At 40.5% G+C, this 115,343-nt stretch carries 119 protein-coding genes, 1 pseudogene and 1 riboswitch (2 of these 121 only partly in view); of the genes and pseudogenes, 90 read left to right on the forward strand and 30 right to left on the reverse strand.

Annotation, left to right across the window (positions count from 1 at the left end):
• The 5 genes from L6410_RS02315 to tnpA form a co-directional block, all read left to right on the forward strand.
• On the forward strand, positions 1-71 hold the 3' end of the coding sequence (locus L6410_RS02315) for an acetyl-CoA carboxylase biotin carboxylase subunit (protein ID WP_237395759.1). The gene continues 1,303 nt to the left of window position 1, outside the view; 71 of the gene's 1,374 nt are visible here — the last part of the coding sequence; its start codon lies beyond the left edge, outside the window; its stop codon occupies positions 69-71.
• Positions 72-85: 14 nt separating this feature from the next.
• Positions 86-952, forward strand: coding sequence for an acetyl-CoA carboxylase, carboxyltransferase subunit beta (accD, locus tag L6410_RS02320; protein WP_024392569.1), 867 nt, complete (start codon positions 86-88; stop codon positions 950-952).
• The gene (locus tag L6410_RS02325; RefSeq protein WP_024392570.1) at positions 949-1,722 is read left to right on the forward strand and encodes an acetyl-CoA carboxylase carboxyl transferase subunit alpha; all 774 of its coding nucleotides are present in this window, start codon (positions 949-951) and stop codon (positions 1,720-1,722) included. Before accD ends, L6410_RS02325 begins: the two co-directional genes overlap by 4 nt.
• A 63-nt stretch (positions 1,723-1,785) precedes the next feature.
• Positions 1,786-2,253, forward strand: coding sequence for a GNAT family N-acetyltransferase (locus L6410_RS02330; RefSeq protein WP_237395761.1), 468 nt, complete (start codon positions 1,786-1,788; stop codon positions 2,251-2,253).
• A 194-nt stretch (positions 2,254-2,447) separates the two neighbouring features.
• Positions 2,448-2,912, forward strand: coding sequence for an IS200/IS605-like element ISSsu4 family transposase (tnpA, locus tag L6410_RS02335; protein WP_172085895.1), 465 nt, complete (start codon positions 2,448-2,450; stop codon positions 2,910-2,912).
• 143 nt (positions 2,913-3,055) lie between these two features.
• Here tnpA and L6410_RS02340 read toward each other — a convergent pair whose 3' ends face one another.
• The 7 genes from L6410_RS02340 to L6410_RS02370 all read right to left on the reverse strand — a co-directional run bounded on the left by L6410_RS02340 (position 3,056) and on the right by L6410_RS02370 (position 9,190).
• Positions 3,056-3,274 carry a PspC domain-containing protein gene (locus tag L6410_RS02340; protein WP_160863899.1) on the reverse strand — a complete coding sequence of 73 codons (219 nt, stop codon included), beginning with the start codon at positions 3,272-3,274 and terminating at the stop codon, positions 3,056-3,058.
• Positions 3,275-3,283: 9 nt separating this feature from the next.
• Positions 3,284-4,558, reverse strand: coding sequence for a serine--tRNA ligase (serS, locus tag L6410_RS02345; protein WP_237395763.1), 1,275 nt, complete (start codon positions 4,556-4,558; stop codon positions 3,284-3,286).
• A 362-nt stretch (positions 4,559-4,920) separates the two neighbouring features.
• Positions 4,921-5,292, reverse strand: a complete 372-nt coding sequence (locus L6410_RS02350) for a DUF956 family protein (RefSeq protein ID WP_172055028.1) — start codon at positions 5,290-5,292, stop codon at positions 4,921-4,923.
• Positions 5,293-5,351: 59 nt separating this feature from the next.
• Positions 5,352-6,263 carry a PTS system mannose/fructose/sorbose family transporter subunit IID gene (locus tag L6410_RS02355; RefSeq protein WP_024391089.1) on the reverse strand — a complete coding sequence of 304 codons (912 nt, stop codon included), beginning with the start codon at positions 6,261-6,263 and terminating at the stop codon, positions 5,352-5,354.
• An 18-nt stretch (positions 6,264-6,281) separates the two neighbouring features.
• On the reverse strand, positions 6,282-7,091 hold the full coding sequence (locus tag L6410_RS02360) for a PTS mannose/fructose/sorbose transporter subunit IIC (RefSeq protein WP_024391090.1): 810 nt from the start codon (positions 7,089-7,091) through the stop codon (positions 6,282-6,284).
• A 31-nt stretch (positions 7,092-7,122) separates the two neighbouring features.
• Positions 7,123-8,115 carry a PTS sugar transporter subunit IIB gene (locus L6410_RS02365; RefSeq protein WP_237395765.1) on the reverse strand — a complete coding sequence of 331 codons (993 nt, stop codon included), beginning with the start codon at positions 8,113-8,115 and terminating at the stop codon, positions 7,123-7,125.
• A gap of 262 nt (positions 8,116-8,377) precedes the next feature.
• Positions 8,378-9,190: a Cof-type HAD-IIB family hydrolase gene (locus tag L6410_RS02370; protein ID WP_024396571.1), complete on the reverse strand. Its 813-nt coding sequence runs from the start codon at positions 9,188-9,190 to the stop codon at positions 8,378-8,380.
• 258 nt (positions 9,191-9,448) lie between these two features.
• On the opposite strand from L6410_RS02370, the gene L6410_RS02375 reads away from it, so the two are divergent.
• Positions 9,449-10,909 carry an NCS2 family permease gene (locus L6410_RS02375; RefSeq protein ID WP_237395767.1) on the forward strand — a complete coding sequence of 487 codons (1,461 nt, stop codon included), beginning with the start codon at positions 9,449-9,451 and terminating at the stop codon, positions 10,907-10,909.
• Positions 10,910-11,093: 184 nt separating this feature from the next.
• Here L6410_RS02375 and metF read toward each other — a convergent pair whose 3' ends face one another.
• Both metF and metE read right to left on the reverse strand, forming a co-directional pair.
• On the reverse strand, positions 11,094-11,954 hold the full coding sequence (gene metF, locus L6410_RS02380) for a methylenetetrahydrofolate reductase [NAD(P)H] (RefSeq protein WP_237395769.1): 861 nt from the start codon (positions 11,952-11,954) through the stop codon (positions 11,094-11,096).
• Positions 11,955-11,957: 3 nt separating this feature from the next.
• Positions 11,958-14,207 (reverse strand): 5-methyltetrahydropteroyltriglutamate--homocysteine S-methyltransferase, encoded by a 2,250-nt coding sequence (gene metE, locus L6410_RS02385; protein WP_237395770.1) that lies wholly within the window; start codon positions 14,205-14,207, stop codon positions 11,958-11,960.
• 300 nt (positions 14,208-14,507) lie between these two features.
• Here metE and L6410_RS02390 point away from each other — a divergent pair, with 300 nt between their 5' ends.
• The 18 genes from L6410_RS02390 to L6410_RS02475 all read left to right on the forward strand — a co-directional run bounded on the left by L6410_RS02390 (position 14,508) and on the right by L6410_RS02475 (position 31,613).
• The gene (locus L6410_RS02390) at positions 14,508-16,079 is read left to right on the forward strand and encodes an ABC transporter substrate-binding protein (protein WP_237395771.1); all 1,572 of its coding nucleotides are present in this window, start codon (positions 14,508-14,510) and stop codon (positions 16,077-16,079) included.
• 105 nt (positions 16,080-16,184) lie between these two features.
• On the forward strand, positions 16,185-17,147 hold the full coding sequence (locus L6410_RS02395; protein WP_172070920.1) for an ABC transporter permease: 963 nt from the start codon (positions 16,185-16,187) through the stop codon (positions 17,145-17,147).
• The gene (locus tag L6410_RS02400) at positions 17,144-17,974 is read left to right on the forward strand and encodes an ABC transporter permease (protein WP_105127417.1); all 831 of its coding nucleotides are present in this window, start codon (positions 17,144-17,146) and stop codon (positions 17,972-17,974) included. The genes L6410_RS02395 and L6410_RS02400 overlap by 4 nt, the downstream gene beginning before the upstream one ends.
• A complete protein-coding gene (locus tag L6410_RS02405; protein WP_237395772.1) occupies positions 17,974-18,834 on the forward strand; it encodes an ABC transporter ATP-binding protein in 861 nt (286 codons plus the stop codon). The genes L6410_RS02400 and L6410_RS02405 overlap by 1 nt, the downstream gene beginning before the upstream one ends.
• Positions 18,827-19,708 (forward strand): ATP-binding cassette domain-containing protein, encoded by an 882-nt coding sequence (locus L6410_RS02410; RefSeq protein WP_237395773.1) that lies wholly within the window; start codon positions 18,827-18,829, stop codon positions 19,706-19,708. The genes L6410_RS02405 and L6410_RS02410 overlap by 8 nt, the downstream gene beginning before the upstream one ends.
• Positions 19,709-19,792: 84 nt before the next feature.
• Complete coding sequence (locus L6410_RS02415) at positions 19,793-20,482, forward strand: gamma-glutamyl-gamma-aminobutyrate hydrolase family protein (RefSeq protein ID WP_237395774.1); 690 nt, start codon at positions 19,793-19,795, stop codon at positions 20,480-20,482.
• Positions 20,483-20,642: 160 nt separating this feature from the next.
• On the forward strand, positions 20,643-21,500 hold the full coding sequence (locus L6410_RS02420; RefSeq protein ID WP_136670200.1) for a MetQ/NlpA family ABC transporter substrate-binding protein: 858 nt from the start codon (positions 20,643-20,645) through the stop codon (positions 21,498-21,500).
• 156 nt (positions 21,501-21,656) lie between these two features.
• Entirely contained in the window at positions 21,657-23,024 is a 1,368-nt protein-coding gene (locus tag L6410_RS02425; protein ID WP_136670199.1) for a M20/M25/M40 family metallo-hydrolase, read from the forward strand.
• The gene (locus tag L6410_RS02430; RefSeq protein ID WP_237395776.1) at positions 23,017-24,081 is read left to right on the forward strand and encodes a methionine ABC transporter ATP-binding protein; all 1,065 of its coding nucleotides are present in this window, start codon (positions 23,017-23,019) and stop codon (positions 24,079-24,081) included. Before L6410_RS02425 ends, L6410_RS02430 begins: the two co-directional genes overlap by 8 nt.
• Entirely contained in the window at positions 24,082-24,774 is a 693-nt protein-coding gene (locus L6410_RS02435; RefSeq protein ID WP_105126955.1) for a methionine ABC transporter permease, read from the forward strand.
• 181 nt (positions 24,775-24,955) lie between these two features.
• Complete coding sequence (locus L6410_RS02440) at positions 24,956-25,660, forward strand: B3/B4 domain-containing protein (RefSeq protein ID WP_237395778.1); 705 nt, start codon at positions 24,956-24,958, stop codon at positions 25,658-25,660.
• A gap of 266 nt (positions 25,661-25,926) precedes the next feature.
• The gene (locus L6410_RS02445; RefSeq protein WP_237395780.1) at positions 25,927-26,406 is read left to right on the forward strand and encodes a DUF1398 domain-containing protein; all 480 of its coding nucleotides are present in this window, start codon (positions 25,927-25,929) and stop codon (positions 26,404-26,406) included.
• Between the two features lie 383 nt (positions 26,407-26,789).
• Positions 26,790-27,707: a glycine--tRNA ligase subunit alpha gene (gene glyQ, locus L6410_RS02450; protein WP_002939388.1), complete on the forward strand. Its 918-nt coding sequence runs from the start codon at positions 26,790-26,792 to the stop codon at positions 27,705-27,707.
• Positions 27,707-29,743 carry a glycine--tRNA ligase subunit beta gene (gene glyS, locus L6410_RS02455; RefSeq protein WP_237395783.1) on the forward strand — a complete coding sequence of 679 codons (2,037 nt, stop codon included), beginning with the start codon at positions 27,707-27,709 and terminating at the stop codon, positions 29,741-29,743. The genes glyQ and glyS overlap by 1 nt, the downstream gene beginning before the upstream one ends.
• A 9-nt stretch (positions 29,744-29,752) precedes the next feature.
• Positions 29,753-30,010 carry a DUF896 family protein gene (locus L6410_RS02460; protein ID WP_172040980.1) on the forward strand — a complete coding sequence of 86 codons (258 nt, stop codon included), beginning with the start codon at positions 29,753-29,755 and terminating at the stop codon, positions 30,008-30,010.
• A 77-nt stretch (positions 30,011-30,087) separates the two neighbouring features.
• Complete coding sequence (locus tag L6410_RS02465; RefSeq protein WP_237395784.1) at positions 30,088-30,360, forward strand: hypothetical protein; 273 nt, start codon at positions 30,088-30,090, stop codon at positions 30,358-30,360.
• Positions 30,320-31,165: a hypothetical protein gene (locus tag L6410_RS02470; protein WP_237395787.1), complete on the forward strand. Its 846-nt coding sequence runs from the start codon at positions 30,320-30,322 to the stop codon at positions 31,163-31,165. The genes L6410_RS02465 and L6410_RS02470 overlap by 41 nt, the downstream gene beginning before the upstream one ends.
• Before the next feature lie 76 nt (positions 31,166-31,241).
• The gene (locus L6410_RS02475) at positions 31,242-31,613 is read left to right on the forward strand and encodes a hypothetical protein (protein ID WP_237395789.1); all 372 of its coding nucleotides are present in this window, start codon (positions 31,242-31,244) and stop codon (positions 31,611-31,613) included.
• A gap of 22 nt (positions 31,614-31,635) precedes the next feature.
• On the opposite strand, the gene L6410_RS02480 is transcribed toward L6410_RS02475, so the two are convergent.
• From L6410_RS02480 to L6410_RS02495, 4 genes are all read right to left on the reverse strand, one after another.
• Positions 31,636-32,973, reverse strand: a complete 1,338-nt coding sequence (locus L6410_RS02480) for an MATE family efflux transporter (protein ID WP_237395791.1) — start codon at positions 32,971-32,973, stop codon at positions 31,636-31,638.
• A 74-nt stretch (positions 32,974-33,047) separates the two neighbouring features.
• On the reverse strand, positions 33,048-33,713 hold the full coding sequence (locus L6410_RS02485) for a potassium channel family protein (RefSeq protein ID WP_024391110.1): 666 nt from the start codon (positions 33,711-33,713) through the stop codon (positions 33,048-33,050).
• 12 nt (positions 33,714-33,725) lie between these two features.
• Positions 33,726-35,075, reverse strand: coding sequence for a TrkH family potassium uptake protein (locus L6410_RS02490; protein ID WP_172055013.1), 1,350 nt, complete (start codon positions 35,073-35,075; stop codon positions 33,726-33,728).
• Positions 35,076-35,425: 350 nt separating this feature from the next.
• Complete coding sequence (locus L6410_RS02495) at positions 35,426-35,965, reverse strand: Gx transporter family protein (RefSeq protein ID WP_172055012.1); 540 nt, start codon at positions 35,963-35,965, stop codon at positions 35,426-35,428.
• Between the two features lie 183 nt (positions 35,966-36,148).
• Here L6410_RS02495 and L6410_RS02500 point away from each other — a divergent pair, with 183 nt between their 5' ends.
• The 5 genes and pseudogenes from L6410_RS02500 (at position 36,149) to menA (ending at position 41,726) form a co-directional block, all read left to right on the forward strand.
• Positions 36,149-38,041, forward strand: a complete 1,893-nt coding sequence (locus L6410_RS02500; RefSeq protein ID WP_024396472.1) for an NAD(P)/FAD-dependent oxidoreductase — start codon at positions 36,149-36,151, stop codon at positions 38,039-38,041.
• A 19-nt stretch (positions 38,042-38,060) separates the two neighbouring features.
• Positions 38,061-39,050, forward strand: a pseudogene (locus L6410_RS02505) (polyprenyl synthetase family protein).
• A 94-nt stretch (positions 39,051-39,144) separates the two neighbouring features.
• Positions 39,145-39,648 carry an FMN-binding protein gene (locus L6410_RS02515; protein WP_172040988.1) on the forward strand — a complete coding sequence of 168 codons (504 nt, stop codon included), beginning with the start codon at positions 39,145-39,147 and terminating at the stop codon, positions 39,646-39,648.
• A 73-nt stretch (positions 39,649-39,721) separates the two neighbouring features.
• A complete protein-coding gene (locus L6410_RS02520) occupies positions 39,722-40,771 on the forward strand; it encodes an FAD:protein FMN transferase (RefSeq protein ID WP_172040989.1) in 1,050 nt (349 codons plus the stop codon).
• Positions 40,764-41,726: a 1,4-dihydroxy-2-naphthoate polyprenyltransferase gene (gene menA, locus L6410_RS02525; protein ID WP_354278449.1), complete on the forward strand. Its 963-nt coding sequence runs from the start codon at positions 40,764-40,766 to the stop codon at positions 41,724-41,726. The genes L6410_RS02520 and menA overlap by 8 nt, the downstream gene beginning before the upstream one ends.
• 29 nt (positions 41,727-41,755) lie before the next feature.
• Here menA and L6410_RS02530 read toward each other — a convergent pair whose 3' ends face one another.
• From L6410_RS02530 to L6410_RS02555, 6 genes are read right to left on the reverse strand one after another with little or no spacing between them, the layout of a single operon-like run.
• Entirely contained in the window at positions 41,756-42,184 is a 429-nt protein-coding gene (locus tag L6410_RS02530; protein WP_024391119.1) for a NusG domain II-containing protein, read from the reverse strand.
• A 52-nt stretch (positions 42,185-42,236) separates the two neighbouring features.
• Positions 42,237-42,584: a hypothetical protein gene (locus L6410_RS02535; RefSeq protein ID WP_237395804.1), complete on the reverse strand. Its 348-nt coding sequence runs from the start codon at positions 42,582-42,584 to the stop codon at positions 42,237-42,239.
• Positions 42,574-42,918, reverse strand: a complete 345-nt coding sequence (locus L6410_RS02540) for an MFS transporter (RefSeq protein WP_172040992.1) — start codon at positions 42,916-42,918, stop codon at positions 42,574-42,576. The genes L6410_RS02535 and L6410_RS02540 overlap by 11 nt, the downstream gene beginning before the upstream one ends.
• 12 nt (positions 42,919-42,930) lie before the next feature.
• A complete protein-coding gene (locus L6410_RS02545; protein ID WP_237395805.1) occupies positions 42,931-44,013 on the reverse strand; it encodes a DUF3278 domain-containing protein in 1,083 nt (360 codons plus the stop codon).
• Between the two features lie 10 nt (positions 44,014-44,023).
• On the reverse strand, positions 44,024-44,224 hold the full coding sequence (locus L6410_RS02550) for a hypothetical protein (protein WP_237395808.1): 201 nt from the start codon (positions 44,222-44,224) through the stop codon (positions 44,024-44,026).
• A 14-nt stretch (positions 44,225-44,238) separates the two neighbouring features.
• On the reverse strand, positions 44,239-44,427 hold the full coding sequence (locus L6410_RS02555) for a helix-turn-helix transcriptional regulator (RefSeq protein ID WP_105126937.1): 189 nt from the start codon (positions 44,425-44,427) through the stop codon (positions 44,239-44,241).
• 205 nt (positions 44,428-44,632) lie between these two features.
• Between L6410_RS02555 and rsmH the strand changes: the two genes are divergently transcribed.
• From rsmH to greA, 24 genes are all read left to right on the forward strand, one after another.
• On the forward strand, positions 44,633-45,583 hold the full coding sequence (rsmH, locus tag L6410_RS02560; protein ID WP_105126936.1) for a 16S rRNA (cytosine(1402)-N(4))-methyltransferase RsmH: 951 nt from the start codon (positions 44,633-44,635) through the stop codon (positions 45,581-45,583).
• Positions 45,584-45,593: 10 nt separating this feature from the next.
• Positions 45,594-45,917 carry a cell division protein FtsL gene (ftsL, locus tag L6410_RS02565; RefSeq protein WP_024391125.1) on the forward strand — a complete coding sequence of 108 codons (324 nt, stop codon included), beginning with the start codon at positions 45,594-45,596 and terminating at the stop codon, positions 45,915-45,917.
• Entirely contained in the window at positions 45,917-48,166 is a 2,250-nt protein-coding gene (pbp2x, locus tag L6410_RS02570; protein ID WP_237395818.1) for a penicillin-binding protein PBP2X, read from the forward strand. The genes ftsL and pbp2x overlap by 1 nt, the downstream gene beginning before the upstream one ends.
• A 1-nt stretch (position 48,167) precedes the next feature.
• Positions 48,168-49,166, forward strand: coding sequence for a phospho-N-acetylmuramoyl-pentapeptide-transferase (gene mraY, locus L6410_RS02575; RefSeq protein WP_237395821.1), 999 nt, complete (start codon positions 48,168-48,170; stop codon positions 49,164-49,166).
• Between the two features lie 425 nt (positions 49,167-49,591).
• Entirely contained in the window at positions 49,592-50,935 is a 1,344-nt protein-coding gene (locus L6410_RS02580) for a DEAD/DEAH box helicase (RefSeq protein WP_237395823.1), read from the forward strand.
• An 18-nt stretch (positions 50,936-50,953) separates the two neighbouring features.
• On the forward strand, positions 50,954-51,178 hold the full coding sequence (locus L6410_RS02585) for a DUF4059 family protein (RefSeq protein ID WP_024396428.1): 225 nt from the start codon (positions 50,954-50,956) through the stop codon (positions 51,176-51,178).
• Between the two features lie 12 nt (positions 51,179-51,190).
• Entirely contained in the window at positions 51,191-52,108 is a 918-nt protein-coding gene (gene trxB / locus L6410_RS02590) for a thioredoxin-disulfide reductase (RefSeq protein WP_237395826.1), read from the forward strand.
• Positions 52,109-52,117: 9 nt separating this feature from the next.
• A complete protein-coding gene (locus L6410_RS02595) occupies positions 52,118-52,657 on the forward strand; it encodes a YceD family protein (protein ID WP_160863876.1) in 540 nt (179 codons plus the stop codon).
• Positions 52,658-52,752: 95 nt separating this feature from the next.
• Complete coding sequence (gene gndA, locus L6410_RS02600; RefSeq protein ID WP_237395827.1) at positions 52,753-54,180, forward strand: NADP-dependent phosphogluconate dehydrogenase; 1,428 nt, start codon at positions 52,753-52,755, stop codon at positions 54,178-54,180.
• 81 nt (positions 54,181-54,261) lie between these two features.
• Positions 54,262-54,951 carry a response regulator transcription factor gene (locus tag L6410_RS02605; protein WP_024391133.1) on the forward strand — a complete coding sequence of 230 codons (690 nt, stop codon included), beginning with the start codon at positions 54,262-54,264 and terminating at the stop codon, positions 54,949-54,951.
• 79 nt (positions 54,952-55,030) lie between these two features.
• Positions 55,031-56,158: an AI-2E family transporter gene (locus tag L6410_RS02610; RefSeq protein WP_172041000.1), complete on the forward strand. Its 1,128-nt coding sequence runs from the start codon at positions 55,031-55,033 to the stop codon at positions 56,156-56,158.
• 73 nt (positions 56,159-56,231) lie between these two features.
• Entirely contained in the window at positions 56,232-56,723 is a 492-nt protein-coding gene (gene nrdR, locus L6410_RS02615; RefSeq protein ID WP_024391135.1) for a transcriptional regulator NrdR, read from the forward strand.
• On the forward strand, positions 56,710-57,861 hold the full coding sequence (locus tag L6410_RS02620) for a replication initiation and membrane attachment family protein (protein WP_237395828.1): 1,152 nt from the start codon (positions 56,710-56,712) through the stop codon (positions 57,859-57,861). Before nrdR ends, L6410_RS02620 begins: the two co-directional genes overlap by 14 nt.
• Positions 57,861-58,760, forward strand: coding sequence for a primosomal protein DnaI (gene dnaI / locus L6410_RS02625; protein WP_172024958.1), 900 nt, complete (start codon positions 57,861-57,863; stop codon positions 58,758-58,760). The genes L6410_RS02620 and dnaI overlap by 1 nt, the downstream gene beginning before the upstream one ends.
• Complete coding sequence (locus L6410_RS02630; RefSeq protein WP_237395829.1) at positions 58,757-59,470, forward strand: nitroreductase family protein; 714 nt, start codon at positions 58,757-58,759, stop codon at positions 59,468-59,470. Before dnaI ends, L6410_RS02630 begins: the two co-directional genes overlap by 4 nt.
• Before the next feature lie 18 nt (positions 59,471-59,488).
• Positions 59,489-60,799 (forward strand): ribosome biogenesis GTPase Der, encoded by a 1,311-nt coding sequence (der, locus tag L6410_RS02635; protein ID WP_024391139.1) that lies wholly within the window; start codon positions 59,489-59,491, stop codon positions 60,797-60,799.
• 82 nt (positions 60,800-60,881) lie between these two features.
• Entirely contained in the window at positions 60,882-61,220 is a 339-nt protein-coding gene (locus L6410_RS02640; protein WP_237395831.1) for an MFS transporter, read from the forward strand.
• Between the two features lies 1 nt (position 61,221).
• Positions 61,222-61,530 carry a hypothetical protein gene (locus L6410_RS02645; RefSeq protein WP_024391141.1) on the forward strand — a complete coding sequence of 103 codons (309 nt, stop codon included), beginning with the start codon at positions 61,222-61,224 and terminating at the stop codon, positions 61,528-61,530.
• A 296-nt stretch (positions 61,531-61,826) separates the two neighbouring features.
• Entirely contained in the window at positions 61,827-64,919 is a 3,093-nt protein-coding gene (locus L6410_RS02650; RefSeq protein ID WP_237395833.1) for a pilus expression-regulating Snf2 family helicase, read from the forward strand.
• A 68-nt stretch (positions 64,920-64,987) separates the two neighbouring features.
• Complete coding sequence (locus L6410_RS02655) at positions 64,988-65,665, forward strand: divisome accessory protein ZapJ (RefSeq protein ID WP_024391143.1); 678 nt, start codon at positions 64,988-64,990, stop codon at positions 65,663-65,665.
• Positions 65,658-66,989: a UDP-N-acetylmuramate--L-alanine ligase gene (murC, locus tag L6410_RS02660; RefSeq protein ID WP_024391144.1), complete on the forward strand. Its 1,332-nt coding sequence runs from the start codon at positions 65,658-65,660 to the stop codon at positions 66,987-66,989. The genes L6410_RS02655 and murC overlap by 8 nt, the downstream gene beginning before the upstream one ends.
• Positions 66,990-67,043: 54 nt before the next feature.
• A complete protein-coding gene (locus tag L6410_RS02665; protein WP_024391145.1) occupies positions 67,044-67,529 on the forward strand; it encodes a GNAT family N-acetyltransferase in 486 nt (161 codons plus the stop codon).
• Positions 67,530-67,600: 71 nt separating this feature from the next.
• Entirely contained in the window at positions 67,601-69,394 is a 1,794-nt protein-coding gene (gene mltG, locus L6410_RS02670) for an endolytic transglycosylase MltG (protein WP_237395847.1), read from the forward strand.
• Between the two features lie 79 nt (positions 69,395-69,473).
• Positions 69,474-69,956: a transcription elongation factor GreA gene (gene greA / locus L6410_RS02675; RefSeq protein ID WP_024383831.1), complete on the forward strand. Its 483-nt coding sequence runs from the start codon at positions 69,474-69,476 to the stop codon at positions 69,954-69,956.
• Between the two features lie 84 nt (positions 69,957-70,040).
• On the opposite strand, the gene yidC is transcribed toward greA, so the two are convergent.
• Both yidC and L6410_RS02685 read right to left on the reverse strand, forming a co-directional pair.
• Positions 70,041-70,955, reverse strand: coding sequence for a membrane protein insertase YidC (gene yidC / locus L6410_RS02680; protein ID WP_024391147.1), 915 nt, complete (start codon positions 70,953-70,955; stop codon positions 70,041-70,043).
• Between the two features lie 69 nt (positions 70,956-71,024).
• Positions 71,025-71,306 carry an acylphosphatase gene (locus L6410_RS02685; protein WP_024391148.1) on the reverse strand — a complete coding sequence of 94 codons (282 nt, stop codon included), beginning with the start codon at positions 71,304-71,306 and terminating at the stop codon, positions 71,025-71,027.
• Positions 71,307-71,470: 164 nt separating this feature from the next.
• Here L6410_RS02685 and L6410_RS02690 point away from each other — a divergent pair, with 164 nt between their 5' ends.
• From L6410_RS02690 to L6410_RS02700, 3 genes are read left to right on the forward strand one after another with little or no spacing between them, the layout of a single operon-like run.
• Positions 71,471-72,211, forward strand: coding sequence for a TrmH family RNA methyltransferase (locus L6410_RS02690; RefSeq protein ID WP_024396415.1), 741 nt, complete (start codon positions 71,471-71,473; stop codon positions 72,209-72,211).
• A 47-nt stretch (positions 72,212-72,258) separates the two neighbouring features.
• Entirely contained in the window at positions 72,259-72,741 is a 483-nt protein-coding gene (locus L6410_RS02695; protein ID WP_002938294.1) for an HD domain-containing protein, read from the forward strand.
• Between the two features lie 21 nt (positions 72,742-72,762).
• Positions 72,763-73,464: a Bax inhibitor-1/YccA family protein gene (locus tag L6410_RS02700; RefSeq protein WP_237395849.1), complete on the forward strand. Its 702-nt coding sequence runs from the start codon at positions 72,763-72,765 to the stop codon at positions 73,462-73,464.
• A 48-nt stretch (positions 73,465-73,512) separates the two neighbouring features.
• On the opposite strand, the gene pepC is transcribed toward L6410_RS02700, so the two are convergent.
• Positions 73,513-74,844: a C1 family peptidase gene (gene pepC, locus L6410_RS02705; protein ID WP_237395852.1), complete on the reverse strand. Its 1,332-nt coding sequence runs from the start codon at positions 74,842-74,844 to the stop codon at positions 73,513-73,515.
• Positions 74,845-74,977: 133 nt separating this feature from the next.
• On the opposite strand from pepC, the gene L6410_RS02710 reads away from it, so the two are divergent.
• The 15 genes from L6410_RS02710 (at position 74,978) to L6410_RS02780 (ending at position 92,726) form a co-directional block, all read left to right on the forward strand.
• Positions 74,978-76,225 (forward strand): diaminopimelate decarboxylase, encoded by a 1,248-nt coding sequence (locus tag L6410_RS02710; RefSeq protein WP_237395854.1) that lies wholly within the window; start codon positions 74,978-74,980, stop codon positions 76,223-76,225.
• Positions 76,226-76,325: 100 nt separating this feature from the next.
• Positions 76,326-76,562, forward strand: coding sequence for a YneF family protein (locus L6410_RS02715; RefSeq protein WP_012027622.1), 237 nt, complete (start codon positions 76,326-76,328; stop codon positions 76,560-76,562).
• A gap of 90 nt (positions 76,563-76,652) precedes the next feature.
• Positions 76,653-77,447: a glutamate racemase gene (racE, locus tag L6410_RS02720; protein WP_024396410.1), complete on the forward strand. Its 795-nt coding sequence runs from the start codon at positions 76,653-76,655 to the stop codon at positions 77,445-77,447.
• Positions 77,444-78,454 (forward strand): nucleoside-triphosphate diphosphatase, encoded by a 1,011-nt coding sequence (locus tag L6410_RS02725; protein ID WP_024396409.1) that lies wholly within the window; start codon positions 77,444-77,446, stop codon positions 78,452-78,454. Before racE ends, L6410_RS02725 begins: the two co-directional genes overlap by 4 nt.
• The gene (locus tag L6410_RS02730; protein WP_024396408.1) at positions 78,427-78,954 is read left to right on the forward strand and encodes a metallophosphoesterase; all 528 of its coding nucleotides are present in this window, start codon (positions 78,427-78,429) and stop codon (positions 78,952-78,954) included. Before L6410_RS02725 ends, L6410_RS02730 begins: the two co-directional genes overlap by 28 nt.
• The gene (cbpB, locus tag L6410_RS02735; RefSeq protein WP_237395856.1) at positions 78,951-79,409 is read left to right on the forward strand and encodes a cyclic-di-AMP-binding protein CbpB; all 459 of its coding nucleotides are present in this window, start codon (positions 78,951-78,953) and stop codon (positions 79,407-79,409) included. Before L6410_RS02730 ends, cbpB begins: the two co-directional genes overlap by 4 nt.
• The gene (gene xerD, locus L6410_RS02740) at positions 79,406-80,137 is read left to right on the forward strand and encodes a site-specific tyrosine recombinase XerD (RefSeq protein WP_237395859.1); all 732 of its coding nucleotides are present in this window, start codon (positions 79,406-79,408) and stop codon (positions 80,135-80,137) included. Before cbpB ends, xerD begins: the two co-directional genes overlap by 4 nt.
• On the forward strand, positions 80,137-80,856 hold the full coding sequence (locus tag L6410_RS02745; protein ID WP_024396405.1) for a segregation/condensation protein A: 720 nt from the start codon (positions 80,137-80,139) through the stop codon (positions 80,854-80,856). The genes xerD and L6410_RS02745 overlap by 1 nt, the downstream gene beginning before the upstream one ends.
• The gene (gene scpB / locus L6410_RS02750) at positions 80,840-81,409 is read left to right on the forward strand and encodes an SMC-Scp complex subunit ScpB (protein ID WP_024396404.1); all 570 of its coding nucleotides are present in this window, start codon (positions 80,840-80,842) and stop codon (positions 81,407-81,409) included. The genes L6410_RS02745 and scpB overlap by 17 nt, the downstream gene beginning before the upstream one ends.
• Entirely contained in the window at positions 81,399-82,130 is a 732-nt protein-coding gene (locus L6410_RS02755; RefSeq protein WP_024391162.1) for a pseudouridine synthase, read from the forward strand. Before scpB ends, L6410_RS02755 begins: the two co-directional genes overlap by 11 nt.
• A complete protein-coding gene (yidD, locus tag L6410_RS02760; RefSeq protein WP_172017392.1) occupies positions 82,130-82,369 on the forward strand; it encodes a membrane protein insertion efficiency factor YidD in 240 nt (79 codons plus the stop codon). Before L6410_RS02755 ends, yidD begins: the two co-directional genes overlap by 1 nt.
• A gap of 725 nt (positions 82,370-83,094) precedes the next feature.
• Positions 83,095-83,646: a tRNA (cytidine(34)-2'-O)-methyltransferase gene (locus L6410_RS02765; RefSeq protein WP_172075145.1), complete on the forward strand. Its 552-nt coding sequence runs from the start codon at positions 83,095-83,097 to the stop codon at positions 83,644-83,646.
• A 52-nt stretch (positions 83,647-83,698) separates the two neighbouring features.
• A riboswitch (FMN riboswitch) is annotated at positions 83,699-83,911 on the forward strand.
• A gap of 62 nt (positions 83,912-83,973) precedes the next feature.
• On the forward strand, positions 83,974-84,531 hold the full coding sequence (locus L6410_RS02770; RefSeq protein WP_172075146.1) for an ECF transporter S component: 558 nt from the start codon (positions 83,974-83,976) through the stop codon (positions 84,529-84,531).
• 23 nt (positions 84,532-84,554) lie between these two features.
• Positions 84,555-85,208, forward strand: coding sequence for a phosphatase PAP2 family protein (locus tag L6410_RS02775; protein WP_237395861.1), 654 nt, complete (start codon positions 84,555-84,557; stop codon positions 85,206-85,208).
• A gap of 618 nt (positions 85,209-85,826) precedes the next feature.
• Positions 85,827-92,726 carry a MucBP domain-containing protein gene (locus tag L6410_RS02780; protein ID WP_237395863.1) on the forward strand — a complete coding sequence of 2,300 codons (6,900 nt, stop codon included), beginning with the start codon at positions 85,827-85,829 and terminating at the stop codon, positions 92,724-92,726.
• A 322-nt stretch (positions 92,727-93,048) separates the two neighbouring features.
• Here L6410_RS02780 and L6410_RS02785 read toward each other — a convergent pair whose 3' ends face one another.
• The 4 genes from L6410_RS02785 to L6410_RS02800 all read right to left on the reverse strand — a co-directional run bounded on the left by L6410_RS02785 (position 93,049) and on the right by L6410_RS02800 (position 96,142).
• The gene (locus tag L6410_RS02785) at positions 93,049-94,848 is read right to left on the reverse strand and encodes an acyltransferase family protein (RefSeq protein ID WP_237395865.1); all 1,800 of its coding nucleotides are present in this window, start codon (positions 94,846-94,848) and stop codon (positions 93,049-93,051) included.
• Entirely contained in the window at positions 94,838-95,245 is a 408-nt protein-coding gene (locus L6410_RS02790; protein ID WP_237395868.1) for an MORN repeat-containing protein, read from the reverse strand. The genes L6410_RS02785 and L6410_RS02790 overlap by 11 nt, the downstream gene beginning before the upstream one ends.
• 108 nt (positions 95,246-95,353) lie before the next feature.
• Positions 95,354-95,800 carry a low molecular weight protein-tyrosine-phosphatase gene (locus tag L6410_RS02795; RefSeq protein WP_237395870.1) on the reverse strand — a complete coding sequence of 149 codons (447 nt, stop codon included), beginning with the start codon at positions 95,798-95,800 and terminating at the stop codon, positions 95,354-95,356.
• A 129-nt stretch (positions 95,801-95,929) separates the two neighbouring features.
• A complete protein-coding gene (locus L6410_RS02800; RefSeq protein ID WP_237395872.1) occupies positions 95,930-96,142 on the reverse strand; it encodes a CsbD family protein in 213 nt (70 codons plus the stop codon).
• A 206-nt stretch (positions 96,143-96,348) separates the two neighbouring features.
• Between L6410_RS02800 and L6410_RS02805 the strand changes: the two genes are divergently transcribed.
• The 16 genes from L6410_RS02805 (at position 96,349) to L6410_RS02880 (ending at position 108,632) form a co-directional block, all read left to right on the forward strand.
• Positions 96,349-96,867, forward strand: a complete 519-nt coding sequence (locus tag L6410_RS02805) for a Dps family protein (RefSeq protein WP_237395874.1) — start codon at positions 96,349-96,351, stop codon at positions 96,865-96,867.
• A 311-nt stretch (positions 96,868-97,178) separates the two neighbouring features.
• Positions 97,179-97,361, forward strand: a complete 183-nt coding sequence (locus L6410_RS02810; protein ID WP_237395875.1) for a hypothetical protein — start codon at positions 97,179-97,181, stop codon at positions 97,359-97,361.
• Complete coding sequence (locus L6410_RS02815) at positions 97,358-98,236, forward strand: ABC transporter ATP-binding protein (RefSeq protein WP_237395878.1); 879 nt, start codon at positions 97,358-97,360, stop codon at positions 98,234-98,236. Before L6410_RS02810 ends, L6410_RS02815 begins: the two co-directional genes overlap by 4 nt.
• The gene (locus L6410_RS02820; protein ID WP_105143236.1) at positions 98,233-98,964 is read left to right on the forward strand and encodes an ABC transporter permease; all 732 of its coding nucleotides are present in this window, start codon (positions 98,233-98,235) and stop codon (positions 98,962-98,964) included. Before L6410_RS02815 ends, L6410_RS02820 begins: the two co-directional genes overlap by 4 nt.
• 8 nt (positions 98,965-98,972) lie before the next feature.
• Complete coding sequence (locus L6410_RS02825) at positions 98,973-100,067, forward strand: sensor histidine kinase (protein ID WP_237395880.1); 1,095 nt, start codon at positions 98,973-98,975, stop codon at positions 100,065-100,067.
• On the forward strand, positions 100,064-100,663 hold the full coding sequence (locus L6410_RS02830; RefSeq protein WP_237395882.1) for a response regulator transcription factor: 600 nt from the start codon (positions 100,064-100,066) through the stop codon (positions 100,661-100,663). The genes L6410_RS02825 and L6410_RS02830 overlap by 4 nt, the downstream gene beginning before the upstream one ends.
• 117 nt (positions 100,664-100,780) lie before the next feature.
• Positions 100,781-101,002 carry a YqgQ family protein gene (locus L6410_RS02835; protein WP_024396172.1) on the forward strand — a complete coding sequence of 74 codons (222 nt, stop codon included), beginning with the start codon at positions 100,781-100,783 and terminating at the stop codon, positions 101,000-101,002.
• Complete coding sequence (locus L6410_RS02840) at positions 100,999-101,385, forward strand: rhodanese-like domain-containing protein (protein WP_024396173.1); 387 nt, start codon at positions 100,999-101,001, stop codon at positions 101,383-101,385. Before L6410_RS02835 ends, L6410_RS02840 begins: the two co-directional genes overlap by 4 nt.
• Positions 101,386-101,417: 32 nt before the next feature.
• Entirely contained in the window at positions 101,418-102,155 is a 738-nt protein-coding gene (locus L6410_RS02845) for a hypothetical protein (RefSeq protein WP_237395884.1), read from the forward strand.
• Between the two features lie 88 nt (positions 102,156-102,243).
• Positions 102,244-102,783, forward strand: coding sequence for a 16S rRNA (guanine(966)-N(2))-methyltransferase RsmD (rsmD, locus tag L6410_RS02850; protein ID WP_237395886.1), 540 nt, complete (start codon positions 102,244-102,246; stop codon positions 102,781-102,783).
• The gene (gene coaD / locus L6410_RS02855; protein WP_237395888.1) at positions 102,773-103,261 is read left to right on the forward strand and encodes a pantetheine-phosphate adenylyltransferase; all 489 of its coding nucleotides are present in this window, start codon (positions 102,773-102,775) and stop codon (positions 103,259-103,261) included. Before rsmD ends, coaD begins: the two co-directional genes overlap by 11 nt.
• On the forward strand, positions 103,248-104,297 hold the full coding sequence (locus tag L6410_RS02860; protein WP_237395890.1) for a SepM family pheromone-processing serine protease: 1,050 nt from the start codon (positions 103,248-103,250) through the stop codon (positions 104,295-104,297). Before coaD ends, L6410_RS02860 begins: the two co-directional genes overlap by 14 nt.
• A gap of 284 nt (positions 104,298-104,581) precedes the next feature.
• Positions 104,582-105,235 (forward strand): YutD family protein, encoded by a 654-nt coding sequence (locus L6410_RS02865; RefSeq protein ID WP_237395893.1) that lies wholly within the window; start codon positions 104,582-104,584, stop codon positions 105,233-105,235.
• A gap of 8 nt (positions 105,236-105,243) precedes the next feature.
• Positions 105,244-106,356, forward strand: a complete 1,113-nt coding sequence (rlmN, locus tag L6410_RS02870; RefSeq protein WP_024391183.1) for a dual-specificity RNA methyltransferase RlmN — start codon at positions 105,244-105,246, stop codon at positions 106,354-106,356.
• Entirely contained in the window at positions 106,353-106,877 is a 525-nt protein-coding gene (locus tag L6410_RS02875) for a VanZ family protein (protein ID WP_237395895.1), read from the forward strand. The genes rlmN and L6410_RS02875 overlap by 4 nt, the downstream gene beginning before the upstream one ends.
• A 184-nt stretch (positions 106,878-107,061) precedes the next feature.
• Positions 107,062-108,632 (forward strand): IS3 family transposase gene (locus tag L6410_RS02880; RefSeq protein WP_237395897.1). Its coding sequence is split into 2 segments (ribosomal slippage): positions 107,062-107,707 and positions 107,707-108,632, totalling 1,572 coding nucleotides; the frame shifts between segments, so codons are not numbered across the junction.
• Positions 108,633-108,696: 64 nt separating this feature from the next.
• On the opposite strand, the gene nadE is transcribed toward L6410_RS02880, so the two are convergent.
• From nadE to L6410_RS02900, 4 genes are all read right to left on the reverse strand, one after another.
• Positions 108,697-109,521, reverse strand: a complete 825-nt coding sequence (nadE, locus tag L6410_RS02885) for an ammonia-dependent NAD(+) synthetase (protein ID WP_237395899.1) — start codon at positions 109,519-109,521, stop codon at positions 108,697-108,699.
• Between the two features lie 12 nt (positions 109,522-109,533).
• Positions 109,534-110,994 (reverse strand): nicotinate phosphoribosyltransferase, encoded by a 1,461-nt coding sequence (locus tag L6410_RS02890; protein WP_237395901.1) that lies wholly within the window; start codon positions 110,992-110,994, stop codon positions 109,534-109,536.
• A 104-nt stretch (positions 110,995-111,098) separates the two neighbouring features.
• Positions 111,099-111,743 (reverse strand): prepilin peptidase, encoded by a 645-nt coding sequence (locus L6410_RS02895; RefSeq protein WP_237395903.1) that lies wholly within the window; start codon positions 111,741-111,743, stop codon positions 111,099-111,101.
• A gap of 40 nt (positions 111,744-111,783) precedes the next feature.
• Complete coding sequence (locus L6410_RS02900) at positions 111,784-112,602, reverse strand: cation diffusion facilitator family transporter (RefSeq protein WP_237395905.1); 819 nt, start codon at positions 112,600-112,602, stop codon at positions 111,784-111,786.
• Positions 112,603-112,723: 121 nt separating this feature from the next.
• Between L6410_RS02900 and L6410_RS02905 the strand changes: the two genes are divergently transcribed.
• The 3 genes in view from L6410_RS02905 to L6410_RS02915 are tightly spaced (at most 57 nt apart) and all read left to right on the forward strand, a layout consistent with a single transcriptional unit that may run on beyond the window.
• The gene (locus L6410_RS02905; RefSeq protein WP_237395915.1) at positions 112,724-113,242 is read left to right on the forward strand and encodes a TetR/AcrR family transcriptional regulator; all 519 of its coding nucleotides are present in this window, start codon (positions 112,724-112,726) and stop codon (positions 113,240-113,242) included.
• A 9-nt stretch (positions 113,243-113,251) separates the two neighbouring features.
• The gene (mnmM, locus tag L6410_RS02910) at positions 113,252-113,800 is read left to right on the forward strand and encodes a tRNA 5-(aminomethyl)-2-thiouridylate-methyltransferase MnmM (protein ID WP_237395917.1); all 549 of its coding nucleotides are present in this window, start codon (positions 113,252-113,254) and stop codon (positions 113,798-113,800) included.
• Positions 113,801-113,857: 57 nt separating this feature from the next.
• A protein-coding gene (locus tag L6410_RS02915; RefSeq protein ID WP_419580013.1) for a cation:proton antiporter crosses the window boundary here: on the forward strand, positions 113,858-115,343 show its 5' portion. Its footprint extends 491 nt past the window's final position; 1,486 of the gene's 1,977 nt are visible here — the first part of the coding sequence; its start codon is at positions 113,858-113,860; the stop codon falls past the right edge of the window.

Consider the following 115,343-nt stretch of genomic DNA (forward strand, 5'->3'; position numbering starts at 1 on the left):
CTGGTGATTATGATACAGCCTATCTTATGGAAGAGTTTTTACCGCGCTATCAGGAAGAATTAAAAAAGTAAATTAGGAGAGAAGTATGGCTTTGTTTCGTAAAAAGGATAAGTATATTCGCATCAGTCCCAATCGTTCACGGACAGAAAAGGCAATTCAAACAAAGCCGGAAGTGCCAGATGAACTCTTTTCGAAATGTCCTGCTTGTAAAGAGATTTTGTACAAACGAGATCTTGGACCAGAAAAAGTCTGTCACCATTGTTCATATAACTTTCGGATTACAGCCCATGAACGTCTGAATTTGACGATAGATGAGGGAACATTTGAGGAATTATTTACAGGAATTGACACAAAAAATCCGCTCGATTTTCCAAATTATCTTGAAAAGTTGTCTGAAAATCGTCGGAAAACGGGACTGGATGAGGCAGTCTTGACTGGTAGGGCGAAAATTGGTGGTCATTCAGTAGCTTTGGGAATTATGGATTCAAACTTTATCATGGCCTCTATGGGAACGGTGGTCGGTGAGAAAATCACTCGTCTTTTCGAACTCGCTATGGAAGAGCGACTCCCAGTTGTACTCTTTACCGCATCTGGCGGTGCTCGAATGCAGGAGGGGATTATGAGTCTGATGCAAATGGCCAAAATTTCAGCTGTAGTAAAACGTCATTCTAATGCGGGTCTCTTTTACTTGACGGTCTTGACAGACCCGACAACAGGAGGTGTGACAGCTAGTTTTGCCATGGAAGGCGATGTTATCCTGGCAGAGCCGCAGACTTTAGTTGGCTTTGCAGGCCGACGGGTGATTGAATCGACTGTTCGGGAAAATCTGCCAGACGATTTCCAGAAGGCTGAATTTTTACAAGAACACGGCTTTGTTGATGCGATTATCAAACGTCAGGACTTGCCTGCGACCATTGGTCGCTTGTTGAGAATGCATGGAGGTGTCAGATGACCAGTGATGTAGCACGTATGATCCGTTTGGCACGTGACCAGGCTCGCCTGACGACCTTGGACTATGCCACACAACTCTTTGAGGACTTTATCGAACTGCACGGCGATCGAAATTTCCGCGATGACGGAGCAGTTGTGGGTGGCATCGGCTTTCTAGCAGGTCAGCCGGTGACAGTTATTGGTATCCAAAAAGGGAAGAACCTTCAGGACAACCTCAAACGCAATTTCGGTCAGCCCCACCCAGAAGGCTACCGCAAGGCCCTTCGCCTCATGAAGCAGGCGGAGAAGTTTGGTCGTCCCGTTGTCACCTTTATCAATACAGCTGGAGCCTATCCAGGTGTTGGTGCCGAGGAGCGTGGACAGGGCGAGGCCATTGCCCGCAACCTCATGGAGATGAGCGACCTCAAGGTGCCTATTATCGCCATTATCATCGGTGAGGGAGGCTCTGGCGGAGCACTTGCCCTAGCAGTCGCAGACCAGGTCTGGATGCTGGAAAATTCCATGTACGCCGTCCTCAGCCCTGAAGGTTTCGCCTCTATCCTCTGGAAAGACGGCGGTCGGGCCATGGAAGCGGCAGAACTCATGAAGATCACTTCTTATGAGTTGGAGAAACTCCAAGTGGTTGATCGGGTTGTTTTGGAAAATGGCAGAGCGACAAAGGAAGTCTTGGCCGACATCAAGGAAAACTTGGTCAGTCAGTTGGCTCAACTGCAAGCCTTGCCACTTGATCAACTGCTCGAGAACCGCTATCAACGCTTTAGAAAGTACTAGGAAGACCTAGTATTTTTTTGCTAGATTTGATACAATGGATAAAATCATTTCAGGAGGTTTTCCATGTTAGTAAAAGCAGATCTATCAAACGCAGAAGAATTGCTACCTATTCAGCACCGAGCATTTGCGGCTTTATATGAAACCTATCAGGACCAGTACAACCCTGCCATTGAAACTATGGACTATTTTCAATCACGATTTACACGACCAAATTGTAGCTACTACAAGATTGTCGAGGAAGGGCACACAGTCGGTTTAGTGCGAACAACGGTCGCTGACGATGCCGAACAGGGCTGGTTAGGCTTGATTGGCATTGACCCAGACCACAGAGGAAAAGGCTGTGGGCACAAGGCTATGTTAGAATTAGAACGCCTCTATCCGACAGTTAGACGCTGGGTTCTCTGCACGGTCTTACAGGAGACCAGATTGGTCGCTTTCTATGAAAAACTCGGCTACAAGGCCATCAAAACAGAGCCTGAACAAGAAGGTATGGATATGGTCTATATGGAAAAATGGATTTTGAAGAAATAAAAAAACGTTTCTGTTAGTCAGCTGGATAACGGAAACGTTTTTTATTATGTGACTTTTAGTCCGTCACGCTCCGTAAGGTGCGTGACAAATAAACCACCCGCTATGCGGGTGCGCGACGAAGGTTATACCAAAAAAACTCCAAACGCGATACAATAAAGGTGTTCAAGCCTATTGTAAAGCGAAAGGAGAAAAATATGGCGCAAAAGGCACATAGTTTATCACATACAAAGTGGTTGTGTAAATACCACTTTGTCTTCACCCCTAAGTATAGACGAAAAATTATCTATAATCAATATCGAAGTAGTCTTGGAGAGATATTTCGACGATTGTGTAGTTATAAAGGTGTTGAAATTATCGAAGGTCATCTGATGCCAGACCATGTTCACATGTTAGTCAGTATTCCTCCAAGGTTAAGTGTGTCAAGTTTTATGGGCTATTTAAAAGGCAAGAGTGCTCTTATGATGTTTGATAAACACGCCAATCTCAAATATAAATTTGGCAATCGTCATTTCTGGGCAGAGGGATATTATGTAAGTACGGTTGGACTTAATGAAGCCACAATTAAGAAATATATACAAGAACAGGAAAAACATGATATAGCACTTGATAAGTTAAGTGTAAAAGAGTATGAAGATCCCTTTAGGGATAATGGCAAGTAGTACGAATGCCTCTTTAGGAGGCTAGTGACGAGTCAAAAGTAGTGAGGCTTGAACAAAGTGAAAGCCAGCGTCTTTAGGCGCTGGCTGGTGATGTGGGCTTATAGCCCTTGTTCAAACCACCCGTTTGACGGGTGGTCATGATTTTAATTTAATTCAGATTTATCAGGTAAAAGTATGGCTAGAATGATATAGGCAGTTAAAAAAGGTAAATTAGTGATAATGGCCAAGAAGATGACAACCAATCGAACGTTTTCTAACTTCCAACCATAGTTTTCATACAGGTCAAAATAGTCATATAGTCCAGCGATAACACCAGCAATTTCTTTACGACTTTTATCTTTATACCATTTCTTTGGTTTCATATCTCACTCCTATGGTTTAATAACTTCTACCCCACCCATGTATGGACGGAGTACTTCGGGAATAGTAACAGAGCCGTCTTCATTTTGGTAGTTTTCAAGGATGGCAGCCACGGTACGACCAACTGCTAAACCAGACCCATTGAGGGTGTGGAGCAATTTAACCTTGCCGTCAGCAGCATCGCGGTAGCGGATTTGGGCACGACGAGCTTGGAAATCCTCGGTATTTGAACAGCTTGAGATTTCACGGTAGGTATTTTGGGCAGGAATCCAGACTTCTAAGTCATAGGTTTTGGCAGCTGAGAAGCCCATATCCCCTGTACAGAGGGCCAAAACGCGGTAAGGCAAGCCTAATTTTTGAAGGATATTTTCTGCATTTGCTGTCATTTTTTCCAATTCATCATAAGATTGTTCTGGTGTGGCAAATTTGACCATTTCAACCTTGTGGAATTGGTGAAGGCGGATAAGACCACGGGTGTCACGACCAGCAGAACCAGCTTCAGAACGGAAAGATGGGCTCATGGCTGTGAAGTAGATTGGCAAGTCTTTTTCTTCCAAAATCTCGTTGCGGTAGTAGTTGGTCAATGGTACCTCCGCAGTTGGAATGAGGACATAGTTAGTATCAGCCAACTCAAACGTATCTTCTTTAAATTTTGGATATTGACCGGTACCATACATTGAGTCATGGTTGACCATGTAAGGTGTGATGATTTCTTGGTAGCCTTCTGCGATATGCTCATCCAACATGAAGTTATAAAGGGCACGCTCCAAACGAGCACCCAAGTTCTTGTAGAAAAGGAAGCGGGCACCAGTTACTTTTGCGCCACGTTCCCAGTCCAGAATGTCTAGGTCTTCGCCCAAATCCCAGTGAGCTTTTGGCTCGAAGGTAAATTCCCGAGGAGTTCCCCAACGGCGAACTTCCACGTTTTCTTCTTCATCGGCACCAACAGGAACAGAATTATGAGGAGTATTTGGAAGAACTGCAAGGATGGCATTTAGTTTTTCATCAATTTCCAAGAGTTCTGCATCTAAATTTTTCACATCTGCAGATAATTTTTGCATAGCAGCAATCTTATCATCTGCATTTTCTTTGTTACGTTTTGCTTGGGCAATTTCTGCTGAAACTGTGTTACGTTCAGCTTTTAATTCTTCTACAGTAACCAAGATTTCACGGCGTTTTGCATCCAATTCCTTGATATTTGCCAAGCTTTCAGCAGCTACACCACGTGTAGCTAATTTAGCAGCTACTCCGTCAAAATCTGTACGAATACGTTTTATATCTAACATAACTATGGATACCAAGAGCAGAGTAGGTACAAGTCAAAGTAGCAAGTTACTGGAAAGTTTAGTTTTTAAGTAGCTTTCTACTTTGACAGAGCCTGATGCTCTAGTTCAATTTTAAGCATCTTGAGTGACGATGAAATTGAACTTTCCTTTCTATTTTTAAAATAAAACGCACACATGAGTAACTACTGGAGCGATATTTACCGCGGTTCCATCCAGTTTCACATGTGTGCACTTTTTTTAATATTTAATTTTAGTAGCAACGGTAGAATTTCATTAATTTTACTTATCTGCTCACAGCAACCGCAGACTTTCTGAAAAGCTAGACTAATTACTTATCCGTTTGTCTTATTATACTTGATTTTCTATTTTTTGGCAAATAGATTGGAAATATTTCGTCCAATTGTTTGAATGAGGGTTGGTAATTTTACGACTTTCTCATTACCGATATGCTCACGAGCAACTTTGAGAATCTTACCAGAGTCTTTGGAAGCAAACAGGAAGCGACTTTTTTCGGTGTAAATTTCAAAATGTCGACTGATTGTTTTTCCAGAAACATTTGCACCAATGCTAGTCATCTCTGTCCAAGGAATCTGGATATAACGCTCAACGTTGCTATCAGGATAGAATTCTAGAGCCTTGTCACCAAGTAAAAATTTGCCAACCTTACCACCAAATCCCATGTAAGAAACTCCTGTGGTTTGTAGCTCAACGCTTGTATTTTGTGATTGTGCCATAGTGCTCCCTTCTTAGATATTCATTATATCATAAAACCCCGCATTTGCGGGGTCCTTGATTACATAATTCCGAAGAAACGAGCAAGAATACCTACGATGAAGAGACCGATAATCATTGTGATTGGTGTTACTTTTTTCTTAAGCAAGTGCATGCAGAGGAAAGTAAGGAGAAGTCCCATCAAACCTGGAATCAAGCTGTTCAACTGACCTTGCAATGTTTGTGCTTGAGTTGGGTAAAGGCTAAGTCCGCTAAGGGCGTCACCCAAGATACCTTGAAGTTCAGTACCAGTTACAGTGCCTTCTGGGAAGACGATGTAAGCACCTTCTGACAATTGTTTTGCAGGAAGGTCAACAGTGAAGTTGATAGATACCCAACGTTGAACAAGCACGGCAAGGATGAACATACCAAGGATTGAAGCACCTTTAGTGATGTCTTGAAGGATACCACCAGACATGTCTTTAGTGATTTCACTACCAGCTTTGTAACCAAACTCTTGAGTATACCAGAGGAAGGCCATACGGATAGCATTCCATCCGATAAAGAATAGAAGTGGACCTACGATGTTACCAGTCATTGCAAGTGAAGCACCAAGGGCACCAAGAATCGGACGAACAGTAAACCAGAAAACTGGGTCACCGATACCTGCAAGAGGTCCCATCATACCGATTTTCACACCTTGGATTGCTGTGTCATCGATTTCAGCACCATTAGCACGTTCTTCTTCTAGGGCAAGTGTTACACCAAGGATTGGAGAAGCAACATATGGGTGTGTGTTGAAGAATTCCAAGTGGCGCTCAAGGGCAGCAGCTTGATCTTCTTTTTTAGTGTAGAGTTTTTTGATAGCTGGAATCATTGCATATGCCCAACCTAAGTTTTGCATACGCTCGTAGTTCCAAGAACCTTGAAGGAAGGTTGAACGCCACCAAACTTTTTTACGATCGCTTACGGAAAGTTGAATTTTTTCTGACATGGTTAAATCTCCCTTCTCTTAGTAGTCTTCAAGAATATCGCCGATTGGGTCGTTAGATGAAGCACCACCGTTACCAGAACCACCTTGTTTAGACAAGTTAAGGTAGATAAAGGCAATTGCAACACCGATAACACCAAGTGCGATAAGTGTCAATTGGCTAATTGCAGCAAATGCAAAACCAAGTGCGAAGAATGGCCAAACTTCACGAGTTGCCATCATGTTGATAACCATTGCATAACCAACGGCAACCACCATACCACCACCAACGGCCATACCACCTGATAACCATGCTGGCATTGCTTCAAGTACTGATTGAACAGCTTCTGCAGGAATTGCAAGAAGAAGAGCTGCAGGAACTGCGATACGCAAACCTTGAAGGAGAAGAGCAAACAAGTGGTAACGTTCTACTGCAGCAAAGTTAGCACTTTTAGCAGCATTATCAGCACCGTGTACAAGACCAACTGAGATTGTACGTACAATCATAGTAAGGAAAAGACCAGCTACTGCAAGAGGGATAGCAGTTGTAGTAGCAACGGCAATACCTTCAGTTGAGAAGTCTCCACCTTTAATCATGATGATAGCAGCAGCAACTGAAGCGAGAGCGGCGTCAGGAGCAACAGCTGCACCAATGTTAGCCCAACCAAGGGCAATCATTTGTAGAGAACCACCAAGCATAACACCTGCAGCCAAGTTACCAGTAACGAGACCGATAAGGGTACAAGCAACCAATGGTTGATGGAATTGGAATTCGTCAAGGATACCTTCAAGACCAGCGAAGAAGGCAACGATGACAACGAGAATTGCAGAAATAAATGTAATATCTGACATGTTGTAATCCTTTCTATACTAACAGATCGATTTATTGAACGTTTGCCTTGTTGATAAGTTCAAACAAGTCTTTTTTCGAATCGTTTGGTACTTTACGAACGTCAAATTTCACTCCAAGGTCACGCAATTTTTCAAATGTTGCAACGTCATCTTTGTCCATTGACAATACGTTGTTAACCATTGTTTTACCAGTTGAGTGAGCCATAGAACCAACGTTCAATTCTTTGATTTCAACACCACCTTCAATTGCTTCAAGAGCTTCTTGAGGCGTTTCGAAAAGAATCAAGGCATGTGTATTACCAAAGCGAGGGTCTTTTGATACCTCAATCAATTTCTTGATTGGTACAACGTTCGCTTTTACGTTACCAGGTGCAGCCTGTTTGATGAGTTGTTTGCGCAATTCATCTTTTGCAACCGTATCAGATGCAACGATAATACGATCTGCTTTAGAAGCAGGAGTCCAACCAGTTGCCACTTGACCATGCAAGAGACGCGTATCGATACGAGCCAAGTTGATTTTCAACTTGCCATCACCAATAACAGTTCCTGGAGGGATAGCACCTTGAGGTGCAGCAGGAGTGGCAGTTGCCACAGGAGTAGCTTCAGCTGGTTGAAGTTCTTCTGGAAGAACTTTGACCCCATCCTTAGCTTCCTTAATAATGTTTGCCGCAACTTCTTCCACACCAGCAGAAGCATTAATCATACGTTCTGTGTATGCTTGGATAAGCATTGGCAAGTTTAGACCTGTGATGATGACTACCTTGCGGTCTGGATTTTCACCAGCTACGCGACTTGCTTGGTTAAATGGTGAACCACTCCAAAGGTCAGCCAAAACCAAAACTTCATCATCGGCATCGAATGCGTCAACGGCTGCATTCAGCTCAGCATATAAATCATCAGGACCTTCACTTGGCATAAAAGTAACGACTTGTACTTTTTCTTGTTCGCCAAAGATCATTGAACCTGACTGATGAATACCAGCAGCAAATTCGCCATGACTTGCAATAATGATTCCAATACTCATTATTGATCCTCCTAAATTTTTTTAGATCCTATGAAAGTCCGAAAAGGCTTTCATATTCCTTGGAACTTGTCTATTATAAATCGCTTACATAAGATTGTCAAGTATATATATAAACAAGCTTAGGAAAATTTTAGGTAAATTTTCAGAAAAACTATAAAATAATACTGTTTTGCATATGTTTTGTTGGTCTAAGAACTCCTGATATCATCGCTTTTGTACAAAACAAAAACTCTGAAAACAACTTTTCAGAGCCTATAATTTTTTATAAAAATAATTTTTCTAATTCTTTTGCGACACCATCTTCAAAATTGGCAAATTCAGTCAGTTGATCAGCATGAGGGCGAAGTGTGTCACTACAGTTTTTCATGCCATATGCTTTTCCAGCGAGGTCAAGCATTTCTACATCATTATGTTCATCCCCAAATGCAATCAAATCTTTTGCATCAAATTGAAATATATCCAATAAATAAGTCAAAGCTGAAGCCTTAGTAACACCTTTTGCACAGGTTTCCAATACATTGAGAGGTCCACCCCAAGTATTGATTTCTAATTCATTATTGAAATATGATCTCATTTCTTCCGCAAGTGCGTATTTATCAGTTGCTCTTGTCTGCATGAGGATTGAATGTGGGTCAGAAGTGATTAATTCAGGTTTAATAAGTGTATCAGGAGTTATTTGTTCCACTCCCATCAAGCTAGGATCAACTCGGTCCAGATGATTTTGTGTAATAAAGAATTTATTCTTATACTCACCAGCAATAAAATCGGCTTCAAATGTATCTTCAGATTTTAAAAATTCTAATAGATAGCTTTTATCGATTAAAACATTCTTTTCCCATTCCCATTTTCGATTTGGAATATGTACCAATGACCCGTTAAAATTAATCATAGGTGTATCTAACTCCAGTTGTTGATAGAATGTTTCAGCCATCCGATAGGGGCGTCCAGTAGCAATTAAAACTAGGTGTCCCTGTTTTCTTACTTTTTTAATTGTAGAGATTGTGTACTCGGATAATTGGCTTTCTTGGTTTAAAAGCGTCCCGTCCAAATCAATTGCAATCATTTTTTTCTTCATCATTTAATGTTTATATTACTCCGTTTTATAGCTAATAAGTGACAGTATATCAAAAACAAGTAAGATAATCAAAAAATTGATAGTTCAGCTATTTAATAGTAGAAAATGAAATATAGTTCGTGAAAAACGAACGTTTTAACAAATATTTAAGAGGAATTTGTAAAAAATACTGAAAAAAGCGTTCATTCCTATTGAAATATTATTTTATTTTCGATATAATAAGTTTATTGTTCGTGAATAAAGGAGAAAAATGAAAAAATGGACAAGTTTTTTAAACTAAAAGAACATAATACGACTGTTTCGACAGAGATTATGGCAGGGCTTACGACATTCTTTGCAATGTCATATATTTTATTTGTTAACCCAAGCATTTTGAGTGTTGCGGGTATGCCAACACAAGCTGTTTTCTTGGCGACCATTATTGCCAGTGCGGTCTCTACATTAGTAATGGGACTTTTTGCAAATGTACCTTATGCTTTGGCACCAGGTATGGGGTTGAATGCCTTCTTCACCTATACAGTAGTTATTGGTTTGGACTTCACATGGCAAGAAGCACTTGGTATGGTATTCTTGTGTGGTTTGTTTAATATCTTTATCACAGTTACAAAAGTTCGTAAAAGTATTATTAAGGCGATTCCTGTTAGCTTGCAACATGCTATTGGCGGAGGTATTGGGGTATTTGTAGCCTACCTTGGTTTCAAAAATTCTAACTTGATTACTTTCTTAACATCTGGTTCAGATATCATTACAGTCAATGGTGTTGCTCCGGCGGATGCAACAGCAGAAACTTTCTCAAATGGTGTTTTCTCTGTCTTAGCTGGCGGTGGTGTAGTTCCTTCTATCTCAACCTTCACTGATCCAAGTGTACTTCTTACTGTATTTGGTCTGATCCTTACAGCTGTTTTGGTTATTAAAAATGTACGTGGTGCTATCTTGATTGGTATTATCGCGACAACTGTAGCAGGTATCCCAGCTGGTGTAGTTGATTTATCTTCTATTAGTTTTGCAGATAATCATATTGGTTCAGCATTTGGAGAATTAGGGACAACCTTCCTTGCTGCCTTTGGAGGAATCGGCTCACTATTTGCTGATTCAAGCCGTTTACCATTAGTATTGATGACCATTTTTGCATTCAGTTTGTCAGATACATTCGATACTTTGGGTACGTTCATTGGTACAGGTCGTAAGACTGGTATTTTCTCAGAAGAAGATGAGAAAGCTCTCGAAAATGGTACAGGCTTTAACTCTAAGATGGACAAGGCGCTCTTTGCAGATGCTATCGGTACCTCAATTGGTGCTCTGTTTGGTACGTCAAATACAACGACATATGTTGAATCGGCTGCAGGTATCTCAGCAGGTGGGCGTACAGGTTTGACAGCTGTCACAACAGCCGTTCTCTTCCTTCTTTCTATTCTTATTTTGCCATTTGTTGGAATCGTGCCAGCGGCAGCGACATCTCCAGCCTTGATTATTGTCGGTGTCATGATGGTTTCATCTTTCCTTGATGTTGATTGGAGCCAGTTTGAAGACGCTCTTCCAGCCTTCTTTGCAGCCTTCTTCATGGCGCTTTGCTTCTCTATCTCATACGGTATTGCAGCAGCCTTTATCTTCTATTGCTTGGTAAAAGTTTCGACAGGTAAGGCTAAAGAAATTCACCCAATTCTTTGGGGTGCTACAGCACTGTTTATTTTAAACTTTATCATTTTGGCCATTATCTAACATGGTTTATATACCTCGACCTGGTTTCTAAGAAGCCAGGTTTTTTTGTCAAATATATAGAATGTAGGAAGCGGGTTACGACTAATTTGAGACAAATTCAAGAAATGTAAAATGGTTTGTATTAGCTATATGAGGTAATTTGTAAATATAAAACCCCTTAAACGAAAGTCCAAGGGGAAATGCGTTAACTATAATGTTTGAATAAGGCATGAGTTGCTTCATGAATAGTCCTGGCTGTCTCAGCATTATTCATTGTATAAAGATGGACACCAGCCACATCATTGGTGACCAAATCAACAATTTGATCTACAGCATAGGCAAGACCTGCTGCCCGAAGTGATTCAGGATTGTGCTCATATTTTTCTAAAATGGCTTTAAATTTACGAGGCAAGCGTATGTTTTCACACGTTTTCAAGAGTCGAAGTGCCTGATTCCTGTTGATAATAGGCATGATACCTGCAATAATAGGCACTTCGATGTCTGCTAGAATGCATTTCTCTTGAAAATTGTAGAAGGCTTCATTATCGAAGAAGAGTTGTGTTACTAATGTCGAGCAACCTGCGTCCACTTTCTTTTTTAGGTTCTTGATATCTGATACTGCGTTTGGCGATTCAGGATGTCCTTCTGGATAGCAAGCTCCGATGATATCAAATTGAGGAGCTTCTTCCTTGATAAAGGAAACTAAATCAGTTGCATATTTGAAATCCTCCTTTGGAGGAAGTCCATTGATAATGTCTCCACGCAGGGCTAAAATCTGATGGACACCAATTTCGTCGAGAGAATGAAGAACAGACCGAACTTTTTCCTTTGTTAGATATGCCGCAGGTAAGTGTGCAATGGTTGGAATATGTAACTCATTGTGCACATGGTTTGCCAACTTAACAGTTGTTTCCTCAACATTCAAATTGTTGTTGCTACAAGTCACACTAATAAAGTGAGGGGCCAAACCCTGCATCTCATTAAGTGCGTGGATAATTTTTTCATTGCCTACTTCTGGTTTTGGAGGAAAAATTTCAAATGAGAGACTTGGGGCTTGACCAATCATAAATTAGAGTTCCTTTCTGGCTGCCTTAGCTGCTTGAGTCAAATGGATAAGGCTGGCTTTTGTTTCTTTTTCACCACGAGTTTTAAGCCCGCAGTCGGGGTTAATCCACACTTTTTCTTTTGGTACTTTAGCAAGAATGGCTTCTATCGTATGAGAAATTTCTTCTACAGATGGAACACGTGGGGAGTGGATATCATAGACACCAGGACCTACCTGAGTTTGGAAATTCTTAGCCTTGAGTTCATCTAGGATAACGAGATTTGAACGGCTGGCTTCAAAGGAGATAACGTCCGCATCCATATTGTCGATGGCAGGAATGATGTCTGTAAATTCGCTATAGCACATGTGAGTGTGAATTTGTGTGTCTGGTGCAACAGTTGAGTGTACCAAACGGAAGGCAGGAATTGCCCAGTCAAGATACTCGCTGTACCAGTCGCTACGACGGAGTGGTAGTTTTTCACGAAGAGCAGCTTCATCGATTTGGATGATCTTGATACCCGCTGCTTCAAGGTCAAGAACTTCTTCCTTGATAGCAAGGGCGATTTGAAGGGTTGATTCTTTGATAGAAATATCTTCGCGTGGGAATGACCAGTTGAGGATGGTTACAGGACCTGTCAGCATACCTTTAACTGGTTTGTTGGTACGGCTTTGTGCATAGCTTGACCATTTGACAGTGATTGGGTTCAAGCGCGTCACATCCCCCCAGATGATTGGTGGTTTTACCCCACGCATACCGTATGATTGTACCCAACCGTTCTTACTGAAGAGATAACCAGAAAGGTTTTCACCGAAGTATTCTACCATGTCGTTTCGTTCAAACTCACCATGAACCAAGACATCGAAGTCAACTTCTTCCTGCCATGCAATCCATTCGTCTGTTTGAGCTTTAACAAAGGTATCGTATTCTTCTTCTGAGATATTTCCTTTGCGGAAAGCCAAGCGTGTGCTGCGAATTTCTTTTGTTTGAGGGAAAGATCCAATCGTTGTTGTTGGAAGAAGTGGTAAGTTCAATTTCTCACGTTGAATTGCTTCACGCTCTGCAAAGACTGGTAGGCGTGTATAGTCAGCGTCTGTCAGTCCTGCAAGACGGTCTGCAAGGGCTGCATCACGACCAACACGCTCAAGGGCGAAGAGTTCCTTGTTAGCTGTGAGAGCAACTTCGCCTTGACCGTTGCGGATGGCATCCAAATCACGCAATTCGTTCAATTTTTCAACTGCAAAGGCAAAGTGGTTGAGGATAGCCGGCTCAAATTCTTCATTTGCTGTTGTGAAAGGCACATGAAGAAGGGAACAAGAAGTTGTTATGACAACATTTTCAGCTGGAATAGCATCCAAAACAGCTAGGCTCTTCTCGTAGTTGTTGCGCCAGATATTTTTACCGTTGACGATACCAGCGTAGAGGGTCTTGTCAGCTGGGAAACCAGTTGCAACAAGTGCAGCAGTTTCCTTACCTTCTACAAAGTCAAGACCGATGGCATCAACTGGTAGGCTGGTCAATTCTGTGTAAATATCACGAACATCACCGAAGTAGGTTTGGATGAGGATTTGCAAACCTTTCTTATCTGCCAAGAGTGTTTGGTAGATACGTAGGAAAAGGGCTTTTTCTTCAGCAGTCAAATCCTTGACCAAGCTCGGTTCGTCCAGCTGGATTTTTTCAGCGCCAAGTTCTGCCAATTTTTCAAAAACTTGCCCATAGGCTGCAACTAAGCTGTCAGCGAAATCAGTAGCAGTTAAACCTTCTTCAAAATCAGTTAATTGTAAGAGAGTAAATGGTCCGATTAAGACTGGTCGAGTTGTGATACCTAAGTCTTTTGCTTCTTGGAATTCATCAAAAATCTTTTGACCAGCTAGTTTGATTTCTGTGTCTTTTTCAATAGCTGGAACGATATAGTGGTAGTTGGTGTTGAACCATTTTTTCATCGGTCTAGCACGAACGTCCCCTTTTTCACCTTGATAACCACGTGCAAGAGCGAAGTATTTTTCAAGGTCAGTCAAATCAAGGTTTTGTACTGTTTTAGGTACAATGTTGAAGAGAACAGCTGCATCCAAAACATTGTCATAATGAGAGAAGTCGTTGCTTGGGATTTCAGTAATGCCTGCCTCTTTTACAATATTCCAATGTTTAGCGCGCAGATCTTTAGCAGCAAGCAAAAGTTCTTCCTGTGGAATTTCATTTCTAAAGTATTTTTCAGTAATAAATTTTAATTCGCGGTGTTCTCCGATTCGCGGGAAGCCGATAATGGTAGTCGTCATGGTAGTTCCTCCAAAATATTTTTATGCACCTATCCTAACAAAAAAAAGAACACTTGTATAATTGTAAAAAATTAGAGGAAGTTATAGTTTTTAGCTATATCGTTTTTTTAAGAGACCAAGGTTAATTTTTTATTCTATATTAATGACTTAAAAATGATAGCTTATTTTTGCTAGTAGAATGATGGTGTGACTAAACAGAGGCCATAGTTTTTCTTTAAGTCGTGATAAATTTTATATATTGGTCAAATAGGGTATTCCTTGATAGACTAGTACTACTTTTGAAAATTGGAGGAAAATGTAATGAAAAAGAAATGGCTTGCAGGTTTGCTTTCAACGGTTGCGGTGGTAACCTTGGCAGCTTGCGCAAGCGGTGGTTCATCAACGAATACATCAAGTTCTAGCTCATCAGCTGATACAGAAACATTTACATATGCTATTAATGGAGATCCAAGTTCAACCAACCCAATTAATACAAGCGATCGTTGGGGATTGACCTTGACAAACTTTATCTATTCTCCACTTATTCGTGTAGAGGCTGATGGTACTTATGTTAACGAATTGGCAGATTCTTATGAAGTAGCTGAAGATGGTCTTAGTATCACAGTGAAACTTCGTCAAGATGTAAAATGGTCAGATGGTGAAGATTTTACAGCTGATGATGTTGTCTTTACTTATGAACAAAAGATTAAAGAAGAAAATGGTGGATCAGATGGTTTATATATCAATGGTCAACCTGTAACAGTCGAGAAGGTGGATGATTACACTGTGAAGTTTGTTCTTCCAGCTGTTTCAGCGCCAGCTTTGGACAATATTGTGACGGAAACCTACATCATTCCTCAACATGTGTTCAAGGATGAAGCCGACTTTTCTGCTAGTCAGTTAACAGCGACACCTGTCGGAACTGGTCCATACAAGTTTGTGGAGTACAAACATGGTGAATACATCAAATTAGCAGCGAATGAGTATTACTACAAAGGGAAAGCTGAAATTGATAACCTCGTTCTTCGTATCATTGAAAGTGCAGATACTACAAAAGTAGCACTCCAAACTGGTGAAGTAGATGCGGCCTTTGTGCTTCCATCAGATATTAAAGATTTGAGCACCGATACCATTACAACATATGCTTATAGTGAAAACCGTGTTGGCTATCTTGGTCTCAATACCTCAACTGAAGAATTGAAAGATGTGAGAGTTCGTCAAGCCTTACTTTATGCGTTGAATAAAGAGGAGTTTAACCAAGCGGCCTATCTTGATAAGAAATACTATGAAACGCCATATTCATTCTTACCTGTTGCCAATCCATATGTGACAGAAGATGTTGAGAAATATGAACAAAATATTGAGAAGGCAAAACAACTCTTAACAGAAGCAGGTGTCAGCAATCTGACTGTGAATCTTGGTTACTCATCATCTGATGCAGCCCAAACCTTGCAAGCTACTTTGATTCAACAACAATTAGCAGCAATTGGTGTTACTGTTGAATTGGCAGGTGGAGACTCTACAGCGCTCTTTACAGAGTTGAAAAAAGAAGGTTCTACAGCATATGACCTCTTCTTGGGTGGCTACATCATGGGAAATGACCCTGATCAGTATGCTCGTTTGTTTAAAACTGGTGGTGCTTCAAACTACTTTAAATTGGCGTCAAGCGAGGTTGACAGTCTCTTTGAACAAGGTGCTGTTGAATTGGATCAAACAAAACGTGAGCAAATTTATGATAATTTGCAAGCAACATTGGCTGATCAAGCTGCCATCTACCCTATCGTAGATAACAAAAAGGTTTTAGCAGTTAACAATCGTGTTAAAAATGTTGAAGAAGCTGGATTAATTCCAATTTATACATTTGAAGATCCGTCTAAATTAACAATTGAATAAGTATAGTATGGGATGGGAGAGGGATTTTCCTTTGCTCCCAAAGAGGAGAAGGAGTGGCAAATTGCCGAAAACTCCTCCCCTCTTTTTCTCGTTTTTGGAGGATGTATGTTTCGTTATATTTTAAAAAGAATCTTACAGGCAATTCCCCTCTTGCTGTTGATTTCTTTCATTGTGTTTTCATTGATTCAGTTAGCCCCCTTTGATGTCATTGATTCAATGACAACACCAAATATGAGTCAAGAACAAATTGATTTGTTGAAGGTAAAATATGGTTTGGATCAGCCATTTTTAGTTCAATATTTTGTATGGTTAAAGGGAATTTTATCGGGGAATTTGGGTTTTTCCCTCATGACTCAACACTCGATTGGGACAGATTTGGCCGAAAAAATTCCCAACACGATTTCCTTGGTTTTACCAGCATATTTGACGGCTCTTGTCTTAGCCATTACACTTGGGCTTGTTTCTGCTTCCCAACGTGGCAAATGGGCTGATAAAGTCATTGATGCCTTTGCATCTGTGGGCATTGCGGTACCAACTTTCTGGTTTGCTATGATTTTAATCTATTTCTTTGGTTATAAGTGGCGGGTGTTTCCGTTTATCGGAATGTACACTTTGGGAAAGGAAGGAGATGTTCTTGATTTTCTATCTCATTTTGCCTTACCTTATCTTACATTGACCATGGCATTTTTACCTGAGTTGATTCGGTTTATTCGAGCGTCAGCGATTGTAGAGGTTGAAAAAGATTATGTAACCGTTCAAGAAGCTTTCAAAGCTAAACGGTTTGAAATTTTTGGGAAACATGTGGCCCGCAATGTTTTAATTCCTGTCGTGACTCAAGTTGGGATGGCCTTACCAATGTTGGTAACGGGTGCTATTATCACAGAGACTATTTTTGCTTGGCCTGGTGTAGGTCCTTATTTGACAGCGGCTACTAAGAGTTTGGACTATCCAGTGATTATGGCTGTCATGCTTTTGTCTGCGACCTTAGTTATTTTAGGAAATCTCTTGTCAGATATTCTCTATGCTGTCGTCGATCCACGTATTTGGAAAGGAGGAGAGGGACAATGATTCTTAAACAATTCAAGGAGACTTTGAAGAGTTCGCCACTCTATCTTTTCTCTCTTCTTTTTATTCTTTTCTTGATTATTTTATCTCTCATTGCGCCGTTGATTCCTATTGATCCAAATGTAACGGATGTCAGTCAAATGAACCAAGGGCCTAGTGCTGAGCATTGGTTTGGAACCGATCAAGTAGGGCGTGATTATTTTATTCGGGTTATTTATGGGGGACGGATTTCTCTTTTAGTTGGCTTGTTGGCAATGGCTGCATCAGTGACCATTGGAAGCTTGGTTGGCATCACAGCAGGCTATCTGGGAGGAAAATGGGATAATGCCATTATGCGGGTAGTAGATGTGCTGTCATCCATTCCTTGGCTTGTCTTAGTGATTGTTCTCAGTGTCTTTTTAAAGCCTGGTTTATCCACAATCATTATTGTGATTGGAGGTTTTTCATGGATGAGTATTGCTAGGATGTTACGGGCTGAAACCTTAAAAGCAAAGGTGGCAGATTATGTTGGCTACGCCTCCTTTATAGGTTTAAAGAAACCATTGATTATTTGGCGACACATCCTGCCAGCCATCTTACCGACCTTGATTGTAACGGCATCAACCAGTATTTCGTCAGCCATTATGACAGAATCAGCACTTAGTTTCTTAGGAATGGGGATTCAACAGCCCTTAGCATCCTGGGGTAGTCTATTACAAAATGCCCAGTCTACCTTACAGAGTGCTCCGCATATGGCTATCTTACCGGGACTTTTTATCCTATTGACCATCTATTCATTTAATAATATCGGTGATCTCATACGTGATTGCCTTGAAAGAGAGGTGTACTAATGTCAAAGCACTTGGTAGAAATCAGTAACCTCACCATTATCAATCAAAAAAGTAAAGAACAAACTATTCTCGTCAAAGGGATTGATCTCTCCATTCCCAAAGGAAAAATTGTTGGAATTGTTGGAGAATCTGGTTCGGGTAAGAGTTTGACAATGAAATCCTTGATGGGGATTTTACCAAAAGGTTTGGAAGCAAGCTATGATCGATTTGAAATGGATGGAAAGCAAGTTCGTAATCCAAAGGTTTTGCCTTTGTCTATGATTTTTCAAGATCCAATGACCTCTTTGAATCCATTACGGACCGTTGGGTTTCATTTACGGGAAGTTCTTCGTCGCTTTCAGCCGAAATTGACCAAGGAAGAGCGGGAAGTGGCCATTTTAGAGATGTTGGATAAGGTGGGAATTTCTAATCCAGAACTTCGTCTCAAACAATTTCCTTTTGAGTTTTCAGGTGGGATGCGTCAAAGGATCATGATTGCTATGGCCTTATTGACCAAGCCAGACATGTTAATTGCTGATGAACCAACAACGGCATTAGATGTGACAATTCAAGCTCAAATCTTGGCTTTGCTTAAAGAATTGCAAGAGCAATTAGGATTGACAGTTGTAATTGTGAGTCACGATTTTAGTGTAATTGCTGGTATTTGTGATCAGGTCTATGTGATGAGAAACGGCCTGGTGGTGGAACATGCACCTGTTGATACGATTTTTGCACAGTCTATGCATCCCTATACGCAATCTTTATTGAAGGCGGCCCGCTTAGAAGCAAGTCAAGGTCCTGTACCTGCTGATCGCGATGACAGTCAGTTGGTTCAAATTGGTCCAGAACACTGGGTGAGAAAGGAGGAGAAAAATGGCTAAAGAAGTATTGGTACAAGTTTCGGATGTGAGAAAGACCTATTCCAAGAAGAATTGGTTAGGTCAAGAACAACGTGTCGATGCTTTAAATGGTGTTGATTTGTCCATTTATAAAGGTGAGACACTCGGTCTGGTCGGTGAATCTGGCAGTGGTAAATCGACACTGTCTAAAATTGTTTTGGGACTGGAAAAAGCAAGTCAGGGACAGGTAGATTTTCCTGGTTTGACAGCTGAGGAACTAAACAGTCAAGCGCTTCAGGTGATCTATCAGGATCCTTACTCCTCTCTCAATCCCTATCTATCAGCTTTAGAACTTGTCAAAGAACCGCTTTATTTGTTACCAAAGAAGGAGGCAGAAGAGAGGGCTTTAGCAATGTTGGAAAGGGTAGGTATACAAGGGGATGCTGTACATAAACGCCCAAAATCTTTTAGTGGAGGCCAACGCCAGCGTATTGGAATCGCTCGGGCAGTTGTTTCCAATCCGCAATTTATCGTGTGTGACGAACCGACATCTGCTCTGGATGTTTCGATTCAGGCAACCATATTGGATTTGCTTAACCAGCTTCAAGAGGATTTAGGTTTAACCTATCTGTTCATTTCTCATGACCTAAATTTGGTGCGGCATTTTGCTGATAGGATTGCGGTCATGTACAAGGGGAGTTTGGTTGAAATTGGACCTGCGCAGGATATTTTTCAAGATCCCCAACATCCCTACACCCGCTATCTTTTGCAATCCAATTTAAGTTTAGACCCTCATCAGGCACGAGCTCAATTGCAGAAGTTGTCACAGGCAGGTCTCCTAAAGGATTTCATTACGGAAGGCGAATGGAAAGAAATCAGCGGGGACCATTACGTATTACAGGCTGCTGATAAATAATTTTTATCAGTCTATAAATCTTCTATATTAGACAAGGCGAATGAGCCGTGCTACAATGAACGAAATAAATGAAAGGAGCTTTTTATGGGAAAAGTGATTATTGGAATTTCAGGAAATGAGCAAGAATTTCCAACAAAATCTGGTCGAGTTTACGTGACAGTTGCGCGTGAATTGGCAGACGGTGTTCGTCAGGCTGGTGGTGTACCAATGGTTATTCCTATGGGAACTCCTGATTTAGCCAAAGATTACATTGACATGATTGATAAGTTGATCCTTTCAGGAGGTCAGCATGTTGATCCAAGTCTATATGGGCAAGAACGTTTAATTGACAGTGATGATTATCTATTGGAGCGTGACGAATTTGAGTTGGCTTTGATTGCTGAAGCCTTACGTCAGGGAAAACCGATTTTTGCAGTCTGCCGTGGGATGCAGTTACTGAATGTCGCACTTGGTGGTAGCTTGGAGCAAGAAGTTGCTAATCACTGGCAAACTGATTTGGTGGGCACCTCCCATCGTTTGCAAGTCAAACCTCAAAGTCGTGTCGGTAAGTTATTTGCTCAAGGAAGCCAAATCAATTCCTTTCATCATCAGCGGATCAAAGACTTGGCACCCGGATTAGTCGCGACTGGTCTAGATCCAAGAGATGGTACGATTGAGGCTTATGAAAGTAAAGACAAACAGGCTCTGTTTGGTCTGCAGTGGCATCCAGAATTTTTGTATAATGACTGTAAACAGCACAGAGAGCTATTTCACTATTTGGTAGATGTGTTTTAAAGAGGGAAGTGGTTCCCTCTTTTATTATTATCAATTGTTATAATTGCATTTGTATTTGATATAGTGAAAACCTATATCCATCTATAAAAAAAGTCAATTGGTCAGAACGGAATTTCTGTGTTAAGATAGATACAGTTCTAATTTTAAGGAGATATGTTTTATGAAATTAAAAAAATTATTTAGTTTAGCAGCAGCTACCTTGTCAGTAGGTGTACTTGCTGCATGTGGTAGCTCGTCCTCTAGCTCTTCATCTGATTCTTCAGCAACAACTGTTCGTGTGGGTGTGATGAGTTTGAGCGATTCTGAGCAAGCTCGTTGGGATAAAGTTCAAAAAATTCTTGGTGATGAAGTGAAATTGAAGTTCACTCAATTTACAGATTACTCACAGCCAAACAAGGCAGTAGCTGAAAATGAAGTAGACATCAATGCTTTCCAACACTACAACTTCTTGAACAACTGGAATCAAGAAAATGGTGAGGATTTGGTTGCTATTGCGGATACATATATCGCACCAATCCGTCTTTACTCAGGTACAGCTGATGGAAAAAACAAGTACACTAAAGTGGAAGACATTCCAGATGGTGCAGAAATTGCGGTTCCAAATGACCCAACAAATGAAAGTCGTGCTCTCTACCTTCTTCAAGCAGCTGGTTTGATCAAGGTTGGTGTATCTGGTACAGAATTGGCAACTATTGCTGATATTACTGAAAACAAGAAAAACTTGAAAATCACTGAGTTGGATGCAAGCCAAACAGCAAGCTCACTTAGCTCAGTTGATGCAGCAGTTGTAAATAACACATTTGTGTTGGAAGCTGGTTTGGATTACAAAAATGCCCTTTACAAAGAGCAAAAAGATGAAAATTCAAAACAGTGGTACAACTTGATTGCAGCACGTAGCGATTGGGAAAAATCAGAGCAAGCAGCAGCGATTAAGAAAATTATCGAAGCGTACCACACGGATGAAGTGAAAAAAGTTATTGAAGAGACTTCAGACGGTATGGATGAGCCAGTTTGGTAAAATGTAAATAGGTTGAGGACTGGGCAGTATTGTTCAGCCCTCTATCTGTTTTTATAGAGATAAGAAAAAATCTCTTAACCAAAGTCAGAAATGTGGGAGAATATTTGATTTTGGTTAGTAGATTTGATTGATTTTCATTGAGTATGAGGAGAAAGTATGGCAGATAGTAAAGTTCAAGCATTTGAAAATGATGCGATTATTCAAAACTATTTTGAAAAGTTGAAGGTCTTGATTTCAAAGAAATCCATTTTTGCTCAGCAGATTGGTTTGTTGGATGTGGCGACTTATTTGAAAGAAATGTTTGAAGAGGCTGGGGCAGATGTTGTTTTAGACGACAGCTATGCAGCACCATTTGTCATTGCTAGGTTTGAGGCAACTGTTCCAAATGCTAAAACTTTGATTTTTTACAATCACTATGACACTGTCCCAGCAGATGCGGATCAAATATGGGAGAAGGGCAACCCCTTTGAATTGACTATTTCTGAAGGTTATATCTATGGTCGGGGGGTAGATGATGATAAGGGCCATATCACAGCTCGTCTGTCGGCCTTGAAAAAATATCAGGCTAGACAGGATGGTCAGCTACCAGTCAATGTGATTTTTATTATGGAAGGGGCAGAAGAGTCAGCTTCTGTCGACTTGGACAAATACCTTTCAAAATATAAAGAACATTTGATTGGTGCTGAACTACTTGTCTGGGAGCAAGGGCATCGCAATAGCCTACATCAGCTAGAAATTGCTGGGGGAAATAAGGGAATTGTGACCTTTGATCTTCAGGTCAAATCAGCGGACTTGGATATTCATTCTTCCTATGGAGGTGTCATTGATTCGGCAAGCTGGTATTTATTATCAGCACTTCAATCCATGCGGGCTGCAGATGGACGAATCCTTGTAGATGGCATTTACGAGCAAGTGCAAGAGCCAAATGAGCGTGAATTGGCCTTGGTGGAGGAATTTGCACTGGCGACCAGTCAGTCTATGAAAGATATTTATGGCCTGACTCTTCCAACCTTGGTAGAAGATCGTCGTGAGTTTCTGAAGCGTTTGTATTTTGAACCATCGATTACCATTGAAGGCTTGTCAACTGGCTATCTTGGTCAAGGTGTCAAGACCATCATACCAGCTCAGGCTTCTGCTAAGATGGAAGTCCGTTTGGTACCTGGGTTGGAGCCGCATGATGTATTAGATAAGATTCGACAGCATTTGGACAAACATGGCTTTGACAAAATTGAGGTTATCTTCACTTTGGGAGAAATGAGCTATCGTAGTGACATGTCCCACCCTGCCATTGTCAATGTGATTGAGTTGGCCAAAAAATTGACACCAGAAGGAGTTGCTGTTTTGCCGACGTCACCGGGGACAGGTCCCATGCATACGGTCTTTCACGCTTTAGGTGTACCAATTGTGGGCTTTGGTATGGGTAATGCCAACAGTCGCGACCATGCAGGAGATGAAAATGTCAGCATCGCTGACTACTATAGCCATGTTGAATTAGTAGAGGAGTTAATAGCAAGTTATGAGTAAGAAAATGATTAAGCTAGATAATATTGATGTAACTTTCCAGCAAAAAAAACGAACCATAGAAGCGGTAAAGGATGTGACCATCCATATCAATCAAGGGGACATTTACGGTATCGTAGGTTATTCTGGAGCAGGGAAATCTACCCTTGTTCGAGTGATTAATTTATTGCAGGTGCCGACAGCGGGTAAAATTACTATCGATGAGGATGTAATTTACGAGGGAGAAAAGGTCACACTTACCCCAGCTCAATTGCGGAGCAAACGCCGTGAAATCGGCATGATTTTCCAGCATTTCAATCTGATGGCCCAAATGACGGCAGAAGAAAACGTAGCCTTTGCCCTTAAGCATTCGGGTTTGAGCAAGGAAGAGAAGAAAGAAAAAGTTGCTAAGTTGTTGGACTTGGTTGGGCTTTCTGACCGTGCTGAAAACTATCCAGCTCAGTTGTCTGGTGGTCAAAAACAACGTGTTGCCATTGCCCGTGCCTTAGCAAATGACCCTAAAATCTTGATTTCAGATGAGTCAACTTCTGCCTTGGATCCGAAAACGACCAAGCAGATTTTGGCCCTCTTGCAGGAATTGAATGAAAAATTGGGCTTGACCATTGTCATGATTACCCACGAGATGCAGATTGTAAAAGACATTTGTAACCGTGTGGCTGTTATGCAGGATGGTCGTTTGATTGAAGAAGGTTCGGTTTTAGAAATCTTCTCTCATCCAAAAGAAGAATTGACACAGGATTTCATCAAAACAGCAACAGGAATTGATGAGGCCTTGGTAAAAATTTATCAGCAGGATATTGTTAAGAATTTGCCTGAGAATAGTATTTTAGTGCAACTCAAGTACGCTGGTTCCAACACGGATACGGCAATTGTCAATGATTTGTATAAATTCTATCAAGTATCCGCCAATATTCTTTATGGCAATATTGAAATTTTGGACCATACGCCAGTCGGTGAGATGGTAGTGATCTTATCAGGAGAACCTGGTCAGTTGCACCGTGCGATTGAGGCAGTGACGGAGGCCCGTGTAGAAGTGACGATTTTGAAGGGAGCGAACTAGATGTTAGAATGGATTCAAACGAATTTTCCAGATATTTATAAATTGGGCTGGGATGGTCAGACAGGTTGGTTAACACATTTTAATTTGACCCTCTATATGACCTTTGTTTCCTTTGCTTTCGGTGGATTTATGGGCTTGGTGTCTGGTTTATTCTTGGTTTTGACAGGTCCACGTGGGGTTATTGCCAATAAGACTGCATATTGGATTTTGGACAAGGTGGCTTCTATCTTCCGGGCCATTCCATTTATTATCTTGTTGGCAGCTATTGCTCCTTTGACAAAAATTATTGTTGGAAAAACCATTGGTACAGACGCGGCTTTGGTGCCCCTTGCTCTTTCAGTATTTCCATTCTTTGCCCGTCAGGTTGAAGTGGTCTTGTCAGAATTGGACCGTGGTGTCATTGAGGCTGCTCAGGCATCAGGTGCGACTTTCTGGGATATTGTCCTTGTCTATCTGCGTGAGGGGCTACCAGACTTAATTCGTGTGACAACTTTTGCTTTGGTTTCATTGGTGGGCTACACTGCCATGGCTGGAGCCATCGGAGCAGGTGGTTTGGGACAAGTTGCACTATCCTATGGTTACTTGCGCTATAATGATGATGTGACCTTTTTAGCAACTCTTTTGATTTTGGTTATCATCTTTGCCATTCAATTTATTGGTGATTTCTTGACCAGGAAGATTAGTCATAGATAGTTATTTAGCTGTGTTTTTCAAATTTTGGATAGTCCTTGACTTATTTAAAGCATCTTTATACAATAAATATAATTAAATAAACACTGCCACCGGGTAGTCATGCAACAGCATTTTATGAACATCATTAAGTCTTTGAAGGTGTTCATAGGGTGCTGATTTTTTCTATAAAAGGAGTCGGAATATGTCACAATTTATTGTTGATTTATCTTTCTGGAGTCTATTTCCAGATGCAAAAATTGGAGTTCTATTATTGAAAGATTATAAAACGCCATCAGAATCACCAGAAGATTTAGTGAAACTACTGGAAGAAAGTAATGAAATTGCCCAGAAATTTCTTACAGAAGATACTTTTAGTGAAAATGAAGTTATCCAAACGTATCGCCAAGCTTATCAAAAATTCAAAACTAAAAAAGGTGCACGTTCTAGTATTGAAGCACTTTTGAAGCGTTCTGCTAGTGACCGTCCAGTTTCGACAATCTCGCCCTTAGTGGATATTTATAATGCGGCGAGTTTACGTTTTGGTCTTCCATGTGGTGCTGAAGATTTAGATACATTTGTAGGCGATCTCCAACTAACGATCACTGAGGGTGGAGACGAATTCTATCTCATTGGTGATGAAAATAATAATCCAACTCTACCAGGTGAAGTTTGCTATAAGGATGATAAAGGAGCCGTTTGTCGCTGTTTCAATTGGCGCGATGGTGAGCGAACCATGATTACGGATGAGACAAAGAATGCTTTCTTGGTCATGGAGTTGGTCAATTCTGATAGAGTAGAAGATTTGGAAAATGCCCTTGATTTTATCAGTCAACACGCAGAAAAATTCTTGGGAGTAGTACCAGAAAAATATCTACTAAATCGCGATACGCCTGCAATAGCCTTGTAGGATTTGTCAGCGGGATTGTATTCGGATAAATAGTGGTCTTTCTAGACAAATGCTGATTTTTCTGCTACAATACTAAGCATGAAAGAAGGTTGTTTCAAAAGCCTGTCTAGCGAGCTTGGGAGAGTGAAAGCCAAGCCAGTCTTGAAATAATTGGCGCTTTCCCAGTCGTGACCATGTCCGACTCAATCAGAATCATACAAATGAAGTAATAAATTAGGGTGGAACCGCGTTCTCAACGCCCCTATGTCGGTTGACAGGGGAAGAGAATGTGGTTCTTTTTGTCTGCCGACCGAGTATTTCTTGTTTTTCATCTCAAGTTGGAAGACAGCTACTATAAAGAAAGGAGACCAATGTTCACCTTAGAAAATATCAATCGAGGTCATGAACAGTTTACTGGGCCTGATTTTCCCAAACTGATTGCCTATTTTAAGGACTTGGGTATGGTGGAAAATACTGTGGATATCCAGTCTGGACAGGTTACCTATCGCTCACAGACAGGGCAGACTCTGGAAAAGCGGGGCTATCAAGTGACGATACCTGTTTCGGACCAAGCTAATCTGGACCAGTTTGTGACTATCTTACGCAATCATCAGGCTGGGCAAACAGATTTCCCTACCTTCTGCCAAGTAACAGCAGAAGCAGGGATTTACAAGTGGGTCATCGACCTAAAAGCCATGACCTGTTCCTATCTGGATAAGGCAGAGCAAGCTGTTTTTGTGGAAGCTGTACCGAGTGTGGAGAACTAGCAATTTTGAAATATAATAGAAAGAAGGAAATATATGTCTAAAAAATTAACATTCCACAGCGTCAGTGGCATAGTCTCCTTTCAGTCGAATTGCCACACGCTCATCGCTAGGGCGACTGAGCTAGACGCTGTACTAGTTCGCCTTTCCTAGCGGTATCGGCTATGAAGGCTCACGTCGCAAGAGCATTTAAAATAGAAAGAGGATATTATGTCAAAGAAACTTACATTTCACAGCGTCAGTGGCATCGTCTCCTTTCAGTCGAATTGCCACACGCTCATCGCTAGGGCGACTGAGCTAGACGCTGTACTAGTTCGCCTTTCCTAGCAATATCGGCTAGGAAGGCTCACGTCGCAAGAATATTTAAAATAGAAAGAAGGAAGAATATGTCTAAAAAACTTACTTTCCAGGAAATTATCCTGACCTTACAACAATTTTGGAATGAGCAGGGGTGCTTGCTCATGCAGGCTTATGATACGGAAAAAGGTGCGGGTACCATGAGTCCCTACACTTTCTTGCGTGCTATCGGTCCTGAGCCATGGAATGCGGCTTATGTTGAGCCAAGTCGTCGTCCTGCGGACGGTCGTTACGGGGAAAATCCCAACCGTCTCTATCAGCACCACCAATTCCAAGTGGTCATGAAACCATCGCCATCTAATATTCAAGAACTCTACTTGGAGTCTCTGGAGCGTTTGGGCATCAATCCTTTGGAACACGATATTCGTTTCGTTGAGGATAACTGGGAAAACCCGTCAACAGGTTCAGCAGGTCTGGGCTGGGAAGTTTGGTTGGACGGTATGGAAATCACGCAGTTTACCTATTTCCAACAAGTCGGTGGCTTGGCGACTGGTCCAGTCACAGCCGAAGTAACCTATGGTTTGGAGCGTTTGGCTTCCTATATCCAAGAAGTTGACTCCGTTTACGACATCGAGTGGGCAGACGGCGTTAAATACGGTGAAATTTTCATCCAGCCGGAGTATGAGCATTCAAAATACTCCTTTGAAGTGTCAGACCAGGATATGCTCCTTGAAAACTTCACTAAGTTTGAAAAAGAAGCAGAGCGGGCTTTGGAAGAAGGCTTGGTTCACCCAGCCTTTGACTATGTGCTCAAATGCTCTCACACCTTTAACTTGTTGGATGCCCGTGGAGCTGTGTCTGTAACCGAGCGTGCAGGCTACATTGCCCGTATCCGTAACCTAGCTCGTGTCGTTGCCAAAACCTTTGTGGCAGAACGGAAGAAACTAGGCTTCCCACTTTTAGATGAAGCAACACGAGCAGAATTGTTGAAGGAGGACGCAGAATAATGACAAAGAATTTACTTGTTGAACTTGGCTTGGAAGAAATTCCTGCCTACATCGTAACCCCAGCCATGCACCAGTTGCGTGACCGCATGGCGACTTTTTTGACAGACAACCGTTTGGCTTTTGATAGCATCGATGTCTTTTCAACACCACGCCGTTTGGCTGTTCGTGTGCGTGGTTTGGCAGACCAGCAGACTGACTTGACGGAAGATTTCAAGGGTCCTGCTAAGAAGATTGCCTTGGATGCAGACGGAAACTTCACCAAGGCTGCAGAAGGCTTTGTCCGTGGCAAAGGCTTGACGACTGCTGACATCGAATTCCGCGAGATCAAGGGTGAAGAGTATGTCTATGTGACCAAACACGAAGCTGGTCAGCCAGCTAAGGCAGTGTTGGCGGGTCTTCCAGAGGTCTTGAAGGCTATGACCTTCCCAGTCAGCATGAACTGGGCCTCCAACAAATTTGCCTACATCCGCCCTGTCCACACCCTGACCGTTCTCTTGGATGACGAGGCACTGGATATGGATTTCTTGGACATTTCGTCAGCTCGCATCAGCCGTGGTCATCGTTTCCTTGGAAATGAAACCGAGATTGCAAGTGCAGATTCTTACGAGGCGGACTTGCGTGAACAGTTTGTCATTACAGACCCCGCAGAGCGTCAACATATGATTATCGAGCAAATCAAGGCTATCGAGGACAAACATAATGTGACCGTTGAGATAGATGAGGACCTGCTCAATGAAGTTCTCAACCTAGTCGAGTACCCAACTGCCTTTATGGGCTCCTTTGACACCAAGTACTTGGAAGTGCCAGAGGAAGTCTTGGTGACTTCTATGAAAAATCACCAACGTTATTTCGTAGTGCGTGATAAATCTGGCAAGCTCTTGCCAAACTTCATCTCAGTCCGCAATGGTAACGACCAGCATATTGATAATGTCATCAAAGGGAATGAAAAAGTTTTGGTGGCTCGTTTGGAAGACGGTGAGTTCTTCTGGCGTGAGGACCAAAAACTCAAGATTTCCGACTTGGTGGAACGCCTCAAAGTCGTGACCTTCCATGAAAAAATCGGATCACTCTATGAGCATATGGAACGTACCAAGGTTATCGCAGAAAAATTGGCTGACTTGGCTGGCTTGTCTGCGGATGAAAAAGCAGATGTGGCGCGTGCGGCGGACATCTACAAGTTTGATCTCTTGACAGGTATGGTCGGTGAGTTTGATGAATTGCAAGGAATCATGGGTGAGAAGTATGCCCTTCTTGCAGGGGAAAAACCTGCGGTGGCAGTAGCAATCCGTGAGCACTACTTGCCAAACTCAGCAGAAGGCGAATTGCCTGAGAGCAAGGTCGGTGCGGTCTTGGCACTGGCTGATAAATTTGATACCCTCCTATCCTTCTTCTCTGTTGGTTTGATTCCTTCTGGCTCAAACGACCCTTACGCTCTTCGTCGTGCAACACAAGGTATCGTGCGGATCTTGGAAGCATTTGGCTGGGAAATTCCATTGGATGAGTTGATTGCGGAACTCTACAGCTTGAACTTTGCCAGCTTGACCTATGACAACCAGCCAGCTGTTATGGACTTTATCCGTGCCCGTGTAGAGAAGATGATGGACAAGGCGATTCCGAAAGACATCCGTGAGGCTGTACTTGCCAGCTCAACCTTTGTGGTCAGACTGCAACTGGCAGCCAGCTCAGCTATTTTCCAAAAATCAAAAGAGGCTGACTACAAGGAAGCCGTGGAAAACTTGTCACGGGTCTTCAACTTGGCTGAAAAGGCGGAGGCAACTGCGATTGACGAGGCCCTCTTTGAAAATGACCAGGAGAAAGCCCTTGCTGCAGCAGTGGCAGGCTTGGAGTTGATGGAAGACATGGCAGGCAATTTGGACAAGCTCTTTGCATTGAGCCCAGTCATCGCAGCCTTCTTCGACAATACTATGGTCATGGCAGATGATGTGGCAATCAAAGCCAACCGTTTGGCTCTACTGAAATCCTTGGCGGATAAGGCAAGTGCTGTGGCGGTCTTCAATCTCTTGAATAGTAAGTAGGGGGAAAGGATGGAACAAGTAAAAATCAATCGTATCAATGAATTGGCTAAAAAGAAAAAAGCTGGTACCTTGACACCAGAGGAAAAAGTTGAACAGGCTCAGCTCAGGGAAGAATACATCGAGGGGTATCGTCGAGCAATCCGTCATCATATTGAGGGGATTAAGCTGGTTGATGAAGATGGCAACGATGTGACACCAGAGAAACTTCGTCAAGTCCAACGTGAAAAAGGCTTGCATGGCCGTAGTTTGGACGATCCTAATTCCTAAGAATAAGATTGCTAAAAAAACAAGGAAAGACTAGGTTTTCTAGTCTTTTTTGTTATACTATTAAAAGGAGGTTTGTTATGAAGAAAGTATGGAATTGGTTTGTTATAGGTGTTTCTGTTCTTTGTGGTTTCGCGAGTTCCATGTATTCGACTTATGGGATGGCTCAGCTGTTACCAGAAAATGATTCCTTCCATGGATTGTGGGTGTTTGGTCTAGGTTATGTCTGGTTTCTAGGTAGTTTTTACCTGACCCTCATTCTCCATGAACTGGGGCATTCTTTCTTTGGTTGGTTGACAGGTTTTGACTTTGGTGGCACTTGGCTTGGGCAATCGCTTGGTGGTCAAGACTGACCAGGGCTGGAAATGGAAGAAAACCGTGATTGTGCAAGGGGCAGCTGCTCAGTATATCGGAGTCAAAAGAGACGAGAATGACCCTCGGGCAATTTTGATGTTTGCAGGTGGCCTGATTGTTCATCTCAGTCTCATACTTATTTCTGTTTTGATTGGGTTCATGACAGGACATTGGAGTCTGCCCCTGTCGCAAATCTTCCTCAATCTAGCCTTGTTTATCCTCAACGCCAACCCCTCTGGTATGGCGGATGGAGCTAAGATTCAGGAGTTGCGTACTCATCCTGAGTATAGCCGATTGGTTTATCAAGCGCTTAGACATACCTCTCAAGTCATGGTGGATCCAACTGCTGCGAATTTAAGTGATTTTGTCATGGACTTGCCAATCTTGCCTGGTCATTTGCCACAGATTCACTATCTTAACTGGACGGAAGTACTGATTTTCAACGGGGAGTATCAAGAAGCCCAGGAACGCTTGGAAAAAGTGATAGCGGCATCGGACAATAATTATATCGTGAAGCTGGCGAAACTTGTACTGTTAGAAGTCTATATCTTGCAAGGTTTGAATGAAGAGGCTAAGAACTTGGGGCAGGACAAACAAGTCAAGTCCCTGCTCAAATACCCTATGGGAAATTACCAAGTCCTAGCTGCTCTCTACTATCAGCGTATTACTCGAGATAGCAAAGCCTTGAAAAAATCTCTGGCTCAGGCTAAAAAAATGCTGCCCAATAGCCCGCTCTTGGCTGATGAACAGGCTTATTATGGCAAGCTCTTAGCAGAGATTGAGTTGGAAAGTCAATTGCCATAGTAGATTATTTTGACTTGTATTTACAACAAAATATATGTTAAAATGTGTATAGAAACAATTGATAGGGAGATTTGTCATGAAAAAACTGATGTACACCTTGTTGGTACTTACCTATGTTATAGTCGCTTATTTGTCGGTCTATGTCCTTCCACACTATTATTTTGGTGCGATCATGGGGGCGGCAGGAGCCAGTCTTGGTGCTAGTTTCAAACAGTTCAAGGAAGTACAAGCTTGTCCTGACAAAGCCCTGTCGGCTTATTTTAAGTGGGATAAGATGACGACAGGTATTCTATTAGTGGTTATTTTGGGACTAATTCTTTTTGTTAATCTGCTACCAGTGTCCAATGTGCAAGTCGGGATGGCTTTCTTGGTTGGGCTTAGCTATAGTGCGCTTTGGAATGTCCTTCATATCCAATTTCTACGAAAATACTATTTTAAAAACGCATGACATAAATCATGCGCTTTTTAGATTAAATAGTCTCTCCTTTTTTTAGTTTGCGGGAGAGGATAATTGTGCTTGGGATGAGAACTAAAATACTTCCTATCCAAGCTGCCGGGTTGGCGGCGGCAACTCCATAGAATCCGAATAATTGGAGCCCGATAATTGCTACACCGGCTCGCATAATTAGTTCACCAAATCCGGCCAAGGTTGGAATGAAGCCCTTACCTAAACCTTGAACGAAGCTACGAATAATGAAGAGAATGGCCAAAATCCAATAACAACTGCCATTGATTATGAAGTAGCTCAATGCGAGAGAGCGAACTTCTGAACTTGCCTCTGGCAAAAACAAACTGGAGAAGAAACCATGGAAGATGATTAGTAAAATAGCATAGATAATCGACCAAGCGATATCAATCCAAAGAGCTTGTTTGAGTCCTTCCAGAATTCTTTTGTATTCTTTAGCACCATAGTTTTGGGCTGTGAAAGTGGAGATGGCCAGACCTAAATTAATCATAGGTAACATAGCTAATTGATCTGTCTTGCTAGCAATGGCTTGTGCAGCGATGGCCTGGGTTCCAAGCTGATTGAGCATTGCTTGAAGGGTAAGAGCTCCAATTGCAATGATACTTGCCTGAAATCCCATGGGGAAACCAACCTGTGCATGTTTTTTCAAATTATCTTTATCTAACTTCCAATCAGATTTTGTAAGATGAAACTGAGGAATTTTTCGTTTAATATGAAAGAGTAGGTAGAGGACAGAAACTGCTTGAGCGGTTACGGTAGCAAAACCAGCGCCAAATACACCCCACCCAACATTCAAGATAAAGAAAAAGTCGAGTATAATATTGATGATACAAGCCAGTATGAGAGCTAAAAGTGGAGTGGTTGAATCACCTAAACTCCGAATGGCAGCGGATAAATAATTATATAAAATAGTAAAGACCATCCCACCAAATATGGCTACCATGAATGAATAAGAATGCTCAATTAAATTTACTGGTGTTTGTAACAATTCTAAAATAGGACGTAGAAAGATGAGTGATAGGACAGTTAAAATAAGACTGACAAGAACGGAATAGAAAAGTCCGTGAACAAAACTATGGCGGAGGCCAACAGTATCCCTAGCCCCAAATCGCTGTGCGGTAACAATGGCAAGCCCACTGGTCAATCCTTGAGCAAAACCTACAATTAGAAAGATAAGGCTACCGGCCGTCCCTACACTGGCAAAAGCTTCCTCACCCAGGGTGTGGCCGACAATCATGGAATCGGCAAAATTATAAGCTAGTTGAAAAAAAGAACCGATTAAGAGAGGAAGAGTGAAGCGCAAAATAACAATGATTGGTCTTCCTTTGGTTAAATCATTCATAAAATCTCCTGAAAAGGTGCAGAGTATAAGCCCACTAATGTCTGCAATAGCAGTTTCAGTGGGCTTTTTTTATATTAATTGGTTAAATCTTCAAAATGGTCAATTGTGTTATGATCGGTTACTGCAGTAATCAATTCATCTTCATTGAAAACATAATCTGGTGTTAATTGGATATTCAGTTCCTGATTCTCACCGCAACGGTAGCCGATGATGTTCATTTTGTAATTCTGACGTAATTGCAACTCTGCCAATGTTTTACCAAACCATTTTTTTGGTGGCTTGAATTCAACAATTGAAACATTCCCTCCCAATTCAAAGACACTGGTAGTGCTTCGATGAATTAAGTGTTTAGCCAGTGAAATTCCTGTCTCTCTTTCAGGCGAGATAACCTTATCCGCCCCGATGCGCAATAATACTTCTTTTGTAGTGGTACCTTTTACTTTGGCAATGACTTTAGGCACGCCTAACATTTTACTGTGCATAACCGCGAGGACACTTGACTCGAGATTGTTACCAGTGGCAACAACTACAGCATCACAGTTTTCGATACCTGCGGCCCTTAAAAGAGAGCGGTCTGTAATATCTCCAACAACCCCCCTTGTTAAAATGGATTCAAGCTGATTGATTTGATGCTCATGGTTATCAACAGCAATGATATTGCAATCGTATTTATGAAGTGTTTTAGCAATGGTAGTCCCGAATACACCGAGACCTAAAATTCCGATAGTGTAAGTTGACATAATTTTCCCCTATTAAACTAACAATGATGATTTTGCGTATTGCAAGCTTTCTGTTTTTGAAATGCGGCGAATAGAGAGACTTGCTAAAATGGATAATGGTCCGATACGTCCGAAAAACATGAGAGCCATGATAATGGCCTGACCAGCCATACTAAGATTTGGAGTTAAGTTAGCAGTAACTCCTACAGTTGCTAGAGCCGACATGACTTCAAACATAAGATAAATCAGAGGTTGAGTCGCATCAGTTACCGTAATTGCAAAAAGGCCGGCTAAAAAGATCATTAGAAAGACAGAAAATGTTGCGAATGCTTTTCGTATTGTTAGATTGTCGATAGTATGAGACATAAAGTTTGTATGAGGCAGACCTAAAATTTCACTACGTGCATAGAGAATGATGGTAAGAAATGCAGTAATCTTTATCCCGCCAGCAGTCCCGCCAGGTGCGCCACCAAGCATCATTTGAAAAATATAAATGAGAAGTGTGACTGGTTCAGCCTTTGTATAATCAATACTTGCAAAACCAGCGGTTCGCATGGTAACAGTTTGGAAGAAACTAACTAGTAATTTTTCCCAAAATGGGAGATTTCCAATAGTATCTGGGTTGTTCCATTCCGTAATAAGAGTAAGAAGTGTCCCAATTGATAGAATAGTAATGGTTAATGCAAGAACTACCTTCGTGTGAAAACGTAATTTTTTAAAGTGTCCTTTGGTTACAATCTGTGTTTGAAAGTCAAACCAAACAGAAAATCCCAGTCCCCCCATGATAATTAAGGCGGCTAAAGTCAGATTGACTAGTGGATTGTCAACATAGCGGACAATACTAGTAGCACCAAAGTTATCAAAGCCTGCGTTACAGAAAGCTGAAACTGCTAAAAATGCAGAGCTGAAAAGGCCGCGTTGCCAGCCAAAATCTGGAACAAATTGAAATGATAGAATCAAAGCGCCAATAGATTCTATTGCTAATGTAAAACCGAAGGCAGATTTGATAAAGCTACGAAAGTGCTTGGTATCAGAACGAGATAAGGCTTCTTGGAGCGTAGCCATATTCATAAAATCCATCTTTCGACCACCACGGAGAGCAAACAAACCAATGAAACCCATAAGACTAAGTCCACCGATTTGAATCAACAACATACAGATAATCTGTCCAAAGGTAGAATATGATTCGGAGACAGCTTGAGTGAACAGGCCTGTCACACAGACCATAGAAACAGCTGTAAAAAGATGATCCCAATAGGTGGCGACGGAGCTATCAGCTTGCGAAATAGGTAAGCTTAGTAAGATGGAACCTACCAAAATCACGAATAGAAAGCTAAACATAATTCGTTGACTTGGAGTCAGTTTGATAGATAAAAAAGACATGATATTCCCTTTTGATAATTAAATATGAAGCTATTGTAGCACAAATAGTTGAAAAAGGTAAGAAATAATGAATTAAAATGTTTATGAAATTATCAAGAAAATCAAGGGATTTTATAACCTGATGAATACCAGTTTTGTAAAGGGTTACATGCAGAAAATTCAGACGATAGATTATCGATTATTCTGCTAAAATAGTAATAATAGGCCGCTTCATAACAAAAAAAGTCAATTCATTTTGTGAGCTGACTTTGTATCATATTAATCGAATCTGATTATCAAGTAATTGAATATATACTATTAGCTAATCTATATGCATTAGATTTTTTGTATTCAGATTAAAAAGAAGAGAGCTATTTCCACTCAGCTAATATTTTATAGTGATAGTAACGAAGAGGACCCACTTTTTCAAGCAAGTAAGTGGCGGCCAATCCTACCAAAAATCCAGAAAGTATTCCGCTAAAAGAGAGTATCGGAAGGTAGTTCAATACATAAAAAGAGCGAGCGATGGTAGCGAAAACAATCAATTGACCGACGTTGTGCATCATACCTCCCAGTATTGAAATGCCAATTGGGCTGACCCGACGAGGTCCGAGTTGTTTTGCAGATAACATTACAATATAGCTTAGAGTCACTCCTGCGAAACTATAGAGAAAAGTGGAGAAAGTACCACCTAGAAAAGTTGAAATAAGTAAGCGTAACGAAACCACTTTTACACTATCTTTCGCAGGGAGTGTAAATATTGCAATCAAGCTGATGAGGTTGCCAAGGCCTAGTTTAGCGCCAGGGGCAAAAGAGAAAGGTGTAGGGATTAATCGTTCAACTACCGAAATTACGACAGCTTGTGCAGCTAACATCGTAATAAAATTTAAGGTTTTACGTTTGGAATTCATCATTGACTTTTGAAATATTCTTTCTTGGCATTATTTTCTTACTAGTTATCTTACATTTTTTTTCGTTACCATGCAAGTGTGCAGATATACCACTAATTATTGAAAAACGCTTGAAATGTATAAGATATTAAGATATAATGATTTTGTTATAAATTGTTGCTATTTTCACAAGGAGGATTAATTGTGACGAAAAATATTGTGATTGTCGGTGCTGGCTACGCAGGGATTGCAGCAGCTCGACTATTAGGGAAAACGTTTAAGAAAAACAAAGATGTAAGCGTTACCTTGATTGATAAAAACTCTTTCCATACTTACATGACAGAGTTGCATGAAGTGGCTGCAGGACGTGTGGAAGCTAATGCGATTAAGTATGACTTACAACGAATCTTTAAAAAATATCCAAAGGTTCAGTTGGTAACAGATAAAGTTGTAGAAATTGACTACGATAAGAAACAAGTCGTTGCTGAACACCAAACCTTGGCATTTGATTATTTGCTTCTTTCTATGGGTGGTGAGGCGAATGACTTTGGTGTCAAAGGTGTCAAAGAACATGGTTTCACTTTATGGTCAATTGAGGCAGCTGAACGTTTGCATGATCACATGATTGATGCTTGCTACCGTGCCATGCGTGAACATGATGAAGCAAAACGACGTGCCCTTCTGACCTTTACAGTTATCGGTGCTGGCTTCACAGGTATTGAGATGATCGGTGAGTTGATTGACTGGGTACCGATTTTGGCGCGTGAGTTCAAGTTGGATCCAAAAGAATTCTCACTTAAGGTTGTTGAGGCAACGCCAAATATCTTGGCTATGGTTACTGAAAAAGAGCAAGTCAAGGCTCGCAAATACCTTGAGAAAAAAGGTGTTGAATTGGTTCTTGGCGATGGTGTAGCAAGTGTACAAGAAGATAGCTTAACATTGGCATCTGGCCGTCAAATTCAAACCTACACCTCTATTTGGACTGCAGGTGTTCAAGCAAATTCTGATGCTAGTGAATTCGGTATTGAAAAAGCGCGTGCAGGTCGCCTAATTGCCAATGAATTCATGGAAGCCAAAGGCAAAGAAAATGTCTATGTGGCTGGTGACTTGGTTTACTTTGAAGAATCAGAAGGAAAACCAACCCCTCAAATCGTTCAAGCAGCTGAACAAACTGGTCATACTGCAGCAAGCAATATCATTGCAGCGATCAACGGCGGAGAAAAGCACAGTTATAAAGGCAAGTATGATGGTTTTATGGTATCTATCGGATCACGCTATGGTGTAGCATTCTTGATGGATAAGTACCATATGTCAGGGTTCTTTGCGATGGCTGTAAAACATATGGTCAACTTACTTTATTTCTTTACCATTCGCAGTTTCTTCTACATGGGATCCTATGTACGTCATGAATTCTTTGATATTAAGAATAAACGAAATATTTTTGGTGGTCATACATCTGGTAAAGGAAACCTTTTATGGACTGTGCCAATGCGCCTGTTATATGGCTCTGTTTGGCTCTATGAAGGGGTGAAAAAAGCATTTGGATTGTTCGGAACAACCTCATGGTTTGGGGATCAAGTTGTTTTCCCATTCCCATGGTTAGCTGATCCTGTATCTGGAGCGTCAGCAGCTGAAACAGTATCAAGCGCTTCACAAGCAGCTACTGCAGTAGCAGAAGCAGCTCATCCAATCTTTGGGTTGAGTTATGCTTATGGTGAGACACCAATGACGGTATTAGAAAAAATGCCTAACTGGTTTGCATCTATCATGGAATTCTTAATGCCAAACCAAGAAGTTGCACTATTTATGCAAAAATTCATGACTATTGCAGAAATTGGGATTGGTTTAGCCTTGATTGCAGGTGCATTTGTATGGATTGTCTCTGCTGCAACAGTCGCTTTGGTTGTGATGTTTAGTTTATCAGGAATGTTCTACTGGGTAAATATTTGGTTTATCCCAGCAGCAATCTCATTAATGAATGGTTCTGGTAGAGCATTTGGATTAGATTATTGGATTATGCCATGGTTAGGTCGCTTCCTTGATAAGACCATTTATGGGAAGCCCAAGCATATATACAGGATCAAGGATAATAAATAAAGGAAATTTTAACAGTTAAGTGGTACATCAAATTTGGGATGCCCACCCAGAAATAAAGAGAGGGCTTGAAGAGGTTAAAACCATCATCTTATCAGAGATGATGGTTCTGCATCCAGCAGTAAAAAATAAGATTGTTGAGTATGTAGAGGCACCAGGTAAATACCTGCGTGCTGGCCTTTGTTTGCTCTTTGCACAGATGAAGGAAGGACAGATTAGCCAATCAAAGTTGTATTTTGCTGCGTATCTTGAAGTTTTACATCTAGCAACCCTTATACATGATGACGTGATTGATGGGGCAGATAAAAGACGGGGAGTTATTACGGCCCATCAGCAATTTTCAAATCGGATTGCAATCTATACTGGTGATTATCTTTTGGCCTATTCAGGTCGTTTGTTGGCCCAGGGATTACGGTTACAAGATCTATCTCAGGAAGATATGAATTTAGGCAATGATAAACTCATGGAAACCATTTTAAGAGGAGAGCTGTCTCAATTAATGAATCAGTTTGATACAGAAATGACTATGAAAGCCTATCTCAAACAAATACAAGGGAAGACAGCATTTCTCTTTGGTTTGTCATGCCAATTGGGAGCTTTTGTGCCAGGACAGTCTAAGAAAGAAAGTGGACTAGCTTTTCGAACAGGTCAAGCTCTTGGTATGGCATTCCAGATCCGAGATGATTTAATTGATTACCAATTGGATGTTAGAGTATCTGGTAAGCCTCAATTGCAGGATCTTTAAAATGGTATTTATACTGCCCCATTGCTACTTGCTCTAAGAGAAAAAAAGGAAATTCGTCAGGATTTAAAAGCGTATATTGAAAATCCACAGACTGAAGCTCTGGATCAGTTGGCAATAAAAATCAAGGCTACGGGTGCTATTGAAAAAACGGAAAGCTTGATTTCTTCCTACCTTATTAAATGCAACAATTTTGCAAATAGAATGCAAATTTCAGAAAAAGAATCATTTGATCGAATCATAGAAAACGTATTCAAAAATTACTTCTAATTTGTGATTTTTTTGTCAATTTTGACTAGACAGATAGAAGAAAAAGTTATATCATTATAGTATAGTTATTAACATAAAACAAAGGAGTTTTATCATGAAAAACACAAAATGGATGTTGAAAAGTTTGTTAGTTCTCGGCGCTGCTGTAACTTTGGTAGCATGTGGTGCTAAAGAAGAATCATCTACAACAACATCATCAACAGCAGAAACAACTACTTCTGAATCTTCTACATCAGCTTGGAAAGATGGAACTTACAAAGCTGAGTCAGGATTTGATGAACGCGGATGGAAATTTGTTCATGAAATTACAATTAAAGACGGAAAAATCACTGCTTCAACTGCTGACTATGAAGACAAAGATGGTAATTTGAAATCTGAAAATGCTGAATACAATACAACAATGAAAGAAAAATCAGGTATATCTTCTGCAGAAGCTACAGATAAACTTGATGAAGAACTTCTTGCAGCACAAAGTGCAGATGTAGAAGTGGTTTCAGGTGCAACCCATACTTCTGAAAACTTCAAAAAATCAACTGAAGCACTTTTGAAAGCTGCTGAAGAAGGAAAAACAGATACTATCACACTTACATTTGAGTAACATCTGTCAGTAAATTATAGGCACAGTAGCCCTAGGCTGGCTACTGTGTTTTTCTATTAGAAAGGAAGAGTTAATGAAAAAGGGAATCCGTTTATTTGTAATTTGTATTGCCACATTTCTCCTAGTAGCATGCGGAGCTAAGAAAACGGAAACGTTACCTGTCGTAAAAACTCCATTGACTCGTAGCGAAAGTCTACTACATACAGTAGTGCAATTGAGTATCTATCACGATGATCAAGAGGAAGTGATGGATGAGGCAATCGCCTATATCAAGGAAATGGAAAGTTTGCTGTCAACGAATTTGGAGGGATCAGATGTTTATCGGATCAATCAGGCGGCTGGAAAAGAAGCTGTCAAAGTAGATGATCGGACTTTTGAAGTAATTGAGAAGGCTATCGAGACCAGTGAAGAGAGTGATGGTTTATTTGATATTTCAATCGGTGCTGTGACTAATCTCTGGAAAATTGGGGATGAAGATGCACGTAAACCCAGTGATGAAGAAATACAGGCTGCTTTGCCATATATAAACTACAAGGATATCACTCTGGATAAGGAAAACCAAACAGTCTATATCAAGAAAGGAATGACCTTAGAACTTGGTGCCATTTCAAAAGGATATATTGCGGATAAAGTGAGAGAGTTGTTTGAAAGTAAAGGGATTACTACAGCCATTATCAACCTTGGTGGGAATGTTGTGGTCATGGGTGACTCACCGAAAACACAAAAGGGTTGGAACGTTGGCGTTCAAGATCCGGATCAAGTTCGAGGGGTAACGGTTGGCTCCGTTCCTGAGACGCACGATTCAGTTGTTACTTCTGGTATCTATGAACGGTATATTGAGGTAGATGGTGTAAAATATCACCATATTTTAGATCCTAAAACAGGCTATCCTGTAGAGAATGACATTTCAGGAGTCACAGTTTTTTCAAAAACCTCGGTTCAAGGAGATGCCTTGTCTACAACTCTTTTCTTGCTCGGTGTTGAAAAAGGACTTGCATTCATCAACCAAATGGATGGAGTAGAAGCGGTCTTTATTGATAAGGAGCACGGTGTTCATCTGAGCGATGGACTTAAAGATAGCTTTGAATTAACGAATGAGGAGTATCATCTTGTCAGTGAATAAATCAAAGAACGGGCTCAGTTTACCCGTATTTCTAGAATTTGTCGAAATCAAAACAAAGGTCGCCAGTGTCTTTCCTATGACACTGGGGCTTCTATGGGCAGCTTATCGCTATCAGACTTTTAATTGGTTGAATACGCTGTTGTTTGTCCTGGCAGTACTGAGTTTTGATATGTGCACGACCGCAATAAACAATAGTATGGATTATCATAAGGCAAAAGATGAAGCCTATCGTCAAGAAAGTAATGTGATTGGGAAGTTTTCGCTTGATTTTCAGCAAATGATTGGTATTGTTTTTACCTTACTTATTTTTTCCATCCTGATTTCTTTATTGCTTGTCTGGCGTACGAGCTGGCTCCTTTTGCCGATGGGAGCCTTATGTTTCTTGATTGGAATCTTTTACACATTTGGTCCGATTCCTTTGTCAAGAATGCCACTGGGTGAAGTTTTCTCGGGCGTAACCATGGGATTTGGCATCTTCTTTCTTGCTGTATTTATTCAGCAACCAGATTTGCTATTGATGAGCCAAGTAAGTGGTCAGTGGATGACCTTGCAATTCTCTTGGACAAGGATCCTCGAAATTGTTTTTATGTCCATTCCTTTGGTAAGCCTGATTGCTAATATCATGTTGGCGAACAACACTTGTGATTTGGAAGAAGATATTCGCAACCATCGCTACACCTTGGTTTACTATATTGGCAAGAAAAATGCTTTGAAACTATACTTTGTCTTGGCAAGTTTACCATGGTTGCTGTGGCTGTTGTACTGTTTGACTGGTTTCTTGCCATTCTGGGCATTGATTGGTTTGCTTGGTCTAGTGCCTGCTTATCATAGTTTGGAACGATTCTTGAAAAAGCAAGTAAAGCGAGAAACTTTTATTGAAGCAGTAAAAAGTTTTGTTCTCTTTTCAGGAGTTCATGTTCTTACGTTACTAGTAGCCGTTATATTTAATAAATAAGACACAGCCTATTGACTGTGTCTTATTTATTATAATGGTAAAATGAGTTCTTCTTCGTCAGAGTTGTCCCCACCGACAGCTTTAATTTCAATCAGGAGATTGTGTGGCAGACAAACGGAAAGTTCACCTGGTTGGCTAATCCAGCCAGTCATCACAGCAATCTGGTCAGGACTATTGTCCTCTTTGTCACGAATCCGTTCGCCATCGACTTCAATAATATTGTATTGTCCTTCGTTTGGATAATAGGTAATTTCTTGATGAGGAGTATCTTTTGATAATTCAAATTGATCGACGACCTCACCGTTTATCCTAACATATGCAATGATTTTAGTTTCATTTGACTGTGACGTTAAATGCATGTATGTAAAAATCGCTGGGACAAAGGATAATAGAAGGGTCAGTCCAATTAATAGATAGTCAAATAATTTGAATTGTTTGAGAATGGATTTGAATGTCATATACAATCTATTGTATAGAAAAAAACTTACTTTGTAAAATGTTGGACACAGATTACTTTTTCAATTGATTATAGAAGAGTAGGATGGCTAACATTCCCCAAAATCCAGCTTGAAGTGGCTGTATTTTCCCAGTGAAAAATACAATGGAGAAAGTTAAGGCAAAACCTGCAAAGAGAAACCAGAGGAGTGGTTTATGATAAAGATTGATAGCTTTTTGGACAGCATTTGATTCTGGACTGGTAGTTTGCCAGTCACTATTTAAAATTGGAAGTATAGTGAACAGTAAGATAAAGATTGGTGGGTTGTCTCCAGTCAGGTAGCTATGTATATATAAGCTAAAAATCGCTGTATAGAAGAGAACAATCAAAGTAAGAATGAGTTTCGGTTTGTCAACGTTCATCCGGCTTCTCCTTTTTGAAATACAGTCGATAAAGAATAGCAACAGCAAAGCCAGCAGGAAGGATGAGGACAAGTGGTTTGACATGCCCTAGCCAAATACCCACGGAATAGGTCAAGGTCATGGCAAACAGGGCAAAGATGGTTTGGATGATAAAGTAGCGTTTTCCTTCTGCGGTTTTATAGGATTTGATCATCTGAATGGTCGGTAGCATGAGCAAGAAGGAACCGCTAATCGGCTCATTGACGATATAAGAGTAGATGAAGAGGGCAGAAAGTAAACTATAAAAGAGAACGAAAAATCGACAGGTTTGTTTTGGAGTAGGAGGTTTATTCATGGTGTTAGCTCCTTATTTTTTCTTGGCAGAATCTGCTTCCAGTTTTTGCAGATAGGCAATGGCAGACAGGGCTAGACTGGCAAAGAGGCCCATCATGCCACCGAAGAGGAGGGATTTTACGTGGAAGATAGAATCCAGTAGGGGAAGATTGAGGCTAAAGAGGTCTGCCAGACCAGCAAAGAGGCTAGAGAGCAGGGCAACTCCCAGTCCCCAAACGAGTGGATTGAGGGTCTGTCCATGTCTTTCCTCAGGGCTGAGTTCGTCTATGTCATATTGGGGAAGGTCAGCATGGAGAGTACGCATATTAACGATACCAATTAGGATAATACTGAAGAAGGTAATGATCATTGGATAGTAGGTGGCAACCTCTACAGGATAGCGGATAGCTAGGAAGTAGGCGACAGCATTTCCAAGAGCAAGGAAGAAGAAGTGATAGATAAGGGCCTGTCCGCCGATAGCATCAGCCTCGGTCCGTCGGTATTCATCTAAAGGACCGCGGATACCATAAAAACGTTTAATCATATTTTTGATCCACTTGGGTTCTTCTTTGGAAATAGCAGAGCTGACAGTTAGGTTTTCTGCCTTTTTCATGCGCTTGCGAAGTGTGATTTCGATATAGATTCCCATGAAAACACCGACTAGACAGGCTGCTAGGAATTTTCGGAAGTCAAATAAATGGTCTAGTGGATTGAGTCCCTCCATCCAGGCATTAAATCCCGTGTTCCAGATATACATACCACAGGTGAAATAGAGGGCGAATTTGATACTTGCTCCCTTGAATTTCTTTTGTTCCTTGTTAGTCAGTTCTTCTATATCTAAACTGTCCAGTTGACTGTGACGCAGTTTAAACATGATGTAGGTACTAGTCGCTAGATAGCTTAGGAGCAGGGCAACGGGGTAGCCAAATGCAACAACTTCTGGGAAGCGTTTGGATAGGGCAAGTGCCAGTAAGGTAAGAGCCATGGTGCCCCAAAAGAGCAGGATAAAGCAGGTATTGCCCAGTTGGAAGGCTTCTTTTTGGCGAAATTCATCCAAGGGACCTGTGATACCGTAAAAACGTTTGGTCAATTTTTCTCGAAAGGTTTCCTTTTTCATAAGCAGCTCCTTATTTTTGATCGATCAATGGTAAGATGTAAACAAAGCCTAAGAAGTAGATGGTTCCAGTAATCAGCAATTGTAGCCAAAATTTTGCTTGGCTGATGATATGCATGATGTCTGCTCCGCTATTGCCCCAAAGCTGAAAGAGGACAAAGAGCGGGATAAAAATAAGGGTAGAGATAAGAGCTTGGCGTGTATTCTTATTCATGGGAGTATTCCTTTCTATTCATTCCAAAAGAGACTATTGAGATCGGTTTGTAAAGCTTTGGCTAGGTTGATGCAGAGGTCTAGCGAAGGGTTGTATTTGTTGTTTTCAATCATGTTGATGGTTTGCCTGGATACGCCGATGGCCTTGGCCAAATCTAGCTGGGAAATACCTTGCAATAGTCGGTAGTCTTTGACTCGGTTCATGTACCCTCCTTTCTATGTCAATTATATATGACATACTAGTGTAAAAAAATGTGGGAGACCTCCCTGTTGATGTCAACTATATGTGACATGTTTCTTTACTGTTAGTATATACCTGTTTAAATAAGTTGTCAACTATATTTGACAGATTTTTTGTAAAAAGTTTGCAACAACTTTTTGTTTTATTTTGTGGTACAATAGAAAAGATATGACCAAGGAATTTAATCACACAACTGTCCTCTTACATGAGACAGTGGATATGTTAGACATCAAACCAAATGGAATTTATGTGGATGCAACGCTGGGCGGGGCTGGTCACAGTGAGTACTTGTTGAGTCAGTTGACGGATGGAGGGCATCTCTATGCCTTTGATCAGGATCAGACAGCTATTGATCATGCTCACATTCGCTTAGCATCCTATATTGAAAAAGGACAAGTTACGTTTATTAAGGATAATTTCCGTCATCTCAAAGTGCGCTTGGCAGAACTAGGTGTAACAGAGATTGATGGAATTTGTTATGATTTGGGGGTTTCGAGTCCTCAACTTGATGAAAGAGAGCGTGGTTTTTCCTATAAGCAAGATGCTCCGCTTGACATGCGCATGAATCGTGAGGGACAGTTGACTGCCTATGATGTGGTCAATACATATGACTATCATGAGTTGGTCAAAATCTTCTTCAAGTATGGAGAAGATAAGTTTTCCAAACAAATTGCTCGTAAAATTGAGCAAGCGCGTGCAATAAAACCAATCGAAACAACGACAGAGTTGGCTGAATTAATCAAATCAGCTAAGCCTGCGAAAGAGCTAAAGAAAAAGGGGCACCCTGCCAAGCAGATTTTCCAAGCTATTCGGATTGAGGTCAACGATGAGTTGGGAGCGGCAGACGAATCTATCCAGCAGGCCATTGACTTATTGGCTCTGGATGGACGGATTTCGGTTATTACTTTCCATTCTTTAGAAGATAGGTTGACCAAACAACTCTTCAAAGAAGCAAGTACGATTGATGTTCCAAAAGGTTTGCCATTTATTCCAGATGACTTGAAGGCGCCACTTGAATTGGTCAATCGTAAGCCTATCTTACCGAGTCAAGAAGAATTAGAGGCAAATAATCGCGCGCATTCAGCCAAACTGCGTGTTGCTAAGAAAGTACATAAATAGGAGAGAGTCTATGTTGCAAGAAAAACGTAGAGAAGCCACTATGCGGGTTATCGGTGATAAGATAAAAACATTTGATCGCGTTGAAAAAGCTTTCTATACTAGTATTATTTTGTCGGGTATTGTTTTAGCGATTGGAATTGTCTTTTTGCAAACAAGGCTCTTACAAGTTCAATCAGAAATGGCTAAGGTCAACCAAGAAATTAGTCAAAAGCAAGTTGAAATTGATGATGCAAAACAAGCTGCCAACGAATTATTGCGTTCGGCAAGATTGATGGAAATTGCTGAAAAGGCAGGCCTATCTTTTAATAATGATAATATTGGAGTAGCAGAGTAATGCCCAGAAGAAACAATAAACTCTTGCGATATGTCTTGAAAAATCGCTATATTCCTTCCAAAAATCGGCGGAGAGTAGGACAAAGTTTACTGATAGTGTCGATTTTTGTATTTTTTATTTTCCTGATTAATTTTGCAATTATTATAGGAACAGATTCAAAGTTTGGTGTTGACCTTTCTGAAGGAGCGCAGGCAGTTCATCAAAAAGAAGTGACCATACAGGCGAAACGTGGAACCATTTATGACCGAACGGGTGTTCCCATTGCAGAAGATTCAACGACCTATACAGTTTATGCGATTATTGATAAGGAATATGTTTCTGAGTTAAAAGATATTTTATATGTCCAATCTACACAATTTAAACAAGTTGCTCAGATATTTAATAAATATTTGGGAATGGAAGAGGACTATGTTGTCCAGCAATTGAATCAGCCAGATTTAAAGCAAGTATATTTTGGAACGCTCGGAAAAAATATCTCTTATAATACGATGTCATCTATTCAGGAAGAGATGAAAACTGCTGGAATTGAAGGGATTCATTTCAACGCTAGTCCAGGTCGAATGTATCCAAATGGGAATTTTGCTTCTATATTTGTTGGATTGGCTAATCCAGTCGAAAACTCTGATGGTAGCAATAGTTTGCAAGGAGTAAGCGGCTTAGAATATTATTTAAATGATATATTGGCTGGACAAGATGGTAAAGTTGTATACGAGAAAGACAGTCAAGGACGCGTCTTGCCAGGGACAGAAAAAGTTGAGACTGAGACCGTAAATGGTCAGGATGTTTACACGACAATTTCTGCAGATTTGCAACGATCGCTTGAAACAAATATGGATACTTTCTTTAACAATGCTAAAGGTAAGTATGCAAATGCCACCTTGGTTTCTGCGAAAACTGGTGAAATATTAGCAACAACACAACGCCCAAGTTATGATCCAGATACAAAAGAAGGGCTTGGTGCTGAAGGACTGCTGGAACGCTCCTTGCTATATCAAGAAGCTTATGAACCAGGATCAACTATGAAAGTTCTTACTGTAGCGTCGTCTATTGATAACGGAACTTTCGACCCAAATGAAACTTATACCAACAATGAATATGTGATTGCTGACGCAAAAATTAATGACTGGACACTTAATGCAGGCTACTCTGCGGTCACACTAAACTTCGCACAAGGCTTCTCTCTGTCCAGTAACGTTGGAATGACACTGCTTCAACAAAAAATGGGTGACGAGAAATGGTTGAATTATTTAACCAAATTCCGCTATGGCTATCCAACTCGTTTTGGTATGGGGGACGAGGCACCAGGAATGGTACCAGAGGATAACATTGTTTCTATCGCCATGTCATCGTTTGGTCAGGGGATTTCTGCAAACCAAGCACAGATGCTTCGTAGTTTTACAGCCATTGCGAACAATGGTATTATGCTAGAGCCTAAATTTATCTCAGCTCTTTATGATCCTAATACAGATACAGCTAGAGTTTCTTCGAAAGAAGAAGTGGGAAATCCTGTTTCAGAAAAAGCGGCGGACGATACTCTTGGATATATGATTAATGTCGGAACGGATCCTGTATTTGGGACACTCTATTCATACGATTTGCAGGGACCTTCAATTGTTGTTGATGGATATGATGTTGCAGTCAAATCTGGTTCGGCGGAGATTGCCGGTGAAGATGGGCAAGGGTATATTAAGGGTGCCTATATTAACTCCGTTGTGGCAATGGTACCTGCTGAAGATCCAGAATTTATCATGTATGTAACTATTCGACAACCGGAATCACTTAATGTTATGTCGTGGCGTGATATTGTCAATCCGACTTTAAAAGAGGCAATGTTACTAAAAGATAGCTTGAATCTCGATTCTGCAGCTCCTGCTTTGTCACAAGTAACGACAGAGACTGAATACAAATTACCGGATCTGATCGGTAAATCTCCAGGGGAAACTGCTGAAGAACTTCGTCGGGAGTTAGTTCAACCTGTTATTCTAGGAAACGGTTCTGAAATCAAGAATGTTTCTGTGGAAAAAGGAAGCGTGGTCGCAGCCAATCAACAGATTCTCTTATTAACCAATAAATTTGAAACAATGCCAGACCTATATGCCTTAACTAAAGAGAATATGGACCTTTTTGCAGAATGGACGGGTATTGAGGTGACCTATAAGGGCACTGGTTCAAAAGTGGTTGATCAAAGTGTTGAAGTTGGAACTGCTTTGAAGAATACAAAGAAAATTACAATTACTTTAGGAGACTAACATGCAATTTGCACTTATGTCGGGATTAGTTGCCTTTTTGGCAACAGTAGTCTTAATCCCTCGATTTATTACTTTTTATCAAGCTAAACGCATTGAAGGCCAACAGATGCATGAAGATGTCAAGCAGCATCAATTCAAGGCAGGAACACCAACGATGGGGGGTACTGTTTTTCTAGTAGTTGCGATCCTGGTTAGTTTTATCTTCGTAGCAATGACTCACATGTTGACTGGTGGCGTTATTGCTATTCTATTCATTTTAGCCCTCTATGGTTTAGTGGGATTCTTGGATGATTTTCTGAAAATTTTCCGTAAAATTAATGAAGGCTTGAATCCTAAACAAAAATTGGCTTTGCAAATTTTGGGTGGTATCGTCTTCTACTTTGTGCATGTTCGAGGAGCTGGTGGGGGTGAACTAAACGCATTTGGCTATATGCTAAATCTGGGAGTTCTCTATTTTCCTTTTGTACTATTTTGGTTGGTTGGCTTTTCAAATGCTGTCAACTTGACCGATGGTATTGATGGACTTGCCTCTATCTCAGTCGTCATTAGTTTATTAGCGTATTCTGTTATTGCTTATAAAGAGCAGAAGTTTGATATTCTTTTAGTCTGCTTGACCATGATTGGTGGTTTGCTTGGATTCTTTGTTTACAACCACAAACCTGCTAAAATTTTCATGGGGGACGTAGGAAGTTTAGCGCTCGGAGGTATGTTGGCGACAATTTCGATTGCTCTTCGTCAAGAATGGACCCTCCTCCTCATTGGTTTGGTTTATGTGCTTGAGACTTCTTCGGTGATGTTGCAAGTTTCATATTTCAAATTTACGAAGAAACGCTTTGGAGAAGGTCGTCGTATTTTCCGTATGACTCCTTTCCATCACCATTTGGAGCTTGGAGGATTGACCGGTAAAGCTGAAAAATGGAGCGAATGGAAGGTGGATGCCTTTCTTTGGTCGGTAGGACTGGTTATGAGTTTAATTACCTTGGCTATACTTTATTTATAGATTTACAATGAGTAGCAGAAACAGCAGAAATGCTGTTTTTGTGCTATAATAGAGGGTAATCTAAAAACGAACTTCATTCGCAAGGTTATTACTGTCTCAATGAGACTTGGTAGATTTTTACATATTGCAAAGCATAGAGAAAACAGAAATACATACTTTTATACTCTTTGAAAATCAAAAGCAAACGTTGTTGACTTGATTTGATGAGTGAAAGGCTCCAGTGGAGCCTTTCAGCCTGTTACCTTAAAACAAAATAGTAACAGGGTTCTATTTGCATCATATCGACACGAACTATGTTCGCTCAATTTACAACCTCCAAAGGTTCCCCGAATCTTTGGGGAGAGTCTAATTTTGATTTTCATTGAGCATGAGTATGATTCTGAAAATGATTTTGAATATTTCTTGCGACTGAATTAGAGGAAACTATGAAATTTACAGATATGAAGCTCAAGCCTTATCTTCAAGAGGCATTGAAAGAAATAAACTTTGTCCAGCCGACAGAAGTACAGGAAAAATTGATTCCGGTAGTTTTGTCAGGGCGTGACTTGATTGGAGAATCAAAGACAGGATCAGGGAAAACCCACACTTTTTTGATTCCAATATTTCAAAAATTAGATGAAGAAGTAGACCAAGTTCAAGCAGTTATTACGGCACCATCGCGCGAATTGTCAACCCAAATCTATCAGGCAGCTCGTCAGCTGGCTAGTCATTCTGAGACCGAAATTCGAGTCAGCAATTATGTAGGTGGTACAGACAAGAATCGCCAGATTGACAAGCTCCAAGCTGGGCAACCTCACATAGTCGTTGGAACACCGGGGCGGATTTATGATTTGGTGCAATCAGGAGATCTTGCTATTCACAAGGCGAAAATCTTTGTAGTAGATGAGGCTGATATGACACTGGATATGGGCTTCTTAGAAACAGTGGATAAAATTGCTGGAAGTTTGCCTAAAGATCTGCAATTTATGGTCTTCTCAGCGACTATTCCGCAAAAACTGCAGCCATTTTTGAAAAAATACTTGTCCAACCCTGTTATGGAACAAATCAAGACCCACACTGTGATTTCTGACACGATTGAAAATTGGTTGATTTCGACAAAGGGTCGTGACCGTAATGCTCAGGTTTTAGAGGCAACTAAGCTCATGCAACCTTATTTGGCAATGATTTTTGTGAATACTAAGACGCGTGCGGATGAATTGCATAGCTATCTGACAGAAAACGGTCTTCGTGTTGCAAAGATTCATGGGGACATTCCGCCACGTGAGCGGAAGCGAATCATGAATCAGGTGAAAAACTTAGACTATCAATACATTGTAGCGACCGACTTGGCTGCTCGTGGTATAGATATTGAGGGTGTCAGCCATGTCATTAATGATGCCATTCCACAAGACCTTTCTTTCTTTGTACACCGTGTCGGACGTACAGGACGTAACGGTTTACCAGGTATTGCCATTACCCTTTATCAACCGAGTGATGATGAAGATATTCGAGAATTAGAAAAACTAAATATCAAATTCTTACCGAAAGAAATGAAAAATGGTGAGTTTGTTGATACCTATGACCGTGATCGTCGTGTAAATCGTGAAAAGTCTCGTGAAAAGCTAGATTTGGAAATGATTGGTTTGGTCAAGAAGAAAAAGAAAAAAGTCAAACCAGGCTACAAAAAGAAAATTCAGTGGGCTGTTGATGAGAAGCGTCGGAAGAACAAACGAGTTGAAGCGCGTGCTAAAGGCCGTGCGGAACGGAAGGCAAAACGTCAAACCTTTTAAGAGTACTGAGGGAATACAATGTTACAAAATATTTTAAGCTTTTATTTACAAGGACTCTTGATTGCAGCGATTTTTGTTATTGTGATTAGTTTTATTTGGTTTGTAATCCGCGCTAGCAAGGGCGTAGATAAGACCTTACAAGAACGACACGACTTTTTATTTGATTTACTGATGATTAATGTTATGACGATTCCGATTGTGGCTTTTGGATTCGTCAGTATCATTTTGATGATAAAAGTATAGAGGGAAAGAATCATGTACGATACAATTGTAATTGGTGCAGGCCCAGCCGGGATGACAGCAGCGCTGTATGCGGGGCGGAGCAATCTAAAAGTGGCCTTATTAGAACGTGGTATTTATGGCGGACAGATGAACAATACCGCTGAAATCGAAAACTATCCGGGTTACGACCATATCTCAGGTCCCGCCTTGGCGGAAAAGATGTTTGAGCCTCTGGAAAAATTTGGAGTGGATCATATTTTTGGATCCTTGATTCGAATTGAAGAGAATGGTCCTATTAAAAAAGTTATCACTGAAGATGGCGTTTTGGAAACCAAGTCAATCATTCTGGCTATGGGTGCAAAACATCGCTTGCTTGGTGTGCCTGGAGAAGATACATACAATAGTCGTGGTGTTTCATACTGTGCAGTTTGTGACGGTGCTTTCTTTAGAGGTCAAAAACTCTTGGTTGTCGGAGGTGGCGATTCTGCGGTAGAAGAAGCTTTATTCTTGACTCAATTTGCCGAGTCAGTGACCATTGTTCACCGAAGAGACCAGCTTCGTGCCCAAAAGGTCATTCAAGACCGTGCATTTGCCAACGAAAAAATAAATTTCATATGGGATAGCGTAGTGGAAGAAATCAAGGGTGATGACCTTCGTTTGCAAAGTGTTGTTATTAAAAATGTAAAAACAGAAGAAGTCAGTGAACTTGATTTTGGTGGCGTCTTTATCTATGTTGGTTTGGATCCGATGACAGAATCGGTTGCAGATTTAGGAATTACGGATGAAGCTGGCTGGGTCGTTACAAATGAAAAAATGGAAACGAGCAAGGCTGGTATTTATGCCATCGGCGATATTCGCCAAAATCAACTTCGTCAAATTGCAACTGCAGTTGGAAATGGAGCAGTTGCTGGACAAGAAGTTTACAACTACATCACAGAACTAGCTGAATAGGGGAATACAATGTTTCATATTTATGATATTCAGAAAAATCCAGATGGTATTTCCTTTGAAAAGACCTTGGATTTACAGGAAGAATTGCAGGCACGAAATAGTGAAGTTCTAGGATTGTCACCTGTACAAGTATCTGGTAATGTTCGATTTGAGTCTGGCTTCTTTTTCTTAGATTATCAGATGACCTATGATATCACCTTGGCTTCTAGTCGTTCACTACAACCAGTGGTTTTACATGAGGTTCAAGAGGTCAATGAGCTGTTTGTAGCTAACGAAGCCGTACTCAAAGAACAAGATTTGATTGATGAAGATATGGTTTTAGTGGTGGAAAATGATCAGATTGTCCTAGATGAAAGCGTGGCGGATAATATCTTGCTAGCTATTCCAATCAAGGTATTGTCACCTGATGAAGAAGCTGAAAAGGACTTACCGTCAGGTCAATCATGGACATTGATGACAGAAGAAACCTTCCAGCAGCAAGCGCAAGAAAAGAAAGAGGCTAATAGCCCCTTTGCTCAATTGCAAGGACTATTTGAAGAGGATGAGTAGTCCGAGCCTTTGAATGGTTAAATTATCAGAAAATTCTTGTCAATTTTGGGATTTCGGTGTATAATGAAAAAGATATTAACAAGAGGAGTAAACTAATGACAAAAGCAAATTTTGGTGTTGTAGGGATGGCTGTTATGGGCCGCAACCTTGCGCTTAACGTTGAATCACGTGGCTATACAGTAGCCATTTATAACCGTTCTGCTGATAAGACTGAGGATGTTGTGGCAAGCAACCCTGGAAAAAACTTGGTACCTAGTTATGATGTAGAAAGCTTTGTTGCTTCTATTGAAAAACCTCGCCGTATCATGTTGATGGTTCAAGCTGGACCTGGTACAGATGCAACAATCCAAGCATTGTTACCACACTTGGATGAAGGCGATATCTTGATTGATGGCGGTAACACTTTCTATGAAGACACAATCCGTCGTTCTAAAGAATTAGCAAACTCAGGAATTAACTTTATCGGAACAGGTGTATCTGGTGGTGAAAAAGGTGCCCTTGAGGGTCCTTCTATCATGCCTGGTGGTCAAAAAGAAGCCTATGACTTGGTAGCAGACGTTTTAGAAGAAATTTCAGCAAAAGCACCAGAAGATGGTGCGCCATGTGTTACATACATTGGTCCGGATGGTGCTGGTCATTATGTTAAAATGGTTCACAACGGTATCGAGTATGGAGATATGCAATTGATTGCTGAATCATATGATTTGATGCAACATTTGCTCGGCTTGTCTGTTGATGAAATGGCTGATATTTTCACTGAGTGGAATAAGGGTGAATTAGATAGCTACCTGATTGAAATCACTGCGGATATCTTGAAACGCAAAGATGATGAAGGCCAAGATGGACCAATCGTTGACTACATTTTGGATGCGGCTGGTAACAAGGGAACTGGTAAATGGACAAGCCAATCATCACTTGACTTGGGTGTGCCATTGTCATTGATTACAGAATCTGTATTTGCTCGTTATATTTCTACATACAAAGAAGAACGTGTGGCTGCAAGTAAAGTTCTTCCAAAACCAGCTCCGTTTGCCTATGAAGGGGATAAGGCTGAATTGGTCGAAAAAATCCGTCAAGCCCTTTACTTCTCAAAAATTATGTCTTATGCACAAGGCTTTGCACAATTACGCGTAGCATCTAAAGAAAACAACTGGAACCTACCATTTGGTGAAATCGCAAAAATCTGGCGTGCGGGTTGTATCATTCGTGCTCGCTTCTTGCAAAAAATTACAGATGCATACGGCCGTGATGAAGATTTGGCAAACTTGCTTTTGGACGAATACTTCCTTGATGTAACAGCGAAATACCAACAGGCTGTTCGTGATGTTGTTGCTTTGGCAGTTCAAGCAGGAGTTCCTGTACCAACTTTCTCTGCAGCGATTACATACTTTGATAGCTATCGTGCTGAAAACTTACCAGCCAACTTGATTCAAGCACAACGTGACTATTTTGGTGCTCACACATATAACCGTAAAGACAAAGAAGGTGTCTTCCATTACGACTGGTATAGCGAATCAAAATAAGAATAGATGGGCGTGAGAGCGCTCTTCTTTCTAGTCATGATTCGATTCCTAAACCATGCAACTATAGAAAAAGGATGAACAATGGCTAAGAAAATTTTGATTGCTGGGAAAGAGCGTAATCTTTCACATTTTGTTTCCATGGAACTTCAGAAGAAGGAGTATATCGTTGATTATGCTTCAACAGGGAAAGAAGCTTTATCACTAGCTCATGAGACAGACTTTGATTTGGTTTTGATGAGTTTCCAATTATCCGATATGTCCAGCAAGGAGTTGGCTAAGGAGCTTCTTGCAATCAAACCTGCTACGGTGATGATTGTAGTTGTCGAACCAACAGAAGTGGCTGAACATGGGGAAGATGTATTGACGTATGCGGTATTTTACGTTGTGAAGCCATTTGTTATTAGTGACTTGGTGGAACAAATTTCCGATATTTTCCGTGGTAGAGATTTTATTGAAACAAATTGTAAACAGGTTCATTTGCATGCGGCCTATCGAGATTTAAAAGTTGATTTTCAAAACCGAACGGTCACACGGGGAGATGAGTTAATCAACTTGACGCGTCGAGAATATGATTTGCTGGCGACATTGATGAATAGTCCAGAACCAGTTAGCCGAGAACAGCTTCTTGAACGAGTCTGGAAGTATGAAGCGGCCTCTGAAACCAATGTTGTGGATGTCTATATCCGTTATCTTCGTGGAAAATTAGATGTTCCAGGACAGGCTTCCTATATTCGGACGGTACGTGGTGTTGGCTATACCATGAGAGATTAGAGACAAGAGAGAGTGTAAAGCTCTTTCTTTTTGTTTCTACCTATGTTAGAATGGTATGGATTATAAGGAGTATGAATCTATGAATTCGAAATTGAAAGAGCAGTTGATTTTGCTCATTTTTGCTGGGCTGGTCTTATTAACAGTTTTAAATTGGTCAACAGTTTATAGCGGAATCTTAACGGTACTTGGGAGCATGAACTCACTTCTTATTGGTGGACTTCTTGCCTTTATATTAAATGTTCCAATGAAAAAAATAGAGGACTTGATTGAAAAAGTTTCTTTTTTAAAAAAATCCAAGCGAGCTCTTGCCATCTTGAGTGTACTCATTGCGTTCATCTTAATTGTCACAGGACTGGTTCTTATTGTTCTACCAACGCTTGTAACAACTTTATCGGAATTAGTTTCTGTTAGTAGTACAGCCGTTCCAAAATCGATCAATGCTTTAACATCATTTTTACAGTCTTATGGTCTGCTATCTGGTCAGATAGGCGAACAAGTTTCGAGTCTATTGGATCAATTGAAGAATTTGACCTTTGTATCCAGTCTCGTGGCGCCGATACTTTCTGGACTTGTCTCAAATGTGACAGGGATTTTCTCGAACACAATGACCTTAGTCATGGCTTTCTTCTTTACCTTAGCCATTTTGGGTAGCAAGGAACATTTACTATCTATGACACAAAAATTATTACAAGCTATCCTACCAACTAAAGCCGTCAAGGTAGTCAATTATATTGGAGAAGTGATTATTGATACCTACGATCGATTCTTGATGAGTCAGATTGTAGAAGCGTGTATCATCGGGGTTTTGGTATTTGTAAGTTACTCTGTTTCAGGAATCCCTTATGCAAGCATGGCTGGAATTTTAGCAGGTGTATTGTCCTTTGTGCCCTATATTGGTCCATTTTCAGCATGTCTAATCAGTGCTCTCTTTGTTGCTGTTCAAAATCCATTGCTGGCTCTGTGGTCTATTGTACTTTTCCAAATCATACAATTAATCGAAGGAAATGTGATATACCCCCGTGTTGTCGGGCAGTCTGTAGGACTTCCTACTGTATTTACTTTGGCAGCAGCATTGATAGGTGGTAATTTATTTGGTCTGTTAGGTATGATCTTCTTCACACCGATCTTTGCAGTTGTTTATCGATTGGTAAAAGAATGGGTATATAGTCGATTGAAGATGAAAAATCAGATTGTTGAAGGAAAGTGATTTATTCGCTTTCTTTTGTTTTTGTTCAAATTATGCTATACTGAGATGATAAAGTTTTTGTAGGAGAGTGAGTATGCGTTGTCCAAAATGTCATAGTTTAAAATCAAGTGTAATAGACAGCCGTCAAGCAGAAGATGGCAACACAATTCGTCGTCGTCGCTCGTGTGACCAATGTGGTCAACGTTTTACCACATATGAACGGATTGAGGAAAAAACCTTAGTTGTAGTTAAAAAAGATGGTACCAGAGAACAATTTTCTCGCGAAAAAATCTTTAATGGAATCATTCGTTCTGCCCAAAAGCGTCCTGTATCAACCAGTGATATCGACGAAGTGGTTAACCGCGTAGAACAAAAGGTCCGCTCAATTAGTGATGCTGAAATTGAAAGTGACGTAATTGGTAATTTTGTGATGGAAGAATTGGTTGAATTAGATGAAATTACCTATGTACGTTTTGCTTCAGTCTATCGTTCGTTCAAGGATGTTGGTGAATTAGAAAATCTGCTCAAACAGATGATTTCGAAGGGGAGCAAGGTAAAAACGGGAATAAAAGATGAAGCCAAATGATTTATTTACCTATATAAAAACAAATGCCTTCATTCCAGATGTTGTCAGTTTGAGTCAATGTTACCAACCCATCATTGGGTTTGATGCTTTAGCGCTTTATTATTACTTTTATAGTTTTTCCGACCAGGGGCAAGGACGTTATAAATGGGCTTCGATTCTCAACCATATGGATTTTGGTATGAATCGATTGGAAAAGGCCTTAGATGTCTTGACAGCCATGGAACTTTTGGAACTCTATCGTGCGGATGAGTTGACTGGAATAGCTGTACAGGCTCCTTTAACTGTAAAAAACTTTTTAACCAAGCCCTTGTATAAGAATTTGTTGGCTAAAAAGATTGGGGAAGCTAGTGTGGATAGCTTACTGGTCCATATTCCAAAACAGGAACAAAATATTTCCAAGAATTTTTCACAAGTGTTTACAATGGATGGACAGATTCCTCTTACTTTTGAACCCAATCGTGATTTTGATTGGTCAGCATTTAAAGCTCTGATGGCTAAAGATAAATTGCATTTTCAAGATGAAACTGAGGATATTATCGCACTTAGTTACATAGCAGAGCAGGCAGGTTGGACCTGGTTGGAAACCTATCGTCAGGCTAAAACAACAGCTATTGGACAGACGATTTCAACCAAACGATTGCAGCAGTCACGTCAGTCATTGCCAAAAGAAAAAATCGACCTCACTGGCCAGGAAAAAGCTATTGTTCGGGAAGCGAAATCGAAATCCAGTCTTGTATTTCTGTCTATCTTAAAGGATCAGCGCAAAGCAACTATAACCATGGCTGAGCGGAAATGCTTAACGGATTTGGCAAACATAGGGTTGCTTGATGAGGTGATTAATATCTTGGTTCTCTATACTTTCAATAAGGTTGACTCTGCCAATCTCAATGAAAAGTATGCAATGAAGCTTGGAAATGATTTTTCTTACAAGGGAATTGGCAGTGCAGAGGCGGCTGTTGTCTATCTCAGGGATTTGAAGTCCAGCCAATCACAAAGCAAACCAAAACAAGAAACAAAAACCAATGTACCTGAGTGGAGTAAGGAAGAGGTTCAACAAGAACAAACACAAGAAGGTCAAGCCAAGTTGGCGGCTCTTTATCGTGAGTTAGAAGAAATGGAAAATAAAGGAGGTAGCTGATGAAATCAGTTCAAGATAAGTTGTCGCAGGCAACAAACCCAAGCCCAAAATCTTATCAGCAACTCTATCAAGAGATAGTGAGTGATGCTGAAGTTGCTGCCTTTATTAAGAAAGAAGGGTTGACTCAAAAGGAGATAACCCTGTCCATTTCCAAATTTTTGGAATATATTAGCCAGCGTGATTTGTTTGTAAAACAAGATGAGGCCTATATCGCCAAAGGTTACCAACCTGTTTTGGTCATGAATGAAGGCTATGCGGATGTTTCCTATCTCGAAACAGAGGAATTGGTCGAATACCGTCGTTTGGAAGCTATCAAGAATCGAATTCAGCTTATCAATATGCCGGCAAGTTTGAAAAATGTCACTGTGGCAGATATTGATAAGAATGATGAAAATCGTGTGGAAGTCATGCTAGCCATTACGGATTTTGTCAAACGCTTTGAAGAAAAACCAAAAGGTCTTTATATCTATGGTAACTTTGGTATTGGTAAAAGCTATTTGATGGCCTATTTAGCCAATTTGTTATCAAAAACCCATCTTCAATCAACCACCATGCTCCATTATCCAACCTTTGTTGTCGATATAAAAAATGCCATCAAAGATGGTTCTGTCAAGGAGCGAATTGACGAAATCAAGATGGCTCAAGTCTTGGTATTAGACGATATCGGAGCGGAACAACATAGCCCGTGGGTGCGAGATGATGTTTTACAGGTCATTCTTCAGTACCGTATGCAGGAAAATCTGCCGACCTTCTTTACTTCCAATTTCTCCTTTGATGATTTGGAACGTCATTTTGCATCTGGCAAGTCTGGTGATGAGACCTGGCAGGCCAAGCGGGTTATGGAGCGGATTCGTTATTTAGCACGTGATTTACATTTGAAAGGAAATAACCGCCGATGAATGAAACGATTGATTTAATGTTGAACCATAGCTCTGTTCGTCGTTTTACAGAGGAGCCTCTTGTAGCAGAAGATCTTGAAGCAATCATCGCAGCTGGTAGAGCTGCCTCTAGCTGGAAGAATTTCCAGTCCTATTCCATTGTTGTCGTCCAAACAGAAGCGAAAAAACAAGCACTATATGACTTGGTACCACAGCCTGCCATTCTACAAGCTCAGGCAATTCTTGTTTTTGTGGGGGACCACAATCGTGCCAGCAAGGCGGCGGTGCTTCATGGTTCAGACTTTGATGCCAAAGGACCAGAGAATCTCCTGATTTCATCAGTTGATGCTTCCTTGGCCGGTCAGAATACCTTATTAGCGGCAGAAAGCTTGGGCTACGGCGGAGTGTTTATTGGACTGATTCGCCATAAGGCTTTAGCAATAGCGGAGCTGTTCAATTTGCCGGATTATACCTATCCCATTTTCTGTATTGCTCTAGGGCGGCCTGCTCAGCATCATCCAGTTAAACCACGTTTGGCAAAAGAAGCTATTGTTTTCCATAAAGAATATGTAGAACAAGGCGTGGAAGCAATTGAAACATATGACTTAGTACAGACTGAATATGCAGGAGCTCGCCAAACAGAAACCTGGTCTGAGCGCCTAATTGCTCAATTTGGTCAGCCAGAGCAGCCTGAAACGAGGGCTGTATTAGAAAAAAATAAACTATTGTAAACTAGAAGAGGAGGAGCTATGGCTCTACCAACTATTGCCATCGTTGGACGTCCCAATGTTGGTAAATCAACCTTATTTAACCGTATTGCGGGGGAACGCATTTCTATCGTAGAAGACGTGGAAGGTGTGACCCGTGATCGTATTTATGCTACTGGTGAGTGGCTGAATCGTAAGTTTTCCTTGATTGATACAGGCGGTATTGATGATGTGGATGCACCTTTCATGGAGCAAATCAAGCATCAGGCTGAGATTGCCATGGATGAAGCGGACGTTATCGTCTTTGTCGTATCAGGCAAAGAAGGTGTGACGGATGCTGACGAGTATGTATCGCGTATCCTTTATAAGACAAACAAACCAGTTATTTTGGTTGTCAATAAAGTTGATAACCCTGAAATGCGTAATGACATCTACGATTTCTATTCACTCGGTCTTGGCGATCCTTATCCAGTATCTTCTGTACATGGTATCGGAACAGGGGATGTCCTGGACGCTATCATTGAAAACCTACCAGCTCAGGAAGCAGAAGAAAATCCAGATATTATCAAGTTCAGCTTGATTGGTCGTCCAAACGTTGGTAAATCCAGCTTGATTAACGCTATTTTGGGTGAAGAGCGCGTGATTGCGTCGCCTGTTGCTGGAACGACTCGTGATGCCATTGATACGCACTTTACAGACCCAGAAGGTCAAGAATTTACCATGATTGATACCGCAGGGATGCGCAAGTCTGGTAAGGTCTATGAAAATACGGAGAAATACTCTGTTATGCGTGCCATGCGTGCCATTGAACGTTCGGATGTCATATTAATGGTCATCAATGCTGAAGAGGGTATTCGTGAGTATGACAAACGCATCGCAGGTTTTGCCCATGAAGCTGGCAAGGGAATGATTATCGTGGTCAACAAGTGGGATACGCTTGAAAAAGACAACCATACCATGAAACAGTGGGAAGACGACATTCGTGACCAATTCCAATACTTGTCTTATGCACCAATTATCTTTGTATCGGCTTTAACAAAACAACGTTTGAATAAGTTGCCTGAGATGATCAAGGCTATTAGTGAAAGCCAGAATACTCGTATTCCATCGGCTGTTCTCAACGATGTCATCATGGATGCCATTGCTATCAATCCAACACCGACTGATAAGGGGAAACGCCTCAAGATTTTCTACGCGACACAGGTTGCGACCAAGCCACCGACATTTGTGGTCTTTGTCAATGAAGAAGAACTCATGCATTTTTCTTACATGCGTTTCTTGGAAAATCAAATCCGTAAGGCCTTTGTCTTTGAAGGAACACCGATTCATTTAATCGCTAGAAAGCGGAAGTAAAGTTCCGAATAAAAAGAGGGTAACCTCTTTTTTCTTTGCAAGCATTCACAAATATGCTAGAATGAAAGTAGGAGGAATTTGTATGATATCAATTCCAATATGGCGATTATTCTTTCTATTGCTTGCAATCTCAGCTTTCTATTTTATTTTCTATGAAGACAGTCAGTATAAACCTTTCGGCTTTCGGTATTGGCTGGGTCTGGTAGCCTGTCTTTGGGTTACTTTTGCGACCTTTATTTCCTATTTTATTGCTTTTACATGTGGTTCCACCATGGTCTATAATCGATTTGAACAGCCTACGGTTTTGCTTTTCATCTTCATTTTGTTATTTGCAATTGGCCTTAGCTTCCTATCCCTACATGCAATTAAAACCCTTGTCCGACGAACAAAGTATTACCGACAGGTCAGAAAGGAAGAATAGTGTGGATTTTTTTAGTGAGTTGTTGGTTGAGTTTTTGACTGGTCTAGCAGACTTTGATGAAAGGAAACACCCTCCCTTTGGATTTCGCTACTGGCTAGGTTGGTTAGGAGTTCTGATTCATGTCTTACTCTTTGCCTTGCTTACTTGTGTAACCGTCTTCTTTTTCGTATTTTTCTTGGAAGGAAAAGGCTTGATGAACGTAGTAGTAGCGATTGTTTTCTTGTTGCTTGCTTTATTTTGGCTTTGGAAATGCGGAAAAACTATCTTGAAAATGTGGCAAGTAACGATTTATTATTCTACTATTTATTAGAGACATCAGTTTAACAGCTGATGTTTTTTTTTGATGTCTAGTCGGAGAAAATTCCCCTAAAATCTGCTATAATGGAATGATAATGATTTTGATATAGTTAGTATTGTCATTTTGTTTACAAGAGGGTTTGGGTAACCTTATGAGGTTGAAAATAGGGAGTGTAGTTTGCAATAGTCGTAATGGTCAGACTTGCAGTGAGAAGCAGGATTGTAGAAATTTGCTACGGAAATCGATTCTCCAGCTTTTCACACTTTGCATTTATAAAAAGACAAATGACAAAAAGAAAAGGAGCTTGAATGGGTCGTATGATGCCGGGGCGGATTCGCCAAGAAGGAATTGATTTATACGAGGCTGGACAATTGACAGTTCTTCAAAGTAAGAATGGCAAAATGGAGCTTGATATTGCCGGAGAACACTTTGTGTATGGAGATGAGGATAGCGATTTACAATGTAGCTGTCAATTATTTCAGAGCAAGGGTTATTGCCAACATTTAGCTGCCACGGAGTATTTCTTGAAAAATGATACGTCGGGCAAGGATATAAGTCAATCCATGAAAGAAGAGGGGGATGAACATAAAGAAACCGTTCGTCGAACCTATTTTGGTGGTCTGTTTTTAGATGAGATTCTTCGTCCAAAGCCAGAAATGGGGATTAAGTATCAGTTATCTGTGGAAGGAAGTTTGTTGCCTTTTGATCGTCAGATTGATTGGACTTTGAAAATTTCCCGTCTGCCAGATAGTCGTTCTTATATTGTAAGAGATATTGGTGCATTTTTGCGTCTGGTAAAGGTTAATGGTTATTACCAAATTGGGAAAAATTATTATGAGCTGGTTGCGTATGAAAATTTTGATGAGCCTAGTCAGGCTTTGTTAGATTTTCTATGGAATTTGGTACCAGAGAAAGTTGGATTGGACTCAGATATTCTCATACATTTTGGAAGACATTTTCGCTTACCTCAGGCCTATTTTGAAGAAGGGCTGGAATTGCTGAACCAGCTAGCTGTATTTGAATTTTCGTATCAGCAGCAATCTTATCGTTCTATGAACGTTTTTCCATTGAGTGAAGATGCAGGTTTGTTTCACTTTGATGTAACGGTCCACACGCACATGATTGAAATGGTCATTCATGAGAAATCTTATCGACAGCTATTTCAAGGGCGTTTTCTATTGGTGGATGGGATTGTTTATAGTGTCAATCGCTGGCAAGAAAATCTGATTCGCCATCTATCAGAATTAGTCCCAACTGAATCTGGCCATAAAAAAGTTCAAGTTGATTTCAGCGATCAAGATCGACTGGCACTGAGTTTATTAGATTTGCAAACGATTGGTAGTGTGTCAGCTCCAAAACGGTTTAGGATATATGATTTTAAGCCAGAGTTTTACATTAAGATGGAAGCAGATGGTCGTCTATGTTTGCAATTGCTGTTAAACTTTGGTGGTAGAATGGTAAGCAGTGAAGAGGAATTAGCTCTATTACCATTTGCGAGCCATTTCCAACACTTGGAGGCTGTTTTTCAAACAATCCATCTGGCTGGTTTTCATGGAACCTATAAGGCTTATAGGGCTTCGCTTAGTCAAACAGAGTTATATCCTTTTTTCCGTCAGCAAGTACCAGCTTTGCAAAAAATGGGGAAAGTGGTCTTATCAGATGATATTCAAGATTTACTCATTGAAGCTAAGCCACAAATAGAGGTGACTCGTAATGGTTCACTTTTGGATATTTCTTTTGATTTGTCCGGAGTTGATCCGATTGAAATTGATCAGGCCATTCAGGCTTTATTAAATCAAGAAGACTATTATACTAGTACCAGTGGAAAGGTCTTAGTCTTTGATGAAGACACAAAGAAAATTAGTCAAACTCTTATTAACTTACGAGCCCGCCACAATCAAACTGGACAACTTCAGGTCCATGCTTTAGCGGGATACCAATTGTCTCAATCTTTTGCAAACTTTGAACAAGTCCAATTTACGAAAGAGTTTTTAGAAATGGCAACCTATCTCGCTCAGCCAGAACGTTTCCCACTTCCTGAATTGAGAGTCACTACCCCGCTTAGAGATTATCAACAGATTGGTGTTAAATGGTTATCTATGTTAGATACTTATGGTTTTGGAGGGATTCTAGCTGATGATATGGGATTAGGAAAGACCTTACAAACCATCTCTTTTTTGACTAGTCGACTAAGTGAAGACTCAAAAGTATTGATATTAGCACCTTCCAGTCTCATTTATAATTGGTTAGAGGAGTGTAACAGATTTGCACCTGAACTTGATGTGGCTGTTGTTCATGGTACCAGAGAACAACGTGAAGAGATTATTGCAAATAGAAAGCAAATTTTAGTGACATCTTATCCGTCCTTTAGGCAGGATGTAGAGCTATACAAGCAGGAGCGATTTGATTACCTCATTTTGGATGAGGCTCAGGTCATGAAAAATGCCCAATCAAAAATTGCCCAATTACTTCGTGAATTTGAAGTAGGGAACTGTTTTGCCTTATCTGGAACACCGATCGAAAATCACTTAACAGAATTATGGTCTATTTTCCAAATCGTTCTTCCAGGATTGCTACCCAATAAGCAAGCCTTTAGTAAGATGACAGCTAAAGAATTAGCTCGAACTATACAACCATTTGTGTTGAGGCGTCATAAAGAAGATGTTCTCAGAGAGTTACCAGATTTAATTGAAGTCAATGTTCTGAATGAATTAACTGATGAACAAAAGACAGTTTATTTAGCACAACTTCAACAAATGCAATCACAAGTTCTTGGTGCAACTGATGCGCAAATTAATCGAAGTAAAATCGAAATACTGTCGGGAATCACTCGATTAAGGCAAATTTGCGATACTCCAAGCCTATTTTTGGATTCCTACAAGGGGGAAAGTGGCAAGTTAAATAGTTTGAGAGAATTATTAATTCAATTAAAAGAAGGGAATCGGCGAGTTCTTATTTTTTCTCAGTTTCGAAATATGTTAGAGCAAATTGAGTCTCAACTGGAAGAAATTGGATTGACATCCTATACCTTAACTGGCTCAACTCCTGCAAATCAACGACAGGAAATGACTCAAGCATTTAATGCAGGTAGTCGAGATGCCTTTCTTATTTCATTGAAAGCAGGCGGTGTTGGCCTGAATTTAACAGGAGCTGATACAGTCATATTGGTAGACTTATGGTGGAATCCAGCTGTTGAAGCACAAGCCATCAGTCGTGCCCACAGAATGGGTCAAACAGAGATGGTTGAATGTTACCGATTGATTACTCGTGGGACTATTGAAGAAAAAATTCTAGAGCTACAAGAGAATAAAAGAAATCTTGTAAAGACAGTACTTGATGGAAATGAAAGCCGCTCACAATTAACTGCAGAGGATATCCGCGAGATTTTAGGAATCCAATAGGTGGACATATACAGGATAAGGAAAAATTACAAAAATGTGGTATAATATGTCTTTGAAAGGAATGACTTATGATTCGACAAGAGAGAAGATTTCCATTAGTTGCAGATAACGAGATTCTGATTGGTGCCAACCCTGTAATGAGTTTATATGATGAAAGTGATTTAATCAGTAATATTAAAGGGCCGTATCAGGAGCGAGATTTCGTAATGGCTACAGAAAAAAAGAAGTCAGCTCAAGATAGTTCTAGCTCCCAGTCAGAAGACGAGCTATTACCACCACTTTTTGAAGCTACACCGAGTCGATACTCAAGAAAAGATCGGCAACAGTTTGTAAGGGCCAAATCACCTGCTGAAAAAACTCAAGGACAACTGGCTCGCGAAAAAGCAAGAGAGGATTTAAAGAAAAAACGGTCGGCTGGTTATTTGAGAGATGAGAAGACTGTGATTCAACCATCTCGTGTCCGACCAGTTGTTGTTCCATCTGAAACTACAGTTGGAACAAAAGTGGATAGACTGACTCGCTTGGCTAATAATTTACGTCAGTCAGAGTATATTTTAGCGGATATGCCAACTGTCTATTCACTCAAGAAAGAGGATCGTGAACAAGTTCAATCTGTAAAAAAGAATTCTTACGATTTTTTGAAAAAAAGCCAAGTCTATAATTATCCAGAACGGACTATTCAGAGAGAACGTCAGCTTGCACAGGAATTGAATTTAACACATATAGAAGAGGAACGAAATGTCTAAAGTCTATCATTTTATTGGAATAAAAGGGTCTGGTATGAGTGCGCTCGCTTTGATGTTACATCAAATGGGGCACAAGGTACAGGGGAGTGATGTAGAAAAGTATTACTTTACTCAAAGAGGGCTGGAACAAGCTGGCATTCCAATCTTGCCATTTGATGAAAAAAACATCACAGCGGATGTTGAATTAATTGCAGGTAACGCCTTCCGTCCAGACAATAATGTTGAAATCGCATTTGCTGATGAACATGGATATACCTATAAACGCTACCATGAATTCTTGGGCGAATTTATGAAAGGCTTTACAAGTCTTGGTGTTGCAGGAGCCCATGGTAAGACCTCAACAACAGGGCTCTTAGCGCATGTTATGCGTAATATTACGGATACATCGTTTCTAATTGGTGATGGTACTGGCCGTGGTTCAGCAAATGCACAGTATTTTGTATTTGAGTCAGATGAATATGAACGTCATTTTGCACCCTACAATCCGGAATATAGCATCATCACAAATATTGACTTTGACCACCCAGATTACTTTACAAGTCTTGAAGATGTATTTAACGCTTTCAATGATTATGCAAAACAGGTTAAAAAAGGTCTCTTTGTATATGGTGAAGACGAGCAACTCCGAAGAATTACTGCAAATGCTCCCATCTTTTACTATGGTTTAAAGGAAAACAATGATTTTATTGCCTATGACCTCAAACCTTCTACTACAGGATCACAGTTTAAGGTGCGTCACGGTGAGGAAGAGTTGGGTGAATTCCAAATTCCGACATTTGGTAAGCATAATGTGATGAATGCAACAGCTGTTATTGCTACCCTCTATGTCGCTGGTTTCGATTTGCAGTTGGTTGCAGAGCATTTGAAGACTTTTGGTGGTGTAAAACGTCGCTTCACTGAAAAAGTGGTCAATAACACAGTCATTATTGATGACTTTGCTCACCATCCAACTGAAATCATTGCGACGATTGATGCCGCTCGTCAAAAATATCCTAGTAAAGAATTGGTTGCCATTTTCCAACCACATACCTTTACTCGCACCATTGCCCTCTTGGATGAATTTGCAGATGCTTTGAATGGTGCTGATGCAGTATACCTTGCTCAAATTTATGGTTCAGCACGTGAAACAGATAATGGTCAAGTTAAGGTAGAAGATTTGGCAGCTAAAATCAATAAAAAAGGTGGCTTAGTTACTGTTGAAAATACATCACCACTGTTGGATCATGACAACGCAGTCTATGTATTTATGGGAGCAGGGGACATTCAGTCATATGAGTACTCATTTGAAAGACTTTTGTCCAACCTTACAAATAATGTTCAATAAAGTGGGAGACGGAGGCTTTTAGCCCCTGTTTTTCCGCTATTTAAGGGAAAATATATGGAAATTCGTTTTGCAAAATTCTCAGATTTAGAGCAAGTAGTGGAGCTTGAACAAGCTAATTTTTCAAGCCAGGAACAAATTTCGGAAGCTGTCCTTGCTACCTATCTTGACAGGCTTCAAAAAACATGTCTTGTAATGGAAAACAATGGTGAATTAGTGGGCTTTATCCTCTCATGCCCATGCACCACGCCTAAGGTGACAGATGCGATTTTTTATTTATCTTCTGATACGATTCCAGTTGGTAATTATCTAGCTATTGCTAGTTTATCTGTGTCGAAAAATTATCAAGGACAGGGAATTGGAACACTATTATTAGCAGCGTTGAAAGAAGTTGCTCTTCAAGAAGGTTATGTGGGAATTGCTTTAACTTGTAAAGAAGTTTTAGTCGGTTATTATGAAATAAATCATTTTACAGATTTCGGACCTTCTGAGTCAGAATTTGGTGGTACTTCATGGTTTGATATGTACTGGAATGCTCCCTAAAACAGGAATTTCTTGCATTTATAAATGCTTTAAGTTATAATGAATGGTAACTGTGTGAAAGGAGTGTAATTGTGACAAAAGAGAATGATAACAATGCACAGCCTTCAAGTTTTCGTGATCAAATTTTACGTGAACTAGAAGAATTGAAAGCCCAGCGCCTTGAAGGACAACCGGAAGAGACCTTGTCTCAAGTAAATGATAAAGTTGTTGAGGAGATTGAGGCAATCGCTTCTGTTGCGAAAAATGAAGTTGATCATAGTGAAGTCGCTGAATTCGAACCTGAAGAGCTTCCAAAAGTATTAGAAGAGAGTGCTGATGAGAGTATTTCAGAAGAAATAATAGTATTTGATGAAAAACAAACTGATAGCAATGTGGGAGATCAACCACAACCTGTATTACAAGATACAGTTGAACGTAATTTGGAAGAACTTAGAAATTTCATTTCAGCTAATCCAGAACTTTTAGGAGATCAGTTGCTTGAATCTGAAAAAATGGGTTCTACTTCAGTTCAGTCTGAAGAGAGTTTTGATGCTCATTCAACAAGTCCATCGTTAGAGGACACATTTATTGACTTCCCTAAAGAAGATGTTTCGACTGTTACTGGTGATACAGAAATTATTCCACTAGAAGCGACTTTGATAGCCCCTTCAGTGGCAGTTTCAAAAGAGCCAATAAAAGTCGAAGAAAGTCAACCAAGACGCCGTACACATAGTAAAAATAAGCAAAAACGAAAGAAACAGGACAGAACGGCCAAAAGAATTGTTGCGGTGGTTATGTCATTAGTAGTTGTCTTCTTTTTAGCTACTTGTACGTTTGGTTTCTTCTGGGTAAAATCAAGCTTGGAGCCTGTTAATACTGAAGCCACAAAAACGATTCAAGTGGAGATTCCTGAAGGATCATCTACTAAGGAAATCGCAAATATTCTCTTTGAGAATGACCTAATAAAAAATGCTACTGTTTTTAATTATTACTCAAAAATTAAGAGTTATAATAATTACCAGAGTGGATTTTATAACCTATCACAAAGTATGTCAGTAGATGATCTTGCGAAAGCTTTGCAAGAAAGTGGAACACCGACTGCTCAAGAGGAACCTGCAGGAAAAGTGTTAATCGTTGAAGGTTATACCCTTACACAAATTGCGAATTCAGTTACATTGAATGCAAAAACGGATGATAAAACTGATAAAACACCATTTACCAGTGAGGAATTTTTAACTACAGTAACAAATCAAGAATTCATTGATCGAATGGTTGCAACCTATCCAAACTTATTTGCTAGTCTACCTGCTGCGGATAGTGGAGCTATTTACAGATTAGAGGGATACCTCTTCCCAGCTGTTTATGATTATTATGACGATACAACAATCGAAGACTTGGTTGAGCAGATGATTTCAACTACAGATGCTCGCCTTCAACCTTATTATGAAGCGATTGCTAATAAAAACCTAACTGTAAATGAAGTACTGACACTTGCTTCTCTTGTTGAAAAAGAGGGATCAACAGATGAAGATCGTCGTAATATTGCAAGTGTATTCTTTAATCGCTTAAATGCAGAAATGCCTCTTCAGTCCAATATTGCAATTCTCTATGCCCAAGGTAAACTAGGAGAGGAAACAACTCTGGCCGAGGATACGAATATTGACACTTCAATCGAATCTCCTTATAATATTTATTGGAGGACTGGACTGATGCCAGGACCAGTTGATAGTCCAAGTCTGGCTGCGATTGATGCAGTTATTAATGCGAATACAACGGACTATCTCTACTTTGTAGCTGATGTTACAACAGGAACTGTTTACTTTGCTAAGACGATTGAAGAACATGATCAAAATGTTGCAAATTATGTCAATGCGCATTTAGAATAAATTAGTCTTTACTAGAACAAAATTATGTGGTATTCCACATAATTTTGTTTTCTTGAAAAAAATGAAAAAGGAAAAGAACATGGCAGAAAAAACATATCCAATGACCTTGGAAGAAAAAGAAAAATTAGAAAAAGAATTAGAAGAATTAAAACTCGTTCGTCGTCCAGAAATTGTGGAACGTATAAAAATTGCACGTTCATATGGTGACCTTTCAGAGAACTCTGAATATGAAGCAGCAAAAGATGAACAAGCATTTGTTGAAGGTCAAATTTCAACAATTGAAACCAAAATTCGCTATGCTGAAATTGTAAATAGTGATGCAGTTGCTGCAGACGAAGTGGCAATTGGTAAAACTGTAACAGTTCAAGAAGTTGGTGAGACTGAAGAGGAAGTTTACCATATTGTCGGTGCAGCTGGAGCTGATGCTTTTGCTAATAAAATTTCTAACGAAAGTCCAATTGGCAGAGCCTTGATTGGTAAGAAGACAGGGGATGTAGCTACAATTGAAACACCAGCAGGTAGCTATGATGTGAAAATTCTAGGTGTTGAAAAAACTAAATAATAGTGTGGAGAGAGTCGTAAGATTCTCTCTTTTTATTCGCGAAGGTACTAAAAAAGATTGGGAATCCCAATCTTTTAGTATTTATTATCTAGAACGTTGTTTTCCAGAATTACGATTTTTCTTCTTATTGTTTGTTTTTCCTTCAATGACTGCTGAAGCAGTTGGAGTAACATCCTTTGTTTTACGAGGAGTTGCTGTCACTGTGATATTTTTGAATTCCTCTTCCACTTGTTTACGAATACGAGGTTTCAAAATGAAGTTTGTAATAGCTTGTTGAAGAATACCGAAGAGACCACCGACAACCCAGTAGAGAGTCACTCCAGCAGGAGACCCAAATGAGAACATCATGATCATAATTGGATTCATCAGAGCCATGGTTTTCATTTGTTTTTTCTGTTCTTCATCCATGCCGACTTGCATTAAGAGCGATTGGGCATAGTACAAAATACCAGCAACGACTGTCAAAATCAGGCTAGTTGAACCTAAATTAATACCAAGGAAAGTGGCTTCAGAAATTCCTGGTGTGTGGCGAGCCGCAAAGTAGATCGCAGAGAAGAATGGCATTTGAATCAGCATCGGCAAACAACCGATTCCGCCGAGCATGCTCACACCGTATTGTTTTTGAGTTGCAAAATACTCTTGTTGCGCAGCAAGTTGCTCTTCTTGAGAGCTTGCATTTTTCATGCGCTCCTGGATTGGGCCTAAAATCGGTTTGAGATAATTCATCTTCTCAGATTGGATAGCAGCTTTCCAAGATTGGTAAATTCCCAATGGGAGGATGATGAATCGAACCAATAAGGTGACGATGATAATAGCAAGACCAAATCCTAGAGCTTGATCTTCTGCAAAGAAGCGAATTAAGTTGGACATTGGTTGTCCCAACCAATCCCAAATGAGACCTGTAGGATTTCCGCTTTTATCAGTTTGAACACAACCAGATAAGAAAAGAAGTGTTGATAAGGCCATGCCTGACAACATGAGTAGACGTTTATTTTTCAATTTTTTTCGTTCCTTTATTTTTTTCAGTATACTCTCTATTTTACTTTTTTTGACGGAAATATACAAGTTTTATCTATAGCTAACCTGAAAATCCTTATAGTCCTCAAAATTGGCCAGGGTAACATCTAGGTAGGTCACTTTGGCCATACGAGAGGGCCCTTTTCGTATTTCATGAATAAAATGGCTGAGCTTCTCAGCATTTTCTGATTGGGCGAGGATGGTTACAGTACCATCTTCGTTGTTCCAGACCCTTCCAGTTATATCACCAATTTCCATAGCAAGGTATTGGACAGACCATCGAAAACCAACTCCTTGGACAATACCAGATGCAATCATTTTTACCTTACGCATAAGCTTCTCCTTTTGACAAGACCTTTACTTTATTATATCATGGTTGGGTAATCCTGTTCACCATCTTGATGATGATTTCTTGACGGAATAAGATATATTTGGTATCAAGAGTACCTGGTATTTTATTAATAAAGTTGTTGAACAGTAAAAGAAAAGGGACAAACATGGACATTATTCGCTCAAAGGCCAATCATTTGGTCAAGCAAGTTAAAAAATTACATCAGAAAAAATATCGGACCTCTTCCTATCTGATTGAAGGCTGGCATTTGCTGGAGGAAGCGATGGAGTCTGGAGCCAATATTGAGCATATTTTTGTGGTGGAAGAGTATTTTGAAAAGGTTGTAGGTTTAGCCAATGTGACTGTTGTCAGTCCTGAAATTATGCAAGATTTAGCTGATTCTAAGACACCTCAGGGGGTAGTAGCTCAACTTGCTTTGCCGAGCCAACTTTTACCTGAGACTTTGGTTGGAAAATTTTTGGTTCTGGAAGATGTGCAGGACCCTGGAAATGTTGGGACAATGATTCGTACAGCTGATGCAGCTGGTTTTGATGGAGTATTTCTATCGGATAAGTCGGCTGATATTTATAATATGAAAGTGCTTCGTTCCATGCAGGGGAGTCACTTCCATTTACCAGTTTATCGAATGCCGATGGCAGCGATCCTTTCGGCTTTAAAAAGCAATCAGATACAAATCTTGGCAACAACCCTCTCTAGTCAGTCGGTTGACTATAAGGAAATTACGCCAAAATCGAGTTTTGCCTTGGTAATGGGAAACGAAGGTCAGGGAATTTCTGATTTAGTGGCTGAAGAAGCGGATCAACTTGTCCACATCACCATGCCAGGTCAAGCTGAAAGTCTCAATGTGGCGATTGCAGCAGGAATTTTACTGTTTAGCTTTATTTAAGCCAATTGTACTATAGTGTGGTATAATAATCCAACGAGGTTCAAAGAATGGTTGCATATAAACAAGATAAAGAATACATGGACTATGTGGGGCATTTAATTGCTACACCTAAAGTTCAAAAATTGGGGAAGATTCCTCATCATTATTACTCCACACGGTTGGAACATTCCATTAACGTATCTTATACAAGTTATAAAATTGCGAAAAAGTTCGGATGGGATGCAAAATCGACCGCTCGCGGTGGACTATTACACGATCTCTTTTTCTATGACTGGAGAGATACTAAGTTTAATAAAAGTCATGCTTGGGTTCATCCACGGATTGCTAAGCGCAATGCTCAAAAACTCATTCAACTTAATAAATTAGAAGAAGATATTATTGTGAAGCACATGTTTGGTGCAACGATTGCTCCTCCTCGCTATAAAGAGTCTTGGATTGTGACTTGTGTTGACAAGTATTGGGCAGTAAGAGAATGGAGTCTGCCTATGCAACACAAGTGGAAAAATCGCAAGGTCTTTCGTTTTCAATAAGATGATTTAAAGGAGAATATCATGAATAACGATTCTTTTATTATTAATCAGGTGGATAACACCGCCCTTAACCGTTTCTTTGGCAAGATTTACGGAGTGGTTGCTATGGGAATTGGACTATCAGCATTAGTATCACTCCTAGCTGTGACAGTATTTCAACCTTTGCTACTTAGTTTGCTTAGTGCAGGTTCCCTCTTCATGATGCTGATCATGATTGGACAGCTTGCCTTGGTTGTTTCTGCTTCAGCAATGGCAGCTAAAAATAGTCCAATGGCTTTACCAATGTTTCTTGCTTACTCAGTGACAAATGGTATCACCATTAGCATGATTTTGATGTTCTATACTAGTGAAACAGTTGTGCTTGCCTTTGTGTCAGCGGCTCTCATGTTTGCTATCATGGCTGTAATTGGGATGACAACGAAGAGAAACCTTTCTGGTATGGCTCAGGCATTGCGTGCAGCTCTTTGGGGAATTATTATTGCAAGCGTTATTAATATCTTCCTTCGTAGCTCAGGTCTAAGCTTTATGATGTCTATCATTTCTGTTTTGGTATTCTCAGGTTTGATTGCTTATGACAACCAACGTATCCGCAATGTTTTCGAACAAACTGGTGGTAATGTTGGTCAAGGTTGGGTCGTATCTATGGCGCTTCAGCTCTATCTTGACTTTATTAACCTTTTCCTCAACTTACTCCGTATCTTTGGTGGATTGAGTCGAGACTAATTATGACATATAAAAAAGAGGGTTGCCCTCTTTTTTATATGTCGTTTGTTATGCTAGAGCTCCCATTGGATCCCATGGGGCAAGGATTTGTGGTTGAGCTTGATAAGCTGCTAGTTCTTCTGGTGTGAGGAATTCTTTTCGGACAACAATTTGATAAGTGTATTCGTCCATCCAGCTATCTGATGCGACGAAGTATCCCTTGTCACCAACCTTGTCACCCCAAGAGTTTTCCACTTTCCATTTGAGAGGTTGCTCATTGTCGTCTAAATCAACTCCAGTTAAGACCATAGCGTGGGTCATCAAACTTTCGGAGTAGTCTAATCTTCCAGCCTTGTCTTGATGGAAATGGATACCCAGACCTGAAGAGAAGTCGTAGGTGTTGGTTGCCATAATACCAGTTTGACGATTGCTACTTTGACCGACATCGGAACCAAACCAAACGGATTCACCAGCTTTGAGTTGGGCAATAGCCAGTTCTTTAAACCTGTTCATTTCTACATTGAGGTAGCGGACAGCAGGGGCGCCAACAACGTTCCCCAACAATTCGACTGTATATGATTTATTGTAGGGTTTGTCAGTTGTAGGAGCATTGATAATGGAGACATAGTCAGATAGTTTCAAACCAACGTATTTCTCGTAGAATGCCTGAGGTGTGACATTTGTATCACGGTGATAGACATTGTCTTTATCTCTATATGCAAAATCAAAGCTGCGTGGAGGGAGTCCAAGGTTGACGGCTAGGAAGTTAAAGATTTCTTGAAGTAAGTTTTCTTTTTGTACTTGAACTTCTTCTGAGGAAGCTCCTTTGGCAAGGAGGTCTCGCAAGATTTGTGCATCTTGACGGAGCAATTTGTTAAGGTACTGATTGAGCTCACGGCTGGCACTGGATGAGATTGATTCTGGATAGACGGATTTCGGTACCACACCATATTTTTCAAATAAGGCAACAACCATATCCCATTGACCGCCATCTTGTTGCGGGGTATCCAATAAGAATTTTACCTTACGGCTACCAATTTCTTGGTCAGCTGTGGCGATGATTTGTTCGAGGAACCAGTTGGACTTTTCATATTTATCCCAAAAGAAGGTATGGGCCTGTGATAGCTCAAAATTTTCCAGCTTGAAGTCTGAGATGAGTTTGTGGCGGAAGGTATTCAATGCAGCAAACATCCAGCAACGTCCAGAAGCCTTTTGGTTTGAAACAGCGTCCTTGGTCAAGTCGATTGAAAAGACATAGTCATTGTCAATGGCGCTTTGGCGTGTTTCTAAGGATTTCAAAAGTCCGTTGTGGCTCACGGTATTTTCGGTTGCCTGTAGGCTTGGATTAGCTAGATAATTGGCATACAAGCGTTCTGTAAAATCAAAATCTAATGTTGACATATATTACTCCTTTTTTAATGATATTCACATTATAACGCTCATAATTTATTTTGCAAGTATTTGGTGGAGTTGAAAGCTACAGTTCCTCACATATTTGTGATATAATAGGAAAAATATTTGATGAGGTAGCGACATGACCAAGACACCATTTGTTAGTAAAGAAATTTTGGATACCATTACGGAGCAATTTCCGACTCCTTTCCATTTGTATGATGAAAAAGGCATTCGTGAGAAGGCGCGTGCCCTCAATGCAGCTTTTTCATGGAACAAGGGCTTTAAGGAATATTTTGCGGTCAAGGCGACTCCGACACCCGCTATTTTGAAAATTCTACAAGAAGAAGGCTGTGGAGTGGACTGTGCAACAGATGTAGAAGTGCTGATGAGTGAAAAATTGGGCTTTAAAGACATCATGTTTACATCCAATGATACCCAAGCGCAAGAATTTGTCTATGCTCGAAAAGTTGGGGCGACCATTAACCTTGATGCCTATGAACACATTGAGTTTTTGAAAAATGTTGCTGGTATCCCAGAAACGGTCTGCCTCCGTTACAATCCTGGAGGAGTCTTCTCACTGGGAACGGACATTATGGACCACCCAGAAGAGTCTAAGTTTGGGATGACCAAAGACCAGCTCATGAAAGGCTATAAGGAGCTGAAAGAACTGGGTGTAAAGCAGTTTGGTATTCATGCCTTTTTAGCTTCGAATACAGTAACAAATGACTATTATCCTGTCTTAGCTCGTCAACTCTTTGAATTGGCCTTGGAAATTCGTGAGGAAACAGGTGTGACCTTGGACTTCATCAACCTATCAGGTGGGATTGGGGTCAACTATCGTCCTGAGCAAGAACCAAACGATATTGCTATCATTGGTGAGGGTGTTCGAAAGGTTTACGAGGAAATTCTCACGCCAGCTGGTATGGGACATGTTAAAATTTTTACAGAATTGGGTCGCTTTATGTTGGCGCCACACGGTCACTTGATTACAAAGGTGCTTCATCGTAAGGAAACCTATCGGACTTATATTGGTGTCGATGCATCAGCTGCCAATCTCATGCGTCCAGCCTTTTACGGTGCTTACCATCACATCACAAATGTGACACGTCCAGATGCCCCAATCGAAGTGGTGGATGTGGCTGGTTCCCTCTGTGAAAACAACGACAAGTTTGCAGTTAATCGTGAATTACCACGGGCAGAAGTAGGAGACACCTTGGTCATTCATGACAGTGGTGCCCACGGCTTCTCCATGGGCTACAACTACAATGGTCGTCTGCGTTCCTCTGAAATTCTTTTACAGGAAGATGGCACAGCGCGTATGATTCGTCGTGCAGAAAGACCTGAGGATTATTTCGCAACCATTTACGGTTTTGATTTTGACAGGTAAGTCTTGGAAAAGACTAGGGAATTTGGTATAATAGGGATATTGAAAGATTGTTAAAAACAATCCAGAATTATACTTTTTAGAAAAGTCAGGAGATTGACAGATGAACTTAGGTTTAGCTATTTTACTAATTGTATTGGCATTTGCAGGTGGTGTGGCCTTGGGGATTTACTTGTCACGCAGACAGGTGGAAAACTACATTGCTGATAAACCAATTTTGGATGAGAATGCTTTGCGTTTGATGATGAGCCAAATGGGTCAAAAACCAAGTGAAGCAAAAGTTCAACAAGTGCTTCGCCAAATCAAGAGCCAACAAAAAGTAGCAAGCAAGAAAAAATAATCAAACTGGGACTGGGATATTCATTCCCAGATCCCATTTTTTGAGTAGGAAAAGAAAGGCTAGTCAGATTATCTGGCTAATCTCAGTATTATGGATAATCGACCAATTGGTTTTTTAGATTCAGGTGTGGGAGGATTAACGGTTGCACGTGAATTGATGCGCCAGCTTCCCCACGAAGAAATCGTTTATATCGGTGATTCCGCAAGGGCTCCTTATGGACCACGACCAGCGGAACAAATCAAAGAATACACTTGGCAGTTGGTCAATTTTCTATTGACAAAGAATGTGAAAATGATTGTTTTTGCATGTAACACGGCGACTGCAGTAGCTTGGGAAGAAGTCAAAGAAAAATTAGATATTCCTGTTTTGGGTGTTATTTTACCAGGGACTTCGGCTGCCATTAAGGCAACAAAAACTGGCAAAATAGGCGTCTTGGGGACTGTTATGACCATTCAGTCTGATATTTATCGAGAAAAAATTCAAACGCTATCTCCAGAGACACAGGTGGAAAGTCTGGCATGTCCAAAGTTTGTCCCTCTGGTGGAGTCCAATAGTCATCAGTCTAGCTTAGCAAAGAAAGTTGTTTATGAGACCTTACGTCCGCTTTTAGGAAAGGTGGATACATTGGTTTTGGGCTGTACTCATTTTCCATTGTTGCGTCCGATTATTCAGAATGCGATGGGGAAAGATGTTAAACTGATTGATAGTGGGGCAGAATGTGCGCGGGATATTTCAGTTTTGTTAAATTATTTTGAAATCAACCATAGCCGCACAGAAAAGGATATTCAGCACCGTTTTTACACAACTGCCAGCCCAGCGGCCTTTAAGGAAATTGCTGAGAGCTGGATGGGCATTGATATTCATGTGGAGCACGTAGCATTATGACAGAAAAAATTTATGAATACAGAGATGAGCAGAATTGGTTTATCGGAAAGGCTAGTTTTGCCAACCTATTTGGTTCCTTTGGAGAAAATGGAAGAGAGCAGGAAATTTACCAGATTGGTCAGTTGTTTGATAAACTGATTGCAGGTAATTATGAAGATGAGAATTTCAACCAGTGTGTTAACATTGAAGTGATCAAACTTCAGTCTGAATTTGCCCTCTTTCAATTTGCCTGTGATATTTTGAATGAGTTAAACAATCGCCAGTTCAAGGTTCTCCAACACCAAGGAGCTATTCTGGTAACAGAAAATGACAAGCTTCTCTTGGTTCATCTGCCCCAAGCAGGGGTTAGCACGGCAGATTTCTTCGGTCAAGACAAGGGATTGGCAAGCGTGGGAGATACCATCTTAATCGCTACAAAAAATGAAGGTAAGACTAAGGAATTCCGTAAGTTTTTTGAGCGTTTTGGTTACCAGGTCGAGAATCTCAACAACTATCCAGATCTTCCAGATGTAGCAGAAACAGGTATGACTTTTGAGGAAAATGCACGGCTCAAGGCTGAAACCATAGCAGAGCTGACAGGCAAGATGGTCTTGGCAGATGATTCAGGTCTGAAAGTGGATGCTTTAGGTGGCTTGCCAGGAGTTTGGTCTGCTCGTTTTTCAGGACCAGAAGCAACGGATGAACGCAATAATTCTAAATTGTTGCACGAGTTGGCGATGGTATTTGAACTAAAAGATCGTTCTGCACAATTCCATTGTACCCTAGTTATGGCTGCTCCAAATCGTGAGAGTTTGGTTGTTGAAGCTGACTGGGATGGATATATCGGAATGGAGCGACGCGGTGAAAATGGGTTTGGATATGATCCACTTTTCCTCGTAGGCGAAACAGGTAAGACCTCGGCAGAATTGACCCTAGAAGAAAAAAATAAGATTTCCCACCGTGCACAAGCACTAGAAAAATTAGTGGAGGCATTTCCAGTATGGCAGGAGCAAGCAAAACAATCCTAGTCATGAGCGACTCTCATGGGGATAGACAGATCGTAGAAGAAATTAAAAACCGTTATCTAGGTAAGGTCGATGCAATCTTTCATAACGGAGATTCTGAACTAGATAGTCAAGATAGTCTTTGGGATGGAGTTTACGTTGTCAACGGGAATTGTGACTACTTTGGTGGTTACCCAGATCAATTGGTTACCAATTTGGACGAAGTGACTATTGCACAGACGCATGGTCATCTTTATGGTATTAATCATGGCTGGCAACGGTTGGATTATTGGGCACAGGAAGTTGACGCGGATATTTGTTTGTATGGGCATCTGCATGTACCTGATGCTGAAGTTCGTGGCAAGACACTTTTTCTCAATCCAGGTTCCGTTAGCCAACCACGTGGTCTGGTCAGAGAATGTCTCTATGCCCTTGTAACCATCTATGAAGATCATTTTCATATTGATTATTATAACCGCCAGCACCAACTTTACCCAGCATTGACAAAGGATATTTCAAGATGATTGCACGTGAATTTGAAGCCTTCTTGTTAGAACAGGAAGAAACCTTCCTTACTCCTGCTGAAAAATTGGCAGTTTTGGTGGAGAGTCACAATATTGACCATGCAAAACTGTTGCTTAGCCACACAACCTACTCGCGTGTACCTGTAGTGACAGAAGATGGAAACTATTTTGGAACAATTGGTTTAACTGAAATTATCAAATACCAGTCAGATAATGTACTGACCGATGATGAATTAAATGAAGATATCTCCCTCATTGCAAAAACAGATGAAGAAACCGTTGGCCTAGATTATGACTTAACGGAAGTAATGCGAAAATTGGTAGATCAATCTTTCTTACCCGTCCTTGGAGAAAACAGGAAATTCGTAGGTATCATTACTCGAAAATCCATTTTAAAAGCAATCAATGCTCTTCTGCATAATTTTCCACTCGCGTCAAAAGAAGGAAAGAAATGAAACAAGCGATTGAAACCTTTATCAAGAGCAAAAAAATCAGCCTAAATAGCCAAAAATCTTATACCTATGATTTACAGCAATTTTTGACCGTGACCAAGGCAGAGATTTCCCAGCAGTCCCTACTGCTTTATCAACAGTTTCTCTTGGATCTGAAACCTGCTGCTCAGAAAAGAAAAGTATCAACTATCAATCAATTTCTCTATTTCCTTTATGAAAGTGGGCACATAGACCGTTTCTATAAATTGCAGGCAATGGCAAGCTCTGGTCGTGTCAAAAAGCGGATGGAACGTAAGGATTTATCACTGCTTTTTCGGGAATCACCATTTCTTGATGGACAGCTCATTGCACTTTTGATTGCATTGCTAGGGCTTACGCCTAGTGAAATAGCAGAGCTAAAGAGTGAGCAGATTAACCTAAACTTTCAAGTTATGACAGTTGAGAAGGGAGCTACCAAACGGGTTCTTAGTTTGCCAAAGGAACTTCTTTCCTATGTAGAAGACCATCTAACTGGAAAATATGTATTCGATAAGAAAGGGTACCCATACTCTCGTCAATGGTTCTTTAATCGGTTGAGTGAATATCTACAATCTATAGGAAAAACCGATTGGACTGCCCAAAAATTGCGAGAACAATTTATTCTACAACAGATAGATGAAGGAAAATCTTTGGACCAAATCGCCAAGGAGTTAGGACTGAAAACAAGCGTGAGTTTGGATAAATTTAGATAATGGATATTAAATTAAAAGATTTTGAAGGACCCTTAGATCTCTTGCTCCACTTGGTATCCAAGTATCAGGTAGATATTTACGAGGTTCCAATTACGGAAGTTATTGAGCAATATTTAGCCTACATTGCGACCTTACAGGCCATGCGATTAGAAGTAGCGGGAGAATATATGCTGATGGCTAGCCAATTGATGGTGATCAAAAGCCGTCGTTTATTGCCGAAGGTCGTTGAACAGACAGATCCTGAAGATGATCCGGAAATGGATCTCTTGGATCAATTAGAAGAATACCGAAAATTTAAGCTTCTTAGTGAAAAAATGGGGGAGCAACATAATGAACGGGCACATTATTTTTCAAAACCAAAGCTAGATTTAGTCTATGAGGATGTCCAACTAGCGCAAGATAAAACGGTGATTGATATTTTCCTAGCATTTTCAAAAGTAATGGCAGAAAAACAAGCCAGTTTGCGCCAGTCTCATGCAACAATTGCACGGGATGAATACAAAATTGAAGATATGATGGACTTTGTACGTAATCGTTTTCAGAGTCATCCACGCATCGAACTTCGTCAGCTGTTTCAGGAAAGTCAGGATATTAACGAAGTGATTACGATGTTTCTCGCAACCCTGGAATTGGTCAAGGTTCATGAAATTGTATTGGAACAAGCTGAAATATTTGGGGATATTTATCTAGTAAGGAGAGAAAATGAATCGCTTAGCTGAAATCGAAGTCCTGCTCTTTGTGGCTGGAGAAGAAGGGTTGACCTTACGCAATCTTGCAGAGATGTTGGAATTACAACCAACAGCGGTTAATCAGCAATTAGAGAAACTCAGTGAGAAGTACCAAGCGGATTCCGATTCAGGCTTAGCTCTCTTGGAATCATCTAACCGATTTAAATTGGTTACCAAAAAAGAATATGCTGAGCTTCTAAGAATCTATGCCAAAACACCGATCAATCAGACTATGTCGCGAGCACTTTTAGAAACATTGTCTATTGTTGCCTATAAGCAGCCGATTACACGGATAGAAGTTGATGATATTCGAGGGGTTAATTCGAGCGGTGCGATTAGTAAATTACAAGCCTTTGATTTGATTCGTGAGAATGGTAAGAAAGAAGTGCTTGGAAGGCCCAATCTTTATGTAACGACGGATTATTTCCTTGATTACATGGGAATAAACAGCTTAGAAGAATTGCCAGATGTATCTGATTTGGAAATTGTCCAAGAGGAGACTGAGTTGTTCTTAGAAAGAAATGAGTTAGAAAATGAGAATTAATAAATATATTGCCCATGCTGGTGTAGCCAGTCGTCGAAAGGCAGAAGAGCTGATAAAACAAGGGCTAGTGACTGTCAATGGTCAGGTGGTTCGAGAACTAGGGACCCTTATCAAGTCAGGGGATAAGGTTGAAGTAGAAGGTCAGCCAATTTATAATGAAGAAAAAGTCTATTACTTACTAAATAAACCACGTGGTGTTATTTCTAGTGTATCTGATGACAAGGGCCGTAAGACTGTTATAGACTTACTGCCTATGGTCAAGGAACGCATCTATCCTGTTGGTCGGCTAGACTGGGATACGTCTGGGGTCTTGATATTGACCAATGATGGTGACTTCACTGATGAAATGATTCACCCACGAAATGAGATTGATAAGGTATATTTGGCGCGTGTAAAAGGCATTGCCAACAAGGAGGTCTTACGTCCCTTGACTCGTGGGGTGGTCATTGATGGTAAGAAAACCAAGCCAGCTGTCTATGAAATCATTAAGGTGGATCCTGTCAAAAACCGTTCTGTAGTTGAGTTGACAATTCATGAAGGACGCAATCATCAAGTGAAGAAGATGTTTGAAGCTGTGGGCTTGCAGGTGGATAAACTATCTCGAACCCGTTTTGGCAATCTGGATTTGACCGGCTTACGTCCTGGGGAATACCGCAAGCTGAATAAGAAAGATATTAGTAAGCTCCACACACTGGCTGTTACTAAGACTGTTAAAAAATAATGGTTAGACTATTGATCGGCCTAGTACGGCTTTATCAAAAATGGATTTCTCCCCTCTTTCCACCATCTTGTCGCTATCAGCCGACCTGTTCAAATTACATGATTGAAGCTTTGAATAAACATGGACTCAAGGGCTTATTAATGGGACTAGCTCGAATTGGTCGCTGTCATCCCTTTGTAGAAGGCGGCGATGATCCAGTTCCAGACACATTTAGTTTACGAAGAAACAAGCAGATGTAGGTTAATTGCTTGTTTTTTTGATTCCCCATGTTTTTTTCTACGATGTTATCAGTCATTTGAATTAACTTTGATACATCATCGCTTTCGGCTTACCGTACTCTACAAAAGTGACTTGTTTCGCAAGTCTTATTTCCAGTCTAGACTGTGCAAAAGTCCAGCCTCGCTTCTCAGAGTTCGTGTCAACATCTCAGCGTAGTAGTTGATTGGCAGATTTGTTCGTGTTTCACACTCCAAATCTGACCACTACGGCTGATGCGAACGAGTTCACTTCATTTCCAACCTCCAACCGTCACTACTCTGACTGTTGGAGCTGTGCGGGGGTGGGAAGACGAACATCTTAGACGACCATTGACGGATAAAGAAGCAAAAAAATTTTTTCTATATAACTATTTATTCAAAATGCATGAAAAAAATAAAAAATAGATTTGCAACTTTCACATTTTCTCTCAAATTTTCCCAAATTTTCTGCGAAAAATTGAAAAAAATGAGTCAAAACACTTGATTTTCAGTTTTATTTAAGTTACAATAATAACACGATTTCATTTATTTACCTCAAACCTGTTGTGAGTTAAGTGAATGAATCATCATTCACCATGCTGTTTGCTGAGCTAGACTCCGGGCAGTGTGGCTATTTTTTTGTCTTCTTTCGATATTGAAAAGAAAAGAATAGAATGAATTGTTTTTTATTGAAGTCAACCAATCGTTGCCAAGTTAGAGAGGCTATCATGAATATAGAAGAATTAGATTATATTGAAGAAACTGCAAAAAATCATGTGGTTTTGTTTGAACCACAGATTCCACAAAATACAGGGAATATTGCTCGGACTTGTGCTGCGACAAACAGTCCTTTACATATCATAAAACCGATGGGTTTTCCAATTGATGATCGTAAAATGAAGCGAGCAGGGTTGGATTATTGGGATAAATTAGATGTTCGTTTTTATGAAAATCTGGAAGAATTTATGCAGTATGCTAGTCAACAGGGAGTCGTGCACCTGGTGTCAAAATTTGCAAATAAAACATACTCAGATGAACAGTATGATGATGGAAAAATCCATTATTTTCTTTTTGGTAGAGAAGACAAAGGGTTACCTGAGGAGTTTATGCGAAAACATCCAGATAAAGCAATTCGCATACCGATGAATGATGAGCATGTGCGGAGTCTGAATGTGTCCAATACGGTTTGTATGATAGTATATGAGGCATTGCGCCAACAAGAATTTGCTGGTCTTGAGTTGGTGCATACCTATGAACAGGATAAATTGAAATCATATTAGTAGCTAAATCATCTTAAGGTCTTGCATTTGCAAGGCTTTTTTGGTATGATGGTAGTGTCTTCAGGGCAGGGTGTGATTCCCGACCGGCAGTGAAAAATCGGCTGTTTTTACTAGGTTTTTAAAGTAAATCTACGATGGATTAAGAGGCTATCGAGACGAGCGAGTAAAGGCTTAGAAAAAAACAATCTATTGGAAGTCTGCGAGCGAAAGCTGATGTGGTGCAATTCCACAACCGACAGTATAGTCTGGATGGGAGAAGACGAAGTGCACGGTTTTTTAGCCTGCTCTTTTGGACTTCTTCAATTTTCAATAATTGGAGGAACCTTTATGACAAACACACGCAAAATGACGATTATCGCCATTCTTTCAGCAGTATCTTTTCTGCTCATGTACTTGAAATTTCCCCTTATTCCAACGGCGAATTTCTTAGAGGTGGATTTTTCACTAGTACCAATCTTGTTTGGTCTGTTAATTTTAGATACCAAGGCTAGTTTTGCTATCCTTTTGGTTCGAACCTTTCTCAAGCTGATTTTAAATAATCAGGGACCGTCCACAATCATCGGCTTGCCGATGAATATTGCAGCTATGTCAGTGTTTATTTTGGCGGTGGCCTATTTCTGGAAAAATGATCAAACGATAAAAAATTATATTAAAACCGCAGTCATTGCAACCATAGGTTCAACGTTAATGATGTTGCTATTGAATTATGTTTATGCAGTGCCAGTCTATGCTGCATTTGCAAACTTTGATATTAAAGAAATTTTAGGCTTGTGGAATTACCTATTGATGATGGTATTGCCATTTAATCTGTTACAAGGGGTTGTCCTATCAGCGGTATTTTACATTTGCCAAAAAGCTGCACAGCCGATTTTAAAGAAAGTTTAACCTTTTTAAGGTAAACTATTGGTATGAAGAACAAACAAAAACATTTACAAAATGCATCCTTTTTTGCCTTAGCCTTTGTTATCTTAGGTTATACGGCAAAATTTTTTCCAACTACCTTAGCGGGGTTTGATTCAACCATTCAAACAGCCATTCGTGGCAATCTACCGAGTGGAGCAACCCAGTTTTGGACATCAATTACCGTTTTAGGAAATACAGTTATTATATTAGCCATTTCCTTGCTTGTGGCGGCATTCTTTTATTTCTATAAGAAATGGAAGATTGAAGCGTATTTTTTACTTGCTAGCTTTGCGGCGATGGGGGTAGCATCAACAGCCCTGAAATATGTCTACCAACGTCCACGCCCTAGCATCCAATGGTTAATTGATACAATAGGCTATTCATTTCCAAGTTGGCACACAGCGTCAACCATGATGATTGCAGGAGCAGTTGTCATCGTGATGCAGCAACGTATGAGAAAGGGGTTGGCCCGAACTGCTATGCAAGTCCTTCTCATTATCATTGCTATCTTGGTTGCCATATCTCGTATCTATATTGGCGTACACTACCCAACTGATATTATCGGTGGTTGGTTACTGGCTATCACACTTTTACAAGCCATGTACCCATTTTATGATCAGAAACGGTTTGAATGGCGATTCCAAAGCAAGCAGAAATAAATAATACCCCAGATCAAGACTCTGGGGTATTATTTTTTTAAAATAGCAAATATAAAATAACTTTAAAAATAGGGAATAGTAAGAAACGATAGAAAATATGAATAATAAAAAAATCCAAGGAGGTGGTCTATAATAGTTTCGCTTGACTTTCCTTGGTATGTATTAGAAAATAGAGTCATATGGACAAATTTTATTTTCTACGGTCTAAAAACAAACAAAATGAATCTTATGCAATCGTTTTAATAAGTAAGCTGTTAGCATTGTAAAATGAGGTTAACATGTGCCGAAAATGCTTGATTTATAAGGGTTTTTGGATCGATATTTATGAAAACTATAACAAAAAACAAACAGGTTTGCGTAAAATTCTGAAAATTCCATGAAAGTTCACATCGTATATAATAATATAACCATATATCCATAGAATGATTAGTAAAAACTATAATAAGACAGGCAAATTTGATCAAAAAATCAACATTTGCTTTTTTTTTTAGGAATTCACAATCATATTGTTGGACATACAAAAAATTTTGAGGTATACTTATGGTAAGTTATTGTGCGGATGGTATAGTTTGTGTCTATAACTTGTAACTATTTACATTTTTTAAAGGAGAAAAGACTATGGATAAGAAAAATCTTTCCAAGACGGACCAGAAAAAATGGTATGCACCACAGCAAAGATTTTCGATTCGTAAGTACCATTTTGGTGCGGCCAGTGTATTACTCGGTGTTGCACTTGCTTTGACGGGGGGCGCCGAAGCATCAGCAACTACGACTGATACGAGTGCATCCACAACACCAAGTTCAGCGGTTGAAACGACAAGTTCAACTACGGACTCAACAATGCCTACAAGTGACGCAACAACAGCTACGTCTACAAGCGAGACAACTTCATCGTCTGCGACTGAAGAAGTTTCAACTACTACAACTGCTACTGAGCGTGTAGCAACAATTGAATATACTGTTGAGTATCAAGATGAATTTGGGGAAGTTGTAGCCTCTACTGTTAAGTCAATTGAAACAAAAACAACTGATAGAACTGCTATTGCAATTGTTACTGAAACAGCAACAGTTCCTGCAGATTATGAACTTGTTGCGAACGAATTGACAACCTCCACTACAGGAGTTGTAGAAGGTGCTAATACAAAAGTTGTCTTCAAAGTTGTGAAAAAAGTAGTAGCAGACACTACAAGCACAACTACAACTACTAGCGTAACTGATACTGCAAGTACATCTACATCATCTAGCACAGCAGTTGCACCAACAACTGCAACTGCAACTGCTTCTGCTCCAAAGGTAGCAGTACCAACAACTGTTGAAGAAGCAAAAGTTGTTCTTGAACAAATTGTTTCAGAAGCAGAAGTATTGGCTAATGAAGGTAACCGCATTGTGGCTACTGATACAACAACTGATACAGGTGCTTTGAAGGCTGCAGCAGTTGCAACAAAATTGGCCGTTACAGATGCAACGTCTGTATTACAAGATACAGTTGCTACTTTAGATGCACTGAATACACAAATCAATGCAGTTCGTACAAACGTAGAAGCTCTAGTCTTAGAATTGCGTAGATTTTTAGGTACAGATGTTATTGAAATCTCTTTGAATAATACTCTTTCAACTTTGCAAGTCGGTGAAGGTCTAGGTGTTCTTGTTGAAGCTTCAACTACTGCGACACCTTCTATGGATGATGCGAATGGAGCAGGAATTAAAACACATACTCTTAGAACAGGTGTGGCTGCAACTTCTCAAGCAGGTTGGTACACATTTGAAAGCTATGATTTCTATTCATATAATGCAAACCAGCCAACTGTATATATTAACGGTACCGCAATTCCTGCCTATATCCGATACTCATTAGATTCAAATGCTAATACATCAACAATCTTAGCTGAAGTGGTAAGTACTACCAACGGTAACGTATTGGAAACTCATACAATTGAGCAAGGAGCGAGTGTAACACTAACGTATCCTCAAACAGTAAATCCTGAAAATGAAACTGTTACTATTACTTATGATACTACCTTGGAAAATGATGGTAGTACACAAGGTATGTTAGTACTTACAGCCGCTAAAGATGGCAGAGTAGTGGACTATAGTACTATAATTGTTCCTGATTATCAGATCAATACAACTAGATATGTTGTGGAAGATGGGACAGTATTAGCGACTTATAGCCTTCAAACCATTGCGGGTCAACCAGTAACCCCTTCAGGACAGCGTGAATTTGCTGGTTACACCTATAAAACGACAACTAAAGAGGTTGTTCAAGGAGGCTTACCAGCAGGAACTGTTTATATGCCTGGTAAGGTTGATCAAAGTACAGTTCATTATAAAGCAATTCGTAAAGTTATTTCGAATACTCAGACCGTAACAGAGTATTATTTCTTGGATCCTACCTACACAGGTCCAGTTGATTGGAACGGAATTGATACTACAGGATTTATCAAACTCATCGAGACCAGTCCGTTAGTTTATACAGATGGTAAAACGTATGACTATAACAAGAGCTCGACAATTTATGCTCCTTATACATACGATGAAGAATCTGGCTATATGGTCTTTAAAGAAAGTTATTTTAATGAACAAGGCTCTAAGTACCGAGTTGTAGCACAATGGTCTGGAGGCACAACAGAAGGTACATATGGTAAAATTTTTATTGGTACTCAAGTATATACAACTGCTCAAGAATTGGGTGACAATGAGTTTAAATGGAGAGGTGTTACTGATAAATTTGATAATAAGGGATATGTTCCATTCGGTATTCAACAAAATTTGAGAAATGCCACAATTGCCACAGCGTTCGCAACAACGCATATTTATACACCAGTTCCACAGGAAGCTATCATCCGTTACCAAGTTGAAGGTGCGACAGACTTCTTGGAAGATTCAGGTACCTTGACAGGTAACCCAGGTACAGACATCACTTACTCCACTGAAAATACCATTAACAAGTATAAGAAATTGGGTTATGAGCTTGTATCTGACAATTTCACTACTGACGCTGGTCAAGACTATGACTACGATACAGCTGTGAAGCAAGAATTCCTTGTTGTCATCAAGCCTCGTGTCGTTGACGTTCCTAAAGGTGTTGTACCTGGGGAACCAGTGGATCCAACAGATCCTAACTCACCAGTCTGGCCAGATACAGTAAACAATCTGGAAACAACCCAAGAAGTAACGCGTACTGTTGAGTACAAGTATGAAGATGGAACACCAGTCCGTGTAGATGCCGCAGGCAATGTCTTGCCAAAAGGTTCTACTGAAGGGACTCCATTTGTTAAGACTGAAACAGTAAGCTTCACTCGCCCAGCTCAAGTCAACCTTGTAACTGGTGAAGTGACTTATGGAGATTGGGTGGCAGATACGACAGATACTCTTCAGGGTAATGTCCTTCCAGAAGTTCCAGGCTACAGTGCAAGTCGTACGACTCTTGAAGGTGCTGAGGCACCAATGACAGAAACAGTAAAAGATAAGACTGTTACTGCAACTGATGCAGACATTAATGAAGTGGTTTACTTCAAAGAAAATCCTAAGTATGGTGACGTAGTTGTAAATTATGTTAATACAGACGGAAAAGTGATTGCAACTCCAGTGGTGGATACTAATGATGCTCTTGTAGGAACAGATTACTCCACTGCTGATCGTGTACCAGAGAAGATTGTTGAAGATGAAACAGGTGATGTCTACTACTACAAAGAAGTCAAAGCTGAAGATGCAGCTAAAGAAACTGGTAAAGTAGTAGAGGGCACAACAGAAGTTACTTATGTGTATGAAAAAGCTGGTAACGTTGTTGTTAACTACATTACAGAAGATGGTAAAGTCATCAAGACACCTGTTAATGACGAAACAAACGCAAAACCAGATAGTCCATACGACACAACTGATAACAAGCCAACAGAAATCGTTACAGAAGATGGTTCACGTTATGTCTTGATTCCGTCTAAGACAATTGGTACAGAAAACGGTACAGTTGAAGGTGGTAAGCCAACAGAAATCACTTATGTATATAAGAAAGTTGCGAACTGGGTTCCACAAATTCCAGGTGTTCCAGAAGGACAAGAACCAAAAGTTCCATATCCATTTGATCCAAACAACCCAGACGTACCAGTAACACCAAATCCAGGTACAGTGATTCCAAACGTTCCAGGCTACACACCAGTAGATCCTAAGGACAACACACCACTGAAACCAGTTGATCCAAATGATCCAGGTAAAGGTTATGTGCCACCAACACCAGATGAAACTGGAAAAGATACACCAATTCCTTACGTTCAAAATGGTAATGTTGTGGTTAACTACGTAACAGAAGATGGTACAGTTATTAAATCACCAGTTCAAGATGAAACAAACGTTCCTGCTGGTAAGTCTTATGACACAACAGATAACAAACCAACAGAAATTGTTACAGAAGACGGTTCACGTTATGTATTGGTTCCATCTAAGACAATTGGTACAGAAAATGGTACAGTTGAAGGTGGTAAGACAACAGAAATCACTTATGTGTATAATAAGGTTGCGAACTGGATTCCAGAAATTCCAGGTGTTCCAGAAAACGAACGCCCAGTAGTTCCATATCCGTTTGATCCAAACAACCCAGACGTACCAGTAACACCAAATCCAGGTACAGTGATTCCAAACGTTCCAGGCTACACACCAGTAGATCCTAAGGACAATACACCATTGAAACCAGTAGATCCAAACGATCCAGGTAAAGGTTATGTGCCACCAACACCAGATGAAACTGGAAAAGATACACCAATTCCTTACGTTCAAAATGGTAATGTTGTGGTTAACTACGTAACAGAAGATGGTACAGTTATCAAAGCACCAGTTCAAGATGAAACAAACGTTCCTGCTGGTAAGTCTTATGACACAACAGATAACAAACCAACAGAAATTGTTACAGAAGACGGTTCACGTTATGTATTGGTTCCATCTAAGACAATTGGTACAGAAAATGGTACAGTTGAAGGTGGTAAGACAACAGAAATCACTTATGTGTATAAGAAGGTTGCGAACTGGATTCCAGAAATTCCAGGTGTTCCAGAAAACGAACGCCCAGTAGTTCCATATCCGTTTGATCCAAACAACCCAGACGTACCAGTAACACCAAATCCAGGTACAGTGATTCCAAACGTTCCAGGCTACACACCAGTAGATCCTAAGGACAATACACCATTGAAACCAGTAGATCCAAACGATCCAGGTAAAGGTTATGTGCCACCAACACCAGATGAAACTGGAAAAGATACACCAATTCCTTACGTTCAAAATGGTAATGTTGTGGTTAACTACGTAACAGAAGATGGTACAGTTATCAAAGTACCAGTTCAAGATGAAACAAACGTTCCTGCTGGTAAGTCTTATGACACAACAGATAACAAACCAACAGAAATTGTTACAGAAGACGGTTCACGTTATGTATTGGTTCCATCTAAGACAATTGGTACAGAAAATGGTACAGTTGAAGGTGGTAAGACAACAGAAATCACTTATGTGTATAAGAAGGTTGCGAACTGGATTCCAGAAATTCCAGGTGTTCCAGAAAACGAACGCCCAGTAGTTCCATATCCGTTTGATCCAAACAACCCAGACGTACCAGTAACACCAAATCCAGGTACAGTGATTCCAAACGTTCCAGGCTACACACCAGTAGATCCTAAGGACAATACACCATTGAAACCAGTAGATCCAAACGATCCAGGTAAAGGTTATGTGCCACCAACACCAGATGAAACTGGAAAAGATACACCAATTCCTTACGTTCAAAATGGTAATGTTGTGGTTAACTACGTAACAGAAGATGGTACAGTTATCAAAGTACCAGTTCAAGATGAAACAAACGTTCCTGCTGGTAAGTCTTATGACACAACAGATAACAAACCAACAGAAATTGTTACAGAAGACGGTTCACGTTATGTATTGGTTCCATCTAAGACAATTGGTACAGAAAATGGTACAGTTGAAGGTGGTAAGACAACAGAAATCACTTATGTGTATAAGAAGGTTGCGAACTGGATTCCAGAAATTCCAGGTGTTCCAGAAAACGAACGCCCAGTAGTTCCATATCCGTTTGATCCAAACAACCCAGACGTACCAGTAACACCAAATCCAGGTACAGTGATTCCAAACGTTCCAGGCTACACACCAGTAGATCCTAAGGACAATACACCATTGAAACCAGTAGATCCAAACGATCCAGGTAAAGGTTATGTGCCACCAACACCAGATGAAACTGGAAAAGATACACCAATTCCTTACGTTCAAAATGGTAATGTTGTGGTTAACTACGTAACAGAAGATGGTACAGTTATCAAAGTACCAGTTCAAGATGAAACAAACGTTCCTGCTGGTAAGTCTTATGACACAACAGATAACAAACCAACAGAAATTGTTACAGAAGACGGTTCACGTTATGTATTGGTTCCATCTAAGACAATTGGTACAGAAAATGGTACAGTTGAAGGTGGTAAGACAACAGAAATCACTTATGTGTATAAGAAGGTTGCGAACTGGATTCCAGAAATTCCAGGTGTTCCAGAAAACGAACGCCCAGTAGTTCCATATCCGTTTGATCCAAACAACCCAGACGTACCAGTAACACCAAATCCAGGTACAGTGATTCCAAACGTTCCAGGCTACACACCAGTAGATCCTAAGGACAATACACCATTGAAACCAGTAGATCCAAACGATCCAGGTAAAGGTTATGTGCCACCAACACCAGATGAAACTGGAAAAGATACACCAATTCCTTACGTTCAAAATGGTAATGTTGTGGTTAACTACGTAACAGAAGATGGTACAGTTATCAAAGCACCAGTTCAAGATGAAACAAACGTTCCTGCTGGTAAGTCTTATGACACAACAGATAACAAACCAAATACTATCACGACAGAAGATGGTACAACTTATGAGCTTGTTCGTGTTGATGGTTCAGAGACAGGTACAGTTGTGGGTGGTAATACTACTGAAGTAACCTACGTTTACCGTAAAGTGACACCAGCTAAGAAAGTTGTAACAAACCACGTTGATGAAGATGGTAACCCAATTGCACCGCAAGAAGACGGTACAACACCTAACAAGTCAATTCCAGGATACGAGTTCACAGGTAAGACTGTAACAGATCCAGATGGTAATACAACACACATCTACCGCAAGGTTAAGAAAGTTGTAACAAACCACGTTGATGAAGATGGTAACCCAATTGCACCGCAAGAAGATGGTACAACACCTAACAAGTCAATTCCAGGTTATGAATTTACTGGTAAGACAATTACCGATAAAGATGGCAACACAACTCATATCTATCGTAAGATTAATGATTCTGTTAAGCCAACACCACCAGCAGCTAAGACACCTTCTGCACCGAAACCTAACGCTCCTGCGAAGGCTTCAGGTATGGCTCAATTGCCAAACACAGGTGAATCTAGCTCTGCTGTAGTAACAGCACTTGGTGCAGGTATGCTTCTAGCAAGTCTCGGATTAGTAGGAAAACGCCGTAAAGAAAACGAAGAGTAATTCTAGGTTATTATCAACTGTAACAGGAAAGAGCAAGATTAATGTCTAGCATATGGCAAAATCTCTACTTAGAGTTTACCCCTGTTCATGAAATAATAAAATAGGCCCAAACCTTTGCTAGGGGGATATTCTTAGCAAAGGTTTAGGGGTTGTTAGGGATAGTCATTTAGTTTTTCTTTTAATGTTTCGTTAACTCGCTTTGCTGTATTCCTGCATGGTCTGTAGCTTGTTGACTAGTACTAACCGTTAAACATCTAGCCTTACTAGCAATAAATATACAAGTAAAAACGATTTCCGTTTGTAGGAAATCGTTTTTACTTGTTTAATTTTTGATCGGTCCATTTGCACTGGCTTCTACAGCATCCTTAATGGTTGTTGCAAAGATTGTTGCTCCATCTGTTTCGAGATTGAAATGCACAAGGTCTGTATTGATCCAGATGTTTGGGTTGTCTTTCGCAGCTTGGTACCAGTCAGCAATCGAAATATAATCATATTTGTTTGCCAATTCTTTTTCGTATTGGCCTGTCTGATAAGCAAGTGAATTGCTTGGAGTATAATTTCCATCATAGGGTGTGACAAAGATGAGTCTGTGCCCTTTAGGAAATTCTTTGACAAGCTGATCTAATAATTCTTGATAATTATCACTTGTATTGGTCCCTAAGGCAACCACAACAGTTTGTTTCAGGGTATTATTTTTCTTGTATAAGCTGATTAGACCGGAAATCTCAGTTAGATGTCGGCTGACAGTTCCATCGATTTGTGCGTCAGGTAGAGCTGTTTGAACAGCTGTGCTAGCACGGACAGTAACAGAGTCACCGAAAATGGTTACCCCCTCTTGAATCTCATAACTGGTTGCTTGAGCATTTTCTACACCAGCTCGAGTGGTGGCCAATTGCGTTTGAGCTTGATAAAGTGAACTTACCATGTTTTCTTTGTCAAAATTTCCAAGTTTAGGAGCAAATAGGCAGATAGCGAAGTTTAGTAGGGTTAGAATCGAAAAGCCAATGGTAATATGTTTCTTATAAGGCTTTAAGTCGACCGCTAGACCAAATAATTTTCCTACTTTACCTACAACATATGGCTCCAAAACATAGAAGGAAATAGTTGATAGGATAGTAGAAAAAATGAGAGATAGAATAACAGCCACGATACTTGGGAGTAATTGAGAAAAGATGATGAGAAATGGCCAATGGAAGAGATACATCCCATAAGAAATGTTGGCAATGAACAAGATGGCCTTTGGCTCAGTAATATGAGGTGTTTTCTCATGAAGGATTCGAGCTGCGAAGATCATTGCAGCTGTTGCCAAACCGGACAAGAGGAAACCAAAAAGGTAAGTCCAAATAGAGCTGAATTGAAGGAAAAATAGAAGGAGTAATTCAATGCCGAAACCACCTGCAAAAATGAGTAATAGATTTCGGATAGAGAATTGCTCAACTAGTTTGTGGAAGGAGTGCGTTGTTTGTTTTACACCAACTATTGTAGCTAAGATGCTTCCGATAAAGAATGGGAATATATGTGTAAAGGTTGAGTAGTAGATTGCTGAATAGTTGCTGACAAAGAAAGCCGAAATGAACATTCCCAAGAAACTGAAGAGAAATAGAATACTTGAACTGAGGAAAATGGTTCCTCTCAATTGTCCAATTGATCGAGCAGTTCGTGCCATGAACCAAATGAATCCTGCCCAGATGATATAGAATTGCATCTCAATAGCGAGCGTCCAAGTGTGTACGAACAAATGAGGAGAAAATTGGTTTTCATAGCTTCCACCAGATAGGATTTCAAAAAAGTTTGTTACAAAACCTAATGCAGCAGTAATTTGACTACCGATATTAGCGATGAAGTCATTCCGAATGGTCAATGCAAGTGGAACGACGAGCAAGATAGTCAACACTAAAGGTGGTAAAATGCGATAGATTCTACGACGGAAAAAGGCAATGATGTCAATTTTTTTGTGTGCTGCAAATTCATCAATAAGCAGTGCAGTTGTCAGATAACCAGACAGGGTAAAGAATAGGTCGACCCCAACAAAGCCACCTGGAAATTGTTTAATAAAATAGTGATAGAGTAAGACAAATAATAGTCCAATGACCCTAATAACCGATAACCATTTAATTCGCATGCTGATAAATCCCCTGTTTAAATGTTCCTTCGTATGTTGCTTGTCCTTCGGTGGTTAGTTTTCCTTTTCCATCCGCATAGCCATTTTTGAATTGACCGGTGTAGGTCCATCCTTGAGCTGACTTATAGGTTCCTTTTCCATTGAAAATCCCATTGGAGAATTCCCCTTCATAAGTATCTCCATTTTCAAAGGTAAGTTTTCCTTGACCATTCATTTTTGATGCAACAACATCCCCTTCATACTTTATTTTACCATTATCTAGGGTTAGGACTTCTTTGCTACTCATTCGTCCAATAAAGGTAAGAAATGCGAACAATAGGGTAAGTATAACAATAACCAACTCAATATTTTTACGAGTTAGATAAGGTTTGATCTTTGTAAATATAAACTCTCTCATAGATATCCACTTTCAACTAATTTTGACTCTAAAAAGGTATCATATAATAATTTTATGCCAATAGAATCAAATATATTTTACCATTATTTTACAAATATTACAAAAATATTACACAGAGTCTTTGTTAGAATTCATTGATAAAATCTTATTCAACCAATGTTGGCAGCCTTTCGAAACAATCCTATAGGTTTCGTCAAAATCGCCAGTATACCATGGGTCGGGGACTGATTCATCTGTAAACTGAAAAATTTTATTTTGGGCAGAAGAGGGAGCCATTCTTTTCAAATCTTGGACATTCTGACTATCCATTCCTATGATAAAATCAAATGTTTCAAAGTCATTCTGACTGATTTGTTGCGAAGTCTTCGTGCCATCATAGCTGATATTGTGTTTTCTGAAAATATTTTGCGTTCCAGGATGAATGGGATTTCCGTGTTCCCAGCTAGATGTTGCTCGACTTTCAATATATACTTGATTTGTTAAATCTTTCATAACGAACTCTGCCATTGGACTGCGACAAATATTTCCAAGGCAGACAAAAACTATTTTTTGCATACTATTCCTTTCGCTACAGAAGAAAAAGGAGTTGGATAGAATTCATACTAATTTGTCTGAATTCCCCACAACCCCTTATTTTCACATTGAGTAATTAACTATAGGAAGTCAACCTATATGAATTATATGTTATTTGTCTTCCTTGTCAAATGCATTTTTTATGCCCTGTACTGCACCTTCGATACTGTCTTTTGCATCTTCAACCAGTTCTTTAGCTTTTCCGATTCCTTTTTCGACAATTCCTTCGACTTCGATTTCCTTGTCACCTGTTAATTTACCAAGTCCTTCTTTCACTGATCCTGATAATTGTTCCAATTTTGCACTTAATTTATCTTCTGACATAAGATTTCCTCCTTATAAATCAGCTTGGGGGCGATGATTTTCCTATATAAGAAAATCACATGATACTCTTATTAAATAGTTTAACCCATATAAATTAATATAGCAAGAAATTTGTCTGTTGATAAGCCAGCATTTGCTGAGGGGTAATTCTTGCAATTTTTCCTTCTTTTATTTATAATTATTATAAATAAAAGAAAGGGTGATATATGATGAAACAAAAATATTATCAATCTCCAGCAGAAATTGCGTCTTTCAGCCCGCGTCCATCATTGGCTGATTCTAAGGCTGTTTTGAATCAAGCGGTGGCCGATTTATCAGTAGCCCATTCTATCCTCCATCAAGTTCATTGGTATATGCGTGGTCGTGGCTTTATGATTTGGCATCCAAAGATGGATGAGTATATGGAAGAAATCGATGGCTATTTGGATGAGATGAGTGAGCGCTTAATTACCTTAGGTGGGGCACCATTTTCTACCCTTAAAGAGTTTAGTGAAAATAGTCAGCTCAAGGAAGTTCCTGGTGATTACAATGTAACGATTGAAGAGCAATTGGCGCGTGTGGTAGTGGTGTTCCGCTATCTGTCTGCTCTTTTCCAAAAGGGATTTGATGTTAGTGATGAAGAAGGTGACAGCGTAACCAACGATATTTTCAATGTGGCTAAGGCTAGTATTGAAAAACATATTTGGATGCTACAGGCAGAACTTGGTCAGGCACCAAAATTGTAAATAGATGAAGGGTCCAGTAGGACTCTTTTTTGCTGCATTATTTAATACTCTTCGAAAATCAAAATTATCCGTTGTCAAGAGCCTTGATGAGTGAAAAGCTCCGGTGGAGCTTTTCAGCCTGTTACCTTGAAACAAGATAGTAACAGAGTTCTATCTTCGACTTCGTTTCCTAGGCTACTTTTGATTTTCATTGAGTATAATATGACATTTGTCACATGAGTCCATGACAAAGGCTTCTAGTGGGTTTGTTTGGGATAGGTTATATTGAATGTGTAAAAGAAATTCAATCAATCATTTGTAAGGAGACTATTATGAAAGCAGCTGTTCAAACAGGTATTTCCTATTTCACTAGAGCCTTTGTGCTTGTCTATGCTTCCTGCATTTTGTTTGGGCAAGGATTGCGACCACTGACCTACTTGGCTTGGTCCTTACCAGCAAGTATCATCATTGGGATTGTCGGAGCGGTGATGTGCCAGAAAGGAGGCCAAGAATGATTCAAGTCAATCAGTTAGAAAAAATCATCAAAGGTCGGACAATCTTGTCCAATATTTCCTTTGAAATCAAGTCTGGGGAATGTGTAGCTTTGATTGGTCCAAATGGGGCTGGGAAAACGACGCTTATGTCCTGTTTGTTGGGAGATAGGAAGGCGACGAAAGGTCAGGTTTTGTTGGATGGTCTGGCTCCACAGGCTCGGTCCAATAAAGAAACTGTAGCAGTCTTACCACAAGAAAATGCTATCCCGACAGACCTGAATGTCAAGGAATTGCTCCGCTTTTTCCAAGCCATCTACAAGGATAGTCTGACAGATGTGGAAATCGACAGCCTGCTCTGCTTTTCCCCAGAGCAAAAAAATCAACTGGCCGGCAAGCTATCGGGTGGTCAGAAGCGGCTCTTGGCTTTCGTCATCTGTCTGATTGGAAAGCCAAAGTTGCTCTTCTTGGACGAGCCGACGGCGGGCATGGATACTTCGACCCGCCAGCGTTTTTGGGAGATTGTCCATGAACTTAAGGCTCAGGGTGTGACTATTTTTTATAGCAGCCACTATATCGAGGAAGTGGAGCATACGGCGGAGCGGATTTTGGTCTTGCACCAGGGGCGGTTACTAAGAGATACCACGCCATTTGCCATGCGGAGTGAGGAGCAAGAAAAAGAAGTGACATTGCCGATTGCTTTTGCGGCGGTGGTGGAGAGCTTGGCTGAAATCAATGAAATCAGCTATAAACAAGACACGGTCAGCTTTAAGACCCGATCTATTGAGCAGGTTTGGGCAAATTTGCAGGAAGCAGGCTGTCGGATTTCAGACTTAGAAGTGCAGAACAAGACCCTACTCAACAGTTTATTTGACAAGACGAGGGAGGAAGAATCATGAAAGCATTGGTGCAAGTAGAAGCGGTCAAATTATCTAGAAGTTTGGGAGTTTTTCTCCTATCTATCGGCATGCCCGTCATCTTTTTCCTGATTTTTTCATCAACCGTCCAGTTTGATGATGCAGCCATGCAAAAGGCCTTCATCCAGTCCTATATGCTGACCATGACAGGATTTTCCATGTCGGGCTTTGCCCTCTTTACCTTTCCCATGATGCTGGCTGAGGATAGAAACAATAGCTGGCTGACCTTTATCCAGCATTCGCCTCTGCCAATCTGGCAATACTATCTTTCCAAACTCGTGCGGGTCTTGCTCTGCTTTGTGTCTTCTATTGCCATTGTTTTTGCGGTGGGTGGCTTAGTTAAGGGTGTAGAGATGACAGCTCAAGAATGGGTAATTTCGGCTCTCTTACTTTTAGTAACCTCTATCGTATTTCTAGCTATTGGCTTGCTTTTGGTGCAAATTCAGTCGGAACAAACCATGTCGGTGGTGGCCAACTTGCTTTATTTTGTTCTGGCCATCATGGGTGGCTCTTGGATGCCTGTTTCCCTCTTTCCTGACTGGGTACAGCGGATCTGCAAACTCATGCCCAGCTACCATGTCAACCAGCTGGTGACCACCTATGCTCAAGAGGGAGATTTTCTCTGGAAATCCTTGCTAATTGTCCTAGGATATGCCATAATTTTCTTAGGAATTGCTCTAGTTATGAATAGAAAAACTGAGCAACAGTGAGGTGACAGATGATATTTGAAAAAAGAAAGGTACCACTCATGTTCTTCGTGGGCATGGTCTTTCTCTATTTTCCCTTTTACTATGCCCAGTATAGTCCCAATCCGACGGCAGTTGTCCTAGCGACCATTCTCTTTGCCTTGGTCTATTGCTCCCTCTTTTATACCGACCACAAGCTCTATTCCCTGCTGGCTTGGTTTTACCTGATTGGCTATATCGCCGTCATGAGTTTTTGGGGCAATCTGCAATTCTCCCTCTTTATCTTCAACCTGTCCAATATGCTGGGCTGGTATTATAAAGAGAATCGACCGACCTATCGGACGGTATCCTACGGGCTTTTGTTGCTGGCTATTATCCTATGGGCTCTCTTTGGCCCTGTTCCTTTTGAGATGAGAGCTTTTGCACTTGTTATCCACTTCTTTGGCTTGGCCTTGCTGATTTTCAGCTGGATTGAGACCAAGCGGGCAGCCCTTCAGCAACGCCTACAGGAGCAGAATGCGTCTATCAATCTCCTGCTGGCTGAGAATGAACGCAACCGTATCGGTCAGGACTTGCACGACACACTGGGTCATGTCTTTGCCATGCTGTCTGTCAAGGCTGAGCTGGTCCAGACTTTGTTAGACCACGACCAGATTGACCAGGCCAAGAAGGAGGTGGCAGACCTTCAGACCTTGGCCAAGGACTCCATGCAGGAGGTCCGCCAGATTGTCCAGTCCCTCAAGCAGCACACAGTGACAGAGGAACTCCAGATTTTGCAGCAGATGTTGGACTTGGCAGGAGTGGATTTGGTCGTCTTGGGTGGGGAAATAGCAGAGCAGCTCAGCTTGCCTGTCCAGAACAAGCTGGCTATGGTGCTGAGAGAGTTGGCCAATAACCTGCTCAAACACAGCCGGGCTAGTAAGTGCCGTTTGTTGTTTGAAAAAGACCAGCAAGAATTGGTTTTACACTACGAAGACAACGGTGTGGGTTTTACCCAGTTGACTGGTCAGGAATTGCATACCATAAAGGACAGGTTGGTAACGGTGAAAGGAAGTTTGGAGTTTCTTTCTCTGGCCAAGCCCACCCGCCTGTTCATACGAATTCCGTTTGAGGAGGTGGTAGAATGAGAATCTTAGTCGCAGAAGATCAAGCAATGCTGCGGGACGCCCTCTGTCAGCTCTTGGGTTTTCAAGATACGGTTGAGGCTGTTTTGCAGGCAGAAAACGGCAGCCAGGCCATTGCTCTTTTGGAAAAAGAGCCAGTAGATGTGGTGCTCTTAGATATAGAAATGCCTGAAAAGACGGGCCTGGATGTCTTGGAATGGGTGCGGGGGAAAGCCTTGCCTGTCAAGGTTGTCATCATGACCACCTTCAAGCGACCAGGCTATTTCGAGCGGGCGGTCAAGGCTGATGTGGATGCCTATGTGCTCAAGGAACGCTCCATCGCAGACCTTATGCGGACCATTGAAACGGTCTTGGCGGGGCGGAAGGAATATTCGCCAGAGTTGATGGACATTCTCCTAACCCAACGCAGTCCCTTAACCAACTTGGAAAGTCAACTACTCAAGCTGGTGGCAGAAGGTCTGTCCAATAAGGAAATCGCCAGCCAGCTCCACCTGTCTGACGGGACGGTCCGTAACTACATGACCTCTATCCTGTCCAAACTAGGTGCCGAAAACCGCACCGCAGCTGTTAAGGTGGCACAGGAAAAGGGTTATCTATAAGCAAGGTACTTAAGTATATGCGGAAGGACTGTCGAATGGCAGTTTTTTCTTGTTGGCAAAGCCAGCGGCCTTCAATTTTCTATTGAAAATCTCCTAAAATTCTGCTACAATTTTTCTATGAAAAGACTTTATGATGTACAACAATTGCTCAAACGTTTTGGTATCGTTGTTTATATGGGAAACCGTCTGTACGACATTGAAATGATGCAGATTGAGCTCAATCGAGTCTATCAGGCAGGTTTACTTGATCGATTGGACTATTTGGAAGCAGAACTTGTTTTGAGGCGTGAACATCGTTTGGAGTTAGAGTACCAGAAATTGAAGGAGAGTAGAAAATGAACTCATTGTGGGTATTTTTAGTATTTTTAATTGTTTTGGGAGCCTGGATGGGCTTTAATTATTGGCGACTACGCCGTGCGGCATCTGTAATTGATAATGCAGAATTTGCGGAGAAAATCCACGGTGGTCAGTTGATTGATTTACGCGATCCAAGTGAATTTAATAGAAAACATATTCTCGGAGCCCGTAATATTCCATATCAACAGTTGAAAATGAGCACAGCTGCTCTTCGTAAAGATAAACCTGTTTTGATTTATGAAAATGACCGTGGTCAGTTGGTAACACCAGCAGCCCTTCATTTGAAGAAACAGGGCTTTAATGAAATCTATATTTTAAGCTATGGTTTGAATGGCTGGAATGGAAAAGTGAAAGCTGGAAGATAAACCTTCGTCGTTTTATAAATATGTGATGGACAATGATGAAAAGAATCCAAGAACTGTTAAGAAATGCCAGTCTTGCTGAGCGTGTATTTACTTTTATTTCGGTAATTTTACTCGTTAGTATTGGAATAGTATGGTTTGTAGGTGTTCACTTAAATTCCACCAATCAAACACAAACAATAGTTCCAACGACTATCCAAGAAAATGTAAAAGTGGCTGAAGAAGCTGTGGCTATGCTTGAGTCTTCCAATACAGAAGATAATCTCCAACATGCAAAAGATGCGATTAATCAATTGTCAGGTGGGACTGTAAAAGAGGAACTTCAAAAGCGCGTAGATGTTGTTGATAAGGCCATGAAGAAAAAAGCTGAGGAGATTAAGAAGGCAAAATTGAAGGCTGAATTAGTTCGAGCAGAAGCAGCGAAGAAATTAGCGGAAGAGCAGAAGAATTCGGAAACATCTGATAGCTCCACAGTTACAACCTTGGATGAAACTACTACAGGAGGTACTGAAAGCTATCAGGAAGATACCTATAACTACCAACCTTCCTATAATTATGTTGATTCAGGGAATTCGTCTGTTTACACTCCACCTAGCAGTTCTTCTACAGTGGAATCACCGAGTTCTTCTACGCCAACAGAAGTCGCTCCTCCAAGCAGTTCGGAAACTGTTGTTCCGAGCACTCCAACACCAGTTGAGCCATCTAGTTCTACTGAAACCGAGGTTCCAGCAGATTCGTCTTTAACGCCAACAGAAGACCTATCGCAGAGGTAATAATGAATATGAGGAGAGATATTTCTCCTCTTTTTTAATTTTCCCAAAGTTTAGTGATTTTCATTTGATTTGTGCTATAATGGTGTTTATGAGAATTGTATCAGGTATCTATGGTGGAAGACCGCTCAAAACATTAGAAGGGAAGGTAACACGTCCTACTTCTGATAAAGTTCGCGGTGCCATGTTTAATATGATTGGTCCATATTTTGAAGGTGGTCGTGTCCTTGATTTGTACGCTGGTAGCGGTGGCTTGTCTATTGAAGCGGTATCAAGAGGGATGAATCAGGCAGTCTTAGTAGAACGTGACCGGAAAGCACAAGCTGTTATCAAAGAAAACATTCAGATGACTAAGGATTCAGATAAATTTCAACTCTTGCAAATGGATGCTAGGCAAGCCTTGGCGACATTGAGTGGAACTTTTGACCTTGTTTTTCTGGATCCGCCATATGCAGAGCAGGAAATTGAGGCAGTCATCACTGAGCTTTGTCGTCGTCACTTATTGGCAGAGGATGTGATGGTTGTTTGTGAGACGGATAAAAACGTCCAGCTTCCTGAAGAGATTGCAGAGCTCGGAATTTGGAAAGAAAAAGTATATGGAATTAGTAAGGTAACTGTATATGTCAGATAGAATCGGAATGTTTACAGGGTCTTTTGATCCAATTACAAATGGACATATGGACCTCATTGAGCGAGCAAGTGGCTTGTTTGAAAAATTATATGTCGGAGTGTTTACCAATCCGAAAAAGTCTGGCTTGATGACGGGTAAGGAACGATTGGTTATTTTGGAAAGACTTTTTGCTGGCTTAGAGAACATCGAGGTCATTCTAGTTGAAAATGAATTAGTGGTCGATGTTGCCAAACGTTATGGTGTGACTCATTTGGTTAGGGGCTTGCGTAATGCAACGGACTTGGAATATGAATCTAGTTTTGATTTTTACAACCGTCAGCTAGCACCAGATTTGGAAACGATCTATTTGATTGCAAAGCCAGAGCTCAAGTTCGTATCATCCAGCCAGGTTCGGGAGTTGATCTATTTTAAACAAGATATTAGTTTATATGTACCTGCAGTTGTAAATGAGGAGATAAAAAAGTATGAAGAAAAATAAGAAATGGCTTTTGATTGTTTCAATTATTATGGGGACGTTATTGATATGGTTTTCCGTATTTGTTCGTCTACCATATTATATTGAAAGTCCTGGAGGGGCTTCGGATATTCGGGAAGTATTGACAGTCAACAATGAAGAAGATAAGGAGCCAGGTTCTTATAATTTTACCTATGTATCGGTCTTGCAGGCAACAGCCTTACAGTTGCTGATTGCTCAGTTTAACCCTTACGCAGATATTGCTTCTGCAGAAGAAATGACGGGTGGTGCAGACAGTGAAGAATACTATCGGATTGCTCAATTTTACATGGAAACCTCTCAAAACATGGCTAAATATCAAGGTTTAACCTTGGCAAATAAGGATGTGGAGATGGATTTCTTCGGTGTTTACGTGTTGGACTTAGCAGAAGATTCTACATTTAAAAATGTTTTGAATATCGCTGATACGGTCGTTAGTATTAATGGAAAAACCTTTGAATCTTCTCAGGATCTAATTAAATATGTTTCAGGCTTAGAACTTGATAGTGATGTAACAGTTGGCTATGTTAGTGAAGGAGAAGAAAAGACTGCCGACGGAAAAATTATCAAATTATCAAATGGTAAAAACGGAATTGGTATCACGCTGGTGGACCATACTGAGGTAAAAAGTTCTGTCCCAATTGATTTCCAAACAGGAGGAATTGGTGGTCCAAGTGCTGGTCTGATGTTTACATTAGCTATTTATACACAGTTGGCAGAGCCAGACTTGCGTGATGGTCGTGTCATAGCTGGAACAGGAACGATTGAACAAGATGGTTCCGTTGGAGACATTGGAGGAGCAGATAAAAAAGTATTATCTGCGATTAATGCTGGTGCAAGTGTTTTCTTTGTTCCAAATAATCCAGTGGACCCAGAAATTTTGAAAAAGGATCCAACGGCTAAAACAAACTACGAAGAAGCAAAAGAAGCAGCAGAAAAGGCCAATGCTGATATTGAAATCGTACCAGTGACGACTGTTCAAGAAGCCATTGATTATTTGAAGAGTACTAAGAGCGAGTAAGTCGCTCTTTTTTGCATCAGTCATTTGAATTAGCTTTGATACATTGTCACGTTCGGCTTGCCGTACTCTACGAAAGTGACTTGCTGTGCATGTCTTATTTCTACCCTAGAACATATTATAGGCTGTTCTGGCTAACGGCACCCAGGAAAGTAAATTCATTCAACTATGATAAAATTAAAATCGTCTGAAATTTCTCTGAAATGGTTGAAGAGTGCTATTTTAGCTTGTTTCATGTTATAATAATAAGGTTAGATATACGAATATTTCATTAGATAGGAGGAACAATGAAGAAAGAAATTTCACCAGAAATGTATAATTACAATAAATTTCCAGGTCCGAGTTTTGCACGTGTTGGAAATAAGGTCGTTTCAGAGAATATTGAGCTCAATTTAGTCGATAATTTCAAAGATGCTTTTGATCAGACTGCTTTTGGGCAACGCTTTTCGCCCATCATGTTGAAATTCGATTATATTGTTGGTGATTGGGGAAATGAACAACTTCGGTTAAAAGGGTTTTATCGTGACGAGAAACCGGTCAAGTCTGATTTAAAAATTGGGCGGTTAGATGATTATTTAACAGAATATTGTAATTTTGGATGTGCCTACTTTGTTCTTGAAAATCCAAAACCACAAGAGTTAGAAGAAGAACCTGAAGAAAAAACAAGTCGCAAACGTCACCGTAGTCGGAATCGAAACCGACAAAAACAACGTACAGAAGAATTGGTAACGAAGGACAAGAAAGTCAGCCGTAATGAACCAAAACGATCTAAGTCAACTTCAGATACTTCAAAAGAGCAGGGCCGTCATTTTACCGTAAAAAACAATAAACCGTCCACAGGTAAGCAACAGAAACAAGAGCGCGCGCAAAAACACGATAAGAAACAGCACCATCGTGAAATGAATGAAGCCAAACGTGGATTTGTCATCCGCCAGAAATAGGGAGAAATATGAAACCATCAATTTATGCCTTTACACAAGCCAATCTTGTTGATTGGATTATCGAAAATGGAGAAAAGAAATTCAGGGCCACTCAAATTTGGGAATGGCTCTACCGTTCTCGTGTCCAATCCTTTGCAGAGATGACCAACTTGCCAAAATCATTAATTGAAAAGCTTGAAGAAGAGTTTGTCGTCAATCCACTCAAACAACGCATAGTGCAAGAATCCAAAGATGGAACTATCAAATATTTATTTGAATTACCTGATGGAATGTTGATTGAGACAGTGTTGATGAATCAACATTATGGACTCTCAGTCTGTGTAACGACTCAAGTTGGTTGTAATATCGGCTGTACCTTCTGCGCATCTGGATTGATTCCTAAGCAAAGAGATTTGACGAGTGGTGAGATTGTAGCACAGATTATGTTGGTACAAAAATACTTAGATGAGCGCAATCAAAATGAACGTGTTAGCCATATTGTCGTGATGGGGATTGGTGAGCCACTTGACAACTACGATAACGTTATGACCTTCTTACGTGTTGTGAATGATGACAAGGGCTTGGCAATTGGTGCCCGTCACATTACGGTATCTACTTCTGGTCTAGCACCAAAAATTCGTGATTTCGCACGTGAAGGTGTTCAAGTGAACTTAGCGGTATCTCTACATGCGCCAAACAATGACCTTCGTTCGAGCATTATGCGGATTAACCGTAAATTCCCCATTGAGGTTTTGTTTGAGGCTATTGAAGATTATATTCAGACAACCAATCGCCGTGTGACTTTTGAGTATATTATGCTGAACGAGGTCAACGATGGAGTGGAACAGGCACAGGAATTAGCTGATTTGACCAAGAACATCCGTAAATTGTCTTATATCAACTTGATTCCGTATAACCCTGTTAGTGAGCATGACCAATATAGTCGTTCAACCAAGGAACGGACCTTGGCATTCTTTGATGTATTGAAGAAAAATGGGGTCAACTGTGTCGTTCGTCAGGAACATGGTACAGATATTGATGCTGCTTGTGGTCAGTTGCGTTCCAATACACTCAAAAAAGACCGTGAAAAAGCGCGTGCTCGTATTGCAGCCGCAAAAGCTAAGGCAGGTATTCGAGCATGAGAAAATTATTCCAAGCAGACGGTAACTTGACCAAGCTTGGAAGACGGATTTGTACAACTTTAGCTGGGGTTTATGCTCTGGCTATTGTTTTACTCTGTTTTCTGCCCCAGACTTGGTATCCACAGTATAAGGATTTCTCAACCCCAGGAATTATTCAAATTGGTCGACTGTATCTTTTGTCAACTCCGTTTAATAGTATTGTCAATGGAAACAAGGTAGATAGTCTAGGAGACTTTGGTTGGATTATTCTACAAAACGCGACCAATATTTTTCTACTCTTTCCTCTCGTTTTTCTGCTTCTTTTTCTTCGGGAGGAATGGCGGAGCCTTAAAGCAGTCATTGTTTATACATTTAGTATGAGTCTGTTTATTGAATGTACACAGTTGTTACTTGACTTGCTGATTGATGCTCAACGTGTTTTTGAAGTGGACGACCTCTGGACCAATACCTTAGGAGGTATATTGGCTTATGGATTATACATTCTACTCATGAAGTGGTGGAAAACATCAACAGAGTTGTAAACTAGATTGGTATTTGAATTGGCTGGTTGAAGTAGCATATTACCGGTAGCAGATAAAAAATGTGAAATGCCTATTCAAATGGAAGGCAACAAATAACCCCTGACGATTGCATTGATATACTCCCCTTATAGTGGACAGTGAAAAAACAAAAATTTTCACTAGAAACTATAAAGGGAGTTTTATCATGTCCAAAAGAAGTCCAAAATCTGTCTCTGAGAAACTAGAACTTGTTCTACTTCACTCGGAAGAAGGGAAATCAATTAGTTGGTTAGCTAGGCGCCATGGTGTGTCTAACGACACTCTATCAAACTGGGTTCGGAAATACAAAGAAGCTGGTGTTGAGGGGCTAGAGGAAAGCCGTCGCTGGATGAAGTATAGTAAGGAACTAAAGGAACAAGCTGTTTCCGACTATCTTGATGGTTTGGGAAGTCTCAAAGATCTGACCAAAAAATATGGAATTTCTGACCCTCGTGTTCTCAGATCATGGATAAAAAGTTATACTAGTGGTAAAGAATTGAAAGCTACTAGTAGAGGAATGAGTCGCATGAAACAAGGACGCAAGACAACATTTGACGAACGGGTTGAGATTGTCAATTTTACCCTTGCCCACGAGAAAGATTATCAAGGGGCTGTTGAGAAGTATGGGGTTTCCTACCAACAGGTCTATTCGTGGGTCAGAAAGTTTGAGAAGGACGGTTCTAACGGCCTCCTCGACCGTCGTGGAAAAGGTTTGGAAAGCAAGCCTAATCTGACTTCGGAAGAAGAGTTACGCCTAAAAATCAAGCAACAGGAAGAACGGATTAAGTATCTTGAAATGGAGAATGGTCTGCTAAAAAAGTTAGAAGAAATCAAGCGACGAAACCGATGGTAAGACTAGGTCGCCACTTGGAATCCTTCCAAGCGATTAAAGAATATGCGGAAGAACAGGAAGAGGCTTCTATCAGCCACTTGTGCCGTATTCTAAAGGTATCTCGCTCAGGCTACTATAAGTGGTTACAACACCAGGAAACAGCTTCTGAACAGGAAAATTTAGGATTGATGAATGTCATCAAGGAACTTCATAGCCAACATAATGGTATTCTTGGTTATCGTCGTATGACGCTATTTGTCAATCGCAAGCTTGGAACAAGCTACAACAAGAAACGGATTCGACGATTGATGCACATTTTAGGCATTCGTTCCATTATCAGAAGAGCTAAGGGCTACTGTACCAAGACCAGCTTTATCAATGTAGAAGACAACATTCTCAACCGTGATTTTACAGCTACTGCCCCCAATCAGAAATGGTGTACAGATGTGACTTTCTTGAAGTACGGTATCGGCTGTAAAGCCTATTTGAGTGCGATTAAGGACCTTTATGATGGCTCTATTGTCGCTTATGTGGTCGGTCAGTTTAATGATAATGAATTGGTATTAGAAACACTTCGTAAAGCCCGAAAAGCAAATCCTGAAGCGACACCATTGATTCACAGCGATCGAGGTTCGCAATATACTTCGAAAGATTATTACCGTTTAACGACCAAGTATCAGATGACCCGCTCCATGTCTCGTGTTGGTAAGTGTATTGACAACGCACCAATTGAGAGCTTCTTTGGGCACTTTAAGACGGAGTGCTACGATTTGAAGAAGTATAAGACTTTTGAGGAGCTGGTGTCAGATATTGATGCCTACATCTATTTTTATAATCATCAACGATTTCAAGAACGCAACAACGGCCTTGCCCCTCTTGAAATGAGGAACAAGGCCGTCGCCTAATCATTTATTATTTCATTGTCCACTTGACAAGGAGCTGTTCAGCATATCGTCAGGGGCAATTTGTTTATTTCCAAAAGTCATCAAAAATCGTGATTGGCAAGTGGCGCTTATGAGCTGTCTTATTCCACCAGCCTTCGATAATGGTTTGCGCTTGAGCATCAATGGTTTTTCCTTCAAGGTAATCATCAATTTGATTGTATGTGACACCAAGTGCGACCTCGTCAGCAAGGCCTGGTTTGTTTTCCTCCAAGTCAGCAGTAGGAACTTTGAGGTAGAGTTTTTCATCAGCCCCCAATTCAGCGAGTAGCTGCTTGCCTTGGCGTTTATTTAGGCGGAAGAGGGGAAGGATATCAGCACCACCATCACCGTGCTTGGTGAAGAAGCCAGTAATGTTTTCAGCTGCATGGTCGGTACCAATGACAGCTCCCTTGCGTTCACCAGCGATGGCATATTGGGCAATCATGCGCATGCGGGCTTTAGCATTTCCCTTATTAAAATCAGACATTTCTAGTCCATTTGCATTGACTGCAGCTACCATGGCATCTGTTGATTCCTTAATGTTGATGGTTAGGCTGACATCTGGTTTGATAAAAGATAGTGCTGCTTGGGCGTCCGACTCATCAGCTTGCACACCATAAGGTAGGCGGATAGCGATGAATTGGTAGCTATCGTCACCTGTTTCTGCGCGCATTTCTTCCATAGTCAGCTGAGCTAAGCGACCGGCCAAGGTTGAATCTTGGCCACCCGAGATTCCTAAAACATAGGTTTTTAAAAAAGGATGCTTTTTGAGGTAGTCTTTGAGAAAATCGATGGAACGTCGGATTTCTTCTTTTGGATCAATCGTTGGTTTTACACCTAATTTTTTGATGATCGTTTCTTGTAAAGTCATATGGCACCTCCCTTAAATTGCTTTTGCTTGGCTTTGTTGACGGATACGGTTGATGAGGTTCATCTTATTATCCCATACGTCTTGAGCCAGATCCACTGGATATAGTTGTGGATTAAGCACGCGCTTGTATTCATCCCAGAGTTTATCAATTTCCTGGTTGGCGTAGTCTTGAATTTCCGCTAAACTTGGCAACTCGTAAACTTGTTTACCATTCTCAAAAATAGGAACGAGAAGTGGACGTGCTTCAAAGTTTTCAATGGTTTTATTGATGTAGGTGTAGGTTGGATGGAACATGTAGATACTGTCTAGATGAGTGACATCTGTATCGGCGAAGGTAATGTAGTCTCCTTCAGATTTTCCTTTTTCTTTAGAGGTAATTCGCCACACTTGTTTTTTACCTGGAGTAGATACTTTTTCCGCATTGGAAGACAACTTAATGGTATCGCGCATATTTCCATTTTCGTCTTCAATGGATACAATCTTATAGACTGCTCCCAATGCTGGTTGATCATAAGCAGTGATGAGTTTTGTGCCCACACCCCAGACATCAATTTTTGCTTTTTGCATTTTTAGGTTCAAAATGGTATTTTCATCAAGATCATTGGAGGCATAAATTTTTGCATCTGTGAATCCAGCATCGTCTAGTTGTTGACGAACTTTTTTAGAAATGTAAGCCATGTCCCCAGAGTCGATACGGACTCCTCTAAAGTTTATCTTGTCTCCCATCTCATTTGCAACTCGGATGGCTGCTGGAACACCAACGCGTAGCGTATCATAGGTGTCTACTAAGAAGACACAGTCTTTATGTGTTTCCGCATAGGCTTTGAATGCTTTGTAATCATCACCATAGGTTTGAACCAAGGCATGAGCATGGGTACCAGCTACAGGTATGCCAAAGATTTTTCCTGCTCGAACATTGGAAGTCGCAGATGCTCCACCAATAAAGGCTGCCCGTGTACCCCAAATTGCAGCATCCATTTCTTGAGCACGACGGGTTCCAAATTCCATCAATGGCTCATCTTCAATAACTGCCTTGATACGACGAGCTTTTGTAGCAATGAGTGTTTGGTAGTTGACGATGTTTAACAAAGCTGTTTCAATCAATTGGCATTGTGCCAATGGACCTTCGATTTGGAGAATAGGTTCGTTCGCATAAACCAAATCACCTTCTTTTGCAGATCGGACGGTTAAGGTCATTTCTAATTGAGCTAAATAATCTAGGAAATCCTGTGGATATCCCAATTCTGTTAGGTAGTCAATATCTGTTTGACTAAAACGAAGATTATTAAGGTAGTCCACCACGCGCTCCAAGCCTGCAAAGACCGCATAACCATTTTTAAAAGGTTGTGAACGGAAATAGACTTCGAATACAGCGTGTTTATTGTGGATGTTTTGGTCAAAATAGACCTGCATCATGTTGATTTGATAAAGGTCGGTGTGCAGTGTCAAACTGTCATCCTGAAATAGTGTCATAAGATTTCTCCTTTTGTCTTCCTAAGTGAAGACCATTCAGTTACTATTGAAACTAAACGCTAATATGCCTACTATTATAACAAAAAAATCGAGAAAAACTTGATTTAGATGCACAGAATGGCGAAAATACTCGCAAGAAAAAGGAATGGTATGTAAGGGATGGATCTTGGCTTGTATATTGTAAAGACGAGTAAGCCTAAAAGTGAGCTGATTTGAATAATCCATAGGATTTCAGTCAAGCCACAAATTAGGGACAGACTAGCCAAATATAGAAAATCACCCGAACCGATATTGAACTGCCATTTCTCTGTCAGAAAAGCCAAGGCTAAAAAGCAACAAAAGAGCCAGTTTAGCTGGGATAGTATCAGAGCTATAAAAGTAAAAACGAGCCAGACGGCAAAAGGATATTCCTGATGCTTGATGTCGTAAATGGTCAAAACCAGCCCTGCAAGGATGAGGATGGTTTCAGTTAGGCTTAGGAGTTGAAAATGGCAGAGCAGGACAGCTAGTCCAGTTAAGAATTCTAGTCCAGCATACCAATAGGGAATATTTACCTTACAATAACGACATCTGGATGCGGTTGAAAGCTGAGAAAGAATGGGAATCAGGTCCCAAACCTTGAGTCGCTTCTTACAAGAACTACAATGACTAGATGGTCGGATAATGGATTGTTCAGGGAACCGGTCAATGACCAGTCCCAAAAAGGAGCCAATTGAAGCTCCGAGGAAAAATAGGATACAGATCTTCATACCTATTTATTCGTAATAAATTTGGAAAATGAAGAGAAAGTTACACCGTTTCAATGGTCGTTTGGAGAATTCCATAGGTGATAAGAGAATTCCGTATTCTTTCTTTGGTCTTGCCTGCTAAAGCATGGTTAGTAAGTTTGACAGTCAGTGTAGCACAATGGTCATATCCATCCATAGTCCATACTTTAAGTTGAACGATGGATTCCACATTTGGTATAGACATCAACTCCAGAGCCAGTTCATCACTCTTTATTCCAGATGGAGTTTGTTCAAGAAAGATTTTCAGAGTATTCCATGCCTTAGGAAGGGCCTGACTAAGGATAAATAAAGAAATAATGATTGAAAGTAGGGGATCAAGGAAGTACCAATCAGTGAATTGGAGAATAATGGAGACAAGAATGACCGCCAGCCATCCTAAAATATCCTCTAGAAAGTGCAAACTAAGAATGGATTCATTGTGGCTATGGCCATTTTTTACAATACGGGAAGCGGCGAAATTGATGATGATAGCGATCACTCCAAGTACTAGCATCCCATCTTGGTTGACAGGTTGGGGATGGAAAAGATTGGGAATATTTTCCACAAGAATTAGGCTAGAACCGATAATCAGAATGCTTGAGGTCAAGAGTGCTGCCAAAATATTCCATCTCTTGTAACCAAGGGGATAGGTGCTATCAGCTGGTTTATTTGCGAAGGTCTGCATCAATGCGGAGCTGCCAATGGCTAGGGCATCCCCAAAATCATGGACAGCATCTGCTAAAATGGCGCTGGAGTGAAAGAGTGCTCCAAAGATACATTCAATGATAGAAAAACAAAGATTCAGCAAAAAAGCAATGAAAGTATTTTTACTAGACGACATGACAAACCCTTTCTATGTTATACTGTTTATAGGTTTATTATGCGATTAAATGAGCCAAATAACTAGAAACAAGTAAAACATTATGTTTGTTTCTGAACATAATGTTTGAAATGTACGAGAGATGGATAGACGAATTGCAAAAACACGTAAGGCGATTTTTCAGGCCTTTTTGAGCCTATTAAATGAAAAAGGGTACGATGACATGCGCGTGCAGGATGTCATTGATAAGGCAGATATCGGCCGTTCTACTTTTTACGCCCATTATGCCAGTAAGGAAGCTCTTTTGGAAGAACTCTGTCATGACTTGTTTCATCATTTGTTTACAGGTCGTGAAGATAGTGATGTAACAGTTTTGCTGGCGCATATTTTCAAACATTTTCGGACAAATCAAGACCGAGTAGCTAGCCTCTTGTTATCACGCAACACATATTTTTTAAAGGAGTTAGAGACAGAGCTCAAACACGATATTTATCCAAAAGTGATGGAAGATTACATGCAGGATAAGCAGAGTCTTCCAGAGGACTTATTGCTGCATTTTGTTGTCACTACTTTTGTGGAAACCGTCAGCTGGTGGCTACAACAACGTAAAAAGGTAGATGAAGTGACCTTGACAACTTACTATTTGAAATTATTAGCCTAAGGAGAATAAATGCTTAGACCGTTACATATGGCACATGCCTTTTTAGATGAGATTTTAACAGACCAAGACCTAGCTGTCGATGGGACTATGGGAAATGGACATGACACTTTATTTTTAGCTCAGCGAGCAGGAAAGATCGTGGCATTTGATATTCAGGAACAGGCCTTGAACACAACGGCTGAAAAACTAGAAAAAGCTGGCTTGACTAATGCCCAATTAGTTTTGACAGGACACGAAAACCTAGATCAGTTTGTGGATGAATGTAAGGCAGCTATTTTTAATCTTGGCTACCTACCTTCAGCGGATAAGTCAGTCATTACCTTGCCTGAAACCACCCTTCAAGCCATCAAAAAAGTCCTAGATCGACTGGTTGTTGGTGGTCGTCTTGCTATCATGATTTATTATGGCCACGAGGGCGGAGCAGTAGAAAAGGATGCGGTATTAGACTTTGTCAGCCAGCTGGACCAGACCGTCTTTACTGCCATGCTTTACAAACCGCTGAACCAAGTCAACACTCCACCGTTTTTGGTGATGATAGAACGGATCAACAACAATTAAGGGGGTGATGGTATTACAAGTTTTGTTCAAGTCATTATATTTTTAATCCTATTAGTTATTTCCAATACCATTTATCGATTAAATCCCAAAGTTCCACTTCCATTTATTCAAATTTTATTGGGAGTTGGAGCAGGTCTACTATTTGGAGTCGGGAATCTCACCCTAGATGCTTCATTGTTCCTTGCTTTAGTTATTGCTCCTTTAAACTTTAGAGAGGGTCAGCAAAGTAATGTCGATGACTTGATGGAAAATTGGAAAGTTATTGCCTTCCTAATTTTTCCCTTGGTCTTTTTAACAGCCTTGGGAATCGGATCTTTGGCTGGCTACTTATTACCAGTAGAGGTTCCTCTCTCTGCAAGTTTTGCCCTTGGGGCTGCACTTGCGCCGACAGATGCTGTAGCCTTTTTAGTGTTATCAAATCGCTTTGCTTTTCCAAAACGATTAGAAACCATTTTGACCCTAGAGGGCTTGCTGAATGATGCGAGTGGACTTGTTGCGTTTGAGTTTGCTGTGCTTGCTTTGACTACAGGGAATTTTTCACTCATTAACGCAAGTGGTCAATTTGTTTGGGCACTTGTCGGTGGAATGCTCGCAGGACTTTTTCTTGCTTTTGGTCATCGTGGTTTGGTTTCATTACTTGAAAAACTGGATGCGGCAGATATTCCTGGAGTCCTGTTGCTCGAACTCTCATTACCATTAGTGGCTTATTTTGTGGCTACCTCTATTGGTGGTTCTGGAATTATTGCAGTGGTCATTGCAGGTCTGTTTCAATCGAAGCAGTTGAAAAAAATGACTTTGTTTGATGCGCGTGTGAATCGTGTGAACCAAATTGTTTGTGATACTCTAAATTTCTCATTGAATGGGTTGGTTTTTCTTGTTTTTGGGTATGAATTTACTCGAATCATTCAGCCTGCTTTGAGGAATCCATTGATTAGTAATGGTCACTTGTTAGGGATAGTTATTCTCTTAACCATTAGTCTGTTTCTGCTACGCTTTATTGGCTTACTCTGCTTGAATGCTTATCGAAAAGCAAAATCTTCTAAGAGTGTTTATAGTGTGCATGAGCTGGGGATTCTAACATTTTCAGGGATGAAAGGGTCGGTCTCGATTGCTACGATTTTGTTGTTACCAGAATTTGATAGCTTAATTTACAGTCTGATTCTATTTACTGTCGGAATGGTGACCCTGTTGAGTTTTTTGGTGGGATTATTCGTTTTGCCAAGGTTTGCAAAACAGAAGTCCGAGTCTCCGATTTTAGAAGGTTCTGTCCGAATCTCTATTCTGCAAGTGGTGGTAAACGAATTGGAACTAGATATTGAGGATGCCACAAACCCAAATGGTATTTACATTGTTATTGGTCAATATTATAGGCGGATAGAACATCTTCATCGCCAGTTGATGACTGTAGACATACGCAAAGAGGTGGCCAGTTTAAGGTTGAAACTGGTAGAAATTGAACAGAAGGGGTTAGAGACTGCATTTGCGAAAGAACACCTTAGTTTGTCTTCCTACCGTCTCTATCAAAACTATTTAAGAACATTGG

Source organism: Streptococcus parasuis (genome assembly GCF_021654455.1).
Lineage (GTDB): Bacteria > Bacillota > Bacilli > Lactobacillales > Streptococcaceae > Streptococcus > Streptococcus parasuis.

Excerpts from the sequence above, each read along its gene's own strand:
- accD (WP_024392569.1), top strand. The coding sequence starts at position 86 with ATGGCTTTGTTTCGTAAAAAGGATAAGTATATTCGCATCAGTCCCAAT.
- L6410_RS02325 (WP_024392570.1), top strand. The coding sequence starts at position 949 with ATGACCAGTGATGTAGCACGTATGATCCGTTTGGCACGTGACCAGGCT.
- L6410_RS02330 (WP_237395761.1), top strand. The coding sequence starts at position 1,786 with ATGTTAGTAAAAGCAGATCTATCAAACGCAGAAGAATTGCTACCTATT.
- tnpA (WP_172085895.1), top strand. The coding sequence starts at position 2,448 with ATGGCGCAAAAGGCACATAGTTTATCACATACAAAGTGGTTGTGTAAA.
- L6410_RS02340 (WP_160863899.1), bottom strand. The coding sequence starts at position 3,274 with ATGAAACCAAAGAAATGGTATAAAGATAAAAGTCGTAAAGAAATTGCT.
- serS (WP_237395763.1), bottom strand. The coding sequence starts at position 4,558 with ATGTTAGATATAAAACGTATTCGTACAGATTTTGACGGAGTAGCTGCT.
- L6410_RS02350 (WP_172055028.1), bottom strand. The coding sequence starts at position 5,292 with ATGGCACAATCACAAAATACAAGCGTTGAGCTACAAACCACAGGAGTT.
- L6410_RS02355 (WP_024391089.1), bottom strand. The coding sequence starts at position 6,263 with ATGTCAGAAAAAATTCAACTTTCCGTAAGCGATCGTAAAAAAGTTTGG.
- L6410_RS02360 (WP_024391090.1), bottom strand. The coding sequence starts at position 7,091 with ATGTCAGATATTACATTTATTTCTGCAATTCTCGTTGTCATCGTTGCC.
- L6410_RS02365 (WP_237395765.1), bottom strand. The coding sequence starts at position 8,115 with ATGAGTATTGGAATCATTATTGCAAGTCATGGCGAATTTGCTGCTGGT.
- L6410_RS02370 (WP_024396571.1), bottom strand. The coding sequence starts at position 9,190 with ATGAAGAAAAAAATGATTGCAATTGATTTGGACGGGACGCTTTTAAAC.
- L6410_RS02375 (WP_237395767.1), top strand. The coding sequence starts at position 9,449 with ATGGACAAGTTTTTTAAACTAAAAGAACATAATACGACTGTTTCGACA.
- metF (WP_237395769.1), bottom strand. The coding sequence starts at position 11,954 with ATGATTGGTCAAGCCCCAAGTCTCTCATTTGAAATTTTTCCTCCAAAA.
- metE (WP_237395770.1), bottom strand. The coding sequence starts at position 14,207 with ATGACGACTACCATTATCGGCTTCCCGCGAATCGGAGAACACCGCGAA.
- L6410_RS02390 (WP_237395771.1), top strand. The coding sequence starts at position 14,508 with ATGAAAAAGAAATGGCTTGCAGGTTTGCTTTCAACGGTTGCGGTGGTA.
- L6410_RS02395 (WP_172070920.1), top strand. The coding sequence starts at position 16,185 with ATGTTTCGTTATATTTTAAAAAGAATCTTACAGGCAATTCCCCTCTTG.
- L6410_RS02400 (WP_105127417.1), top strand. The coding sequence starts at position 17,144 with ATGATTCTTAAACAATTCAAGGAGACTTTGAAGAGTTCGCCACTCTAT.
- L6410_RS02405 (WP_237395772.1), top strand. The coding sequence starts at position 17,974 with ATGTCAAAGCACTTGGTAGAAATCAGTAACCTCACCATTATCAATCAA.
- L6410_RS02410 (WP_237395773.1), top strand. The coding sequence starts at position 18,827 with ATGGCTAAAGAAGTATTGGTACAAGTTTCGGATGTGAGAAAGACCTAT.
- L6410_RS02415 (WP_237395774.1), top strand. The coding sequence starts at position 19,793 with ATGGGAAAAGTGATTATTGGAATTTCAGGAAATGAGCAAGAATTTCCA.
- L6410_RS02420 (WP_136670200.1), top strand. The coding sequence starts at position 20,643 with ATGAAATTAAAAAAATTATTTAGTTTAGCAGCAGCTACCTTGTCAGTA.
- L6410_RS02425 (WP_136670199.1), top strand. The coding sequence starts at position 21,657 with ATGGCAGATAGTAAAGTTCAAGCATTTGAAAATGATGCGATTATTCAA.
- L6410_RS02430 (WP_237395776.1), top strand. The coding sequence starts at position 23,017 with ATGAGTAAGAAAATGATTAAGCTAGATAATATTGATGTAACTTTCCAG.
- L6410_RS02435 (WP_105126955.1), top strand. The coding sequence starts at position 24,082 with ATGTTAGAATGGATTCAAACGAATTTTCCAGATATTTATAAATTGGGC.
- L6410_RS02440 (WP_237395778.1), top strand. The coding sequence starts at position 24,956 with ATGTCACAATTTATTGTTGATTTATCTTTCTGGAGTCTATTTCCAGAT.
- L6410_RS02445 (WP_237395780.1), top strand. The coding sequence starts at position 25,927 with ATGTGGTTCTTTTTGTCTGCCGACCGAGTATTTCTTGTTTTTCATCTC.
- glyQ (WP_002939388.1), top strand. The coding sequence starts at position 26,790 with ATGTCTAAAAAACTTACTTTCCAGGAAATTATCCTGACCTTACAACAA.
- glyS (WP_237395783.1), top strand. The coding sequence starts at position 27,707 with ATGACAAAGAATTTACTTGTTGAACTTGGCTTGGAAGAAATTCCTGCC.
- L6410_RS02460 (WP_172040980.1), top strand. The coding sequence starts at position 29,753 with ATGGAACAAGTAAAAATCAATCGTATCAATGAATTGGCTAAAAAGAAA.
- L6410_RS02465 (WP_237395784.1), top strand. The coding sequence starts at position 30,088 with ATGAAGAAAGTATGGAATTGGTTTGTTATAGGTGTTTCTGTTCTTTGT.
- L6410_RS02475 (WP_237395789.1), top strand. The coding sequence starts at position 31,242 with ATGAAAAAACTGATGTACACCTTGTTGGTACTTACCTATGTTATAGTC.
- L6410_RS02480 (WP_237395791.1), bottom strand. The coding sequence starts at position 32,973 with ATGAATGATTTAACCAAAGGAAGACCAATCATTGTTATTTTGCGCTTC.
- L6410_RS02485 (WP_024391110.1), bottom strand. The coding sequence starts at position 33,713 with ATGTCAACTTACACTATCGGAATTTTAGGTCTCGGTGTATTCGGGACT.
- L6410_RS02490 (WP_172055013.1), bottom strand. The coding sequence starts at position 35,075 with ATGTCTTTTTTATCTATCAAACTGACTCCAAGTCAACGAATTATGTTT.
- L6410_RS02495 (WP_172055012.1), bottom strand. The coding sequence starts at position 35,965 with ATGAATTCCAAACGTAAAACCTTAAATTTTATTACGATGTTAGCTGCA.
- L6410_RS02515 (WP_172040988.1), top strand. The coding sequence starts at position 39,145 with ATGAAAAACACAAAATGGATGTTGAAAAGTTTGTTAGTTCTCGGCGCT.
- L6410_RS02520 (WP_172040989.1), top strand. The coding sequence starts at position 39,722 with ATGAAAAAGGGAATCCGTTTATTTGTAATTTGTATTGCCACATTTCTC.
- L6410_RS02530 (WP_024391119.1), bottom strand. The coding sequence starts at position 42,184 with ATGACATTCAAATCCATTCTCAAACAATTCAAATTATTTGACTATCTA.
- L6410_RS02535 (WP_237395804.1), bottom strand. The coding sequence starts at position 42,584 with ATGAACGTTGACAAACCGAAACTCATTCTTACTTTGATTGTTCTCTTC.
- L6410_RS02540 (WP_172040992.1), bottom strand. The coding sequence starts at position 42,918 with ATGAATAAACCTCCTACTCCAAAACAAACCTGTCGATTTTTCGTTCTC.
- L6410_RS02545 (WP_237395805.1), bottom strand. The coding sequence starts at position 44,013 with ATGAAAAAGGAAACCTTTCGAGAAAAATTGACCAAACGTTTTTACGGT.
- L6410_RS02550 (WP_237395808.1), bottom strand. The coding sequence starts at position 44,224 with ATGAATAAGAATACACGCCAAGCTCTTATCTCTACCCTTATTTTTATC.
- L6410_RS02555 (WP_105126937.1), bottom strand. The coding sequence starts at position 44,427 with ATGAACCGAGTCAAAGACTACCGACTATTGCAAGGTATTTCCCAGCTA.
- rsmH (WP_105126936.1), top strand. The coding sequence starts at position 44,633 with ATGACCAAGGAATTTAATCACACAACTGTCCTCTTACATGAGACAGTG.
- ftsL (WP_024391125.1), top strand. The coding sequence starts at position 45,594 with ATGTTGCAAGAAAAACGTAGAGAAGCCACTATGCGGGTTATCGGTGAT.
- pbp2x (WP_237395818.1), top strand. The coding sequence starts at position 45,917 with ATGCCCAGAAGAAACAATAAACTCTTGCGATATGTCTTGAAAAATCGC.
- mraY (WP_237395821.1), top strand. The coding sequence starts at position 48,168 with ATGCAATTTGCACTTATGTCGGGATTAGTTGCCTTTTTGGCAACAGTA.
- L6410_RS02580 (WP_237395823.1), top strand. The coding sequence starts at position 49,592 with ATGAAATTTACAGATATGAAGCTCAAGCCTTATCTTCAAGAGGCATTG.
- L6410_RS02585 (WP_024396428.1), top strand. The coding sequence starts at position 50,954 with ATGTTACAAAATATTTTAAGCTTTTATTTACAAGGACTCTTGATTGCA.
- trxB (WP_237395826.1), top strand. The coding sequence starts at position 51,191 with ATGTACGATACAATTGTAATTGGTGCAGGCCCAGCCGGGATGACAGCA.
- L6410_RS02595 (WP_160863876.1), top strand. The coding sequence starts at position 52,118 with ATGTTTCATATTTATGATATTCAGAAAAATCCAGATGGTATTTCCTTT.
- gndA (WP_237395827.1), top strand. The coding sequence starts at position 52,753 with ATGACAAAAGCAAATTTTGGTGTTGTAGGGATGGCTGTTATGGGCCGC.
- L6410_RS02605 (WP_024391133.1), top strand. The coding sequence starts at position 54,262 with ATGGCTAAGAAAATTTTGATTGCTGGGAAAGAGCGTAATCTTTCACAT.
- L6410_RS02610 (WP_172041000.1), top strand. The coding sequence starts at position 55,031 with ATGAATTCGAAATTGAAAGAGCAGTTGATTTTGCTCATTTTTGCTGGG.
- nrdR (WP_024391135.1), top strand. The coding sequence starts at position 56,232 with ATGCGTTGTCCAAAATGTCATAGTTTAAAATCAAGTGTAATAGACAGC.
- L6410_RS02620 (WP_237395828.1), top strand. The coding sequence starts at position 56,710 with ATGAAGCCAAATGATTTATTTACCTATATAAAAACAAATGCCTTCATT.
- dnaI (WP_172024958.1), top strand. The coding sequence starts at position 57,861 with ATGAAATCAGTTCAAGATAAGTTGTCGCAGGCAACAAACCCAAGCCCA.
- L6410_RS02630 (WP_237395829.1), top strand. The coding sequence starts at position 58,757 with ATGAATGAAACGATTGATTTAATGTTGAACCATAGCTCTGTTCGTCGT.
- der (WP_024391139.1), top strand. The coding sequence starts at position 59,489 with ATGGCTCTACCAACTATTGCCATCGTTGGACGTCCCAATGTTGGTAAA.
- L6410_RS02640 (WP_237395831.1), top strand. The coding sequence starts at position 60,882 with ATGATATCAATTCCAATATGGCGATTATTCTTTCTATTGCTTGCAATC.
- L6410_RS02650 (WP_237395833.1), top strand. The coding sequence starts at position 61,827 with ATGGGTCGTATGATGCCGGGGCGGATTCGCCAAGAAGGAATTGATTTA.
- L6410_RS02655 (WP_024391143.1), top strand. The coding sequence starts at position 64,988 with ATGATTCGACAAGAGAGAAGATTTCCATTAGTTGCAGATAACGAGATT.
- murC (WP_024391144.1), top strand. The coding sequence starts at position 65,658 with ATGTCTAAAGTCTATCATTTTATTGGAATAAAAGGGTCTGGTATGAGT.
- L6410_RS02665 (WP_024391145.1), top strand. The coding sequence starts at position 67,044 with ATGGAAATTCGTTTTGCAAAATTCTCAGATTTAGAGCAAGTAGTGGAG.
- greA (WP_024383831.1), top strand. The coding sequence starts at position 69,474 with ATGGCAGAAAAAACATATCCAATGACCTTGGAAGAAAAAGAAAAATTA.
- L6410_RS02685 (WP_024391148.1), bottom strand. The coding sequence starts at position 71,306 with ATGCGTAAGGTAAAAATGATTGCATCTGGTATTGTCCAAGGAGTTGGT.
- L6410_RS02690 (WP_024396415.1), top strand. The coding sequence starts at position 71,471 with ATGGACATTATTCGCTCAAAGGCCAATCATTTGGTCAAGCAAGTTAAA.
- L6410_RS02695 (WP_002938294.1), top strand. The coding sequence starts at position 72,259 with ATGGTTGCATATAAACAAGATAAAGAATACATGGACTATGTGGGGCAT.
- L6410_RS02700 (WP_237395849.1), top strand. The coding sequence starts at position 72,763 with ATGAATAACGATTCTTTTATTATTAATCAGGTGGATAACACCGCCCTT.
- pepC (WP_237395852.1), bottom strand. The coding sequence starts at position 74,844 with ATGTCAACATTAGATTTTGATTTTACAGAACGCTTGTATGCCAATTAT.
- L6410_RS02710 (WP_237395854.1), top strand. The coding sequence starts at position 74,978 with ATGACCAAGACACCATTTGTTAGTAAAGAAATTTTGGATACCATTACG.
- L6410_RS02715 (WP_012027622.1), top strand. The coding sequence starts at position 76,326 with ATGAACTTAGGTTTAGCTATTTTACTAATTGTATTGGCATTTGCAGGT.
- racE (WP_024396410.1), top strand. The coding sequence starts at position 76,653 with ATGGATAATCGACCAATTGGTTTTTTAGATTCAGGTGTGGGAGGATTA.
- L6410_RS02725 (WP_024396409.1), top strand. The coding sequence starts at position 77,444 with ATGACAGAAAAAATTTATGAATACAGAGATGAGCAGAATTGGTTTATC.
- L6410_RS02730 (WP_024396408.1), top strand. The coding sequence starts at position 78,427 with ATGGCAGGAGCAAGCAAAACAATCCTAGTCATGAGCGACTCTCATGGG.
- cbpB (WP_237395856.1), top strand. The coding sequence starts at position 78,951 with ATGATTGCACGTGAATTTGAAGCCTTCTTGTTAGAACAGGAAGAAACC.
- xerD (WP_237395859.1), top strand. The coding sequence starts at position 79,406 with ATGAAACAAGCGATTGAAACCTTTATCAAGAGCAAAAAAATCAGCCTA.
- L6410_RS02745 (WP_024396405.1), top strand. The coding sequence starts at position 80,137 with ATGGATATTAAATTAAAAGATTTTGAAGGACCCTTAGATCTCTTGCTC.
- scpB (WP_024396404.1), top strand. The coding sequence starts at position 80,840 with ATGAATCGCTTAGCTGAAATCGAAGTCCTGCTCTTTGTGGCTGGAGAA.
- L6410_RS02755 (WP_024391162.1), top strand. The coding sequence starts at position 81,399 with ATGAGAATTAATAAATATATTGCCCATGCTGGTGTAGCCAGTCGTCGA.
- yidD (WP_172017392.1), top strand. The coding sequence starts at position 82,130 with ATGGTTAGACTATTGATCGGCCTAGTACGGCTTTATCAAAAATGGATT.
- L6410_RS02765 (WP_172075145.1), top strand. The coding sequence starts at position 83,095 with ATGAATATAGAAGAATTAGATTATATTGAAGAAACTGCAAAAAATCAT.
- L6410_RS02770 (WP_172075146.1), top strand. The coding sequence starts at position 83,974 with ATGACAAACACACGCAAAATGACGATTATCGCCATTCTTTCAGCAGTA.
- L6410_RS02775 (WP_237395861.1), top strand. The coding sequence starts at position 84,555 with ATGAAGAACAAACAAAAACATTTACAAAATGCATCCTTTTTTGCCTTA.
- L6410_RS02780 (WP_237395863.1), top strand. The coding sequence starts at position 85,827 with ATGGATAAGAAAAATCTTTCCAAGACGGACCAGAAAAAATGGTATGCA.
- L6410_RS02785 (WP_237395865.1), bottom strand. The coding sequence starts at position 94,848 with ATGCGAATTAAATGGTTATCGGTTATTAGGGTCATTGGACTATTATTT.
- L6410_RS02790 (WP_237395868.1), bottom strand. The coding sequence starts at position 95,245 with ATGAGAGAGTTTATATTTACAAAGATCAAACCTTATCTAACTCGTAAA.
- L6410_RS02795 (WP_237395870.1), bottom strand. The coding sequence starts at position 95,800 with ATGCAAAAAATAGTTTTTGTCTGCCTTGGAAATATTTGTCGCAGTCCA.
- L6410_RS02800 (WP_237395872.1), bottom strand. The coding sequence starts at position 96,142 with ATGTCAGAAGATAAATTAAGTGCAAAATTGGAACAATTATCAGGATCA.
- L6410_RS02805 (WP_237395874.1), top strand. The coding sequence starts at position 96,349 with ATGATGAAACAAAAATATTATCAATCTCCAGCAGAAATTGCGTCTTTC.
- L6410_RS02810 (WP_237395875.1), top strand. The coding sequence starts at position 97,179 with ATGAAAGCAGCTGTTCAAACAGGTATTTCCTATTTCACTAGAGCCTTT.
- L6410_RS02815 (WP_237395878.1), top strand. The coding sequence starts at position 97,358 with ATGATTCAAGTCAATCAGTTAGAAAAAATCATCAAAGGTCGGACAATC.
- L6410_RS02820 (WP_105143236.1), top strand. The coding sequence starts at position 98,233 with ATGAAAGCATTGGTGCAAGTAGAAGCGGTCAAATTATCTAGAAGTTTG.
- L6410_RS02825 (WP_237395880.1), top strand. The coding sequence starts at position 98,973 with ATGATATTTGAAAAAAGAAAGGTACCACTCATGTTCTTCGTGGGCATG.
- L6410_RS02830 (WP_237395882.1), top strand. The coding sequence starts at position 100,064 with ATGAGAATCTTAGTCGCAGAAGATCAAGCAATGCTGCGGGACGCCCTC.
- L6410_RS02835 (WP_024396172.1), top strand. The coding sequence starts at position 100,781 with ATGAAAAGACTTTATGATGTACAACAATTGCTCAAACGTTTTGGTATC.
- L6410_RS02840 (WP_024396173.1), top strand. The coding sequence starts at position 100,999 with ATGAACTCATTGTGGGTATTTTTAGTATTTTTAATTGTTTTGGGAGCC.
- L6410_RS02845 (WP_237395884.1), top strand. The coding sequence starts at position 101,418 with ATGATGAAAAGAATCCAAGAACTGTTAAGAAATGCCAGTCTTGCTGAG.
- rsmD (WP_237395886.1), top strand. The coding sequence starts at position 102,244 with ATGAGAATTGTATCAGGTATCTATGGTGGAAGACCGCTCAAAACATTA.
- coaD (WP_237395888.1), top strand. The coding sequence starts at position 102,773 with ATGTCAGATAGAATCGGAATGTTTACAGGGTCTTTTGATCCAATTACA.
- L6410_RS02860 (WP_237395890.1), top strand. The coding sequence starts at position 103,248 with ATGAAGAAAAATAAGAAATGGCTTTTGATTGTTTCAATTATTATGGGG.
- L6410_RS02865 (WP_237395893.1), top strand. The coding sequence starts at position 104,582 with ATGAAGAAAGAAATTTCACCAGAAATGTATAATTACAATAAATTTCCA.
- rlmN (WP_024391183.1), top strand. The coding sequence starts at position 105,244 with ATGAAACCATCAATTTATGCCTTTACACAAGCCAATCTTGTTGATTGG.
- L6410_RS02875 (WP_237395895.1), top strand. The coding sequence starts at position 106,353 with ATGAGAAAATTATTCCAAGCAGACGGTAACTTGACCAAGCTTGGAAGA.
- nadE (WP_237395899.1), bottom strand. The coding sequence starts at position 109,521 with ATGACTTTACAAGAAACGATCATCAAAAAATTAGGTGTAAAACCAACG.
- L6410_RS02890 (WP_237395901.1), bottom strand. The coding sequence starts at position 110,994 with ATGACACTATTTCAGGATGACAGTTTGACACTGCACACCGACCTTTAT.
- L6410_RS02895 (WP_237395903.1), bottom strand. The coding sequence starts at position 111,743 with ATGAAGATCTGTATCCTATTTTTCCTCGGAGCTTCAATTGGCTCCTTT.
- L6410_RS02900 (WP_237395905.1), bottom strand. The coding sequence starts at position 112,602 with ATGTCGTCTAGTAAAAATACTTTCATTGCTTTTTTGCTGAATCTTTGT.
- L6410_RS02905 (WP_237395915.1), top strand. The coding sequence starts at position 112,724 with ATGGATAGACGAATTGCAAAAACACGTAAGGCGATTTTTCAGGCCTTT.
- mnmM (WP_237395917.1), top strand. The coding sequence starts at position 113,252 with ATGCTTAGACCGTTACATATGGCACATGCCTTTTTAGATGAGATTTTA.